114 protein-coding genes, 1 tRNA gene and 1 pseudogene (1 of these 116 cut by a window edge) are annotated in these 112264 nt (G+C 68.3%); 57 read left to right on the forward strand and 59 right to left on the reverse strand.

Annotated features, from left to right (window positions below; all coding sequences use genetic code 11):
* Positions 1–419 precede the first annotated feature (419 nt).
* Complete coding sequence (locus tag H4W30_RS37565; RefSeq protein WP_126736282.1) at positions 420–827, reverse strand: DUF3151 domain-containing protein; 408 nt, start codon at positions 825–827, stop codon at positions 420–422.
* Between the two features lie 232 nt (positions 828–1059).
* Here H4W30_RS37565 and H4W30_RS37570 point away from each other — a divergent pair, with 232 nt between their 5' ends.
* Complete coding sequence (locus H4W30_RS37570) at positions 1060–2277, forward strand: hypothetical protein (RefSeq protein WP_192747119.1); 1218 nt, start codon at positions 1060–1062, stop codon at positions 2275–2277.
* 95 nt (positions 2278–2372) lie between these two features.
* Here the strand turns inward: H4W30_RS37570 and fbaA are convergent, their stop codons facing one another.
* Together fbaA and H4W30_RS37580 are read right to left on the reverse strand one after the other, a co-directional pair.
* Complete coding sequence (gene fbaA, locus H4W30_RS37575; protein WP_034312446.1) at positions 2373–3401, reverse strand: class II fructose-bisphosphate aldolase; 1029 nt, start codon at positions 3399–3401, stop codon at positions 2373–2375.
* A gap of 83 nt (positions 3402–3484) precedes the next feature.
* Positions 3485–4306, reverse strand: a complete 822-nt coding sequence (locus H4W30_RS37580; protein WP_192747120.1) for an LLM class F420-dependent oxidoreductase — start codon at positions 4304–4306, stop codon at positions 3485–3487.
* Positions 4307–4356: 50 nt separating this feature from the next.
* Here H4W30_RS37580 and H4W30_RS37585 point away from each other — a divergent pair, with 50 nt between their 5' ends.
* The 6 genes from H4W30_RS37585 to H4W30_RS37610 all read left to right on the forward strand — a co-directional run bounded on the left by H4W30_RS37585 (position 4357) and on the right by H4W30_RS37610 (position 10203).
* Complete coding sequence (locus tag H4W30_RS37585) at positions 4357–5271, forward strand: aldo/keto reductase (protein WP_192747121.1); 915 nt, start codon at positions 4357–4359, stop codon at positions 5269–5271.
* Between the two features lie 149 nt (positions 5272–5420).
* Entirely contained in the window at positions 5421–6311 is an 891-nt protein-coding gene (locus tag H4W30_RS37590) for an SDR family oxidoreductase (protein ID WP_037334573.1), read from the forward strand.
* 3 nt (positions 6312–6314) lie between these two features.
* A complete protein-coding gene (locus H4W30_RS37595; protein ID WP_192747122.1) occupies positions 6315–6788 on the forward strand; it encodes a pyridoxamine 5'-phosphate oxidase family protein in 474 nt (157 codons plus the stop codon).
* A gap of 81 nt (positions 6789–6869) precedes the next feature.
* Positions 6870–8339, forward strand: a complete 1470-nt coding sequence (locus H4W30_RS37600; RefSeq protein WP_192747123.1) for a flavin-containing monooxygenase — start codon at positions 6870–6872, stop codon at positions 8337–8339.
* Positions 8336–9202, forward strand: coding sequence for a metal-dependent hydrolase (locus H4W30_RS37605; RefSeq protein WP_192747124.1), 867 nt, complete (start codon positions 8336–8338; stop codon positions 9200–9202). The genes H4W30_RS37600 and H4W30_RS37605 overlap by 4 nt, the downstream gene beginning before the upstream one ends.
* Positions 9202–10203 (forward strand): PDR/VanB family oxidoreductase, encoded by a 1002-nt coding sequence (locus H4W30_RS37610; RefSeq protein WP_192747125.1) that lies wholly within the window; start codon positions 9202–9204, stop codon positions 10201–10203. Before H4W30_RS37605 ends, H4W30_RS37610 begins: the two co-directional genes overlap by 1 nt.
* A 4-nt stretch (positions 10204–10207) precedes the next feature.
* Here H4W30_RS37610 and H4W30_RS37615 read toward each other — a convergent pair whose 3' ends face one another.
* Entirely contained in the window at positions 10208–10492 is a 285-nt protein-coding gene (locus tag H4W30_RS37615; protein WP_126736292.1) for a YciI family protein, read from the reverse strand.
* Positions 10493–10632: 140 nt separating this feature from the next.
* Between H4W30_RS37615 and H4W30_RS37620 the strand changes: the two genes are divergently transcribed.
* The 4 genes from H4W30_RS37620 (at position 10633) to H4W30_RS37635 (ending at position 13678) form a co-directional block, all read left to right on the forward strand.
* Positions 10633–11208, forward strand: coding sequence for a SigE family RNA polymerase sigma factor (locus H4W30_RS37620; protein ID WP_007032484.1), 576 nt, complete (start codon positions 10633–10635; stop codon positions 11206–11208).
* Between the two features lie 91 nt (positions 11209–11299).
* Positions 11300–12502, forward strand: a complete 1203-nt coding sequence (gene nagA, locus H4W30_RS37625) for an N-acetylglucosamine-6-phosphate deacetylase (RefSeq protein WP_192747954.1) — start codon at positions 11300–11302, stop codon at positions 12500–12502.
* An 18-nt stretch (positions 12503–12520) separates the two neighbouring features.
* Complete coding sequence (locus H4W30_RS37630; RefSeq protein WP_192747126.1) at positions 12521–12901, forward strand: hypothetical protein; 381 nt, start codon at positions 12521–12523, stop codon at positions 12899–12901.
* 54 nt (positions 12902–12955) lie between these two features.
* Entirely contained in the window at positions 12956–13678 is a 723-nt protein-coding gene (locus tag H4W30_RS37635) for a DedA family protein (RefSeq protein WP_126736294.1), read from the forward strand.
* Between the two features lie 231 nt (positions 13679–13909).
* Here the strand turns inward: H4W30_RS37635 and H4W30_RS37640 are convergent, their stop codons facing one another.
* On the reverse strand, positions 13910–15298 hold the full coding sequence (locus H4W30_RS37640) for an FAD-binding oxidoreductase (protein WP_192747127.1): 1389 nt from the start codon (positions 15296–15298) through the stop codon (positions 13910–13912).
* Between the two features lie 19 nt (positions 15299–15317).
* Positions 15318–16802 carry an MFS transporter gene (locus H4W30_RS37645; protein WP_192747128.1) on the reverse strand — a complete coding sequence of 495 codons (1485 nt, stop codon included), beginning with the start codon at positions 16800–16802 and terminating at the stop codon, positions 15318–15320.
* 89 nt (positions 16803–16891) lie between these two features.
* Here H4W30_RS37645 and H4W30_RS37650 point away from each other — a divergent pair, with 89 nt between their 5' ends.
* Entirely contained in the window at positions 16892–17419 is a 528-nt protein-coding gene (locus H4W30_RS37650) for a TetR/AcrR family transcriptional regulator (RefSeq protein ID WP_192747129.1), read from the forward strand.
* A gap of 77 nt (positions 17420–17496) precedes the next feature.
* Here the strand turns inward: H4W30_RS37650 and H4W30_RS37655 are convergent, their stop codons facing one another.
* Positions 17497–17919 carry a PPOX class F420-dependent oxidoreductase gene (locus tag H4W30_RS37655; protein ID WP_192747130.1) on the reverse strand — a complete coding sequence of 141 codons (423 nt, stop codon included), beginning with the start codon at positions 17917–17919 and terminating at the stop codon, positions 17497–17499.
* Positions 17920–18112: 193 nt separating this feature from the next.
* Between H4W30_RS37655 and H4W30_RS37660 the strand changes: the two genes are divergently transcribed.
* The 3 genes from H4W30_RS37660 to H4W30_RS37670 all read left to right on the forward strand — a co-directional run bounded on the left by H4W30_RS37660 (position 18113) and on the right by H4W30_RS37670 (position 21716).
* Entirely contained in the window at positions 18113–18631 is a 519-nt protein-coding gene (locus tag H4W30_RS37660) for a MarR family winged helix-turn-helix transcriptional regulator (protein ID WP_192747131.1), read from the forward strand.
* Between the two features lie 4 nt (positions 18632–18635).
* Entirely contained in the window at positions 18636–20897 is a 2262-nt protein-coding gene (locus H4W30_RS37665) for an MFS transporter (RefSeq protein WP_192747132.1), read from the forward strand.
* A 150-nt stretch (positions 20898–21047) separates the two neighbouring features.
* Entirely contained in the window at positions 21048–21716 is a 669-nt protein-coding gene (locus tag H4W30_RS37670) for a DedA family protein (protein ID WP_034312411.1), read from the forward strand.
* Here the strand turns inward: H4W30_RS37670 and H4W30_RS37675 are convergent.
* The 7 genes from H4W30_RS37675 to H4W30_RS37705 all read right to left on the reverse strand — a co-directional run bounded on the left by H4W30_RS37675 (position 21713) and on the right by H4W30_RS37705 (position 27373).
* Positions 21713–22126 carry a VOC family protein gene (locus tag H4W30_RS37675; protein WP_192747133.1) on the reverse strand — a complete coding sequence of 138 codons (414 nt, stop codon included), beginning with the start codon at positions 22124–22126 and terminating at the stop codon, positions 21713–21715. The two genes, H4W30_RS37670 and H4W30_RS37675, sit on opposite strands and share 4 nt — an antisense overlap.
* A 184-nt stretch (positions 22127–22310) precedes the next feature.
* Positions 22311–23057 carry an SDR family oxidoreductase gene (locus H4W30_RS37680; RefSeq protein ID WP_192747134.1) on the reverse strand — a complete coding sequence of 249 codons (747 nt, stop codon included), beginning with the start codon at positions 23055–23057 and terminating at the stop codon, positions 22311–22313.
* Entirely contained in the window at positions 23054–23701 is a 648-nt protein-coding gene (locus tag H4W30_RS37685; RefSeq protein ID WP_126736098.1) for a nucleoside/nucleotide kinase family protein, read from the reverse strand. The genes H4W30_RS37680 and H4W30_RS37685 overlap by 4 nt, the downstream gene beginning before the upstream one ends.
* Positions 23698–24561 carry a PfkB family carbohydrate kinase gene (locus H4W30_RS37690; protein WP_192747955.1) on the reverse strand — a complete coding sequence of 288 codons (864 nt, stop codon included), beginning with the start codon at positions 24559–24561 and terminating at the stop codon, positions 23698–23700. The genes H4W30_RS37685 and H4W30_RS37690 overlap by 4 nt, the downstream gene beginning before the upstream one ends.
* Before the next feature lie 6 nt (positions 24562–24567).
* Complete coding sequence (locus tag H4W30_RS37695; protein ID WP_192747135.1) at positions 24568–25374, reverse strand: ATP-binding cassette domain-containing protein; 807 nt, start codon at positions 25372–25374, stop codon at positions 24568–24570.
* Complete coding sequence (locus H4W30_RS37700) at positions 25371–26360, reverse strand: ABC transporter permease (RefSeq protein ID WP_016338121.1); 990 nt, start codon at positions 26358–26360, stop codon at positions 25371–25373. The genes H4W30_RS37695 and H4W30_RS37700 overlap by 4 nt, the downstream gene beginning before the upstream one ends.
* Positions 26357–27373, reverse strand: coding sequence for a substrate-binding domain-containing protein (locus H4W30_RS37705; protein WP_192747136.1), 1017 nt, complete (start codon positions 27371–27373; stop codon positions 26357–26359). The genes H4W30_RS37700 and H4W30_RS37705 overlap by 4 nt, the downstream gene beginning before the upstream one ends.
* Positions 27374–27485: 112 nt before the next feature.
* Between H4W30_RS37705 and H4W30_RS37710 the strand changes: the two genes are divergently transcribed.
* The 3 genes from H4W30_RS37710 to H4W30_RS37720 all read left to right on the forward strand — a co-directional run bounded on the left by H4W30_RS37710 (position 27486) and on the right by H4W30_RS37720 (position 30059).
* A complete protein-coding gene (locus tag H4W30_RS37710) occupies positions 27486–28520 on the forward strand; it encodes a LacI family DNA-binding transcriptional regulator (protein WP_192747137.1) in 1035 nt (344 codons plus the stop codon).
* Between the two features lie 88 nt (positions 28521–28608).
* Positions 28609–29478 (forward strand): LacI family DNA-binding transcriptional regulator, encoded by an 870-nt coding sequence (locus tag H4W30_RS37715; RefSeq protein WP_192747138.1) that lies wholly within the window; start codon positions 28609–28611, stop codon positions 29476–29478.
* A 47-nt stretch (positions 29479–29525) separates the two neighbouring features.
* Positions 29526–30059 carry a GNAT family N-acetyltransferase gene (locus H4W30_RS37720; RefSeq protein ID WP_192747139.1) on the forward strand — a complete coding sequence of 178 codons (534 nt, stop codon included), beginning with the start codon at positions 29526–29528 and terminating at the stop codon, positions 30057–30059.
* Positions 30060–30195: 136 nt separating this feature from the next.
* Here the strand turns inward: H4W30_RS37720 and H4W30_RS37725 are convergent, their stop codons facing one another.
* Entirely contained in the window at positions 30196–31212 is a 1017-nt protein-coding gene (locus H4W30_RS37725; protein ID WP_192747140.1) for a glycoside hydrolase family 76 protein, read from the reverse strand.
* Positions 31213–31300: 88 nt separating this feature from the next.
* On the opposite strand from H4W30_RS37725, the gene H4W30_RS37730 reads away from it, so the two are divergent.
* A complete protein-coding gene (locus H4W30_RS37730; protein ID WP_192747141.1) occupies positions 31301–33421 on the forward strand; it encodes a molybdopterin-dependent oxidoreductase in 2121 nt (706 codons plus the stop codon).
* 10 nt (positions 33422–33431) lie between these two features.
* Here the strand turns inward: H4W30_RS37730 and H4W30_RS37735 are convergent, their stop codons facing one another.
* The 6 genes from H4W30_RS37735 to H4W30_RS37760 form a co-directional block, all read right to left on the reverse strand.
* Positions 33432–34085, reverse strand: a complete 654-nt coding sequence (locus H4W30_RS37735; protein ID WP_192747142.1) for a TrmH family RNA methyltransferase — start codon at positions 34083–34085, stop codon at positions 33432–33434.
* Positions 34086–34099: 14 nt separating this feature from the next.
* On the reverse strand, positions 34100–34492 hold the full coding sequence (locus tag H4W30_RS37740; RefSeq protein WP_016338129.1) for a DUF2784 domain-containing protein: 393 nt from the start codon (positions 34490–34492) through the stop codon (positions 34100–34102).
* 118 nt (positions 34493–34610) lie between these two features.
* Complete coding sequence (gene pyrE, locus H4W30_RS37745) at positions 34611–35174, reverse strand: orotate phosphoribosyltransferase (RefSeq protein WP_016338130.1); 564 nt, start codon at positions 35172–35174, stop codon at positions 34611–34613.
* A 46-nt stretch (positions 35175–35220) separates the two neighbouring features.
* A complete protein-coding gene (locus H4W30_RS37750; protein WP_192747143.1) occupies positions 35221–37755 on the reverse strand; it encodes an FtsX-like permease family protein in 2535 nt (844 codons plus the stop codon).
* Entirely contained in the window at positions 37755–38513 is a 759-nt protein-coding gene (locus tag H4W30_RS37755; RefSeq protein ID WP_126736110.1) for an ABC transporter ATP-binding protein, read from the reverse strand. Before H4W30_RS37755 ends, H4W30_RS37750 begins: the two co-directional genes overlap by 1 nt.
* Positions 38514–38584: 71 nt before the next feature.
* Positions 38585–39067, reverse strand: a complete 483-nt coding sequence (locus H4W30_RS37760; protein WP_192747144.1) for a PepSY domain-containing protein — start codon at positions 39065–39067, stop codon at positions 38585–38587.
* 60 nt (positions 39068–39127) lie between these two features.
* On the opposite strand from H4W30_RS37760, the gene H4W30_RS37765 reads away from it, so the two are divergent.
* A complete protein-coding gene (locus H4W30_RS37765; RefSeq protein WP_126736112.1) occupies positions 39128–39808 on the forward strand; it encodes an MgtC/SapB family protein in 681 nt (226 codons plus the stop codon).
* Positions 39809–39950: 142 nt separating this feature from the next.
* On the opposite strand, the gene H4W30_RS37770 is transcribed toward H4W30_RS37765, so the two are convergent.
* On the reverse strand, positions 39951–40718 hold the full coding sequence (locus tag H4W30_RS37770; RefSeq protein ID WP_192747145.1) for an SDR family NAD(P)-dependent oxidoreductase: 768 nt from the start codon (positions 40716–40718) through the stop codon (positions 39951–39953).
* Positions 40719–40825: 107 nt separating this feature from the next.
* Between H4W30_RS37770 and H4W30_RS37775 the strand changes: the two genes are divergently transcribed.
* On the forward strand, positions 40826–41959 hold the full coding sequence (locus H4W30_RS37775) for a hypothetical protein (RefSeq protein WP_192747146.1): 1134 nt from the start codon (positions 40826–40828) through the stop codon (positions 41957–41959).
* Between the two features lie 55 nt (positions 41960–42014).
* On the opposite strand, the gene H4W30_RS37780 is transcribed toward H4W30_RS37775, so the two are convergent.
* The 4 genes from H4W30_RS37780 to H4W30_RS37795 form a co-directional block, all read right to left on the reverse strand.
* Positions 42015–42725 carry a type III secretion system chaperone family protein gene (locus tag H4W30_RS37780; protein WP_126736115.1) on the reverse strand — a complete coding sequence of 237 codons (711 nt, stop codon included), beginning with the start codon at positions 42723–42725 and terminating at the stop codon, positions 42015–42017.
* Between the two features lie 184 nt (positions 42726–42909).
* Entirely contained in the window at positions 42910–45507 is a 2598-nt protein-coding gene (clpB, locus tag H4W30_RS37785) for an ATP-dependent chaperone ClpB (protein ID WP_192747147.1), read from the reverse strand.
* 88 nt (positions 45508–45595) lie between these two features.
* A complete protein-coding gene (locus H4W30_RS37790; protein ID WP_192747148.1) occupies positions 45596–46780 on the reverse strand; it encodes an MFS transporter in 1185 nt (394 codons plus the stop codon).
* 75 nt (positions 46781–46855) lie between these two features.
* Complete coding sequence (locus H4W30_RS37795; RefSeq protein WP_034312360.1) at positions 46856–47320, reverse strand: MarR family winged helix-turn-helix transcriptional regulator; 465 nt, start codon at positions 47318–47320, stop codon at positions 46856–46858.
* Between the two features lie 372 nt (positions 47321–47692).
* On the opposite strand from H4W30_RS37795, the gene H4W30_RS37800 reads away from it, so the two are divergent.
* The 4 genes from H4W30_RS37800 to H4W30_RS37815 all read left to right on the forward strand — a co-directional run bounded on the left by H4W30_RS37800 (position 47693) and on the right by H4W30_RS37815 (position 51839).
* Positions 47693–48796 (forward strand): globin domain-containing protein, encoded by a 1104-nt coding sequence (locus tag H4W30_RS37800; RefSeq protein ID WP_225950779.1) that lies wholly within the window; start codon positions 47693–47695, stop codon positions 48794–48796.
* A 436-nt stretch (positions 48797–49232) separates the two neighbouring features.
* Positions 49233–50333, forward strand: a complete 1101-nt coding sequence (locus H4W30_RS37805) for a globin domain-containing protein (protein WP_192747956.1) — start codon at positions 49233–49235, stop codon at positions 50331–50333.
* Positions 50334–50493: 160 nt separating this feature from the next.
* Positions 50494–51246, forward strand: a complete 753-nt coding sequence (locus H4W30_RS37810) for a lytic polysaccharide monooxygenase (protein WP_192747149.1) — start codon at positions 50494–50496, stop codon at positions 51244–51246.
* Positions 51243–51839, forward strand: coding sequence for a DUF305 domain-containing protein (locus H4W30_RS37815; RefSeq protein ID WP_192747150.1), 597 nt, complete (start codon positions 51243–51245; stop codon positions 51837–51839). The genes H4W30_RS37810 and H4W30_RS37815 overlap by 4 nt, the downstream gene beginning before the upstream one ends.
* A 171-nt stretch (positions 51840–52010) precedes the next feature.
* On the opposite strand, the gene H4W30_RS37820 is transcribed toward H4W30_RS37815, so the two are convergent.
* The 7 genes from H4W30_RS37820 to H4W30_RS37850 all read right to left on the reverse strand — a co-directional run bounded on the left by H4W30_RS37820 (position 52011) and on the right by H4W30_RS37850 (position 59309).
* A complete protein-coding gene (locus H4W30_RS37820; RefSeq protein WP_192747957.1) occupies positions 52011–52439 on the reverse strand; it encodes a heat shock protein transcriptional repressor HspR in 429 nt (142 codons plus the stop codon).
* Between the two features lie 5 nt (positions 52440–52444).
* Positions 52445–53617: a molecular chaperone DnaJ gene (dnaJ, locus tag H4W30_RS37825; RefSeq protein ID WP_192747151.1), complete on the reverse strand. Its 1173-nt coding sequence runs from the start codon at positions 53615–53617 to the stop codon at positions 52445–52447.
* A 33-nt stretch (positions 53618–53650) separates the two neighbouring features.
* Complete coding sequence (gene grpE / locus H4W30_RS37830; RefSeq protein WP_192747152.1) at positions 53651–54406, reverse strand: nucleotide exchange factor GrpE; 756 nt, start codon at positions 54404–54406, stop codon at positions 53651–53653.
* Positions 54403–56274 (reverse strand): molecular chaperone DnaK, encoded by a 1872-nt coding sequence (gene dnaK / locus H4W30_RS37835; RefSeq protein ID WP_016338148.1) that lies wholly within the window; start codon positions 56272–56274, stop codon positions 54403–54405. Before dnaK ends, grpE begins: the two co-directional genes overlap by 4 nt.
* Positions 56275–56440: 166 nt before the next feature.
* Complete coding sequence (locus tag H4W30_RS37840; RefSeq protein ID WP_192747153.1) at positions 56441–57847, reverse strand: alpha/beta hydrolase; 1407 nt, start codon at positions 57845–57847, stop codon at positions 56441–56443.
* Positions 57844–58515 carry a DUF4097 family beta strand repeat-containing protein gene (locus H4W30_RS37845; protein WP_192747154.1) on the reverse strand — a complete coding sequence of 224 codons (672 nt, stop codon included), beginning with the start codon at positions 58513–58515 and terminating at the stop codon, positions 57844–57846. Before H4W30_RS37845 ends, H4W30_RS37840 begins: the two co-directional genes overlap by 4 nt.
* Positions 58516–58541: 26 nt before the next feature.
* Complete coding sequence (locus tag H4W30_RS37850; RefSeq protein WP_192747155.1) at positions 58542–59309, reverse strand: DUF4097 family beta strand repeat-containing protein; 768 nt, start codon at positions 59307–59309, stop codon at positions 58542–58544.
* 161 nt (positions 59310–59470) lie between these two features.
* Here H4W30_RS37850 and H4W30_RS37855 point away from each other — a divergent pair, with 161 nt between their 5' ends.
* The gene (locus H4W30_RS37855; RefSeq protein WP_192747156.1) at positions 59471–60010 is read left to right on the forward strand and encodes a YbhB/YbcL family Raf kinase inhibitor-like protein; all 540 of its coding nucleotides are present in this window, start codon (positions 59471–59473) and stop codon (positions 60008–60010) included.
* 70 nt (positions 60011–60080) lie between these two features.
* Here H4W30_RS37855 and H4W30_RS37860 read toward each other — a convergent pair whose 3' ends face one another.
* The 3 genes from H4W30_RS37860 to H4W30_RS37870 are packed head-to-tail and all read right to left on the reverse strand — an operon-like array spanning position 60081 to position 61425.
* Complete coding sequence (locus tag H4W30_RS37860; protein ID WP_192747157.1) at positions 60081–60515, reverse strand: GNAT family N-acetyltransferase; 435 nt, start codon at positions 60513–60515, stop codon at positions 60081–60083.
* 22 nt (positions 60516–60537) lie between these two features.
* Positions 60538–61098, reverse strand: coding sequence for a TetR/AcrR family transcriptional regulator (locus H4W30_RS37865; RefSeq protein ID WP_016338154.1), 561 nt, complete (start codon positions 61096–61098; stop codon positions 60538–60540).
* A complete protein-coding gene (locus tag H4W30_RS37870; RefSeq protein WP_192747158.1) occupies positions 61099–61425 on the reverse strand; it encodes a DMT family transporter in 327 nt (108 codons plus the stop codon).
* A gap of 153 nt (positions 61426–61578) precedes the next feature.
* Here H4W30_RS37870 and H4W30_RS37875 point away from each other — a divergent pair, with 153 nt between their 5' ends.
* From H4W30_RS37875 to H4W30_RS37885, 3 genes are all read left to right on the forward strand, one after another.
* Complete coding sequence (locus H4W30_RS37875; protein WP_192747159.1) at positions 61579–63873, forward strand: (Fe-S)-binding protein; 2295 nt, start codon at positions 61579–61581, stop codon at positions 63871–63873.
* A gap of 154 nt (positions 63874–64027) precedes the next feature.
* Positions 64028–64540 (forward strand): DUF742 domain-containing protein, encoded by a 513-nt coding sequence (locus tag H4W30_RS37880; protein WP_192747160.1) that lies wholly within the window; start codon positions 64028–64030, stop codon positions 64538–64540.
* A gap of 30 nt (positions 64541–64570) precedes the next feature.
* Positions 64571–65554: a cation diffusion facilitator family transporter gene (locus H4W30_RS37885; protein WP_192747161.1), complete on the forward strand. Its 984-nt coding sequence runs from the start codon at positions 64571–64573 to the stop codon at positions 65552–65554.
* Here the strand turns inward: H4W30_RS37885 and H4W30_RS37890 are convergent.
* Positions 65548–66240: a CAP domain-containing protein gene (locus H4W30_RS37890; protein ID WP_192747958.1), complete on the reverse strand. Its 693-nt coding sequence runs from the start codon at positions 66238–66240 to the stop codon at positions 65548–65550. The two genes, H4W30_RS37885 and H4W30_RS37890, sit on opposite strands and share 7 nt — an antisense overlap.
* A 121-nt stretch (positions 66241–66361) precedes the next feature.
* Positions 66362–66820 carry a MarR family winged helix-turn-helix transcriptional regulator gene (locus H4W30_RS37895; protein WP_192747162.1) on the reverse strand — a complete coding sequence of 153 codons (459 nt, stop codon included), beginning with the start codon at positions 66818–66820 and terminating at the stop codon, positions 66362–66364.
* Positions 66821–66893: 73 nt separating this feature from the next.
* Between H4W30_RS37895 and H4W30_RS37900 the strand changes: the two genes are divergently transcribed.
* Complete coding sequence (locus H4W30_RS37900) at positions 66894–68078, forward strand: FAD-dependent oxidoreductase (protein WP_192747163.1); 1185 nt, start codon at positions 66894–66896, stop codon at positions 68076–68078.
* A gap of 167 nt (positions 68079–68245) precedes the next feature.
* Here H4W30_RS37900 and dcd read toward each other — a convergent pair whose 3' ends face one another.
* On the reverse strand, positions 68246–68827 hold the full coding sequence (gene dcd / locus H4W30_RS37905) for a dCTP deaminase (RefSeq protein WP_125679521.1): 582 nt from the start codon (positions 68825–68827) through the stop codon (positions 68246–68248).
* A 13-nt stretch (positions 68828–68840) separates the two neighbouring features.
* Entirely contained in the window at positions 68841–70046 is a 1206-nt protein-coding gene (locus H4W30_RS37910; protein WP_192747164.1) for an oxygenase MpaB family protein, read from the reverse strand.
* A gap of 111 nt (positions 70047–70157) precedes the next feature.
* On the opposite strand from H4W30_RS37910, the gene H4W30_RS37915 reads away from it, so the two are divergent.
* The 3 genes from H4W30_RS37915 (at position 70158) to H4W30_RS37925 (ending at position 71790) form a co-directional block, all read left to right on the forward strand.
* Positions 70158–70228 (forward strand) — tRNA-Gly (locus H4W30_RS37915).
* A gap of 71 nt (positions 70229–70299) precedes the next feature.
* On the forward strand, positions 70300–70947 hold the full coding sequence (locus H4W30_RS37920) for a YdcF family protein (protein ID WP_192747165.1): 648 nt from the start codon (positions 70300–70302) through the stop codon (positions 70945–70947).
* A gap of 354 nt (positions 70948–71301) precedes the next feature.
* Entirely contained in the window at positions 71302–71790 is a 489-nt protein-coding gene (locus H4W30_RS37925) for a GNAT family N-acetyltransferase (protein ID WP_192747166.1), read from the forward strand.
* Between the two features lies 1 nt (position 71791).
* Here the strand turns inward: H4W30_RS37925 and H4W30_RS37930 are convergent, their stop codons facing one another.
* Both H4W30_RS37930 and H4W30_RS37935 read right to left on the reverse strand, forming a co-directional pair.
* Complete coding sequence (locus H4W30_RS37930) at positions 71792–72445, reverse strand: hypothetical protein (RefSeq protein WP_126736146.1); 654 nt, start codon at positions 72443–72445, stop codon at positions 71792–71794.
* A 61-nt stretch (positions 72446–72506) separates the two neighbouring features.
* The gene (locus tag H4W30_RS37935; protein ID WP_192747167.1) at positions 72507–72908 is read right to left on the reverse strand and encodes a DUF4279 domain-containing protein; all 402 of its coding nucleotides are present in this window, start codon (positions 72906–72908) and stop codon (positions 72507–72509) included.
* 36 nt (positions 72909–72944) lie between these two features.
* Between H4W30_RS37935 and H4W30_RS37940 the strand changes: the two genes are divergently transcribed.
* Together H4W30_RS37940 and H4W30_RS37945 are read left to right on the forward strand one after the other, a co-directional pair.
* Positions 72945–73337 carry a TIGR03618 family F420-dependent PPOX class oxidoreductase gene (locus H4W30_RS37940; protein WP_192747168.1) on the forward strand — a complete coding sequence of 131 codons (393 nt, stop codon included), beginning with the start codon at positions 72945–72947 and terminating at the stop codon, positions 73335–73337.
* 34 nt (positions 73338–73371) lie between these two features.
* A complete protein-coding gene (locus H4W30_RS37945; protein ID WP_192747169.1) occupies positions 73372–73899 on the forward strand; it encodes a GNAT family N-acetyltransferase in 528 nt (175 codons plus the stop codon).
* Here the strand turns inward: H4W30_RS37945 and H4W30_RS37950 are convergent.
* From H4W30_RS37950 to H4W30_RS37960, 3 genes are all read right to left on the reverse strand, one after another.
* Positions 73896–74234, reverse strand: a complete 339-nt coding sequence (locus H4W30_RS37950; RefSeq protein ID WP_192747170.1) for an MmcQ/YjbR family DNA-binding protein — start codon at positions 74232–74234, stop codon at positions 73896–73898. The genes H4W30_RS37945 and H4W30_RS37950 overlap by 4 nt on opposite strands.
* 109 nt (positions 74235–74343) lie before the next feature.
* Positions 74344–76029: a bifunctional metallophosphatase/5'-nucleotidase gene (locus H4W30_RS37955; RefSeq protein WP_192747171.1), complete on the reverse strand. Its 1686-nt coding sequence runs from the start codon at positions 76027–76029 to the stop codon at positions 74344–74346.
* An 83-nt stretch (positions 76030–76112) separates the two neighbouring features.
* Complete coding sequence (locus H4W30_RS37960) at positions 76113–76589, reverse strand: GNAT family N-acetyltransferase (protein ID WP_192747172.1); 477 nt, start codon at positions 76587–76589, stop codon at positions 76113–76115.
* Between the two features lie 151 nt (positions 76590–76740).
* Here H4W30_RS37960 and H4W30_RS37965 point away from each other — a divergent pair, with 151 nt between their 5' ends.
* Complete coding sequence (locus H4W30_RS37965; protein ID WP_192747173.1) at positions 76741–77388, forward strand: VanZ family protein; 648 nt, start codon at positions 76741–76743, stop codon at positions 77386–77388.
* Here the strand turns inward: H4W30_RS37965 and H4W30_RS37970 are convergent.
* Complete coding sequence (locus H4W30_RS37970) at positions 77329–77505, reverse strand: hypothetical protein (RefSeq protein ID WP_192747174.1); 177 nt, start codon at positions 77503–77505, stop codon at positions 77329–77331. The two genes, H4W30_RS37965 and H4W30_RS37970, sit on opposite strands and share 60 nt — an antisense overlap.
* A 96-nt stretch (positions 77506–77601) precedes the next feature.
* On the reverse strand, positions 77602–78255 hold the full coding sequence (locus H4W30_RS37975) for a class I SAM-dependent methyltransferase (protein WP_192747175.1): 654 nt from the start codon (positions 78253–78255) through the stop codon (positions 77602–77604).
* A 29-nt stretch (positions 78256–78284) separates the two neighbouring features.
* Between H4W30_RS37975 and mug the strand changes: the two genes are divergently transcribed.
* The 6 genes from mug (at position 78285) to H4W30_RS38005 (ending at position 83432) form a co-directional block, all read left to right on the forward strand.
* Complete coding sequence (gene mug / locus H4W30_RS37980; protein WP_192747176.1) at positions 78285–78851, forward strand: G/U mismatch-specific DNA glycosylase; 567 nt, start codon at positions 78285–78287, stop codon at positions 78849–78851.
* Positions 78852–79132: 281 nt separating this feature from the next.
* Positions 79133–79933: a response regulator transcription factor gene (locus H4W30_RS37985; RefSeq protein WP_192747177.1), complete on the forward strand. Its 801-nt coding sequence runs from the start codon at positions 79133–79135 to the stop codon at positions 79931–79933.
* A gap of 149 nt (positions 79934–80082) precedes the next feature.
* Positions 80083–81927 carry an acyl-CoA dehydrogenase gene (locus H4W30_RS37990; protein WP_192747178.1) on the forward strand — a complete coding sequence of 615 codons (1845 nt, stop codon included), beginning with the start codon at positions 80083–80085 and terminating at the stop codon, positions 81925–81927.
* Positions 81928–82051: 124 nt separating this feature from the next.
* The gene (locus H4W30_RS37995; protein ID WP_016338181.1) at positions 82052–82327 is read left to right on the forward strand and encodes a GlsB/YeaQ/YmgE family stress response membrane protein; all 276 of its coding nucleotides are present in this window, start codon (positions 82052–82054) and stop codon (positions 82325–82327) included.
* Between the two features lie 71 nt (positions 82328–82398).
* Positions 82399–82695: a GlsB/YeaQ/YmgE family stress response membrane protein gene (locus H4W30_RS38000; RefSeq protein ID WP_126736158.1), complete on the forward strand. Its 297-nt coding sequence runs from the start codon at positions 82399–82401 to the stop codon at positions 82693–82695.
* A 20-nt stretch (positions 82696–82715) separates the two neighbouring features.
* Positions 82716–83432: a leucine-rich repeat domain-containing protein gene (locus tag H4W30_RS38005; protein WP_192747179.1), complete on the forward strand. Its 717-nt coding sequence runs from the start codon at positions 82716–82718 to the stop codon at positions 83430–83432.
* A 4-nt stretch (positions 83433–83436) separates the two neighbouring features.
* Here H4W30_RS38005 and H4W30_RS38010 read toward each other — a convergent pair whose 3' ends face one another.
* The 3 genes from H4W30_RS38010 to H4W30_RS38020 are packed head-to-tail and all read right to left on the reverse strand — an operon-like array spanning position 83437 to position 87435.
* A complete protein-coding gene (locus H4W30_RS38010) occupies positions 83437–85266 on the reverse strand; it encodes a VanW family protein (RefSeq protein ID WP_192747180.1) in 1830 nt (609 codons plus the stop codon).
* Between the two features lie 26 nt (positions 85267–85292).
* Positions 85293–85586 (reverse strand): GroES family chaperonin, encoded by a 294-nt coding sequence (locus H4W30_RS38015; protein ID WP_007032412.1) that lies wholly within the window; start codon positions 85584–85586, stop codon positions 85293–85295.
* Between the two features lie 40 nt (positions 85587–85626).
* Positions 85627–87435 (reverse strand): NHL domain-containing thioredoxin family protein, encoded by a 1809-nt coding sequence (locus H4W30_RS38020; RefSeq protein ID WP_192747959.1) that lies wholly within the window; start codon positions 87433–87435, stop codon positions 85627–85629.
* 179 nt (positions 87436–87614) lie between these two features.
* Here H4W30_RS38020 and H4W30_RS38025 point away from each other — a divergent pair, with 179 nt between their 5' ends.
* Positions 87615–88184: a hypothetical protein gene (locus H4W30_RS38025; RefSeq protein WP_192747181.1), complete on the forward strand. Its 570-nt coding sequence runs from the start codon at positions 87615–87617 to the stop codon at positions 88182–88184.
* Here H4W30_RS38025 and H4W30_RS38030 read toward each other — a convergent pair.
* Together H4W30_RS38030 and H4W30_RS38035 are read right to left on the reverse strand one after the other, a co-directional pair.
* Positions 88151–88648 (reverse strand): SRPBCC family protein, encoded by a 498-nt coding sequence (locus tag H4W30_RS38030; RefSeq protein WP_192747182.1) that lies wholly within the window; start codon positions 88646–88648, stop codon positions 88151–88153. The genes H4W30_RS38025 and H4W30_RS38030 overlap by 34 nt on opposite strands.
* A 35-nt stretch (positions 88649–88683) precedes the next feature.
* A pseudogene (locus H4W30_RS38035) lies at positions 88684–91039 on the reverse strand (oxidoreductase).
* A 102-nt stretch (positions 91040–91141) separates the two neighbouring features.
* Here H4W30_RS38035 and H4W30_RS38040 point away from each other — a divergent pair.
* The 5 genes from H4W30_RS38040 (at position 91142) to H4W30_RS38060 (ending at position 94658) form a co-directional block, all read left to right on the forward strand.
* Positions 91142–91414: a hypothetical protein gene (locus tag H4W30_RS38040; protein WP_192747183.1), complete on the forward strand. Its 273-nt coding sequence runs from the start codon at positions 91142–91144 to the stop codon at positions 91412–91414.
* Positions 91415–91588: 174 nt separating this feature from the next.
* Positions 91589–92095, forward strand: a complete 507-nt coding sequence (locus H4W30_RS38045; RefSeq protein WP_192747184.1) for a hypothetical protein — start codon at positions 91589–91591, stop codon at positions 92093–92095.
* Entirely contained in the window at positions 92095–92706 is a 612-nt protein-coding gene (locus H4W30_RS38050; protein WP_192747185.1) for a DUF3558 domain-containing protein, read from the forward strand. The genes H4W30_RS38045 and H4W30_RS38050 overlap by 1 nt, the downstream gene beginning before the upstream one ends.
* A 3-nt stretch (positions 92707–92709) precedes the next feature.
* Positions 92710–93912 (forward strand): hypothetical protein, encoded by a 1203-nt coding sequence (locus H4W30_RS38055; protein ID WP_192747186.1) that lies wholly within the window; start codon positions 92710–92712, stop codon positions 93910–93912.
* Positions 93913–93914: 2 nt separating this feature from the next.
* Positions 93915–94658: an ESX secretion-associated protein EspG gene (locus tag H4W30_RS38060; protein ID WP_192747187.1), complete on the forward strand. Its 744-nt coding sequence runs from the start codon at positions 93915–93917 to the stop codon at positions 94656–94658.
* On the opposite strand, the gene H4W30_RS38065 is transcribed toward H4W30_RS38060, so the two are convergent.
* The 3 genes from H4W30_RS38065 to H4W30_RS38075 form a co-directional block, all read right to left on the reverse strand.
* On the reverse strand, positions 94655–95410 hold the full coding sequence (locus tag H4W30_RS38065) for an amino acid ABC transporter ATP-binding protein (RefSeq protein WP_225950781.1): 756 nt from the start codon (positions 95408–95410) through the stop codon (positions 94655–94657). The two genes, H4W30_RS38060 and H4W30_RS38065, sit on opposite strands and share 4 nt — an antisense overlap.
* Positions 95407–96210, reverse strand: a complete 804-nt coding sequence (locus H4W30_RS38070; protein ID WP_192747188.1) for an amino acid ABC transporter permease — start codon at positions 96208–96210, stop codon at positions 95407–95409. Before H4W30_RS38070 ends, H4W30_RS38065 begins: the two co-directional genes overlap by 4 nt.
* A 70-nt stretch (positions 96211–96280) precedes the next feature.
* On the reverse strand, positions 96281–97096 hold the full coding sequence (locus H4W30_RS38075) for a basic amino acid ABC transporter substrate-binding protein (protein ID WP_192747189.1): 816 nt from the start codon (positions 97094–97096) through the stop codon (positions 96281–96283).
* Between the two features lie 148 nt (positions 97097–97244).
* Here H4W30_RS38075 and H4W30_RS38080 point away from each other — a divergent pair, with 148 nt between their 5' ends.
* Genes H4W30_RS38080 through H4W30_RS38090 form a run of 3 tightly spaced genes read left to right on the forward strand, consistent with a single transcriptional unit; the run spans position 97245 to position 100704 of the window.
* A complete protein-coding gene (locus H4W30_RS38080) occupies positions 97245–98906 on the forward strand; it encodes a circularly permuted type 2 ATP-grasp protein (protein WP_192747190.1) in 1662 nt (553 codons plus the stop codon).
* A gap of 11 nt (positions 98907–98917) precedes the next feature.
* Positions 98918–99865 (forward strand): alpha-E domain-containing protein, encoded by a 948-nt coding sequence (locus H4W30_RS38085; protein ID WP_034314142.1) that lies wholly within the window; start codon positions 98918–98920, stop codon positions 99863–99865.
* Positions 99862–100704, forward strand: coding sequence for a transglutaminase family protein (locus H4W30_RS38090; RefSeq protein WP_192747191.1), 843 nt, complete (start codon positions 99862–99864; stop codon positions 100702–100704). Before H4W30_RS38085 ends, H4W30_RS38090 begins: the two co-directional genes overlap by 4 nt.
* On the opposite strand, the gene H4W30_RS38095 is transcribed toward H4W30_RS38090, so the two are convergent.
* Together H4W30_RS38095 and H4W30_RS38100 are read right to left on the reverse strand one after the other, a co-directional pair.
* Positions 100701–101705, reverse strand: coding sequence for a FecCD family ABC transporter permease (locus tag H4W30_RS38095; RefSeq protein ID WP_192747192.1), 1005 nt, complete (start codon positions 101703–101705; stop codon positions 100701–100703). The two genes, H4W30_RS38090 and H4W30_RS38095, sit on opposite strands and share 4 nt — an antisense overlap.
* Positions 101702–102685, reverse strand: a complete 984-nt coding sequence (locus tag H4W30_RS38100) for a FecCD family ABC transporter permease (protein ID WP_192747961.1) — start codon at positions 102683–102685, stop codon at positions 101702–101704. The genes H4W30_RS38095 and H4W30_RS38100 overlap by 4 nt, the downstream gene beginning before the upstream one ends.
* Positions 102686–102799: 114 nt before the next feature.
* On the opposite strand from H4W30_RS38100, the gene H4W30_RS38105 reads away from it, so the two are divergent.
* The gene (locus H4W30_RS38105) at positions 102800–103798 is read left to right on the forward strand and encodes an ABC transporter substrate-binding protein (RefSeq protein WP_192747193.1); all 999 of its coding nucleotides are present in this window, start codon (positions 102800–102802) and stop codon (positions 103796–103798) included.
* A 294-nt stretch (positions 103799–104092) separates the two neighbouring features.
* Here H4W30_RS38105 and H4W30_RS38110 read toward each other — a convergent pair whose 3' ends face one another.
* Complete coding sequence (locus H4W30_RS38110) at positions 104093–104950, reverse strand: alpha/beta fold hydrolase (protein ID WP_192747194.1); 858 nt, start codon at positions 104948–104950, stop codon at positions 104093–104095.
* An 82-nt stretch (positions 104951–105032) separates the two neighbouring features.
* Positions 105033–106445 (reverse strand): M20/M25/M40 family metallo-hydrolase, encoded by a 1413-nt coding sequence (locus H4W30_RS38115; protein WP_192747195.1) that lies wholly within the window; start codon positions 106443–106445, stop codon positions 105033–105035.
* 373 nt (positions 106446–106818) lie between these two features.
* On the opposite strand from H4W30_RS38115, the gene pdhA reads away from it, so the two are divergent.
* The 5 genes from pdhA to H4W30_RS38140 all read left to right on the forward strand — a co-directional run.
* Positions 106819–108024 carry a pyruvate dehydrogenase (acetyl-transferring) E1 component subunit alpha gene (gene pdhA, locus H4W30_RS38120; RefSeq protein WP_192747196.1) on the forward strand — a complete coding sequence of 402 codons (1206 nt, stop codon included), beginning with the start codon at positions 106819–106821 and terminating at the stop codon, positions 108022–108024.
* 1 nt (position 108025) lies between these two features.
* Positions 108026–109018, forward strand: a complete 993-nt coding sequence (locus H4W30_RS38125; protein WP_192747197.1) for an alpha-ketoacid dehydrogenase subunit beta — start codon at positions 108026–108028, stop codon at positions 109016–109018.
* A gap of 16 nt (positions 109019–109034) precedes the next feature.
* Positions 109035–110363 carry a dihydrolipoamide acetyltransferase family protein gene (locus tag H4W30_RS38130; RefSeq protein WP_192747198.1) on the forward strand — a complete coding sequence of 443 codons (1329 nt, stop codon included), beginning with the start codon at positions 109035–109037 and terminating at the stop codon, positions 110361–110363.
* A gap of 148 nt (positions 110364–110511) precedes the next feature.
* Positions 110512–111069, forward strand: coding sequence for a TetR/AcrR family transcriptional regulator (locus tag H4W30_RS38135; protein WP_192747962.1), 558 nt, complete (start codon positions 110512–110514; stop codon positions 111067–111069).
* A 20-nt stretch (positions 111070–111089) separates the two neighbouring features.
* A protein-coding gene (locus H4W30_RS38140; protein WP_192747963.1) for an ABC transporter ATP-binding protein crosses the window boundary here: on the forward strand, positions 111090–112264 show its 5' portion. Its footprint extends 769 nt past the window's final position; only the first 1175 of its 1944 coding nucleotides appear in the window; its start codon is at positions 111090–111092; the stop codon falls past the right edge of the window.

A 112264-nucleotide genomic window follows, 5' to 3' on the forward strand; every position in this document is an offset into this window, starting at 1 on the left:
CATAATAAATGGGGTGGGTATGGTGGAAAAATTAAAAAATTATTGGTATATATTGGGGTTTTGGGGTTTATTATTTTGTTTTGGTTATTTTTTTTATTTTTTTATGGTTGTAGAGGTTTTCTTTTTTTGGTTGTGGTGTTTGGTTTTTTTTTTTTGTTTTTTTTATAGAGAGTTTATAAAAATTAATTGATTATATGGTTAGATTTTAAATGTAAAGTATAGAATGAAAAATTAATATATTAATTGTTTGATAGGATTAAAAGATAAAATATGATGATTAGATAAAAAAATGTAGAAAACTATATAAGAAAGTAAAAAATGGAAGATAAATAAAGAATAGAATAAAGAGAAAACACTAAGTGAATCAAAGTCATCTTGAATTTAGTTAATGACCGAAACGTCCCTTACCACTCACGAGGTCACTTGAGGCCGGTGGCCTCCGCGGCGGCGGGGTCCGAGTCGGCGAGGAAGGTCTTGCAGCGGTCGTACTCCTCGGTCTCGCCGATCTTGCCGGCGGCCTTGCCGAGGACGGCGAGGGAACGCAGGAAACCCTGGTTCGGGCGGTGCGACCACGGCACCGGGCCGTGTCCCTTCCAGCCCGCGCGGCGAAGCTGGTCGAGGCCGCGGTGGTAACCGGTGCGGGCGTACGCGTACGCGGCGACGGTCTCGCCGGCTTCGAGCGCCTTCTCGGCGAGGGCGGCCCACGCCTCGCTGTAGTCGGGGTGCTCGGCGGCGACGGCGGCCGGATCGGTCCCGGCGTCCAGCGCCGCCTGCGCGGCGGTGTGCTCGGGGAGATGCGTCGGCTGGGGGCCGAGGAGGTTCGTCATACGGGCCATTGTGCCGACCGCGTGTGACTAGAAGAACAGGCTCCCGAGAATGCCCCCACCGGCCAGCACCAGAGCGGCGACGAGGACCGCCGCGACGAGTCGTTTCGGCATCATGGCGGCACACCTTGCCCTGCTTCGCACGCCGACCGCAAATCCACCACCCCTACGGGTGAACCCCGATTTTCGACCCCGAATGCCCGTCCCGTGATCTGGAGCAGGGAAGATGGCCCGCATGACAAAGGCGACAGAAGTGACCGGGGACCTTTCGCCGGGTGTCATCCCCCGCAGCCCGATCGCGAAGACCAGGCTGTTCTTCCAGCTCCACTGGCACCGCGGCGCGCCGGGACAGGCGACGCCGGACTGGGTCCTGAACTTCTGCTACTCGATGTGGCTGGCGGCGTTCGCCTTCAAGCTGGTGGGCTCGTCGTGGGACATGTCGTGGCATTTCATGTGGCTGCGCGACGACCTCGCCCCGCCGCACCTGATCAACACCGTCGGCACGGTGATCATCATGGTGCTGGTGGCGATCCACAGCTACACCGGGCTCGGCGCCGACCGGCGGTCACTGCGGCTGATGCAGATCGGGCTCGTGGTGTTCCTCATCGCGGCGCCGCTGGACGTCATCAACCACCGCGTCAACGGTCTCGACCTGACCGCGTGGAGCCCGTCGCACATGATGCTCTACATCGGAACGGGCATCATGCAGGCCGGCGTGATCATGGGCTGGCTGAAGTACGCCAAGCCCGGCCGCCTGCGCACCGGTGTCCTGATCGGACTGTGGGCGTTCTTCCTGGAGAACACGTTCTTCCCGAACGGTCAGCAGGAGTACGGCATCCTCGGCCTGCGCGCCTGGGAGCGTGGCGCGCCCGAGGCCGAGCCCGAGCTGCTGAACTTCGCCGCCAACCAGATCGGGCATCCGGTCGACCGGGTGGCCGTCGAGTACTTCACGATGCCGATCGACGACTGGGTCTACCCGCTGTGGGGTATCGGCGTGATGGCGCTGATCTTCGCGCTGGCGCGGCACACCACCGGCTTCCGCTGGGCCGGGACGACGGTCGCCGCCGCCTACCTCGCGTACCGGCTGGTGATGTGGCCACTGCTGCTCGGGATGGGGTTCCCGATCTCGACCGTGCCGTTCTACCTGCTGGCCGTCGGCCTCGCCGTCGACCTGGCGTTCCGCATCGGCCGGGGTCATCCGCTGCTGACGGCGGGCGCGGGCGCGCTGCTGGTGACGGCGTTCGGCTACGGGATGCTGTGGGTGCAGTCGCAGTTCCGGCCGTGGATCCTCGGTGACGCGCAGACGGAGTCGGCGCCGCCGGTGGCCTACTGGACGGCCGCCGTCTGCCTGGTCGGCGTCGGCGTGCTGTGGGCCGTGGCCGGTCCGGGGACGAGGGCGATGAACTCGCTGCTGGAGAAGCGCCGCGAGAAGACGACGCTTCCGGCCGCCTGAGGCTCCGAGTACGTGAAGGCCCCCTTCACTGCGCTAGACGCAGTGAAGGGGGCCTTCACGTACTTCCGCATTCAGAGGACTAAACGCGTACTGGGTCAGAGCTTCTTGCCCGCCGAGCCCAGCGACTGAGCGGCCTCGACGACGCGCGCGGCCATGCCGGCCTCGGCGGCCTTCAGGTAGCTACGCGGGTCGTAGACCTTCTTGTTGCCGACCTCGCCGTCGATCTTCAGGACGCCGTCGTAGTTCTTGAAGAAGTGGTCCGCGATGGGCCGGGTGAAGGCGTACTGCGTGTCGGTGTCGACGTTCATCTTCACGACGCCGTACGACACCGCCTCGCGGATCTCCTCCGGCAGCGAGCCGGAACCGCCGTGGAACACCAGCTCGAACGGCTTCGAGCCGGCCGCGAGGCCGAGCTTCTTCGCCGCCGCCTCCTGGCCGCCCTTGAGCACGTCCGGACGCAGCTTCACGTTGCCGGGCTTGTAGACGCCGTGCACGTTGCCGAAGGTCGCGGCCAGCAGGTAGCGGCCGTTCTCGCCGGAGCCGAGCGCGTCGATCGTCTTCAGGAAGTCGCCCTCGGCGGTGTACAGCTTCTCGTTGATCTCGGCCTCGACGCCGTCTTCCTCGCCGCCGACGACGCCGATCTCGACCTCGAGGATGATGTTCGCGGCCGCGGCCTTGGCGAGCAGCTCCTGCGCGATCTCGAGGTTCTCGTCGAGGTCGATCGCGGAGCCGTCCCACATGTGGCTCTGGAACAGCGGGTGCTGGCCGTTCTTGACCCGCTCCGCCGAGATCTCGATCAACGGGCGGACGAAGCCGTCGAGCTTGTCCTTCGGGCAGTGGTCGGTGTGCAGCGCGACGTTGACGTCGTACTTGGCGGCGACGACCTGGGCGAACTCGGCGAGCGCGACCGAACCGGTCACCATGTCCTTGACCTTCTGGCCGGACGCGAACTCGGCGCCGCCGGTGGAGAACTGGATGATCCCGTCGCTCTCCGCCTCGGCGAACCCGCGGATGGCGGCGTTCAGGGTCTCCGACGAGGTCACGTTGATGGCCGGGTAGGCGAATTCGTTCGCCTTCGCCCGGTCGAGCATCTCCGCGTAGACCTCGGGGGTGGCGATGGGCATCGTTTACTCCTCCTCGAAGCAGGCTGGTGCACCTCTCGGCCGCATCGTACGAGGTCGGCCGGGAGGTGCCTACAGCCGTCGCGTCAGAGGAGGACGGCGGCGAGCGCCCGGTAGACCGGCAGGGGGTCGGAGTTCAGTACCTGGATGTTGACGTGGTCCGCCCCGGCCTCGATATGCGCGGTGACGCCGCGGGCGACCGTCTCGGCGTCGCCGTGCACGGCCAGCGCGTCGACCAGCTTGTCGCTGCCCTCGCCCGCCAGGTCCTCGTCGGTGAAACCGAGTTTCCGCAGGGAGTTCGTGTAGTTGACGAGGCCGAGGTAGAACTTGACGGTGCCCCGCCCGATCTCACGGGCCTTCGCCGGGTCGGTCTCGAGGACGACCTTCTGTTCAGGCGCGAGCAGCGGCCCCTCCCCGAGGAATTCGCGCGCCTGACGCGTGTGCTCGGGCGTCATCAGGTACGGGTGGGCGCCCGCCGTGCGGTCACCTGCGAGTTTGATCACCTTCGGGCCGAGCGCGGCGAGCGCGCGGCCTTCGACGGGCACTCCGGCGGCGTCGAGCGCGTCGAGGTACTCGACCAGCGCCGCGTACGGCTTCTTGAACTCCGCGGTGTGCTCGCGGTGCCCGGCGCCGATGCCGAGCAGGAAGCGGCCCGGGTGCTTCGCCTCGATGCGCTTGTACGACTCGGCGACCGTGGCCGCGTCGTCCTTCCAGATGTTGACGATGCCGGTGGCCACCTTGATCGTCTTCGTCGCGTCGAGCAGCTCCTCCGCCTTCACGAGGTCGCCGTCCGGTGAGCCACCGAGCCAGATCGCGCCGTAGCCGAGTTCCTCCAGCTCACGGGCGATCTCCGGGGTGAAGACGGATTCGTGCTGCCAGATGCCGATCCTGCCGAGTTCGATTCCCATGGACCGAGGTAACGCCGCGAAGGGGCGATGTCTTCCCTTAAGTTCGGGGTATGGCGAAACTCGGGAACACCGACCTCGACGTCCGTGGGATCAACCTCGGCGGGAACGTCTTCGGCTGGACCGCGGACCAGGAGCAATCGTTCGCCGTCCTCGACGCCTACACGGCGGCGGGCGGCAACTTCATCGACACGGCCGACCTCTATTCGGGGGGCGGTTCCGAGACGATCATCGGCGAGTGGCTGAGCAAACGCGGCCGTCGCGACGACGTCGTCATCGCGACCAAGACCGGTATGTGGGAGCAGCGGAAGGGCCTGTCGGCGGCGAACATCGCGGCGGCGGCCGAAGACTCGCTCCGGCGGCTCGGGACCGACCACATCGACCTCTATTACGCGCACATCGACGACCCGGACACCCCGATCGAGGAGACGCTGCGGGCCTTCGACGCGCTCGTGCGCGCGGGCAAGGTCCGCTACGTCGCGGCGTCGAACTACTCGGCGGAACGGCTGACCGAGGCACTGTCCATTTCGGACCGTGAGGGGCTGGCGAAGTTCGTCGCACTGCAGCCGCACTACAACCTCGTCGAGCGGGACTACGAACAGGACCTGGCGCCGACGGTCGAACGCGCAGGACTGACCGTCCTGCCGTATTTCTCACTGGCCAAGGGTTTTCTCGCCGGGAAGTACCGGTCGAAGGACGAACTCGGCGACAGCCCGCGCGCCGCCCGCGCATCGTCCTATTTGGACGAACGGGGCGAGCGGGTGCTCGCGGCGCTCGACGAGGTCGCGGCCTCCCGCGGCGTCCCGGTCGCCGCCGTTTCACTCGCCTGGCTGTTCGCGCAGCCGACCGTCACCGCGCCCATCGCGAGCGCCCGCTCGGTCGAGCAGCTGAACGACCTCCTGCCCGCCGCCGACCTCTCGCTCACTCCCGAGGAGATCGACACCCTCACCGCCGCCTCCGGAAGCTGACCGCCCCCGCATTTCGTCCTCTCGATGCGGTAGTTGACACCACGAACTACCGCATCGAGAGGACGAAACGCGGACTTACTTGCGGGTAGCTTACTCCGGGTAGGTTGAGGTACCGTCCGAAAGCCTTAGGGCTCGGACGAGGAGGCAACGTGGCCAAGAACAGCGTGAACGGCAAGGTCGTCCTGATCACCGGCGCCGCGAGGGGCATCGGCGCGGGGCTCGCCGAGCGCCTGGCCGCGCAGGGCGCGAAGGTCGCACTGGTCGGCATCGAAGCCAAGGAACAGCAGGCCGTCGCCGACAAGATCGGCCCCAGCGCGCACGCCTGGGAAGCCGACGTCACCAGCTGGGACGACCTCGAACGCGCCACCGCGGGCGTCGTCGAGCACTTCGGCGGCATCGACATCGTCATCGCGAACGCCGGTATCGCGACCTCCGGTTTCGTCCGGTCGGTGGATCCGGCCGCCTTCGAGAAGGTCATCGAGGTCGACCTGCTCGGCGTCTGGCGCACCTTCCGCGTCACCCTTCCGCATGTCATCGACCGCAAGGGCTACCTGCTGGCGATCTCCTCGCTGGCCGCGATCACGCACGCGCCGGGCATGGCGAACTACGCCGCCGCGAAGGCGGGCGTCGAAGCGTTCTGCAACAGCTTCCGGGCCGAAGTCGCCCACCTCGGCGTGAAGGTCGGCGTCGCGCACCCGACCTGGATCCGCACCGACCTCGTCGAGAGCGCCGACCAGCACCCCGTCTTCGGCAAGCTCCGCGCCGGCATGCCCGGCCTGCTCGGCAAGACCTACCCGCTTTCCGTCGCGCTGGACCACCTGCAGGCCGGGGTCAACAAACGCGCCCGCACCGTGCACGTGCCCCGCTGGGTCGGCGGCTTGAAGCTGATCCGCGCGTTCCTGCCGCCGATCATCGAGATCGGCGCGAAGGGCCGGATCAAGAAGGCCGACGCCGCGGCGCTCATGGACATCAAGGAGCGCGGCGCGTACGAATCTTCAGTGACCGGCCAGGCAGGCCGGGCCGCCACACGGAAGGGCTGACGTATGTCCCGTCGCGACCAGATCCGCATGTCACCGGACGAACTCGCCGCCTACCTCGACGAGCAGAAGGTCATCAACGTCGCGACGATCGGCCCGAACGGCCGCCCGCATCTGGCGCCGCTCTGGTACTACCCGCACGAGTCCGGCGTCGCGACCTGGACTTATGGCACATCCCAGAAGGCGAAGAACCTGGAGCGCGACCCGCGCGCGACCGTGCTCATCGAGGACGGCGAGAGCTACGAGAAGTTGCGCGGGGTCTCCCTCGAAGCCGACGTCGAGATCGTCACCGACACGGCCGCGGTCACCCAGATGGGGATCAGCCTCATGCAGCGGTACGCGGGCGCGAAGCCCGGAGACCCGGTGCCCGACGAGCTGTCGGGGTTCATCGGCAAGCAGGCCCCGAAGCGGATCGGGCTGATCTTCCGGCCGACCAAGATCGTGAGCTGGGATCACACGAAGCTCGGCGGCGCATACTGACGGGTAGGTAGTACTAGCAAGTAACTGTTACTTGAGGTAACGTCATCTGGGCACGAACGCCTCGAAGTGGAGGATTGCCAGATGACCGAGCGATTCAAGGTCGTGATCGTGGGCACCGGGTTCTCCGGGCTCGGCCAGGCCATCCAGCTCGAAAAGGCCGGGATCTCCGACTACGTGATCCTGGAGAAGGCGGACGAAGTCGGCGGTACGTGGCGCGACAACTCGTACCCCGGCTGCGCCTGCGACGTGCAGTCCCACATGTACTCGTTCTCGTACGAGCAGAACCCGGACTGGTCGCGGTCGTTCTCGCCCGCCCCGGAGATCTTCCAGTACCTCAAGGACGTCACCGACAAGTACCGGCTGCGGCGCAAGATCCGCTTCGGTGTCGAGCTCACCGGCGCGACCTGGGACGAGACCGCGCGCCGCTGGCACGTGCACACCAAATCGGGTGAGTTCGAGGCCCAGTTCCTGGTCTCGGGCGTCGGCGGCCTGCACATCCCGCAGGTGCCCCAGCTGCCCGGGATCGAGAAGTTCAAGGGCCAGACCTGGCATTCCGCGCAGTGGAACCACGAGTACGACCTTCGCGGCAAGAAGGTCGCCGTGGTCGGCACCGGCGCCAGCGCGATCCAGTTCGTCCCGAAGATCGCCCCCGACGTCGACGAGCTGACGCTGTTCCAGCGCACGCCGCCGTGGATCATGCCGAAACCCGACCACGCCATGCCGGGCTGGGCCAAGACCGCGTTCCGCCGGATTCCCGGCGTGCAACGGCTTTACCGCAACGCGCTGTACTGGTTCCTCGAAGTGCGCGCCGTCGGCTTCAACGGTCACCCCGCGATCATGAAGGCGGGCGAGGTGATCGCGAAGCGCCACATCGGCAAGGCGATCAAGGATCCGAAGCTGCGCAAGAAGGTCACCCCCGACTACACCATGGGCTGCAAGCGGGTGCTGATCTCCAACGACTACTACCCGGCGATCAACCGGTCCAATGTGGACGTCAACACCGAGGGCGTGCGGGAAGTCAAGGCGCACAGCGTCGTCGACGGGAACGGCGTCGAGCACGAGGTCGACGCGATCATCTACGGCACCGGGTTCAAGGTCACGGATGCCTTGGAATACCTGGACATCACCGGGGTCGACGGCCGCGACCTCGCCAAGGAATGGGCGACCGAGGGGATGCACACGCACAAGGGCATCACCGTTTCCGGTTTCCCCAACCTGTTCTTCCTGCTCGGTCCGAACACCGCGCTGGGCCACAACTCCGTGGTCTTCATGATCGAGTCGCAGGCGCGGTACGTCGTCGACGCGATCAAGCTCGCCGACTCGCGTGGCGCCGCCGCGCTCGACGTCCGGGCCGGTGTGCAGGACAAGTTCCAGCGCGAGATCCAGGACAAACTCGTCAAGGGCGTGTGGACCCAGGGCGGCTGCAAGAGCTGGTACCTCGACGCGAAGGGCGTCAACCGGACGATCTGGCCGGGCTTCACCTGGCGCTACTGGCTCGAAACCCGCAAGGTCGACCCGAGCGACTACGAACTCAGCGGGAGGTCGTCGTGACGGACCACGAGCAGATCGTCCTGCACGCCCGGGACGTGGAGTTCGACTGGGCGTCGCTACCGATGCACTGGATCCCCGGTGAACCGCAGGCGACGCACACGATCAACGTGCTGCATCTGGCGCTGCCGGAGGGCGAGCGCTGGTTCGTCGAGGTGTTCAAGCAGGCCGTGCCGCTGATCCGCGACGAGCGGCTCAAGGAGGACGTCCTCGGCTTCATCGGCCAGGAGGCCATGCACGCCGAGGCGCACGACGGCGCCGCGGCACACCTCGAAGCGGCGGGCGTCCACGTGCGGCCGTACATCGCGCAGATGGAGTGGATGTTCCGCCGCCTGCTCGGCGACCGCGAGCTTTCCGCCAAGCGGCGCGAGGAATGGCTGATCGAACGGCTCGCCATCGTCGCCGCGATCGAGCACTACACCGCCTTCCTCGGCCAGTGGATCCTCGACGCCGAAGCGCTCGACAAGGCAGGCGCCGACCCGACGATGCTGGATCTCCTGCGCTGGCACGGCGCCGAAGAGGTCGAGCACCGCTCTGTCGCCTTCGATCTGTTCATGCACCTCGACGGCCGCTACACCCGCCGCGTGCGCAGCATGATCGTGGTGACGCCGGTGCTCGCCTGGGTTTTCCTGCGGGGCACCAGGTTCCTCATGAAGAACGATCCGACGCGGCCGGGGAAGACGAGTTTCCGGACCTATCTGCGCGTCGCGAAGCTCGGGCTTCTGCCTTCGGGCAAGCAGTTGCGGCGCGAGATCCGGCCGTACTTCCGGAAGTCCTATCACCCCACCGAAACCGGCGACACCGATCAGGCCGTCGCGTATCTCGCGAGCTCGCCGGCCGCGCTGGCCGCCGACGAACCCCGTTGATGACACCGCCGAGGCCGCTGCGGCTCGACGGCAGCGGGCGCACCGACCGCGCGATGGCGTCGCTGACCGGTGTCGTCGCGCTGTATCGCAGGCTCAGCGGGATGAGCGGCCGCCGTCGTCCGCCGGTGGCCGCCGTCGACCGCGATCTCCCGCTGATCGTGGACGATGTCCGCACCGAAGCCGACGGCGTCGCCGGCCTGCGGCTGGTGCACGAACGCGGCGAAGCGCTGCCACGATGGCGGCCCGGCGCGCACATCGACCTTTCGCCCCGGCCGGGGCTGGTCCGTCAGTACTCCCTGTGCGGCGATCCGGACGACCGCTCGGCCTACCGCGTCGGCGTCCGTCTGCTCGGCGAGGGATCGACGGCGGTGCACGCGTTGAAGAAGGGCGTCCGGGTCACGGGACGCGGCCCGCGCAACGCGTTCCCGTTCGTCGCGAGCCCGGCGTACCTGTTCATCGCGGGCGGTATCGGGATCACGCCGATCCTGCCGATGGTCCGGCAGGCCGCCGCGGCGGGCGCGGACTGGCGGCTGGTCTACACCGGCCGCGACGAGGCCTCGATGCCGTTCCTGGAGGAATTGTCCGGTTTCGGAGACCGCGTCTGGATTCGTCCGGACACGGACTACGGAATCCCCGCCTCCGGCGCTGAACTCCTCGAAGGCGCCCCGGAAGGCGCGCCGATCTATTGCTGCGGCCCGGTTCCGATGATCGTGAGCGTCCGGACGGACGCCGCATTGCGCGGCTCGGGCCCCGTGTTCTTCGAACGGTTCTCGACGCCGCCGATCGTCGGCGGCAAGCCGTTCCGCGTCGAACTGGCCCGCAGCGGCAGGGTTTTGGACGTGCCCGCCGACCGGACCACTCTCGACGTCCTGCGCGAAACCGTGCCCGGGATCGCGTATTCGTGCCGTCAGGGGTTCTGCGGGACCTGCGAACTGCCGACGGTGACCGGCGACCGCGTCCGGGTCTGCGTCGAACGCGAGCCGGTCACTCTCGATCTCTGAGTTGTCAGGCTTCCTTCGGGATCCAAGAGCCGATCACGGGCTTGAACTCGCGCACGGTCCGCTTCGCAACGACACCTTCGAGGTGGTACGGATCCTTGTCGATGATCTCCAGCAGCGCCGCCTCGTCCGCCGCCTGGTACATCGAGATACCGCCGGAGCCGTCGCCCAGCGGGCCGCCGAGCGCGACGACGCCCTGGTCGGCGAGGGCGGACAGGAATTCCCGGTGCCGGGGGCGCACATCCGCCAGCTTCTCCTGCACGTACGTGATCTCCACCAGGAACCAGGCCATCGACATCTCCAAGGTCGCTCCGAACGGACGCCCCAGCTTCTCAGGATCCGATCAGGCAGGACTCCCGCCCCACCCGATACGCTGATCGAGCGTCATGCACAGGTTGTGCTTCAAAGGGGTAAATGAACAGGTAGGGGTACATGCTCGAGGGCAATGCGGAACGCAGTGTCGAGGCGACCCTCGGCCATCTGCGCACCATGGACGGACCGGTCACGCCACCGCCGCCTGCGGCACCGCTGACCCTTGAGGATCTCTACCGCCAGCACCGGATGCGGCTCGTCCGGCTGGCCATCCTGCTCGTGGACGAACCCGCGACCGCCGAGGACGTCGTCCAAGAGGCCTTCACCGGGCTGCACCGCAACTGGGGACGCCTGCGCGACGCCGCCGCGGCCGTCGGATATCTGCGCACCGCCGTGGTCAACGGATCACGCAGTGTGCTGCGCCGCCGCAAGACCGCGCGCGAGTACGTCGCGCCGCACGCCGTCAACGCGCGTTCGGCCGAAAGCCTCGCCATGCTGTCGAGTGAACATCAGGCCGTGGTGAGCGCTTTGTCCAAACTGCCCCCTCGCCAGCGCGAGGTTCTGGTCCTCCGTTACTACGGTGGGCTGAGTGAGGCCGAAATCTCGGAGGCCGCCGGGATTTCGAAAGGTACCGTTAAGTCAACCGCCAGCCGGGCGCTCGAAGCACTGCAGAAAGCGATGCAGTCACCGAACTGATGCCCGGCCTTCATCTCGACCGCTGGGTTGTGCCGCCATGCTTGGTCCAGACCAATATATGCTGGGGGGCGTGAGAGGCGCCGGAGATTTCGTGATCGTGGGCGGCCGGGTCGTCGCCCCGGACCGTGTACTCGACGACGGCTGGCTGGCTATCGCCGCCGGCAAGATCGTCCAAGTCGGTTCCGGGACACCCCCGGACATCGATCGCGTCGACGTCGACGGATGCCTGGTCGTGCCCGGCTTCGTCGACACCCACTGCCACGGCGGCGGGGGCGGATCGTTTTCCAGCGCGAACCCCGAGGAGCTGCTCCGCGCGGTCCGCGCGCATCGGCGGCACGGGACCACGACCATGCTCGGCAGTCTGGTCTCGGACCCCATCCCGGTGCTCAGGGACCAGATCGCGGCCCTGCGTGAGCTGGTCCAAGAGGGTGAACTTGCCGGAATTCACCTTGAAGGACCCTTCATCTCGAAGGCGCGCTGCGGGGCGCACGATCCGGCGACGCTGATCGAGCCGGACACGGCGACGGTCAACGCGCTGCTCGGCGCGGGCCGCGGCGACATCCGGATGGTCACCCTCGCCCCCGAACTGCACGGCGGGATCAAGGCGGTCCGCCAGCTGGCCGAATCGGGCGTCATCGCCGCCATCGGGCACACCGACGGCGTCGAGGACCAGATCATCCCCGCGATCGACGCGGGCGCCTCCGTCGCGACCCACCTCTTCAACGCCATGCGGCCTCTCCACCACCGCGAACCCGGACCGATCGGTGCGCTCCTCGACGACGAGCGCATCACCGTCGAGCTGATCTGTGACCTCGTCCACGTGCACCCGACCGTGCTGCGGCTGGCCGCGCACCACGCGGGCAAGGGCCGGACCGTGCTCATCACCGACGCCATGTCGGCCACCGACGCCGCCGATGGCAGCTACATCCTCGGCCGCCTCGAGGTCGACGTCCGCGACGGTGTCGCCACCCTGGCGGGCAACGGTTCGCTGGCGGGCAGCACGCTGACCATGGACGCGGCCTTCCGCAACCTGGTCCGCGGCGCGGGTATCGACCTGCTCGACGCCGTGCGCGCGACCTCCGGACGCCCCGCCGAACTGCTCGGCATCGCCGACCGCACAGGCTCGCTGCGAGCCGGGCTCGCGGCGGACCTCGTCGTGCTCGACCGCGACCTCCGGCCGGTCAAGGTGCTTCGTCAGGGCGAATGGGTCAAGGACGACGCTGCGGCTACATTGAGCGCCACGGCTCCGCTGAGCGGGGCGGTCGAAGGCGGTGTGTCGGTCAGCGACGGGTAGCGGCGAAAGGAGTCCCGGATGAGCGAGCCCAAGGACCCGGAGAAGCTCCTAGCCGACGCCCTGCGCGCTCAGGCCGTCTTCGCCCCTTCGGCGGAGCGGGCCGCCGAGACGACCACGGACAAACCGGCCGAAACGGACACCGAGAGTAACGCCGGGGGTCCCGGAGAACACGAGCTGCCGCTGCAGTACGGGCTGCTGTCCGGTGCGGGCGCCGGCTCGCTCGAACGGGAGCGCGTCGCGCTGGAGGACGCGGAGACGGCCAGGCTGGCGGAGCGTCCCACACCGCCTCCAGCGCCTTCGCCGAGCAGCCCGCCTCTGCCCGCGTACTGGGTGTTGTTGCTGGCCGTCCTGCTGGGGCTCGCGGCAGGCTCGGTGATCGGGCTGCTCACGCTGATCTGAGCCGCCCTCTCCCGCCGGGTCAGGGCACTCAGCGTCACCCTGTACCGTTTTGGTGTGATCCTGGCGCAGAACACCGTGACGACGATGGGCCTCCTGCCGGAGTGGCTGGACCCGCAGCACCTGCTCAGCGGACTGACCGTACCGGTCGTCACCATCCTCTGCTTGATCATCTTCATCGAGAGCAGCATCTTCCCGGTGCTGCCCGGTGACTCACTCCTGTTCACCGCGGGCCTGTTCATCGCGAACGGTTCGATCGAGGCGCCGCTGTGGCTGGTGTGCGTCCTGGTCACCGTCGCCGCGCTGATCGGCAACGCGGTCGGTTACGGCCTCGGCTGGAAGATCGGGCCCTGGCTGTTCCGCAAGCCGGACTCGAAGTTCTTCAACCAGAAGTACGTGGACCAGACCCACGCCTTCCTGGAGAAGCACGGGCCGAAGGCGGTCGTGCTGGCGCGGTTCGTGCCGTTCGTGCGGACGTTCATCACCTGGATCGCCGGTATCGGCAAGATGGACCCGAAGAAGTACTTCGTCTACACCGTCATCGGCGGCATCCTCTGGGCCGCCGGGATCACCGCGCTCGGCCACCTGCTCGGCGGCGTCGCGTTCATCCGCGACAACGTGGACGCGATCTTCATCCTGATCGTGCTGGTGTCCGTGGTGCCGATCGTGATCGAGTACCTGAAGTCGCGGCGCGAGAAGAAGCACGCGAACACCGCGACCGGCCTCGTCGCCGACACCGCCGAGGACGTCACGCAGCAGATCCCGCGCGTGCGCGACTGACCCGCACGCGAAGTACATGAAGGCCCCCTTCCTTGCGTTAGGCGCAAGGAAGGGGGCCTTCATGTACTTCGGCCGGAACGGCGGAGGTGGCAACGTCGCGAAAGCCACTTTCGCGACGTTAAAGGTTGCGAAAGTGGCTTTCGCAACGTCAGCGGGATGGGGAGCGCGGGAGGTCGGCCCAGGCGGTGGTGAAGGCCCACCGCGCTCGCGCCGACCCGCCTAGCTCGGCGGTCAGAGGGAGAACATCGAGCCCGGGTTGAAGAGGTTCTCCGGGTCCAGCGCCCGCTTGATCTGCCGGTGCACCTGGATGCCGACCTCCCCGATCTCCTTCGCGAGCCACTCGCGTTTGATCCGGCCGATACCGTGCTCGCCGGTGACCGTCCCGCCCAGCGACAGGGCCACGTCGAGGATCGCGTCGAAGGCGATCCGCGCGCGGGCGAACTCCTCCTCGGAGTCGGGCGCGTAGACGATCGTCGGGTGCATGTTGCCGTCACCGGCGTGGCCGACGACGGCGATCCGCAGGCCGACCTCTTCGCTGATCCGCTCGCAGCCGGCGATCAGTTCGGCGATCCGCGTCCGCGGCACGCAGACGTCGTCGGTCAGCCAGACGCCGTACATCTCCAGCGCGGTGAGCACGACCCGCCGCGCCTGCAGCAGCATCTTGCCCTCTTCGAGATCTTCGGTGGCGTACGCCAGATCCGCGCCGCAGTCGACGCAGATCTGTTCCAGGACCGCGAGTTCCTTCCGCGCGACCTCGCCGCCGGAGTCGGATTGCGCGAGCAGCAACGCCTTGCAGTCCGAACTCGTGCCGAGGTCGGTCTTGAGGTAGGCCTCGGCCGCCTTGATGGACGTCGCGTCCATGATCTCCATGAGCGACGGCACCAGACCTTCACGCACCACCCGCGCGACGGCCTCGCCCGCCGCTTCGGTGCTGTTGAAGGCGGCGACGAGCGTGGCGGGCAGCTGCGGTAACGGTTTCAGCGCGACGGTCGCCTGCGTGATCACGCCGAGCGTGCCCTCACTCCCGACGAAGAGCCGCGCGAGGTCGTAGCCCGCGACGCCCTTCACCGTGCGGCGCCCAGTCTTCAAAACGGAGCCGTCGGCGAGCACGACTTCCAAGCCCAGCACGGAATCCGTGGTGACGCCGTACTTCACGCAGCACAGACCGCCCGCGTTGGTGGACAGGTTCCCGCCGATGGTGCACCAGTCGTAGCTGGACGGGTCCGGCGGATAGAACAGGCCGTGCTTCTCCACCGCGTTGCGGAAATCGAGGTTCACCACGCCGGGCTGCACGACGGCGAGCCGGTTGCCTTCGTCGATCTCGACGATCTGGTCGAGTTTCGTCAGCACCAGCACGACACAGCCGTCGATCGCGTTCGCGGCGCCGGACAGACCACTGCCGGCGCCGCGGGGCACGATCGGCACCTTGAACTCCGCGCAGGCCTTGACCACGGCCTGCACACCCTCCACGTCGGACGGCAGGACCACCGCGAGCGGTTTGCCGCTGTCGGCCAGCGGCATCATGTCGCGCGAATAGGCGTCCGTGACGTCGGTGTCGGTGAGCACCGCGGCGTCGCCGAGATGCTCGCGGAGGCGGGTGACCAGGGCGTGGTTGTTCATGCCCTCATCGTAGGCCGGATCAGCTCCGCACTGCGGAATTTTTTTTCCGATCTAGCAGAACAAAGGCCTGAACACCTGTATAGACGAGCACGGCCACGCCCGCCCATGCGGTGACGTGCACCCCCTGGGTGAAGGCTTCGCGAGCCGATTCCATGAGCGCCGCCCCCGCGACAGGATCGAGCTGCTGCGCCGTCGCCACCGCGCCACCCAGCGTGTCCCTGGCGGACTCGGCCGTCCCCTCGGGCAGACCGGACCGGTAGACCGCGGTCGCGACGCTGCCCAGGATGGCCGTGCCGAGCGCGCCACCCAGCTCGAACCCGGTCTCGGAGATCGCCGAAGCGGCCCCCGCGCGTTCAGCCGGAGCGGCCGAGATGACCAGGTCGTTCGTCAGCGTCTCCGACAGGGCCACACCACCGCCGAGCAGCGTGAACGACACCACGACGTACGCGAGTCCGCCGCCGGACGACACCTGGGTCAGCGCGAGGAAGCCGGCCGCCGCGACCAGGAGACCACCGCTGACCAGCAGCGAAACCCGGATCCGCTTCGCGAGCCAGGCCGCGAGGAGCGCGCCGGCGACACCGGCGACCGTCGCGGGGAGCATCCACAGCGCTGCGACGACCGGAGTCAGCCCGAGCACCAGCTGCAGGTACTGCGGCACCAGGAACAACAGGCCGACCATGGCGAACACGCCAAGCATGTTCGTCACGACGGAGCCGCTGAAGGCCCGGTTCGAGAACAGCTTCAGGTCGAGCATCGGCTCGTCGAGGCTGTTCTGCCTGCGGACGAACACGACACCGAGCCCGAGCCCGATCAGGACGCTGACCGCGGCCTTCCAGGTGAAGCCGTGTTCGGCGACCAGCTTGATGCCGTAGACCACCGGCAGCATCGCGGCGAGCGACAGCAGCGCCGACAGCGGATCGAAGCGGCCCGGCTTCGGGTCACGCGCCTCCGGCAGCACGAACGGTCCGACGATCAGCAGCACCAGCATCACCGGGACGTTGATGAGGAACACCGAGCCCCACCAAAAATGCTCCAGCAGCCAGCCGCCGAGCACCGGCCCGAGCGCCATCCCGCCGGAGAAACCGGCGCTCCACACGGCGATCGCGATCCGGCGCTGTTTGGGGTCGACGAAGATGCTGCGGATCAGCGACAGCGTCGACGGCATCAGCGTCGCGCCACCCACGCCGAGCAGCGCCCTGGCGATGATCAGCATGAACGCGCTGGTCGAGAAGGCCGCGAGCACCGACGCGGCACCGAACGCCGCGGCGCCCATGAGCAGCAGCTTGCGACGGCCGATGCGGTCACCGAGCGTGCCCATCAGGACCAGCAGGCCCGCCAGCATGAACGAGTAGATGTCGACGATCCACAACTGCTCCGCACCGGTGGGCGCCAGATCCTCGGACAGGAACGGCAGCGCGAACCCGAGCACCGTCATGTCCACGCTGATCAGCAGCACCGGAAGCACCAGTACCGCCAACGCCCACCACTGCTTGCGCCTCGCCATGGCGCACTCTCCTTTAGCTAAACCGTCTGGACGGTACAGTTACCGCCCTGATGCGAAGGTAAACCGTCCAGACGGTATAGTCAACTGATATGGCGAAGCCCACCGCGAAGGAACGCATCCTCGACTCGTACGAGGAGATCCTCATCGAGCAAGGCCCCGGCGGGGTCACCCTCGACGCCGTCGCCGCGCACGCCGGGGTCTCGAAGGGTGGCCTGCTCTACCACTTCGGCTCCAAAGAAGCCCTGGTAGAAGGCCTGATGGAGCGGCTCGCCACGTTGTCGGAAGCGGATCTCGAAGAAGCACGGAAGGCGCCCGAAGGCGTCGTTTCCTGGTATCTGCGGACCGCGATCACCGACGTCACCCAGCGCAAGGCGCTGCACCGCACGACCATGGCGACGATCCGGATCATGCTCAACGAGCCGCGGGTCGCCGAGGTCGTGCAGGTCTACAACCAGAAGGTCCACGACCTGATCAGCGAGCACGTCGACGACCCGCTGGCCGCCGACCTGATCATCCTGGTGGGTGACGGCCTCTACCTGCGGGCGGCGCTCGGCCGGGACGACGCGAGCCCCCTGCTCGGCCGGATCGACGAGATCAAGGCTCGCCTCCAGCCCTGACCCCCCATGCGTTTAGTCCTCTGGAGGCGGTCCTTGCGGGTGGAACCACCGCATCCAGAGGACGAAACGCGGGAGATCTACATCTGGATCCCGTAGACGCGCTCGATCGGGATGGTGAGCAGAACGCGCTGGTCGGCGACCATGGCGTCGCGGAACTCGTCCCAGTCCGGGTGCTCGCCCCGCGCCCGCCGGTAGTGGTCCACCAGCGCGTCGACGGTCGCGTCGTCACGCGAAGCGGCGGTCGGCGTGAGCACCGCCGGACCTTCCACGACGACGTAGCCGTCGCCGCTTTCGGTCGACACGTGGAACGTCGCCCGCGGGTCGCGCTGGAGGTTCTTGGTCTTGGCGCGCGGGGCGGTGATCGAGATCAGGATCGCGCCGGCGTCCGCGTCGTAGAGGTAGTTCACGGTCGACAGCTGAGGCCTGCCATCCCGCTTGATGGTGGCGAGGGTGCCGAAGTTGCGGGCGGCGAGGATCGCGTAGAGCGCGGAGTCGGTCATGCCTCCATCAAAGCAAAAGTGCAGCTCAGGGCGAACCGGACAAACATGCACGAATAAATGTGCTTGCATGCGGCAACTAAAGTGTCATCGGACACACAACGTCACTTTCTCCTTGCGAGTCGAGCCCTGGGAGGAACATCCTTGCTCTAGGCAACTAGTTGCAGTGACCAAGCAACCGGCGAGAGAGACCACCATGACACCCACGACACCCGGCACCAGGTCGAAGGCCGACCTCGATCTGGCCGACACCCTCGGGCACGAGCTCGTGCGGCTCGTGCGCCTGGTCAACCGGGCGAAGTCCCAGGTGTCCAAGCAGGGACCGGACGGGATCGAGCGGGCCGCGTACGCGATCCTCTTCTGCCTCATCCACGTCGGGCCCCAGCGGACCAGCAAACTCGCCGAGTTCCTGCACTCCGAGATCTCGACCATCAGCAGGCAGTCGAGCTCGCTCGTCCAGCACGGGCTGGTCGAGCGCCTGGCCGACCCCGAAGACGGCCGTGCCTGCCTGCTCGCTCCGACCGCCGAAGGACTGCGGGTCTTCGAGGAGAACCGCAAGCAGCGGAACCAGTGGCTCGCCGAGGTGCTCGGCGACTGGTCCGACGAGGACCGGAAGACCCTCAACTCGCTGTTCCACCGGCTGAACGACGACATCGAAAAAACATCTCCACAGTTCGCCGACCCCGCGTCGGCGTCGAAGGCCAAGGGGGCCTGAAGCAATGAGTTCCGCAGTAGAAAGTCCACCAGCCGTCGAAGAAGACGGCCCCCGGCTCAGTCACCGTCAGATCGTCACGATCCTGATCGGCCTGATGTCGGGCATGTTCCTCGCCGCGCTCGACCAGACCATCGTCGGCACCTCGATCGTCCGGATCGCCAACGACCTCAACGGGTTCGATCTGCAGGCCTGGATCACCACGGCCTACCTGATCACCTCGACGATCGTCACGCCGATCTACGGCAAGCTGTCCGACATCTACGGGCGCAAGCCGTTCTACATCGCCGCGATCTCGATCTTCCTGATCGGCTCGGTCGCCTCGGCGTTCGCGACGTCGATGTACGAGCTGGCCGCGTTCCGCGCGATCCAGGGTCTCGGCGCCGGCGGCCTGATGTCGCTGGCGATGACGATCATGGGCGACATCGTGCCGCCTCGGGAACGTGCCCGCTACCAGGGTTACTTCCTCGCCGTGTTCGGTATCTCCACCGTCCTCGGCCCGGTGCTCGGCGGGTTCTTCGCCGACTTCGACAAGCTCGGCAGCGTCTTCGGTTACGACATCGCCGGCTGGCGCTGGGTGTTCCTGATCAACGTGCCGATCGCGATCGTCGCGCTGTTCGTCGTCGCCCGCGTGCTCAACGTGCCGCACCAGCGCCACGACCACAAGATCGACTGGTGGGGCGGGCTCGCGCTCATCGTCGCCGTCGTCCCGTTCCTGATCGTCGCCGAGCAGGGCAACAAGTGGGGCTGGGGCTCGCAGAACGCGATCCTCTGCTACATCATCGGCGGTGTCGGCGTGGTCGCCTTCATCTTCATCGAGAAGCTGATGAAGGACGCGGCGCTGATCCCGTTGCGGCTGTTCAAGAACTCGACCTTCACGGTCGCGATCATCGGTGGCGTCATCGTCGGTGTCGCGATGTTCGGCGCGATCATGATGATCCCGCAGTACATGCAGGTGGTCCAGGAGTTCTCGCCGACCGAGTCGGGGCTCCTGATGATCCCGCTGATGGCCGGCATCATGAGCGGTTCGATCATCTCGGGCCAGATCACCAGCAAGACCGGGCGCTACAAGGTGTTCCCGGTGGTCGGCACCCTGCTGATCGCGGCGGGCGCGTTCTTCTTCGCGCAGGTCGAGTACAACAGCGCGCTGTGGCACCCGCTGGTCGCGGCCGCGATCATCGGCCTCGGCCTCGGTGCCTGCATGCAGACGCTGATCATCGCGGTGCAGAACGCGGGCCCGCGCAGCGACATGGGCGTCTCGACCGCTTCGGCGACGTTCTTCCGGCAGATCGGTGGTACCGCGGGTGTCGCGGTGTTCCTGACGATCCTGTTCAACGTCCTGCCGGGCAACATCACCAAGGCGTTCGGCGGCAACGCGCCGACCGGCCCCGGCGCGGCGGCGCTGGGCGACATCCAGTCGAACACGAGCGGTATCGCGAGCCTGCCCGAGGCCATCAAGACCCCGGTGCTGATCGGCTTCACCGAGTCGATCACCACGGTGTTCTACGTGGCGGGCGCGGTCGCGCTGCTGGCGACGCTGGTCCTGATGTTCATGAAGGAGATCCCGCTTCTCGGCGGCTCGGCTCCTTCGGCGGCTTCGGCCCTCGAAGGCGGCGAAGCACTCCTCGAAGAGGACGAGGCGCCTGTCGAGACGGCTTCCGAGAAGACGGTCGTGACCGCGCCCGTCGAGGCCGGGAAGCACGCGATGACCAACGGGAACGGGGCGTACCGGGCCGGATCCGCGCAGATCAGCGGGCACGTCCGCCGGGACGACGCCACGAACGTCGCGGGGGCGGCGCTGACCCTGATCGACCACAACGGCAATCAGGTGGCCAGGACGCACACGAACGAGAACGGCGTCTACTCGTTCGCCGGCATCGTGGGCGGGCGGTACACGCTCGTCGCCAGCGGCCGCTGGTTCCGGCCGGTCGCGGCGACGCTGACCGCCACCGGGGCCGGGGTGCTGCGCCACGACTTCGAGCTGGTCAGCACGATCCTGCTGAGCGGGGTCGCCCGGACCGACGGGGACCGGGTGGTGCCGGACGCGCGGATCACCGTGCTCGACTCCTCGGGCGGCGTCGCCGCCGTGGCGAGGACCGACGCGGAGGGCAACTACACGGTCAGCGACCTGCCCGCCGGGACCTACACGGTGATCGCCAGCGGCTATCCGCCGGCGACCAGCCGGGTGGAGCTCCTGGGTGGTGACCAGGCCGAACACGATGTCCGGCTGAGCTACGACCAGGCGCTCGACGAGCTTGTCGAGCACTAGTCACAAGCGCTGTGAACGGGCCGTTCCTGGCGAATTTCGCGAGGAACGGCCCGTTCATCGCAAGGGCGGGGCGCATGACCGGACCTTTCGGACACCCCGATTCCACGGTTCGGCCGCATGCGGTTCGCGAAGTACACGTAGGCTCGCGTCGTGACTGAGGTGTACACCGAGGCCGCGGGCATCGGCGTGAGCTGGCTCGACACCGCCGGGCCGGTGCTCGTCTGGGTGATCGTGCTGAGCTTCATCTTCGTGGAGTGCGCGCTGATCATCGGCCTTTTCCTGCCCGGCGACTCCCTGCTGTTCGCGGCCGGGGTCGTCCTCGCGCAGCACGGCTCCGACCTGAACGCGTGGCTGCTGTCGGCCGCCGCGCTGCTCGTCGCGATCCTCGGCAACCAGGTGGGGTATTACATCGGCCGGTCGACGGGCACGAAACTGATCGCGCGCCGCGGCGGCAAGGTGCTGAACCGGCACAACCTGGACCGCGCGAGGGCCTTCCTGGATCGCAAGGGTTTCTTCGCCATCGTCGCCGCGCGCTGGATCCCGTGGATCCGCACGCTCGCGCCGCTCATCGCCGGCACCGCGCGGATGGATCCGCGCCGGTTCGCGCTCGCGACCGCGCTCGGCGGGCTGCTCTGGGTGCCGACGCTGGTGCTGCTCGGCTACTACGGCGCCGGTCTGCTGGACCAGCTTCCGTGGGTGAAGACGGTCGCGCTCTGGGTGAGCGTCGCGTTCTTCGTGGTGGGCACGGCCTACGGCGTGATCCGCTACCGCCAGGAGATGCGTCGGCCCGCCGAAGAGACCGAAGAGAGCACGGCCTAGACCTCGGGGTCAGCCCAAATTTCCAGCTGGATCCCGTCGGGGTCACGAAACACGATGACCGACGAGCCCGCCAAGGTCCGGGAGCCCTTCGACGGCGTGTAGACGACGCCGTATTCCGAAAGCCGCGCTTCCCATTCGGCCAGCTCCGAGCGCGAAGAGACCTTGAACGCCACGTGGTCCAGACCTGTTCGCCGTTCGTCGAACCGCGGCCGCTCGGTGTCCTGGTGCTCGACGAGCACCACCGCGAAACCCTCGCTGGGCGACCTGAGCACGACCTTCCGCAGCCCCGTTTCGGGGTCCTCACGACGCGTGAACTCCTCGAGTTCGAGCACTCGGGCGTACCAGGGCACGCTCCGGTCCACGTCGGTCACGGTGAGTGCCAGGTGGTGCACAGACATGAGCTTGGACATCGGGGATGACCGTCCTGATCAAGAGCTTGGGGGCGCCACCAGGGTGACACAGGCGCCTGGAGCCACGAGGCGATCCGCCGACTTCCCACATGAATCGTGATATCCGCCGGGAAACAGTGTTAAAAAGTGGCTGAACCGCACGCGGAGCCGATATCGCCTCGTGACCGCCTCGTGGCCCTGGGTGTCAACGTCCTCCGCCGACGGTCAGCACCGTCCCGGTGGTGTACGACGCGGCCGGGGAAAGCAGCCACAGCACGGCTTCCGCGACTTCGCCGGGTTCGCCCGCCCGTCCCATCGGAATGGTCGGCGCGATCCGCTCCATCCGATCGGGCAAACCCGCCGCGGCGTGCAGCCCGGTGTGGATCATTCCCGGCGCGACCGCGTTGACCCGAATGGATTCTTTCGCGACTTCTTGCGCCACGCCGTAGGTCATCGTTTCGACCGCGGCCTTGGTGCCCGCGTAATGGACCCATTCCCCCGGCGAACCCGTCCGCGCGGCGGTGGAGGACAGCGTCACGATCGAGCCGCCCTCACCGCCGTACCGGGTGGACATCCGGCGGATGCCCTCGCGGACGCACAGGAAGACACCCGTGATGTTGACATCGACGACACGACGGACGACGTCGACGTCGTATTCGTCGAACCGGCCGGGGGTGTTGCCGGTGATGGCCGCGTTCGCGACCAGCCCGGCGAGCGGGCCGAGCTCGACGGCGGCGTCGAATAGGGCCACCACGTCTTCTTCGGAGGCGACGTCACCGCGCTGGGTGATCGCCTGAACGCCGTGCTTCCGGACGCGCGAAGCGACGTCTTCGGCCGCTTCGGCGTCACCCGCGTAGTTGACGACGACGTCGTAACCGCGCGCGGCGGCCAGCTCGCAGACCGCCGCGCCGATGCCCTTACTGCCGCCGGTGACGACGAGAACACCACTCATATGGCGAAGTTAACCAGCGGAAGGTTCTCGAGGACCAGGTCGGCCCGGCCGCTGGTGGACGCGATCAGATCGGCGTTGCGCTGGTCAGAACCGAGCGCGCGGCGACGCGCTTCGACCAGCGAACGGCCGTAGCGGCGGTGCCGCGAGACGAGCCGCTCGATGCGCTCGGGTTCGTCCGGCGCGAGGAACCACGACTCGGCGAGGATCGGCTTCACACCGCTCCACGGGTCGTCCTGCATGAGCAGGTAGTTGCCCTCGGTGATGACCAGCGGGACGTCCGGCGTGACCGCCACGGCGCCGGCGATCGGCTCTTCGATCTCCCGGCGGAACTCGGGCGCGTAGACCGTCTCGCGGCCTTCGGCGAGCCTGCGCAGCAGGTGCACGTACCCGGCGGCGTCGAAGGTGTCCGGCGCGCCCTTGCGCTCCACCCGCCCGAGCCGCTGCAGTTCCACCTGCGCCAGGTGGAAACCGTCCATCCCGACCACCGCGGCCCTCGTGCCCAGCGCCTTCGCCAGGCCCCAGGCCAGCGTCGTCTTGCCGGACGCGGGGGCGCCGACGATCCCGAGCACGCTGCGCTGTCCCGGCTTCGCCAGCGCCTGCGCCCTGTTCAACAGGTCCTCGAACACCGGAGGCATGGCAGTCATCCTTCTCCCATCTTCGCGACCGCGGCCGTCCACGACCTCGGTCCTTCATGCCGCACCCGTTCGGCGGCCACCTCGTTGGCGAACTCGATCCAGCCCGGGACGTCCCCTCGGTCCCGGGCGACCGCGTACGCGAAAGCCCCGTGCCAGACGTCGCCCGCGCCCAGCGTGTCACGCGCCCGGGTGACCGGGACGGGAACGGCACCGGATCCGTCCGCCGTCGACCAGCGGACCGGGCCGGGGCCGGCGGTCGTGATCACCACCGGTACGCCGTGCTCGCGCGGATCGTCCCCGCGGTACAGCGACGAGCACGCGGCGATGTCGACCAGCGGGAGGAGTTCGGGGAAGACCGGCTTCCAGCTCCCGGCGTCGAGCACCACCGGCACCCCGCGCTCCTTCGCCCAGCGCGCGACCTCCAGCGCCACCTCCGGATGGTGCCCGTCCAGGAGCACGCACCCGGGCATTTCGTCCTCTGAATGCGGTAGTTGCGCGTGCAAGGACCGCATCGAGAGGACGAAACGCGAGGAAGCGTGGGCGTTGCGCGAGACGACGGTGCGTTCCCCGTCGGAGTCACGAACGACGATGGCGCTGATCGCGGGCGGATCCGGGCGTTCGGGATCGAGGTCGACCAGGTCGACGCCGTGCGTTTCGAGGTCCGCGCGCGCGAGTGCCGCCAGCGGGTGCGCACCGGCGACCGTCAGGAGCGTCGCCCCGGCACCGAGCGCGGCCACGGTCACCGCCGCGTTCGTCGCCGGCCCCCCGGCGGCGACGTCCATCGACAGCGAACGCACCTTCTCGCCCGGCGCCGGGATCTCGGCGACGCGCTGAACCTGGTCGACGGTGCACAGGCCCGCCAGCAGCACTCTCAACTACAGTCCTGTGTGGACGGCCGACGCGACCTCTTCGACTTCGCCGTTCTCACCGATCTTCAGCGCACCCGTGAGCAGGCCGACGACCTGGTTCATGGTGTGCGTCTTCGGTGAGACCACCGCGACCCGCTTGCCGAGGCGGTGCACGTGGATACGGTCGGCGATGTCGAACACGTGCGGCATGTTGTGGCTGATCAGCACCACCGGCAGGCCGCGTTCGCGGATGCGGTTGATCAGGTCGAGCACCTTGCCCGATTCGGCGACGCCGAGCGCGGCGGTGGGCTCGTCCATGATCACCGCCTTGGTCCCGAACGCCGCCGCCCGCGCGACCGCGACACCTTGGCGCTGCCCGCCGGACAACGTCTCCACCGGCTGCGTGATCGACTTGATGTTGATGCCGAGCTCGTCCAGGATCCGCTGCGCGTCGGCCCGCATCGTCGCGGTGTCCAGCTTCCGGAACAGCTGCCCGAAGAGATCCGTGCGCCGCTTTTCCCGGCCGAGGAACATGTTCGACGCGATGTCGAGCGCGGGCGCGACGGCGAGATCCTGATACACAGTCTCGATCCCGTAGTGGCGAGCGTCCAAAGGGGACTTGAAGTGGACGGTCTGACCGTCTACTTTGATCTCTCCGGCGTCCGGGATCACCGCGCCCGAAAGGGCTTTGATGAGACTCGACTTCCCGGCGCCGTTGTCGCCGACGACGGCGAGCACCTCGCCGGGGAACAGCTCGAAGTCGGCGCCGTCGATGGCGGTGACCCGGCCGTAGCGTTTGACCAGCCCTTGAGCGGACAACGTGGGCGTCGTCATGACTGCTGCCTCCTCGCGAACCGGTCGACGCAGACCGCGCCGATGAGCAGGGCGCCGGTGGCGACGTCCTGGTAGAGCGCGTCCACCCCGAGCTGGGTCAGCCCGGACCGCAGGACCGCGACGACCAGCGCGCCCATCATCGTGCCGAGTACCGAACCCCGGCCGCCGAACAGGCTCGCGCCGCCGAGCACCACCGCGGTGATGGAGTCGAGGTTGCCGAGCTGGAAGGCGTTCGGGTCGGCGTTCGGCACGCGGCCGAGCGCCTGCCAGGCCGCGATCCCGACGATCACGCCGGCGACGATGTACACCGAAAGGATCGTGCGGTTCACCTTGATCCCGGACAGCCGCGCGGATTCCGGCGCGTTGCCGACCGCGTAGACGTGCTTGCCCCACGGCGTCCGCGTGAGCGCGTACCAGAGTCCCAGGTACATCAGCAAGGCGAGCGTCATGCCGTAGGTGATCGGGATGCCGCCGAACAGGTACCGGCGGGTGCCGAGCCATTTGAGCAGTTCGTCGGCGACCGGGACGGCCTGCCCGCTCGCGAACAGTTTCGCGGCCGCGGTGAGCACGGTCAGGAGGCCGAGCGTGACGATGAACGGCGGCAGTTTGATCCGGGTGACCAGCGAACCGGTGACCATGCCGATCACCACCGTCGCCACGATTCCCAGCAGCAGCGCCCAGATCCCGGAGACCCCGCCGACCACGAGTTTCGCCATGATCAGCGTCGCGAGCACCATCGCGGCCGCGTTGGCAAGGTCGATCCCCGCGGTCAGGATGATCAGCGTCTGCCCGAGGGCGAGCGTGCCGATCACCAGGGACTGTTGCACCACAAGGGAAAGGTTGTCGAGGTCGAGGAAGGTGTCCGTCGACAGCGAGAACACCACGATCGCGACGAGCAGGGCCAGCGCGGGCCCGACGGCGGGCGCGCGGAGGAAGAACTCACCGATCGACGGCCGTTCGTTGCCTTTGAGGGTTGCGGTCGTCACTTCGTCCCCCAGCAGTTCTCGAGGCCCCACTTGGTGTCCTGGCTTTCCACGCCGGGGATCGGCTTGTCCGTGATCACCGCGGAACCGGTGTTCACGAACCCGCTCGGCTTCTTCCCGGTCTTGGCGTATTCGACGGCGGCGAGGACGCCCTGCTCGGCCATCTTCTTGGGGAACTGCATGACCGTGGCGGCGTACTGGCCGTCGCGCACGTTCTTGACGCCTTCGCAGCCGCCGTCGATCGAGCCCATCACGATCCGGTCGACCAGGCCGCGGGCCTGGAGCGCGGCGTACGTGCCGCGGCCCATCGGCTCGTTCATCGTGTAGACGGCGTTGATGTCGGTGGTGCGCTGCAGCAGGTTCTCCACGCCCTGCTGCGCGAGGCTCTGGTCGCCGTTCGCGGGCGTCTTGCCCTTGATCTCCGGCGACGCGTCGGTCAGCCCGATGCCCTTGAGGAACCCGGTGTGCCGCTGGGTGTCCACTGTGGACCCGGCGGTGCCGTCCACCATGAACAGCTTCGGCGGCTTGCCCGCCAGCGCGGCCTTGACGTACGCGCCCTGCTGACGTCCGGCCTCGAAGTTGTCCGTGGCGAAGGTGGCGTCGACGGCGGTGTCCGGTTCGGTCGCCGTGTCGAGCGCGATCACCAGCACCCCCGCCTTGCGGGCGCGGTCGATGGCGTCGAGCACGCCGGTCGAGGAACTCGGCGTGATCAGGATGGTGTTCGCACCCTGCTGCATGAGGTTCTCGATGGCCCGGACCTGGCCGTCGTTGTCGCCGTCGAACTGGCCGGCGAGCGCGCTGAACTCCGCGCCGTTCGCCTCGGCGGCGGCTTTGGCGGCCGCTCTCAGCTCCACGAAGTAGGGATTGGTGTCGGTCTTCGTGACCAGGCCGACCTTGGCCTTGCCACCACCGCCCGCGTTCGATCCGCCACCCCAGTGGCGTTCGACGGTGCACCCGGCCGAGGTCACCGCGAGTGCGGCGGCCATGGCGAGCGCGGCGAGACTGCGCTGTCTCATGGGGATGCCCTCCGATTCAAGGCTGTCCGTGATGGACCGGAAGGTAGACAGGGTTATGCTCAGTCGCAAGCGTTTGCGCAAACGCTTGCCAGCTGACTCCCGAGGATTGGTAATGCCGCCGTCTCGCTCGTCCCGCCCCACCCAACGCGACATCGCCGAGCTGGCGGGCGTCTCGATCACCACCGTGTCCCACGTGGTCAACGGGACGAGGGCGGTGGCCGAGGACACCAAGCTGGCGGTGCTGCGCGCGATCGAGCAGACCGGCTACACCGGCGACGCCATCGCCCGCTCGCTGGTGACCGGCGGGACCCGGTCGATCGGCGTCGCGATCTCCCTCGTCGCGAACCCGTACTTCGCCGCCCTGATCCAGGCGATCGAACGCGAAGCCGCGCTTGCCGGGTACACGGTCTTGCTCGCGGACACGCACGACACCGTCGACACGGAGCGTGAGACCGTTCGGACCCTGCGTTCGCGCCGGGTCGACGGGCTGCTGATCACGCCGTCGCCGGGCGACGGATCGGTGATCGGCGAACTCGTCTCGCTCGACGTCCCGACCGTCCTCATCGACCGGCTCTCCACCCGCACCGACGTCGACCAGGTCGGCGCGGAGAACATCCAATCGACGTCCGCGCTGACCGCGCATCTGGCGTCGCTCGGGCATCAGCGGATCGGCATGATCAGCGGCACCGCCGGGCTGAGCACCAGCGAGGAGCGGATCCTCGGCTATCGGCTGGGGCTCGGCCGCTCGGGTTTGACCTGGTCGGAGGAGCTGGTCGCGTGCGGCCAGTCCTCGCAGGCCGGTGGGGCGCTCGCGCTGAGCACGCTGCTCGCGCTGCCGGAGCCGCCGACGGCGCTGGTGGTCGCCAACGACACCATGATGGTCGGCGTGCTGCACGAGCTTCGGCGCCGCGGCCTGCGGGCGGGCGTCGACCTGCCAGTGGTGGTCTACGACGACGTCGAATGGGCCGATCTGGTCGATCCACCGCTGACCACGATGGCGCAGCCGATCGAGGAAATAGGCACACAGGCGGTACGCCTGTTGCTGGCCCGGATCAACGATCCGGCACGCAAGGCCCAGACGATGCGGATTCCGCCTACGCTCCGCCATCGCGCGTCCTGCGGATGCGCTCTCGTTCACTCACATTGATGATTGTTGGGAGACTTTCCGGTCTCGCCGCCGAGTGACGCTCCGTCAGCCGTTACCGTCATTCAAGCTCGAATGAAGGCGTGGAGCGATGACCGCACTGTCCCCGGCGTTACCCCTGTGGGAGGACACCCCTGTCACCCACCGGTTCGGGGTGGCCATGGCGATGCACGCGAACCCGTATTCGGGTGAACTGGTCCGCGCCATCCGCCGCGCCGCACGCCGTCACGGCTGCGAGATCACCCTCGCCGACACCGGGGACAGCGTCGCCGAAGAGGCCGCGGTCATCCGCGCGCTGCGGGCGGACCGCGTCGACGGCGTCCTGCTCGTCCCGGCGGCCGGCGACGAAGCGGTGATCAACGGACTGGTCCGGATGGGCGTGCCGACCGTGCTCGTCGACCGGATGGCCGGCCGCAACGACGTCGACCAGGTCGGCTCCGAGAACATCCAGGCCGTGTGCGCGCTCGTGCGGCACCTCGCCGGGCTGCGGCACCGCAAGATCGGCTTCATCTCCGGCGAAGAGGACGTGACCACCTACGAGGAGCGGGCGCTGGGCTACCGGCTCGGCCTCGGCCGCTCCGGCCTCCGATGGACGTCGCAGCTGGTCGCGTGCGGGCAGTCGACCCCGGGCGGCGCGGCCGCCGCGACGGCGAAACTGCTCGACAGCTGGCCGTCGCCGACCGCGCTCGTGGTGGCGAGCGAGGCGATGATGATCGGCGTCCAGTACGAAGCGCACCGGCTCGGCATCCGGATCGGGCGGGATCTGGCGATCGTCGGCTACGGCGACATGGAGTGGGCGGGGCAGGTGACCCCGGCGGTCACCACCATGGCTCAGCCGATCGAGGAGATCGGACGCAAGGCCGTCGAACTCCTGCTGGCCCGGATCACCGACCCTGAGCGACGACCCGAATCCGTACGGCTCGCACCGCGCTTCATCCACCGGCAGTCGTGCGGCTGCTGAGTCACAAGTCGCTGGTGAGAAGCCCGCCGCCGGGTGATGATGGCGGAATGACCGACCTGTGGACCGTGCACACCGCCGACCTCGAAGCAGGCGTGCTGAGGGCGGCACGCACTCTGCTGGACGACGCCTTCGACGGCGATTTCAGCGACCACGACTGGGAGAACGCGCTCGGCGGCATGCACACGCTCGTCTGGGAGAGCGGCGAGCTGATCGGGCACGCGTCACTGGTCCAGCGGCGGCTCGTGCACGACGGACGGGTCCTCCGCACGGGTTATATCGAGGCGGTCGCCGTCCGGTCGGACCACCGGCGGCGCGGGCACGGCGCCGCGATGATGGACGCGCTGGAGCGGGTCCTGCGGAAGGCGTACGACCTCGGGGCGCTTTCGGCGTCCGATGAGGCGCTGGAGTTCTACGCGTCGCGAGGCTGGCTGCTGTGGCGCGGTACTTCGTCGGCCATGACGCCTTCGGGTATCGAGGCGACGAAGGAGGACGACGGGTCCATCCATGTGCTGCCGGTGGGGGTCACGCTGGATCTGGACGGGGAGATCACCTGCGATTGGCGGTCGGGCGACGTCTGGTGACCTGCGTTTAGTCCTCTGAATGCGGGGCGCGCGGTCGTCTGGCGACCGTGTCGCGAAAGCCACTTTCGGGACGCCTGATGTCCCGAAAGTGGCTTTCGCGACGCACCACCTGGGGCTTCCCCCCGCATTTAGCCGACTAAATGCGGGGGTCGAGGGTGGCCGCGGCTTCCAGCAGCATCCACGCGCTCACCTGGACGGACAGGTCGCGTTCAGGAGCATCGGCGGCGAGGGGCAGCGAAGGCGCCGGAGTCGCCCAGTCCGCGCTGAAGAGCGGACCGTGCGGCGTCTCGGTGGCACCGGACCAGCAGGCGTCAGCCGACCGGATGACCAGTTCGCGCGCGATCCCGCTCGGCGCCTGCGACGCCGCGAGCGCCAGGTACCGGGCGAGGATCCCGGCGAACAGACCGCCATCGCCGCCTTCTTGCCCCCGGATCACGCCGTTCGGGGCGACATGTTCAGCGACCGCGTGGATCGTCCGCTCCACTCTGTCCATTTCGGACAGTTCGAGGCAGGCGCCAAGGTAAACCCCTTGGCAGTACGTGAAAATATGCTTGACGAGTTCACCGCTGCCGACTCGCAGGCCATCCCACACCAGTCCGGAATCCGGGTCGACGAGCCGCTCGGTCATCCAGCCGGTCAGGCCACGCGCGTGTTCGGCGGCGCCTTCGCGGGCGTGGAAGATCGCGGCCGGGCCGTTCGCGGGCGCGTTCTTGAAGTCGTCGCCGACGCGCCACCAGATCCCGCCGCCCGCGTCGTCGGTCCAGCCTTCGCGCAGCCGCGAGCTGATCGCCTCCAGCCCGCCGCGGACGTCCAGCCCGAGATGCCCGACGCGTTGCAGCGCGAGGCCGAGCCAGGCGATGTCGTCGTAGTAGTCGTTGATCCACTTACCGAAGTTGCGCAGCCGCACGGACACCACGAACCGGTCGATCAGCTTCAGCCGATCCGGTGAAGGGTCCCGCAGCTGGGCGTCGACGAGGGTGTCCAGCAGATGCGCCTGCCACCAGTAGTTCCAGTGCCAGTGGACGCGTTGTCCCGCCGACGGCGGCCAGCCGCTCCGGCCGAGCACGGTCCCGGGCAGCCCCCACACGCGGCGCAGATGCCGGTCGCGGATCGCGCGCTCGGCGATCGCGGCCCGGTCGGCGAGAGCAGTCATCGCGCCATCATCCCTTGCCCGGTGACATACCGCTCAGTATGTTGGGAGGACTCCCGAACCCGCGAGGTGCTGCAAGACCACGGCGCACGTGACCTGCCCGCTCTGCGAAGCCACCTGTGGGCTGGAGGTGACGATCGACGAGAAGAGCCTGGTCACCCGGGTGCAGGGTGACCGCGAGGACGTCTTCTCACAGGGCTACATCTGCCCGAAGGGCGCTTCGCTCGGCGCGCTGCACCATGACCCGGACAGGCTCACCGCCCCGCTGGTGAAACGCGACGGCGAGTTCGTGGAGGTCACCTGGGACGAGGCGTTCGCCGAGATCGACCGGCGGCTCCGGCCCATCATCGACGAGCACGGCAAGAACGCCGTCGCCGTCTACTCCGGCAACCCGACGGTGCACAACGCGGCGCTGGTGCTCTACGGCCGCGTGTTCTTCAAAGCCTTGGGCACCAGGAACTTCTACACCGCGACCACGGTCGACCAGATGCCGAAGCACTTCTCCTCCGGTTACCTCTTCGGTGACCCGCAGGCCATTCCCGTCGCCGACCTCGACCGCACCGAGCACCTGCTCATCCTCGGCGCGAACCCGTTGGTGTCCAACGGAAGCCTGATGACCGCCCCGGACACCCGCGGGAGGCTGCGCGGGATCCAGAAGCGCGGCGGCAAGATCGTCGTCCTCGATCCGCGCCGCACCCGGACCGCGCAGCTCGCGGACGAGCACCACGCGATCCGGCCCGGCACCGACGCGTTGTTCCTGTTCGCACTGGTCAACGTCCTGTTCGCGGAGAGCCGCGTCACGCCGGGAGAGCACGTCACCGGTGTCGACGAGGTACGCGTGCTCTCGGAGCCCTTCACGCCGGAGGCGGTCGCGCCCGCGACCGGGATCGACGCCGCCGAGATCCGCCGCATCGCGCTCGAACTCGCGAACGCCGGACGCGCCGCGGTGTACGGCCGGATGGGGACGACGACGCAGTCGTTCGGCACCGTCGCGAGCTGGCTGGTCGACGTCGTCAACACGCTGACCGGCAACCTCGATCGCGAAGGCGGCGTGATGTTCCCGCTGCCCGCGCTCTGGCGGCCGCGCCGGTCCTCGCCGTTCACCAGCGGCCGCTGGACGAGCCGGGTGCGCGGGTATCCCGAGGTGCTCGGCGAACTGCCGGTCGCCACGCTCGCGGACGAGATCGAGACGCCCGGCGAAGGCCAGGTGCGGGCGCTGGTGACCATCAGCGGCAACCCGGCGCTGAGCACGCCCAACTCCGCGCGACTCACGGAAGCGTTGCGGCAGCTGGACTTCATGGTCTCGCTCGACGTGTACCTCAACGAGACCACGCGGCACGCCGACGTCATCCTGCCCGGGCCTTCACCGCTGGAGCGGCCGCATTACGACGTCGCGCTGTACGCGCTCGCCGTCCGCAACGTCGCGAACTGGACGCCGCAGGCGCTGGGGACCGAGATGCCGCAGGAGTGGGTGACCCTGCTGCGACTGGCAGGGATCGCCGCCGGCCAGGGCCCGGACGTCGACGTGGCCGCGTTCGACACGATGGTCGCCGGCGAGACGGCGCGGCGCACCGGCGTCGACCTGGCGCTCGCCGAAGGCCGCATGGGACCGGAGCGGATGATCGACCTGATGCTGCGCGGCGGACCGTACGGGCTGAGCCTGGCCGATCTCGAAGCCGCCCCGCACGGCATCGACCTCGGCGCGCTGAAGCCACGGCTGCCGGAGGCGCTCGCCACCGCGAGCGGGAAGGTCGAGCTGGCGCCGGACGCGATCACCAAGGACGTCCCCCGCCTGCGCGCGGAGCTGGGCAAGACGCCGGACGGCGGGCTGTTGCTGATCGGACGACGGCACCTGAGCTCGAACAACTCGTGGATGCACAACCTGACGCCGCTGGTACGCGGCGGGAACCGGTGCACCGTCCAGGTTCACCCGGACGACGCCTCCCGCCTCGGGCTGACCGACGGCGGGCTCGCGGCGGTGACTTCGCGGGCGGGGAAGCTGGAAGCGCCGGTGGAGGTCACGGCCGACGTCCGGCCCGGCGTGGTGAGCATGCCGCACGGCTGGGGGCACGACCTCGACGGAACGCGGACGAAGGTCGCCGCCGCGCACGCCGGGGTCAACTCGAACCTGGTCGCCGACGAGACCCTGCTCGACGTCCCGTCGGGGAACGCGGTGCTGAACGGGATCCCGGTGGAGGTGGCCCCCGCCTAGATGTGGGAGGTCACCAGGCCTGGGAGAGGTCGGCGTGCTGCCGGACCCAGGCGTGCATGACGATCCCGGCGGCGACGCCGGCGTTGATCGAGCGGGTCGTGCCGAACTGCGCGATCGAGACGACCAGTGACGCCGTCTTCTGCGCCTCGGCCGACAGGCCCGGCCCTTCCTGGCCGAACAGCAGGACACACTCGCGCGGCAGCTCGGCGGTCTCGACGGGCTGCGAGCCGGGGGTGTTGTCGACGGCGACCACGGCGAGCCCTTCCGTCGCGGCGAAGGTCAGCAGCCCATCGACGTCCTCGTGGTGGAGAAGGTGCTGGTAGCGGTCGGTCACCATGGCGCCGCGCCGGTTCCAGCGCCGCCGTCCGACGATGTGCACCGCGGCGGCGGCGAAGGCGTTCGCCGTCCGGACCACGGTGCCGATGTTGTGGTCGTGCTGGAAGTTCTCGATCGCCACGTGGAACGGGTGCCGACGGCTGTCCACATCGGACACGATGGCCTCGCGCCGCCAGTAGCGGTACGGGTCGACGACGTTGCGGCGGTCGCCGTTGGCCAGGAGTTCGGGGTCGTAGCGCTCGTCCGAGGGCCACTCGCCCTCCCACGGACCGACGCCGACCTCTTCCTTCGCCACCCATTCGGTGGGACCGGCTTCTTCGAGACTCACCGGGTGATTGTCACTCAGCCCATGCTGACGCGGTGCGCCGGTGCGTCCCCGTCGTGGTGGCGGTGACGCCAGCGCTGGTACGCGCCGATGTAGGAGATGATCACCGTCGCCATCGCGATCACGACGACGACCGGCAGCGACGAGCGCGGGAACACCGTGTCGTAGAGGTAGTACGCGTTGAAGCCGCCGGGCAGGTCGCCGAGACCCTGCTGGTGCCGGAAGTAGTTCTCCGCCGCCGTCAGCGGGCAGGGCCACGGGAAGACGTTGACAAGGACCCCCCATGCGGCGAAGAACACATGCACGAAGATCACCTTCGGCCACCGCCACGCGAGGAAACCACCGAATCCGATGAACAACAGCGCGAAAATGTGCACCGCGACTGTCACGTTCGCCAGGAAACCCGCCACCTCAAGCCCCCTTTCACACCCCTACCTGCGACGTTACCCCTCTCGTATTGAGAAACGCTCACGAAAAAACGGGGCATCCTCCGTTCGCACGGAGGATGCCCCGTTCGGGACGCTTTACTCAGGACAGACCGAGATCGTCCTTGTTCAGAATGTAACGGTATTCGAGGCCTTCCTTCTCGATGGCCTCGCGCGCTCCGGTGTCCCTGTCGACGACGGTCGCGACGCCGACCACGTTCGCTCCGGCCTCGCGCAGCGCCTCGACGGCGGTGAGCACGCTGCCGCCGGTGGTCGAGGTGTCCTCGACGGCCAGCACGCGCTGCCCCAGCACCTCGACGCCTTCGATCCGGCGCTGCATGCCGTGTTCCTTGACAGCCTTCCGGACGACGAACGCGTCGAGCACGACGCCGTCGGTCGCCGCGGAGTGCAGCATCGCCAGTGCCACCGGGTCCGCGCCGAGGGTCAGGCCGCCGGCGGCGACGTAGTCCCAGTCGTGCGTGAGCTGGCGGAGCAGCTTCCCGATGAGCGGGGCGGCCGCGTGATGCAGCGTCGCCCGCCGGAGGTCGATGTAGTAGTCGGCTTCCTTGCCAGAGGACAAGGTCACCTTGCCGTGCACGACGGCCAGTTCACCGACCAGTCTCGCCAGTTCGAGTTTCGCCGCTTGATCAACACCGGGGTACGCCACGGCCGAGAGTCTTACACACGGCCCGCCGGGTCCTTCGAAGGTAGCTCTAGTCATTGCCGGCCGTCGCCGCGTCGACGGCCTGGCCGCGGGTCGCCGCCCAGGCCGGGACCAGGGTCGCCGCCAGCGCGAGCGCCGCGGCGAGCCCGATGATGGTCAGGTAGATCAGCGGCGAGCCCATCGGCAGCAGGGAATCGGCCGCCACCAGGCAGAACGGGACTATCGAACCCGCCGCGGCGACGGTGCCGAGCACGATCCCGACCAGCGCGACGAGCCCGCCTTCGAACCCGGCCATCCGCAGCACCTGCGCCCTGGTCGAGCCGGTGAGCCGCTGGAGACCGAACTCGCGGCGCCGCCGGACGGTCGCCATCACGAGCGTGTTCGCGACCGAAATCACCGTGTACGCGATGATCATCCCGACCAGCAGGTAGTTCACCCACGCGCCGACGGCCTGGTCCTTGTCGTGCGCCGCGACGAGCGCCGCGCGATCGCCGACGGACACCGGCAGCCCGGCCGTCGCCTCGCGAAGCCGGTCGGTGAGCGCCGCCGGATCGACGTCTCCAGTGGCGCGGACCAGCATCTGCGGGGCGAGCCCGGCGGTGGTGTGCGGGGCGAGGAGACCGGCCGGGAGCAGCAGGCTCTCGAAACCGGGCCGCTGGCTGGTCACCGCGACGACCTCGACGTCGACCGGGGTGCCGTCCCCGAGCCGGAGGCCCACGGTGTCGCCGACGCCGCGGCCGAAGTCCTTCGCGAAGACCTCGGGGAGCGCGACGGTCATACCGGTCAGCGCCTTCAGGTCGCCCTGGACCACCTTGGTGTCGGTCGTCGCACCCGCCCCGGAAGCGGTGAGGCCGACCGCCGGGCGCCCCTCGTCGGAGGAGTCGTACGGATTCTCGAGGAACACGCTGCTGGTGACGTACTCGGACGCTCCGGCGACACCGGGCACGCCCTGGATCCGCTGGACGAGATCCGGGGACAGCCCACCTGCCGCGGAGGCGATCACGGCGTCGGCGCGGACGTCTTCGGTGAAGGCCTGGTTCGCCAGCTCCTGCTGGGTGGTCTGCAGGTAGATGTTCGCGGTCGCGATCCCGACGGCGAGCATGATCGGGGTGACCGCGCCCGCCGCCCGGACGATGCCCGCCCGGGTGTTGAGCACCGCGAGCCGGGCGTCGATCCCACCGAGCAGCCGCATCGGCCACTGCAGGATCGCTGTCATCACCTTCGCGACGCCGGGGGTGATCATCGCGACGCCGAGCGCCCAGAGGATCACCGCGGGTCCGGCGGTGCTGGCCGCGATCGGGCCGGTCATCACCGCGACGGTCACGATGGCCAGCGCGGTGCCGCCGCCGAAGCAGAGCACGGCGACGATGACGCGGGTCGGAGTCAGCCAGCGGCGGGTCACCGCGGCTTCGGCGAGCGCCTCGGTCGGCCGGATCTTCCCGGCACGGCGGCCCGCGAAGAAGGCGGCGATGAACACCGCGAGCATCGCGGCCCCCGCGCCGACGACGGCGGGCAACCAGCCCTGGTAGAACCGCAGGACCGCGGGCACCACACCGTTTTCGACCAGCTGCCCGAACAGCCACTCGCCGAGGAACGGGCCGAGTACCGCGGCGAGCGCGGTGGCGAGCAGGCCGACGGCCAGCGCTTCGCCGAGCACCATGCGCCGCAGCTGGCGCGGGGTCGTGCCGATCGCCCGCATCAACGCGAGTTCGCGTGAACGCTGCTGGGTGGACAGGCTCAGCGTGCTGGCGACGACGAACATCGCGACCATCACCGAGAGCCCGCCGGACACCGCGGCGATGACGATCAGGTTGGAGCCGCTCGAATCGGCTTCGGGGAATTCCGCGACACCCCGGTCGATACCGGTCAGGACGTTCGCCCCGGTAGCGACCTCGGCGACCTTCGCCTGCACCGCTTCGACGTCCGCGCCCGGCGTGGTGAAGACACCGATGACGTCGGCCTTGCCGGGGTGCCCGGAGAGCCGGGCGGCGTCGGCGGCGGAGAAGAACACGGCGGCCTGCGTGATCGAACGCGGCGCACCGGCCACACCCGCGACGCGGAACGATTCGATCTTGCCGCGCGCGGCGACCTCGACGACGTCGCCGGGCTTGGCCTCCGACGTGGATTCGACGACCACCTCGCCCGCGGCGGGCGCGGCACCCGCGGCCAGCGAGTACGGCGTCAGGACGGCGGAGTCCCAAGCGTGGCCGAGCGCGGGCTTCCCGCCCGCCGCGAGCGGGAAGCTCACTTCGCCGACGACGTTCGAGACGCCGGGAACGGACCTCAGCCGGGAGACCAGCCCGTTGTCGAGCCGGACGCGTTCGGGGAGCCGCGCGTCCTCGAACTTGCGCTTGTCGTCGGCTTCGAGGGAGGCCGGATCCTCCTTGGGCAGCGCGAAGGTCTGGCCGCCGGTGACGAGGATCGGCGCGGCCGCGAGACGCTGCGGCTCCGCGTTGCTGCGGATCCCGGTCTCCATGAGGCCACCGCAGGAGGCAACGATCAGCGCGCCGAAGAAGACGGCGATGAAGGTGCCGATGAAACCGCCCTTGCGCAGGCGCAAGGTCCGGAAGGCGAGTCGCAGCATCACGCACCCGCCCTGACCGAGCCGCCCCAGGCACCAAGGTGGGTCATGCGTTCGGCGACGACGTCCGCGGTCGGCGCGTGCAGCTCGTCCGCGATCCGGCCGTCGGCGAGGAAGATGACGCGGTCCGCGTAGGAGGCGGCCATCGGGTCGTGGGTCACCATGATCACCGTCTGACCGGTGCTGCGGACCGAGTCGCGCAGCAGCGCGAGGACCTCGGCGGCGGTGCGGGTGTCGAGCGCGCCGGTCGGCTCGTCGGCGAAGACCACCGCCGGCCGGGTGACCAGCGCCCGCGCGATCGCGACGCGCTGTGCCTGCCCACCGGAAAGTTCGCCGGGCAGATGCTTGCGACGGCCGGAAAGCCCGACGCGCGCCAGCATCTCCTCGACCACGCGGCGATCCGGCTTGGCGCCGGCGAGCTGCTGCGGAAGCGTGACGTTCTGCTCGACGGTCAGCGCCGGGAGCAGGTTGAAGGCCTGGAAGATGAAGCCGACCCGGTCGCGGCGCAGCTTCGTCAGCTTCGTCTCGCTCATCCCGGCCAGCTCCTGCCCGTCGAGCACGACGGACCCCGACGTCGGCCGGTCCAGCCCGGCCGCGCAGTGCAGGAAGGTGCTCTTGCCCGACCCCGACGGACCCATCACCGCGGTGAAGCCGCCGCGCGGGAACGCCAGCGTCACCCCGTCCAGAGCGACGACGCCCTTGCCGTATTCCTTGCGGACGCCGTCGAGCCGGACCGCGTCACCGTTCCACCCAGTGTTCATGGGGAAAACACTAGGAATCCCAGGTCGGAAGCACCCTGGGGCGAGCGTGCGTCTCCTTGGTAGGGCGGGCCCTACCTGACCGCGCCGGTCCGGGCGTCGACGTCGAGGTCGTGCTCGATCCCCTTGCCGTCGCGGAGCCCGACCTCCCAGACGAGGGTGCCGTCGGCGGCGTAGTCGACCTCCATCTCGTCGAGCTCGCCCGGCTGGCGTTGCTGCGCGGCTTGGAGCGCCTTGACCGCGTCGACACCCGCCTGCTCGACCTTCGCCAAATCGTCGCTCGGCTTCGAGGCCTGCTGCTGGCCGAGGACCTGGCCGCCATCCCGGCTCACGCGCACCTTGTGTTCCTGCCCGTGTGACGCGACCTTGATCTCCCACCCGTCGTTCGCGGGCTCCACGTCGAACACCCGCCCGTCGGGCAATGCGCCTGCCGCCGTTTGGATCGCCTTCACCGGCTGGGCCGCGACCGGCCCCGGTGTCGCCGGGGCGGGCGCCGGTTCGGTGGAACACGCGGCCAGCGCCAGCACTCCCGCGATGACAAGAAGTGATGACCTCATGATCCACGCGTACCCGCCCGGCACGGGCTCGAACCGTCGTCAGGCCGATGGCACTGTGGAGTGATGGTCTCGAACGGACAGGGCTGGCTCCAGATCGGCGAGCTGACGACGGCGTTCGCGCTTTCGGCGGCGATCGGGCTGGAACGGCAGCTCAGGGGCAAGAGCGCCGGGCTGCGGACCCAGACCATCGTGGGCACCGCGTCCGCGTTGATCCTTTTGGTCAGTAAGTACGGTTTCGGCGACATTCTCACGAGCGGGCAGATCGTCCTGGACCCGTCCCGGATCGCGGCGCAGATCGTCTCCGGTGTCGGTTTCCTCGGCGCCGGGCTGATCATCACCCGGCAGGGCGCGATCCACGGGCTCACGACGGCCGCCGCCGTCTGGGAGACCGCGGCCATCGGCATGGCGGCGGGCGCCGGCCTGCTTCTGCTGGCGGTCGTGGTGACGGCCCTGCATTTCGTGGTGGTGCTCGGTTTCACCTGGCTGACCGGGCACCTGCCCGGCGGCACGGGGACGACCAGGCTCCGCGTGAGTTACGTGGACGGGCAGGGTGTCCTGCGCGACCTGCTGGCGCTGTGCACGAGCCGCCGATGGTCGATCACGTCCCTGCGGATCACGGACGACCGCGACGGTGAGGTGACGGTGTCGCTCGACCTCACCGGGCCCGATCACGCCGCCGCGCCCACCGTGCTCGCCGCGACCGACGGCGTCCGGTCGATCGAAACCGCCGACGACGATTAGGCGGTGTCCTGCGTCGTGAGTGGCAAGGAGGGTCCTAACCGTCTTTTTCACTCACGACTCAAGCAGCAGGTTGCGAAAGCCACTTTGGCAACCTTCAACGTTGCGAAAGTGGCTTTCGCAACGTCGGGGCCAGGGCGCGGCCTCAGGTGCGGCCCTTGCCGCCGAAACCGCCGCCGAGCTTGCGCAGCACCGCCCTCGGCAGCAGCCCGCCGACCGCGACGAGCACCTTGTACTGCAGGCTCGGCACCGAGATCACCTTGCCGCGGCGCAGATCCGCGAGCGCCTCGTCCACGACCTGTTCGACGCCGAGCCAGAACGCCTTCGGGCCGGGCTTGTCCAGTCCGGCCCGCTCGTGGAACTCGGTGGTGGTGAACCCGGGGCAGAGCGCCATCATCCGGATGCCGTCCGGCAGCGACGTGGCGATGCCCTCGGTGAACGAGGTGACCCAGTTCTTACTGGCCGTGTACGTCGAACCGCGGCCGCTGAAGAAGCCGGCGACCGAGCTGACGTTGATGATCGCGCCCTGGCCGCGGTCGATCATCGCCGGCAGCGCCGCGCGGGTCAGCCGCAGGACGGCGGTGACGTTGACGTCCAGCTGACGCTGCAGCGCGTCCGGCGGGATGGTCCAGAAATCGCCGTTGAGCCCGAAGCCCGCGTTGTTCACCAGCAGGTCCACCGGCACCTCGGCCAGGCGGTCCTCGACAAGGGCCCGTCCGTCCACTTCGGACAGATCGGCGGGCAGGACCACGACGTCGACGCCGTGCGCCTCGACCAGTTCCGCGGCGAAACCCTCCAGCCGGTCGACGTCGCGGGCGACGAGCACGAGGTCGTATCCCTCGTCGGCGAGCCTGCGCGCGAACTGCGCGCCGATGCCGGCGGTGGCGCCGGTGATCAGGGCGGTCTGTGTCATATCGGGAACCTACTCCTCGGTCGGGTCCGGCTGAGGCAGGCGTGAGGGTCACCCACCGTGGGGATTTGACGTGCAACCGCCGGAGTCGGGAAGTATCGTCCGCCCCCATGGGGAAGCACAGCAGGCGAAAGCCGAGCTACCTGCCCAAAGTCGCGGTCGGCGCGGCGCCACTGGCGCTGTTGCTCGCCGGCCCGGCCACCGCGCTCGCCACCCAGACCGATCCGTCGATCCCGCTTCCTCTCGATCACCAGCGCGAAGGCAGCCTCGATCGCGGAGTCGGCTTCACCAGCGAAGACGACACGACCGTCTTTCGCAGCTTCTTGACCAACACCGAACGGAACGTCTTCAGCAAGGACGTCGGCGACGCGAAGGTCATCGCGGACGTCCGCCGCTCGGTGAGCGAGACCATCGAGACCCGCGACCGGGTAACGGCCGGTCCGGACAAGGTCGGCGCGCTCGCCGCGACGAAGACGTCCGAGGCCGTCAAGCAAGGCCAGCGGGAAGCGGTGAAGGTCGACCGCTACGGCAGCGTCGTCGCCGGGAACGAGACCGAGCTCGAACGCACCGGCGCACGCCTGACCGAGGTCGCGCTCGACCCGCGCACCGGCGTCCCCACCCTCGTGTCGGAGGACAGCCGCGCCCTTCGCGTGGCCGAGGGGACCTATCACGCCGTTCGCCCGCTGCCCAGGGTCGGCGTCATCAACGAGACGGAACAGCACACCGGCGGCACGCTCGACCGGGCGCTGGCGCTCGACGGAGGTTTCTCCGGTGACCTCGGCGGCGTGCTGGAGGCCGGGCGGTCGTCCGGGCACGCGGTCGACGTCGGCGATTTCGCCGCTGTCGGGTCGACCTCGGCGCAGCACGGCAACGGCCGGTTCAGCGGTGTCCTGCCGCTCGGCGTCGGCTCGGGCGCGGGTTACGGCCAGGAGCACGCCCTCGGCGGCACCATCGGCCCGGCGACCGGGCTGGTCACCACCGACCAGGACCTGAATCTGGCGCAGCACGGCGCCGGGTTCACCGGATCGGGTTCGCACACGATCAGCGGCGACCTCGGTATCGGTGATGTCGCGTCCGTCCGCGGCACCTCGACGTCGTCCGTGCGCGGGGTCCTGCCGACCGCCGATCCCGCACAGGCAGGGCAGCTGACGCAGTCCGGGACGCTCGACCTGACCCTGCTCGGCCGGCCGGCGCACACCGGTTTCATCGCCGGGGCGCTCCCGCTGGAGCTCAAGCGGTCCTGATCAGCCCGAACCCCGCCCCACCGCCACCCTCAAAGGCCTGACTGCGCCAGGCTGACTAATTCCCGGGCTCGATGTCGTCGGCGGCCTCGGCCTGCCAGTGACGGCCCGGGGTCGAGGCGTTGTCGTACTCCTCGTCGAACGGGTCCACGATGTCGGCGATCTCGCCGAGGTCGCGCAGCAGCCGCTCGAGCCGCGACGGCCCGGCGTTCGGGGCGACGCTCGCGAGCACCCACTCGTTCTCCAGCCACGCCACGCCGACGTCGCCGCCGAGCGAGTCCGCCGCGTCGACGAGATCCTGCGTGATCACCTTGCGGGCACCCTCGGAATCGTCCGCGAAGGCGTAGCGCTGACCGATCGGGCCGAGCATCTCGGGCATGTCCTGGCGCTGGAACGGCACGCTGGACAGCCACATCTCCAGCGGCACCTCGTGCACGCGGTTGCACCGCACGGCGACCACGACCGCCGGGATCTGGCCCTCGGTCTCGATGTCGAAGATGAAGACCGGACGCCGCCCGTCGGAGGTGAAGGTCGACCCGGCGACGACGTTGACCGCCAGCTGGGCACCGAAGTACCCGATCGCGCCGTTGGACCACTGCCGCGGCAACCGTTCGTCCTCTTCGACGAACTGCCAGCCGCGCAGCTCGGCCCAGCGCATGCGCTCGCGATTGCGCGAGCCCTCCTTCGCCCGGTCGGCCGCGAGCAGCGCCAGCCCCGCCACCAAGGCGACGGCGGCGATGACGAACCAGATCCACGCCGGAATACCCACGCCGGTCAGGGTATCCCCCTGCCCTCACCGGATGTGACCGCCGGGCGCCGTGTCGCGCCACCCCTTTCGGTGCCGCGCCCGGGAAAGACCACGAAAGACGCAAGGAAAGGTCGACAAATCGCTGTGTCGCCAAGGCTCGTGAGTGGCAAGGACGGTTCTAACCGTCCTTGCCACTCACGAGGACTCAGTCGACCCGCGTGACCGTCAGTGCCTCCGACGCCTCCTGGGCCGGGATGTCCACCCGCACCGTGTCGCCGTCCCGGATCTCACCGGCCAGCAGCTGTTTCGCCAGCTTGTCGCCGATCGCCGACTGCACGAGCCGCCGCAGCGGCCGCGCACCGTAGATCGGGTCGAAGCCGTTCAGCGCGAGCCACTCGCGGGCCCCGTCGGTGACCTCCAGCGTCAGGCGGCGCCGCGACAGCCGCGCGGCGAGCCGCTCGATCTGGATGTCCACAATGGACGTCAGCTCGTCGGTGCCCAGCGCGTGGAAGACCACGATGTCGTCCAGCCGGTTCAGGAACTCCGGTTTGAACTGCCGCTGCACCACCGACATCACCGCGTCGTTGCGCTGACGCTCTTCGAGCGACGGATCGGCGATGGCCTGCGAGCCGAGGTTCGACGTCAGCACCAGGATCGTGTTGCGGAAATCGACCGTGCGGCCCTGGCCGTCGGTGAGGCGTCCGTCGTCGAGCACCTGCAGCAGCACGTCGAACACGTCCGGGTGCGCCTTCTCGACCTCGTCCAGCAGCACCACCGAATATGGCCGCCTGCGCACCGACTCGGTCAGCTGGCCGCCCTGGTCGTAGCCGACGTAGCCCGGAGGCGCCCCGACCAGGCGCGCCACCGAATGCTTCTCGGCGTACTCGCTCATGTCGATCCGCAGCATCGCGCGCTCGTCGTCGAACAGGAACTCGGCCAGCGCCTTCGCCAGCTCGGTCTTGCCGACACCGGTCGGGCCGAGGAACAGGAACGAACCGGTCGGGCGGTCGGGGTCGGCGACGCCGGCCCTGGTGCGGCGCACCGCGTCCGAGACGACCTGCACGGCCTCCTTCTGCCCGACGACCCGCTTGCCGAGCTCCTCCTCCATCCGGAGCAGCTTGCCCGTCTCGCCTTCCAGCAGCCGCCCGGCCGGGATGCCGGTCCACGCGCTGACCACGTCGGCGACGTCGTCCGCGCCGACCTCTTCCTTGAGCATGACGTTCTGCTGGCTGACCTCGCTGGCCGCGGTCGCGGCCTCGAACTCCTTCTCCAGCGCGGGAATCCGGCCGTAGCGGAGTTCGGCGGCCTTGCCGAGATCGCCGTCGCGTTCGGCGCGTTCGGACTCGCCGCGCAGCTGCTCCAGCTGCTCCTGAAGTTCGCGGACGCGTTCGATCGAGCCCTTTTCGTTCTGCCAGCGCGCGGTCAGCGCCGTCAGCGTCTCCCGCTTCTCGGCCAGTTCCGAACGCAGCGCGGCGAGGCGTTCCTTGGAGGCGGCGTCGTCCTCTTTGGACAGCGCCATCTCCTCGATCTCCATCCGCCGCACGGCGCGCTCGACCTCGTCGATCTCGACGGGCCGCGAGTCGATCTCCATGCGGAGCTTCGACGCGGCCTCGTCGACCAGGTCGATCGCCTTGTCCGGCAGGAACCGGGCGGTGATGTAGCGGTCGGACAGGGTCGCGGCGGCGACCAGCGCGGCGTCGGTGATGCGCACACCGTGGTGCACCTCGTACCGTTCCTTGAGCCCGCGCAGGATGCCGATGGTGTCCTCAGTGGACGGTTCGCCGACCAGCACCTGCTGGAAGCGCCGCTCCAGCGCGGCGTCCTTCTCGATGTGCTGGCGGTACTCGTCGAGCGTGGTCGCGCCGACCATCCGCAGCTCACCGCGGGCGAGCATCGGTTTGATCATGTTGCCCGCGTCCATCGCGCCCTCACCGGTCGCGCCGGCGCCGACGATGGTGTGCAGCTCGTCGATGAACGTGACGACCTCGCCCGCGGAGTCGGTGATCTCCTTGAGCACGGCCTTCAGCCGCTCTTCGAACTCACCGCGGAACTTGGCGCCAGCGACCATCGAGCCGAGGTCCAGCGCCACCACGCGCTTCCCGCGCAGCGACTCCGGCACGTCACCGGCGACGATGCGCTGGGCGAGCCCTTCGACGATGGCCGTCTTGCCGACGCCGGGTTCGCCGATCAGCACCGGGTTGTTCTTGGTGCGGCGCGAGAGCACCTGCACCACGCGGCGGATCTCGGTGTCGCGGCCGATCACCGGGTCCAGCTCGCCGGCGCGGGCGCGCTCGGTCAGGTCGACGCCGTACTTCTCCAGCGCCTTGAACGTGCTTTCGGGATCCGCGCTGGTGATCCGCGCGGAGCCGCGCACCTTGGCGAACGCCTCGCGCAGCGCGTCGGGGGTGGCTCCGTGCCGCTTGAGCAGCTCGGCCACCGGCCCGCCTTCGGTGGCGAGGCCGACGAGGAGATGCTCCGTCGAGACGTACTCGTCGCCGAGCTCGGTCGCGAGCTTCTGGGCGTGCGTCAGCGCCTTGACCGCGTTCGTGTCGAACTGCGGGCTCGACACGGTGGCGCCCGTCGCCGACGGCAGCGCCGCGATCAGCGGCTCCAGCTCCTTGTGCACCTGCGCCGGATCGGCCCCGACCGCGGTCAGCAGCGGTGCGGTGAGCCCCTCACCCTGCGCCAGCAGGGCGCCGAGCAGGTGCGCGGCCGCCACGTGCGGGTTGCCCGCCATCGTGGCCGCCTGCGCCGCCGACGAGATCGCCTGCTGGGTCTTCGTGGTCGGGTTGAAAGCGTCCATCCCTCACCTCGTACTAGGTCGTGCAAAAGCTTGTCGACAGGTACAACGTCAGCAAAGTTGAGTCTGTTCCGCTCAACCTTGAAAAGTTTCAGCCCCCGGTCGGGGAGACCGCCTCCGCGGGCAGACGCGGGCCCACCCGGCCGAGGCCGACCACGGCCGCACAGGCGCACGCGGCCACGAGCACCCACGGGATCCAGACTGCCACGGAGAACAGCGCCACGACGGCCGGAGCGATCACCGCCGCGAGCGTGAACGCGTACTGGAACGCCGCCAGATACCGGCCTCGCGCCTCCGGCGGCGCCGCGGCTTCGGCCAGCGCCCCGGACCGCGGGCCGAACGCGAGATCGCCCGCGGCCAGCACGAGGGTCGCGCCGAGCAGGTAAACCGGCTGGAAGACCTTGGGCACGAACACCACCACGAGGCACGCCAGGCACCACACCGCGAACAACGCCGAGCCCGCGCGCATGGCGGCGATCCGGGTCAGCTTCCGGGTGAGCCGCAGCCCGACGACTCCACCCAGACTGGTGACGACGGTGAGCAGCGCGATGATCGCGCCGGGAAGCCATCGAGGCCCCTGCAACGCGTTGAAGACGTACACCGGCATCCCGATGAGGAAGAAGTCCATCGTGAGCGCGAACAGCCCGCTGAACACGATGAGCGCCAGGTACGGACGGTTCCGCCAGACCCGCGCGGGCCTTGAGCAGCGCCGCGGGTGCCGCGGGGCGGGTGCGACCAGCGTCGAAAGGATGGCCGCGGCGACGACGAAGGTCGCGACGTCGACCATCACGGCGACGTACAGACCTTCGCGCCCGATCCACACCAGGAGCCCGGCCGCCGCGAGCCCGCCCAGCCCGAAGCCGGCGGAGCGCACCATCGCGGCTTCGGCGAACGGCCGGTCCTTCGGCCCTTCGCCCGCGACGTCGGCGATGAGCGAGAACTGCGAGCTGTAGAACAGCTGCTGCCCGGCCGCGAGCATGACGGACGCGCCGACGACCCCGGCGAACCCGTCGGCCAGCAGGAAGGCGCTCGCTCCGGCGGCCTGCAGCACGTGGGAGCAGATCATCACCGTCCGCGGGCCGATCAGGTCGACGAGGCGCCCCGCGATGGCCGGGACGAGCAGACCGGCGAACGCACCGAGAGTGACCGCGGTCCCCGCCTGGGCGAGGGGCAGACCCACCACACGGATGACGAAGACCAGCCCGAGCGGAAGGAAAAGTCCCGAGCCGAAGTTGTCGATTCCCAAGGCGACCAGCAACGCGACCCGGTTACGCACCGATACGACGCTACCGGCGTCACGGCGCTACGAAAGGTCCGTTCAGTCAAGACCGGCGGGTAGGAACGGCCGCCGTCAAACGTCGCAGGTCCGGACGGACAGGGCCGCGCGGACGTCGGCGTTCATCTCCGCCAGCCGCGTGGTCAGCTCGAGGACCTTTTCGTCGTCCCAGTCACCGAGCGCACGCTCCATGAACTCCAGATATCCGGCCCTCCTGCGGCCCAGTTCCGCGCGCCCGCGCTCGGAGATGCTGATGATCGACGCTCGACCGTCCTCGGGCGCCGGACGGCGGTCCACCATGCCCGCCGCGGACAGCTGGGAGATTTGACGACTGATGACCGAAAGGTCCACAAAGCGTCGTTTGGCCAATTCGGAAGGCCGTGCCTCGCCGTGCTTCGCCAGATCCGACAGCAGCATCGCGGCCGCCGGGTGCAGACCGGGGTCGTCCTGCCAGGCCTGCATTATCCAGGCGTGCTGCAACTGGGAGGCGGCCTTCAACTCACGCATCAGTTCGACTCTGGCGTCGTCTGCGGAGCTCATCGGTCCCTCCTGGCTACTTGTACAATACAACTTTATTCGGCGACACTTGCGTAAGACAACTATTTACCTCGTGAGATCGCCCACTGCCGACCGGTTTCGAGTACACCCGTCCGGAGCAACGATGCGGGCAAAAGGGCTCTCGGCGGCTAGTCTCGCGAACGAGCCGGAATGAGCCGACCGGCCCGACAGCCACTGACCGGAGAGGTGAATGATCCGTGAATTCTTCTCCAGTGGTCCCTCGTTCGTGAATCTGGGGAACCTTCTTCCGGCATGCGCTACCCGATCAGCGACTCCCAGCCCGTGACGGCCGACGCGGTCAGCCCGGTCCCGCGGTCCTCGGCGCCGCGCGAAGCCCCGCCCGCGGTGACCGCGATGGTGCGGCTCATCCGGGACACCTGGGCGAAGTCGGAGCCCTTCATCCCGGAGATCTCCCAGTTCTTCTACGGGATGCTGTTCACCCTCGCACCGGCGACCCGCGACTTCTTCCCGATCAACATGGAGGTCCAGCGCGGCAGGCTGGTCCGCGCGCTCGTCCACATCGTGCAGATGGTCGACCGGCCCGACGACCTGGTGCCGTTCCTGACCCAGCTCGGCCGCGACCACCGCAAGTTCGGCGTCATCCCGCGGCATTACGAGGCCGTCGGCACCGCGCTGCTCGCCTCGCTCAAGAACCACCTCGGTCCGGACTGGACACCCGAGGTCGAACGGGCCTGGGCGGAGGCGTTCACCATCGTCGCCCGCGCGATGCAGGAGGCCGCCGCGGCCGACGTCAACCCGGCGTCCTGGTCGGCCACCGTGCTCGAACACCGGCGGCTCACCTGGGATCTCGCCCTGGTCCGCGTCCAGCCCGAATTCCCGGTGCCGTACCAGCCCGGTCAGTACATGAGCGTCGAAGTACCGCAGCGGCCACGGCTCTGGCGTTACCTGTCGCCGGCGAACGCGCCGCGCGAGGACGGCGGCATCGAGTTCCACGTGCGCGCCGTCGACGGCGGCTGGGTGTCGCGCGCCATCGTCAGCCACACGCAGCCCGGCGACGTCTGGCGGCTGGGCCCGCCGCTCGGCAGGCTTTCGGTCGACCGGACCGACGGCCGCGACGTCCTGATGATCGCCGGCGGCACCGGCGTCGCGCCGCTGCGCGCCATCCTGGACGACCTCGCGCAGTGGGGCGAGAACCCGAAGGTCCAGTTGTTCTACGGCGGACCGTCGCGTGAGGACCTTTACGACCTCGACGAGTTGCGCGCCCTCGCGGCCACCAACCCGTGGCTCACCGTGACCCCGGTGGTCGAACGCGGTGAAGAGGCTCCCGGCTGCGTGCAGGGCACGCTCGCGGAAGCCGTTACCCAGCAAGGATCCTGGCCGGGTCACCGGATCCTCGTCGCCGGTTCGCCCGCGATGATCCGCGCGACGGTGTCCCGGATGCTGGTCGCCGGCAGCGCGCTGGACCAGATCGCGTACGACCCGTTCACCATCGACTAGCAATTCGATTCCGCAATGGTGTTCAGCCGCGTTACGTGACCCCGTAATCACGGAGAAAAACCCACCCGATCGGCGGATCACGGTTTCGTCCAGGCCTGGCGAAAACCACTGGTGAACAAGGGAAATCCGGCCTGCTTGATCACCTTTACTTAGTGCCAGACGGGGTTGACGGCGCGTATATCGTTTGCTCCGTTCGAGCGGGAAACAACCATTCTTGGATCCTTTCGCGACGTTCGGGCATACAGTCGGGAACCCGCGGGGGAACACGAGCACGATGACATCGGGTCTGGAGAATATGCCCGATCCAACTGGAGAAAATCGTTCACCCATGACTGCCGAAACCGTGAAATACGAGCATCCACCGAGTCCGTCGAGATCTTCACCGCTTCCCGTCCCGCCCTTGATCGAAACGCCGTCGGCGGACAAGACCGTCGAGATGGCCAAGCTCGTCAGGGAGAGTTTCGCCGCCGTCGAAACGAAGGCCGAGGAGTTGTCCCAGTACTTCTACGGCGTGCTCTTCTCCGTTTCTCCGGACGCCAGGGCATTGTTCCCGATCAACATGGCCACGCAGCGAAATCGTTTGCTGCGCGCACTCGTCTACGTCGTCCAGATGGTGGACCGGCCCGACGAACTGGCCACGTTCCTCGGGCAACTCGGCCGGGACCACCGCAAGTTCGATGTCCTCGGCCGTCATTACGACGCCGTCGGCGTCGCGCTGATCGCCGCGCTCAAAAGGTTCCTGAAGGACGACTGGACGCCGGAGCTGGAAGACGCCTGGGTCACCGCGTACGGCGTCATCTCGAAGAACATGCGCGAGGCCGCGGGCAAGGAGATCGGGCCCGCGTGGTGGAAGGCGACCGTCGTCGAGCACCGTCTCGTCACCCGCGACGTCGCCGTGATCAAGGTGCGCACCGAGCAGCCGCTCCTGTACCGCGCCGGTGGTTACGTCAGCGTCGAAGTCCCGCAACGGCCGCGGATGTGGCGGTACTTCTCGCCCGCCACCGCGCCGCACGACGACGGGACGATCGAGTTCCACGTGCACGCCGTGCGCGGCGGCTGGGTCTCCCGCGCGATCGTCCACCACACCCGGCCCGGTGACGTCTGGCGGCTCGGCCCGTCGCTCGGCGCGCTTTCGGTGCACCACACGGAAAGCCGTCCGCTGCTGATGATCGGCGGCGGCACCGGTGTCGCGCCGCTGCTCGCCCTGCTCGACGACATGTCGCGCTGGAAGAACAACCCTCCGGTGCACCTGTTCTTCGGCGGCCGCCGACCGGAAGACCTCTACGCCCTCGACGAGCTCCGCGGACTGACCGTCACCTGTCCTTGGCTGACGGTGACCCCGGTGACCGAGGAAGGCACCATCGCCGGCGGCGACCGCGGCACGCTGGCCACGGCGGTCACCCAGCGCGGCGCCTGGAAGGACCGCGACGTGTACGTCGCCGGGTCGCCGTCGATGATCCGGGCGACGATCGCGAAACTGCTCGCCGCGGGTACGGATCTGGCGCGGATCAAGTACGACCCCTTCACCCTGGACTGAGCCGGTACGCCGTTCGTATTAGGCCGATCGGCTGTTCCACCTGGGCTCGACGCAGCAGTAGGTCAGTGAATCATTGACCGCGGTCACCGGCGGATTTATGGTCTAGACCACATTGCTCCCCCTCACGGGAACACCGTCGTTCCATCCCCCAGGAGCCGGCATGACCGTCAAACGCAAGCTCGTGGCAGCCGCCGCCGGTGCGATCCTCGCCCCGATCGCCATCGTCGCCATTCCCCAGGTGGCCAGCGCCCACGGCTACGTGCTGTCCCCGCCCAGCCGCCAGGCGAACTGCGCCCAGGGCAAGGTCTCCGGCTGCGGCGCGATCGTCTACGAACCGCAGAGCGTCGAGGGTCCGAAGGGGCTCCGCAGCTGCAACGGCGGCCTTCCCGGATTCGCCGAGCTCAACGACGAATCGAAGCCGTGGCCCGCCGCGCCGGTCGGCAACAGCGTGACCTTCAACTGGAAGTTCACCGCCTACCACCGGACCACGAACTACGAGTACTACATCGGTGGCACCAAGATCGCCGACATCAGTGGGAACAACTCCGCGCCGAAGGACCCGACGTCGCACACGGTGAGCCTGGCCGGCTTCAGCGGCCGCCAGAAGGTGCTGGCCATCTGGAACATCGCGGACACGCCGATGGCCTTCTACAGCTGCATCGACCTGCAGATCGGTGGCGGCAACCCGCCGACCACCAGCAACCCGCCGACCACGTCGAACCCGCCCACGACGTCCAATCCGCCCACCAGCACCACCAACCCGCCCGCCGGTGGCACCTGGGCGGCCGGGACGTCCTACACGGTCGGCAGCACGGTGACCTACGGCGGCGCCACCTACCGGTGCCAGATGGCGCATACGGCGATCCAAGGCTGGGAACCGCCGAACACCCCCGCGCTGTGGACTCGGCAGTGAAGCTGGCCCTCGTTCTCGTCGCCGGTCTCGTGGCCCTCGCGGGCTGCGGGGCCGGCGACGGCTCACCGACCAACGCCGGCGCCCCGATTTCCCCGGTTCCCCAGTCGGCGGCGGCATCCGCGCAGTACAACGACGCCGACGTGATGTTCCTGCAGATGATGATCGCCCACAACGACCAGGGCGTGGAGATCGTCAAGCTGGTGAAGACCAAGCAGGGGCAGAAGCAGGAGCTGACGAATCTCGCGGCCGCCATCGAGGCGACGCAGCAGACCGAGACCACCGACATGCGGAACTGGCTGAAGGCCTGGGGCAAACCCGAGACGGGTTCGGCGGATCCGCACGCGCACCACCATCACGGTGGCGACGGGCTCACCGACAAGGGGCTGCTCGAAGCACTGTCCAAAAAGGATGGTGCGGAGTTCAGCCTCGACTTCGCCGACATCTTCGTCGCGCATCAGCACAACGGGGTCGCGCTGGCGAGGACCGAGCTGAAGGACGGCAAGAACCCGGAGGCGAAGGCGCTGGCCCAGCGGATCATGGACTCGCGCACCGGCGAGGTCCAGCAGATCCGGACCCTGGTGCCCGGCCAGTGACGCGTTCAGTCCTCTGAATGCGGGGCTGGACGTCGTGTCGCGTGATCGAACGCGTAACTCGCGTGATCGAAGCCGTCATTCGCGTGATTGAAGCCGTAACTCGTGAGTTACGGCTTCAATCACGCTTGTGACGTGCTCAGTCACGCGAGTTACGCGTTCGATCACGCGAGACTAATTGCGTTTCTTGGGCTTCCAGACCACGAGCGCCGTCTGCTGCCGCAGCGGGACGAGATCCTTGCGGTAGGAGGCGTGCACGGCCGCGGCCCTCTGTTCGGCGGCGACGTACGCCGCCGTGAGCTCATCGGTCAGTTCGGCGATCCGTGCGCGCAGCGCGTCGACCTGGTTCTCCAGCTCGATGATCCGCTTGATGCCCGCGAGGTTGACACCGTCCTCTTGGGACAGTCGCTGCACTTCGCGCAGCAGCGCGATGTCCCGCATCGAGTAACGGCGTCCACCACCGGAGGTCCGGCCCGGCGACACGAGACCCTGGCGGTCGTAGGACCGCAGGGTCTGCGCGTGCAGGCCGGAAAGCTGCGCCGCCACCGAAATAACGAACACGGGGGTGTCCTCGTCCGCACCGTGCGGCAGCCCGCCGAACATCGTGCTCACCTGCCTTCGAGAAGTTCGGTGATCTCCGGTCGCGGATCGTGATCGGCCATGGCCTCCGCGTAGGCCTCCAGCGCTTCACGGGCCTTGTCGTCCAGTTTGGCCGGGATGGCCGCCTGCAGGGTGACCAGCAGATCGCCCTGCGAGCCGTCGCGTTTCGCGATTCCCTTGCCGCGCACCCGGAGCACGCGACCGCTCGCCGTGCCTTGCGGCACCTTCAGCGAGACCTTGCCCTCCAGCGTCGGCACGGTGATCGTGCCGCCGAGGGCCAGTTCCGAGAAGGACACCGGCACGGTGATCGTCAGGTCGAGGTCCTTGCGCCCGAACACCGCGTGCGGGGCGACGTGCACGCGGACGTACAGATCACCCGGCTGCGCGCCGCCACGGCCCGGCTCGCCCTGGCCGGCCAGCCGGATCCGCTGGTCGTCGGCGACGCCCGGCGGGATCCGCACGGTCAGCGTGCGGGTGCGGGTGCTGATGCCCTCGCCCGCGCATTCCGGGCAGGGGTCGTCGATGATCGTGCCGCGGCCTCGGCAGTCACGGCACGGCTCCGAGAACGCGAACGCGCCCTGGCTCCGGCTGACCAGCCCGCTGCCCTGACAGGTCGCGCACGTCCTCGGGGAGGTCCCCGGCTTCGCGCCGTTTCCGCCGCAGGTGGAACAGGTCGCCGGGCTCGACAGCCGCAGCGGCAGGGTCGCGCCCTTGACCGCCTCGGCGAAGTCGATCCGGACGTCGGTCTCCACGTCCGAGCCGCGCTGCGGCCGGTTCGCGGTGGCACCGGCGGCGCCGCGGCGGCCGAAGAGCCCGCCGAGGATGTCGCCGAGACCGCCGAACCCGCCCTGCTGCTGGCCCGCCTGGCCGAAGATGTCGCCGACGTCGAAACCACCGCCACCGCCGCCGGCCCCCGGGAAGCCGAAGCCGCCGGGACCACCGGAGCCGAAGAGGCGGCGGGCCTCGTCGTACTCCTTGCGCTTGGACGTGTCGGAAAGAACGCCGTACGCCTCGGAGACCGCCTTGAACTTCTTCTCGGCCTCCACGTTGCCCGCGTTGGCGTCGGGGTGGTTCTCCTTGGCCAGCTTGCGGTAGGCCTTCTTGATCTCGTCCGCGGTGGCGTCGGAGGAGACGCCCAGCTCACGGTAGAAGTCCTTACCGATCCATTCCCGTGCACTCACCGAACGTCTCCTCCTTTCACGCCGTATCGCCGATCAGCGGTTGTTCTCATCGAAAAGTTCGCCCTCGAGCGGCAGTTCGCCACCCACGGGCGGGTCCACCGGAGCGTCCTGCGCCGCCGGGGCGGCACCGGGCTCGTGGTCGGTGACCCCGACCATCGCCGGGCGCAGCACGCGCTCGCCGAAGCGGTAACCGCGGCGCATGACCACGGTGACCGTCGGCCCGGAGACGTCCGGCGACGTGCTGTGCTGGACCGCCTCGTGGACGCTCGGGTCGAAGGGCTCGCCCTCGGTGCCGAACGCTTCGAGGCCCGACCGCTGCAGGCTTCCGACGAGCTTCTCGCCGACCGACTTGAAGGCGCCCGTCAGATCGCCGTGCTGCTCCGCGCGCTCGAGGTCGTCGAGCAGCGGGAGCAGATCGTTGACGACCGACGCCTTCGCGCCGGCGACGACCTGCTCGCGGTCGCGGTCCACGCGCTTGCGGTAGTTGGCGTACTCGGCCTGGAGACGCTGGAGGTCGGCGGTGCGTTCCGCCAGCTCCTTCTCCAGCCCGGTGGCCACCGACACCGAGTCGTCCACAATGGACTCCCCGAGACCGGGGCCCGCGTGGGCCGCGGGCTCCGGTTCGATGGTGTCTTCGGCCGGAGCGGCGTGCTTCGGGCCATCCTGGGTTTCGGCGGCCGGGGCGGCCGGGCGGACCTCACCGGTCAGCGGATCGATCCGCCTACGGTCCCGCACGACCACCGGCTCCTCCGGGCCCCGGCCCTCGGTTTCGTCGTAGCGTCCCGTCACTTCTTGTCCTTCTCGTCCTCTTCGACGATCTCGGCGTCGACGACGTCGTCCGCCTTGGCCTGCGAACCGGTGCCCGCGCCCGCCGCACCGGCGGCGCCCTCACCGGCGGCACCTTCGGCGCCCGGGGTGGCGTTGGCGTAGAGCGCGGTGCCCAGCTCCTGCGAAGCGGTGTTCAGCTTCTCGATGGACTCGCGGATCTTCGCCGAGTCGGTGCCCTTGAGCGCCTCGTTGGCCTCGTCGATCGCGGACTTGACCTTGCCCTTGAGCTCGTCGGGCAGCTTGTCCTCGTTGTCCTTGACGAACTTCTCGGTCTGGTAGACCAGCGTCTCCGCCTGGTTGCGGGTCTCCGCCTCCTCGCGGCGCTGCTTGTCCTCCTCGGCGTGCGCCTCGGCGTCCTTGACCATGCGCTCGATGTCGTCCTTCGGCAGCGCGGAGCCACCGGTGATCGTCATCGACTGCTCCTTGTTCGTGCCGAGGTCCTTCGCGAGGACGTGCACGATGCCGTTGGCGTCGATGTCGAAGGTGACCTCGATCTGCGGCACGCCACGCGGGGCGGGCGGGAGACCGGTCAGCTCGAACATGCCGAGCTTCTTGTTGTGCGCCGCGATCTCGCGCTCACCCTGGAACACCTGGATCTGCACCGAGGGCTGGTTGTCGTCCGCGGTGGAGAAGATCTCCGAACGCTTGGTCGGGATCGTGGTGTTGCGCTCGATGAGCTTGGTGAACACGCCGCCCTTGGTCTCGATGCCCAGCGAAAGCGGGGTCACGTCGAGCAGGAGGACGTCCTTGACCTCACCCTTGAGCACACCGGCCTGCAGCGCCGCGCCGACGGCGACGACCTCGTCCGGGTTCACGCCCTTGTTCGGCTCGCGGCCGCCGGTCAGCTCCTTGACCAGCTCGGACACGGCCGGCATGCGGGTGGAACCACCCACGAGCACGACGTGGTCGATGTCGCCGACGGCGACACCGGCGTCACGGATGACGTTGTTGAACGGCTTGCGGGTGCGCTCGAGCAGGTCCGAGGTGATCTTCTGGAACTCGGCGCGGGAGAGCTGCTCGTCGAGGAAGAGCGGGTTCTTGTCCGCGTCCACCGTGATGTACGGCAGGTTGATGCTGGCCGAGTTCGAGCTGGACAGCTCGATCTTCGCCTTCTCGGCGGCCTCACGGATGCGCTGGAGCGCCATCTTGTCCTTGGTGAGGTCGATGCCGTTGGACGACTTGAACTTGTCGACCAGCCAGGTGACGATGCGCTCGTCCCAGTCGTCACCGCCGAGGTGGTTGTCACCGGAGGTCGCGCGGACCTCGACGACTCCCTCGCCGATCTCCAGCAGCGAGACGTCGAACGTACCGCCACCGAGGTCGAAGACCAGGATGGTCTGTTCCTTCTCGCCCTTGTCGAGGCCGTACGCCAGCGCCGCCGCGGTGGGCTCGTTGACGATGCGGAGCACGTTCAGGCCGGCGATCTGCCCGGCCTCCTTGGTGGCCTGCCGCTGCGCGTCCTCGAAGTAGGCGGGGACGGTGATGACCGCGTCGGTGATGGTCTCGCCGAGGTACGCCTCGGCGTCGCGCTTGAGCTTCATCAGCACGCGGGCGCTGATCTCCTGCGAGGTGTAGGCCTTGCCGTCGATCTCGGTCTTCCAGTCGGTACCGATGTGCCGCTTGACCGACCGGATGGTCCGGTCGACGTTCGTCACGGCCTGGTTCTTCGCCGGCTGGCCGGTCAGCACTTCGCCGTTCTTGGCGAAGGCGACGATGGACGGGGTGGTGCGGGAACCTTCCGAGTTGGCGATGACCGTCGGCTCGCCGCCCTCAAGGACAGCGACGACCGAGTTGGTCGTGCCGAGGTCGATGCCGACCGCTCGCGCCATGGTGTGATCCTCCTGCTAGTTCGTGACCTGCACGTTTCGGCCCACCTTGAGTGGGCTCAACGCAAGTTGTATCGGGATGGTGGGGCTTCCGTCAAGCCGGACTTGAGTCACCCTCACTCAACCTTGTATCCGGCTCAACGTGCGGCACGGTCGTCTTGTTCCCGGGCTACCGGCAGACCGTGCCAGGAACCGGTGTGACGCCGCTCACCAGGTACTTCACCTCTTCGGCGCGCACGCAGGCCGAGTTCAGCAGCCCCGTGTGCCCGTACCCGGCGTCGACGAGCAACGTCGAGTTCTCGATGTTCCTCGCGAGCCCCTTCGCCCAAACGAGCGGCGTCGCCGGATCGTGTTCACCGCCGACCACGAGGATCGGCGCCGCGCCGGTCACCCGTTGCGGTCGCGGCAGGTAAGCGGACGGCACGGGCCAGCCCGCGCACCCGCTCGCCATGTCCCAGAACTCCGAATACCGCCAGCCGTGCGGTGAGAGGGTCTTCACCAGGCCCTGCATCGCCCGCATGTCGGCGTAGGAGGTGAACGGCGAGCCGAAGTCGTGGCAAGCGATCGCGCGGTACGCGCCGTAGGACGGGTCGAGCTGGGAGTACGGCAGCAGTCCGTCCGCTTTCCCCGCCGTCGCGGCGTCGATGGCCTTCGCGAGATCCGGCCAGAACGCCGGGAGGATGAGGCTGCCGTAGACGCCGGCCGCCATCTCCTCGGCGGTCACGTTCCGTCCGAGCTGTTTCGACGGCACGCCGCCGGGCGTCCGCATCAACGCGTCGTAGGTCGCGAGGACGTCCTTGCCGCGAAGCGCGCAGTCGGCCGACGCCGTGCACCACCGCGCGAAGTCCTTCAGCGCGTTCTCGGTCGCGATGGCCTCTTCGAGGACCGCCTGCCTGGTGGGCCGCGAGTGGTCGACGGCGCCGTCGAGCACCATCGTCCGGACTCGCTTCGGGTACTTCTCCGCGTACACGGCACCCAGTTCGGAACCGTAGGAGACACCGAGCCAGTTCACCTTCGGCTCGCCGAGGGCGACCCGGATCGCTTCGACGTCGTCCGCGGCCCGCCAAGTGTCCACAGAGGACAGATCGGGTCCGGTCCTCTTCAGACATTCCGCACCCGAAGCATGGTTGTGTGCGAGGAGCTTGTCGTAACCGGCGCGACTCTGAGGAAATCGGCTGACCGACGGATCATGCAGATCCGGCCCGCAGCTGATCGCGGGCGTGCTTTCGCCGACGCCGCGCGGATCGAACCCGATGACGTCGAACCGTTGCCGCACTTCGGCCATTTCCGGCTTGTCCAGCGCGAAACCGCGGCCGCCGTACTTGAGCACCGTGACGCCGGAGCCACCCGGCCCGCCCGGATTCGTCAGCAGCGAACCGACGCGGCGGGCGGGATCGGTCGCGGGCAGTTTCGCCAGCGCGATCGAAAAACCGTCGCTCACCGGGAGGCTCGCGCATTCCAGCGTCGGCGCGTACTCGGTCGCGCACGGCTTCCAGCCGATCCCGGACGCGGCGGACGCCGGCAGCGCGGAAAGCGGCAGCAGGGTCAGCGCGGTGACCGCGGCCAGCGTCTTCATGCGGGCTTCACCGTGATCGAGCCGGTGCCGGCCTGGAGGTCCAGGACGTTCGCCGAAGCCTGGTCCTGCCGGACGCCGCCGGTCTCGACCTTGCCGACCTCCGCCTTCGCGCGGACCTGGTACGCGCCGTCGGGGACGGACACGACGACCTTGCCGACCTCGGCGTTCGCGGTGACGGCGCCGGGTTTCGCGAGACCGACCTCGATGTCACCGGTGCCGGTGCGCAGGTTGACGGGCCCGGACGTGCTCAGCACCTTGAGGTCGCCGACGTCACCCTTCAGATCGACCGAAGCCGCGCGGGCGAGCGTGATCTTGCCGGTGCCGATGGTCCCGGAGATCGCCAGCTCGCGCGGCACCACGACGTCGTAGTCCACGCCGCACTGCTGGCAGCCGCCGAGGACCAGCGTGCCGTTCTCGACGCTGTGCGTCTTTCCGGGATTCTTGCCGGTGTACGTCACTTCGCGGCGCAGTGAGACGGGCGCGCCGTCCTCGACCCGCAGCGTGACCCCGCCGACCGGGACGTCCACCCGGATCGCGGTGATCTGCTCGGTGACGGGCGAGCCGTCACTCAGTTTCTGCTGGAATTCCCCTGTGCAGCCGACGATCCCGAAGGCCGTCAGCGCGCCGAGAGCGAGCGCGCCGAGGACGCGCTTCTCCTTGTTCCCCATGAGAAAGTGTTCCCCCGATATATCCGTCAGGCCGCTTTGACCTTGACGCTTCCGCTGTCGGTGTTGAGATCGAGCTTGTGCTGGGCCGAACCGGACTGGTTCACGTCGATGTCACGGTTCCCACTGCCGGTGGTGCCGGTGACGTTGTAGTCACCAGCCGGGACGGTGACCTCGACCGAACCGCTGTCGGTCTGCGCGGTGACGTCGGCGCCCTTGAGCAGTTCGAGTTCGATGCGGCCGCTGTCGGTGCGGGCCTCGACGTTGCCGCCGAGCCGTTCCCCCTTGATGGCACCGGAGGCCGCCTGCACGGTGACGGCCTGGCCGATGTTCGCCAATTCGACGCGACCGGCGTCGGACCGCACCTTCACGGTGCCAGGCACATCCGCGACGGAAACCTCGCCGGAGTCCACCGTGACGTCCACAGTGGACACCCCGGCGACGTCGAGTGCCCCCGAGTCCAGCTTGCCGGAGACCGGGACGCCCGCCGGGACCACTACGTCGTAGCGAACCTCGCAGGTGGTGCCGCAGTCGGCGAGGACCAGGGTGTCGCCTTCCACGCGGAAGGCGTCGCCCGGCTTGTTCCAGCGGTACTCGAACTCCTGGTGGATCCGGACCGGCCCCTCGCCGGTGCGGATCTTGACCCGGCCCTCGTCGTTGTCGATCCGCACGCTGCGGATCGGCTGGGTCACCTCCGAGGTGGCCTCCGCGTCGGACGGCCACCACCAGCCGAGGCCGGTGAGGACACCGACGCCGATCAACGCGATGCCTCCGATCGCGAGGAGTGGGCGCGCCATGGTCTTGAGTCCCTCCAGAGCAGGTTTTCGTGTAGCTCGACGCTAAGGGCAGCGCGTCGGGTTGGACATAGGGGTAACCCCCGGATTCGTCCCTGATCCCGCGCCAGGGCTCTCGGGGTCATAACCTGACTGCGTCATCTGTTCGACGATCAGGAGGACGCATGCCGCAGGCACCCGATCCGTACGAATTCCTGCCCGATCTGCCTGCCTTCACCTTGAGCAGCACCGACATCGAGGAAGGCGGCTTCCTGCCGACGCCCCAGCTTTCCGGGATCTTCGGCGCGGGCGGCGAGGACCGTTCCCCGCAGCTGTCCTGGGACGGCTTCCCCGAGGGGACCAAGAGTTTCGCCGTGACCTGCTACGACCCCGACGCCCCGACGGCGAGCGGGTTCTGGCACTGGGCGGTCTTCAACATCCCTGCGTCGGTGACGGCGCTGGCCGCGAACGCGGGCGACGAGACGGGCTCCGGGCTGCCGGAGGGCGCTGTGACCCTGAAGGGGGACGGCGGCGTGAAGCAGTTCCTCGGCGCCGCCCCGCCGCCCGGGCACGGACCGCACCGGTACATCTTCACGGTGCACGCGGTCGACGTCGAAAAGCTGGAAGTCGGCGAAGACGCTACGCCGGCCTTCCTCGGCTTCAACCTCTTCAGCCACGCCATCGCCCGGGCGTCGCTGACGGCCCTGCACGAGAACAAGGGCTGAACCGGCTTTCCGTGAAGGCCTCCTTACCTACCCTGAAAGTAGGGAAGGAGGCCTTCACGGACTTTGCCCTCTAGACCTGACCGTTCGCCCGGCTCCGCTCCATGTACTGCCCGTCGGGCGGGTCGCCGAAGCCGAACCGCCGGTACAGCCCGTGCGCGTCGGCGGTGTGCAGCATCCACCGGAACTCCGCCCCCGGCCCGTTGTCGATCATCTCCCGGACCAGTTCCTTGCCCAGCCCCGCGCCGCGCGCCTCGTCGACGACGAAGACGTCCGCGAGATAAGCACTGCCGATGGTGTCCGAGAACGCCCGCGCGAACCCGACCAGCCTGCCGCTCGAAGTCTCGTACGCGCCGACGACCCGCCACGCGTTCCGGAAGACCTTCTCGACCTGTTCGCGGTCGCGCCACTTGCCCCAGTAGACCTCGGTGGACAGGTGCTTCCACACCACGTCGAGGTCCAGCCGTACCGGGTCGTCGTCCAGTTCGTAAGCGCCGACAGTCCTCATGATCCGAACGCTACCCAGCAGGTCAACGAGGTTTCAGCAGGTAGTCCACCACCGGCCGCAGCTCTTCCGCGGACGGCGGCTCGTCGTCGATGAGGCCCTGGATAAGCAGACCGTCGATCCCGGCGAGGAACACCCGGAACGCGACCTCGTCGTCGTGCCGGACCATCGAGGTCAGCACGTCCAGCCAGCGCCGGGCGGCGGGCCGTAGCTCCGGTTTGCGTGCGGCCAGCAGGTACAGCTCGTACTCCGCCATCGTCCGCCCGCGGCGCGGGCCCAGCGCCTCCGCGAGCAGCCCGGCGACCTCTTCCGCGCCGCGGCTGCCGCGCGAGCGGGCGCGATCGATCATCCAGTAGACCTCGGTCGCCATATCCCGCGCGCACGAGATGAGGGTGGCGATCAGCAGATCGTCGAGGCTGGAGAAGTGATAGGTGGTCGACGCCGTCGGCACCCCCGCCTCGGCGGCGACCGTCCGGTGGGTGACGCCGGCGACGCCGTCCCGTTCGATCACCCGCAACGCGGCCGCGATGATCTCTTCGCGCCGCTTCTCGCCCCTGGCCTTCCGGCCGTCGACCTGGATCTTCACTTAGTGCGCGCCTCCCGCCTCGATCAGCACGACGCCGCCGATCACCAGCACCAGCCCGGCGATCACGGACAGGTTGACCGGTTCCTTGAAGAACACCATGCCGATCGCGGCCACCAGCGCGACGCCGGCCGCGGCCCAGATCGCGTAGGCGACGCTCACCGGCACGCCCGCTTTCAGAACGTACGCGAGAGCGATGAACGCGACGGCGTATCCGACGACCACGACGATCGACGGCCCGACCTTGCTGAAGCCCTCGGAAAGTTTCAACGACACCGTCGCGGATACCTCTGCGGCGATGGCCAAAGCGAGGAGGAGGTACGCACCCATGTCACAAAAACTACCTGGACGATCGTCTTAAAACAAAGAGAGGCGTACACCACATCGGTGGGACTTGGGCGCGGTCAGTGGGTTACCCATCAGTAAGAAGCATTAGTCTGCCCGAACCACCACACGCTTCACTCGGACGAAAGGCACCCGACGATGGGCGCTGTACAGCTGACGCTCGGCGGGATCGCGGTCCTGCTCGGCGTCGTCGCCTGGGGAATGTTCTTCGCGACCATCGCCCGCTTCGTGCGGGTGATCCGCCTCGGTCAGCCGGACGCGACCCGCAACGGCCCGTTCATCCCGCGGATGAAGACCTTGATCAAGGAATTCGCCGCGCACACCCGGATGAACAAGGTCAAGAGCGTCGGCCCGGCGCACTGGCTGGTCATGTGGGGCTTCCTGCTCGGATCCCTCACGGTGTTCGAGGCGTACGGCGAGGTCTTCGTCCCGACCTGGGGCTGGCCCATCCTCGACGACTGGTCGCTGTTCCACCTGCTCATGGAACTGCTCGGGGTCGGCACGATCGTCGGCATCCTGGTGCTGATCGGGATCCGCCAGAAGAACCACCCGCGCCGCGCGGACCGGCAGTCCCGCTTCCAGGGCTCGAACTTCAAGTGGGCGTACTTCGTCGAGGCCGTCGTGCTCATCGAGGGCATCGGCATCCTCGGCGTCCGCGCCGCGAAGTCCGCGCTGGGCATCCACGAGATCCCGATCTGGGCCTCGTTCGTCTCACATCCGGTCGGCCTCCTGCTGCCGTCGAGCCTGAACCTCGTCACGGTGTTCGCGTTCGTCAAGCTGATGAGCGCCACCATCTGGCTGATCGTCGTCGCGCGCACGATGACGATGGGCGTCGCCTGGCACCGGTTCAGCGCCTTCTTCAACATCTACTTCAAGCGCGAGGCCGACGGCGGCGTCGCGCTGGGCGCGCTCAAGCCGATGATGAGCAACGGCAAGGTGCTCGACCTCGAAGAGGCGGACCCGGACGAGGACACCTTCGGCGTCGGCAAGATCGAGGACTTCAGCTGGAAGGGCTGGCTGGACTTCTCCACCTGCACCGAATGCGGCCGCTGCCAGTCGCAGTGCCCCGCGTGGAACACCGGCAAGCCGCTCTCGCCGAAGCTGCTCATCACGCAGCTTCGCGACCACGCCTACGCCAAGGCGCCGTACCTGCTCGCGGGCGGCAAGCGCGACATGGCGGGCGACGAGGTCGGCTTGTCCGGGGACAACATGTACGCGGGCATCGACGTCCTCGCGATCGCCGAGTCCCAGAAGGCCCTCATCGGTGACGACGGTGGCGTCATCGACCCCGAGGTCCTGTGGTCCTGCACCTCCTGCGGCGCGTGCGTCGAGCAGTGCCCGGTGGACATCGAGCACGTCGACCACATCGTCGACATGCGCCGCTACCAGGTGATGATCGAATCCGCGTTCCCCAGCGAGCTCAACGGGATGTTCAAGAACCTGGAGAACAAGGGCAACCCGTGGGGCCAGAACGCCAAGGACCGGCTCGCCTGGACCGAGGACCTGGACTTCGAGGTGCCGGTGTTCGACGGCGACCTCGGCGACACCGAGTACCTCTTCTGGGTCGGCTGCGCCGGCGCCTTCGAGGACCGCGCGAAGAAGACCACGCGCGCCGTCGCGGAGCTGCTGCACATCGCGGGCGTCAAGTACACCGTGCTCGGCTCGGAGGAGTCCTGCACCGGTGACCCGGCCCGCCGCGCGGGCAACGAGTTCCTCTTCCAGATGCTGGCGCAGCAGAACGTCGAGATCCTCAACTCGGTGTTCGAGGGCCGCGAACGCAAGGCGCGCAAGGTGGTCGTCACCTGTGCCCACTGCTTCAACACCCTCGCGAACGAGTACCCGGAGCTGGGCGGCCAGTTCGACGTCGTCCACCACACGCAGCTGCTCAACCGCCTGGTGCGGGAGAAGCACCTGACCCCGGTGGCCCCGGTCGCCGAGGACGTCACCTACCACGACCCGTGCTACCTGGGCCGCCACAACAAGGTCTACGACGCTCCGCGTGAGCTCGTCGGCGCTTCGGGCGCGCAGCTGCGCGAAATGCCGCGGCACGGCGACCGCTCGATGTGCTGTGGCGCCGGTGGCGCGCGGATGTGGATGGAAGAGAAGATCGGCAAGCGGATCAACGTCGAGCGCGTCGACGAAGCGCTCGGCACCGCCCCGTCGAAGATCGCGACCGGCTGCCCGTTCTGCCGGGTGATGCTCACCGACGGCGTCACCGCGCGCCAGAGCGACGGGCAGGCGAGCGAGAAGGTCGAGGTCGTCGACGTCGCGCAGCTGCTGCTGACCGCCGTCAAGCGGAAGCCGGAGCCGCAACTGGTCCCGGCGGGAGCGCCCTCTTTGGACGCCGTCTCGGACGCCGAACTCGACGGAAAGGCCGACGTGCCCACCGACGAAACGGCCACCGGAACCCCGCTGCCGGAGGAAGACAAGTAGAACGTCACAACCGGAGGGGACATTCTCTCGCACATAATGCGAGAGAATGTTCCCTCTTGTTTTATGCCGTCCGGGTCATTCGGTCCCGTTACCCGTTCGGCGGTACACCGTGGCGATAGGCTGCAGCGGATCCGAAAAAAGGGGCGAGGAATCGATGGGCAACCGGCACGAACTCCGTTCGGTCAAGGAACACCGGCTCGCGATGCCGGGGTCGCCGACCGTTCGCCCGCCCGCCCGCGTCCCTTCTTCCGAGGCATTCGCCAGGATGGCCCAGGAAGCGACCATCCCCAGCATCCCGGCCGCCCGGCGGCCGCCGCGGCAGGAACGCCGTCGCACGCGCGTCCGCCCGTACGTCCGCACGGGCGGACGCACACAGTCCAAACGGAACTTCGCGATCGAAGCGATGATTTCCGTCCGGAACGACGCGCCATGGAACGCGCCGGGGTTCAGCGTCGAATTCCATTCCGTGAGATCGTTGTGCCGTCGTCCGACTTCCGTCGCCGAAGTAGCCGCGTCGCTATGCGTTCCACTCGGCGTTGCAAAGGTCCTTTTGGGTGATATGGCGGAACTCGGTTTGGTCACCGTTCATGAAACGCAGGCTGAATTCGACGGCCACCCGGCACTCGCCTTGATGGAACGCGTCCTGCAGGGTTTGCGTCGCCTGTGAGATCGGCGCACTCGCACTACGCTACGCGAGGTGAGTGAAGAATCCGGTGACGAAAGCACCCTGACGGTGGTGCTGGCGGGTGGGGTCAACCTCGCCATCGCCGTGCTGAAACTGATCGCCGGGATCATCACCGGCTCCGGCGCGATGCTGTCGGAGGCCGCGCACTCGGTGGCCGACACGATCACCGAGGTCCTCCTGCTGACCGCGCTGAAACGGTCGGGCCGGCCCGCCGACCGCGTCCACCCGTTCGGCTACGGCAAGGAGCGGTACTTCTGGTCGCTGCTCGCGGCGGTGTCGATCTTCGCCTCCGGCGCGATGTTCGCGCTCTACGAAGGCTTTTCGACGGTCTTCGGCGAGGAGACCGAGCAGACCGATCCGATCGTCGGCTACGTCGTCCTCGCGATCGCGTTCGCCCTCGAATCCGTCTCGTGGGTCCAGGCCGTGCGGCAGGTGCGCCACGACGCCGCCGAATCGGGCCAGAAGGTCTCGGTCTATCTGCGGACGATCGACGATCCGGCGCCGAAGACCGTGCTGTTCGAGGACTCGGCCGCGCTGATCGGACTGCTGCTCGCGTTCGCCGGGATCGGGCTGCACCAGCTCACCGGATCGCACGTCTGGGACGGCGCGGCGTCGATCGCGATCGGTGTCCTGCTCGCGCTGGTCGCCTACGTGCTCGGCCGCACCAACCGCGGCCTGCTGATCGGCAGGCAGGCGGATCCGAGGCTCGTTCGCGGGGTGCGGGACCACCTGAGGAACGCGCCCGAGATCGAGGCCGTCGTCGACCTGCAGACCATGCTGATGGGTACCGATCAGGTGCTCGTGTGCGCCCGCGTCGACTTCGACGACGCGCTCGGCGCCGCGGAGGTCGAACGCGCCTGCGTCCGGATGGCGACCGAACTGGTGGAGACCTTCGGCGACGTCACCGAGGTGTTCATCGAACCCGTCCCGCGCACGGACGCCGAACTGCGCGCGGCCGTGCTCGCCCGCTACGGCGACTGGGACAAGGGTCAGTAGCCGAAGTTCTGCGTCCAGTACATGCCCTTGGTATTGACGCCGACGCCGATCTTCTTCAGCTTGCAGTTGAGGATGTTCGCGCGGTGGCCCTCGGAGTTCATCCAGGCGTCCATCACCTTGGCGGCGTTCGACTGGCCCTTGGCGATGTTCTCGGCGCCGGGCTTGTCGTAGCCGGCGGCGCGGATGCGCTGGTCGAACGTGACGCCTTCCGGTGTCGTGTGCGAGAAGTAGTTGCGGGCCGACATGTCGTCGCTGTGGCCCTGCGCGGCGGCGGCGAGACGCGAGTCGTTGCCCACCGGGGAACAGCCGGCGTCGGCGCGCTCGGCGTTGACCAGGTCGATGACCTGCCCGGCGAGCGAGCTGTCCTGCGAACGGGGCGGTTCCGGAGCCTTGCTCGGAGTGGGCTTGGGCGCCTCGGAGGACTGGGCGGGCGGCTCGACCGCCGCGGAGGACGAGCTGGGCGGAGCGGAGGAAGACGTCGGCGCGGCCGAAGACGACGTCGGGGCGGACGGCTCGGGCGCGGGACCGCCGGGCGCCGGGGCGGACGTCTGGCCGAAGTAGGCGGGAGGCTTGGCGAGCGCGTCCCCGGGCCTGCCCTTGGTGTCGGGCACGCTCAACGAGAGGTTGCTCAGCGCGGTGCCCTGGAACCGATCGGTCACCATCAGGTAGCTCGCGCTGGCGATCACCCCGCCCAGCAGCACACTGAGCGTGACCAGCAGTAACCGGCTTCGTGTTCTATTGGGGGACACGGGGCCGAAATTTATCACGAACCGGTTACGGCAATACCCCCGAAAGTAGTAATAACGGTCAGCGGCCGAGACGACCCGTGGAGTCGTGCGTGATCGCCGTCGCGTCGGCGAGGAACCGGATCACGGTCTCCAGTTCCCCGTCCGTGTAGTTCTCGCAGGCCTCGCGGACCGACTTCACCAGGTGATCCCACAGGGGCGCGGCCGAAGCCATCATCGCCCCGTCGATCTCGATGAGCACCTTTCGCCGATCCTCGGGATGCGGCTTCCGGGCGACGATCCGCTTGCTCTCGAGCCTGTCGATGAGCGCGGTGATCGACGCGGGGGCGAGCCCCGAAAGGTGCGACAGCGCCTTGGGCGTCTGCGGCCCGAAGCGGGCGAGGTAGTCGGTCACCTTGCTTTCGACGGCCGAAAGGCCGCGCTGCTCCGCGATCGCCGTGTGGAACATGACCGTCTCCGTCGACAGTGCCCGCGCCCCGCCGAGGACCCGCTCGATCAGTTCCGCTCGCTCGCTTGACACGTCGGCCAGCCTAGCGGAGTCTTTAGTTCGACAGAACGAATTAGTTTCTAAGATATTCGATGGGGTGAACGATATGGCGAAGGTACTGATCGCCGGCGGGGGTATCGCGGGCACGATCACGGCGATCGCACTGCACGAGACGGGCCACGAGCCGGTTATCCACGAGGCGTACGACCGGACCGCGGAAGGAGTCGGCGCGTTCCTGACTCTCGCGGTGAACGGCCTTGACGCGTTGGGACCATTAGGACTGAAAAGCCTGGTCAAGAGCCTGGGATTCGATACGCCACGGATCAAGATGCGGCTGGGCGACGGCCGAGAGCTGGCCGACCTCGCGCTCGGCGGAGCGCTCGAAGACGGCACCGTGAGCCAGACCGTGCTGCGTTCCGATCTGTACATCGGGCTACGCGACGAAGCGGTCAGGCGGGGGATCGAGATCCGCTACGGCAAGCGTTTGGCTGACGCGCGCGAGACAGCTTCGGGCGTCCTCGCGACCTTTGAAGACGGCTCGTCGGCCGAAGGCGACCTGCTGATCGGCGCGGACGGGCTCCGCTCGCGGGCGCGGACGATCATCGACCCTCGGGCGCCGGCGCCGCGCTACGTGCCGCTGCTGAATACGGGCGGGCTGGCCGAAGGCCTGCGCCTGGACGACGAACCCGGCGTCATGCACATGACGTTCGGCAAGCGGCTGTTCTTCGCCCACGTCGTCCACCCGGACGGCGGCGTCTGGTGGTTCGCGAACGTGCCCCGGAAGCGTGAGCCGTCTTCGGCCGAGCTCGCCGTGACGACCACCTGGCGCGAGGACCTGATCCGGCAGCTGGCCGTGGACCGCACCCCGGCCGTCGAGATCGTGCGGGCGACGCGGGAGATCTACCGGCCGTGGGCGACGTACGACTTCCCGAGCGTGCCGACCTGGCGCACGGACCGGATGGTCGTCATCGGCGACGCCGCCCACGCGACCTCACCGGCGGCGGGGCAAGGCGCCGCGATGGCCATCGAAGACGCCGTCACGCTGGCGCGATGCCTGCGTGACGTGCCCGAGATCCCGAAGGCGCTCGCCGTCTACGAAGGACTGCGACGCGAGCGCGTCGAAGCCGTCGTCGAGCGCGGCAAGCGCAACGGCGACGACAAGGCGGTCGGGCCCGTCGGGCGGGTGATCCGGGACTTCTTCCTCACGCGGGCGTTCAAGAACCTGCCGGAGGAGGATCCGAACGCCTTCATGTGGCGGCACCGGATCGACTGGGATGCCACCGTGAGCTGATACCTGTCTCCCCAAGGGCGCTCTGCGCCCGACGGAGACTTCACCGTCGAGCGCCCGCTCTTGGGCCGAAGGCCCACGGAAACACGATGAAGGGGCGCTTCGCACTCGACGGAGCTGGCTATGCGGCGTCGCCCCTTCGGCGGGTTTCCGTCAGCGCTCGACCAACGTCACCGCCAGGTGTCGACGCGGTGGAAGTTCTTGTACGCACGGCTCGGGGTCGGGCCCCGCTGACCCTGGTAGCGCGAGCCGGCCTCGTTCGAGCCGTACGGGAACTCCGCCGCGCTGGACAGGCGGAAGATGCAGAGCTGGCCGATCTTCATGCCCGGCCAGAGCGTGATCGGCAGGTTCGCCACGTTCGACAGCTCCAGCGTGATGTGACCGGAGAAGCCGGGGTCGATGAAGCCCGCGGTCGAGTGCGTGAGCAGCCCGAGGCGGCCAAGGGAGGACTTGCCCTCCAGGCGGCCGGCGAGGTCGTCGGCGAGCGTGACGGTCTCGTAGGTGGAGCCGAGGACGAACTCGCCCGGGTGCAGGACGAAGGGGTCTTCGCCCTCCTTCTCGACCAGCGAGGTCAGCTCGTCCTGCTGGAGCTGCGGGTCGATATGCGTGTACTTGCTGTTGTCGAACACGCGGAAGTAGCGGTCGAGGCGCACGTCGATGCTCGACGGCTGGACCATGGTCGGGTCGAACGGGTCGACGCCGAGACGGCCTGCGTCGAGCTCTTTACGGAGGTCACGGTCGCTGAGGAGCACGCGATCAGCGTAGTCAAGCGGCCTTCATGTGCCTGCCGTAGGTCGGGTCGAGCCCGAACACCTTGGTGACCTGCCGCAGGTAGTGGCGCCGCCCGGCGGCCCCGAGCAGCTCCTGGAGCGCCGTCGCGCCGGGCACCACCCGCCGCACGGTCTCGGCGGCGAAGTTGACGCCCGCCGCCGCGACCACGGCCGCCTGCGCGATCGGATCGTCGGGTAGTTCGAGGAAGTCGGCGTTGGTCTTGCCCAGCAGGAGCCTGCTGATCGCCCCGTGCCCGGCGACCGACACATGCGCGAGGACCTTGCCGAGCGCGCCCCGGCCCTCGCCGATCCCGGCGTGGGATTTCATCAGCGCCGCGGCGAGCCGTTTGGAATCGTCGTCCGGGATGAACTCGGTGGTGGCGAGCAGCCACAGCAGACGCCAGGCGTCGTCCTCGCCGGCAGGCAGGAGTTCCTCGTCGACGCCCATCAGCCAGCCGACGTAACGCCAAAGGTGGAGGATGTCGGCGCGCTCGCGGGCGCTGTACCGGAGCCCGAGCAGTTGCGTGCCGAAGACGTAGACGAGCGAGAAGAGCAGGAGCGTGCCCGCGGTCTGGACCTGATTGACGGGCTTGTCCCAAGCGGCGTAATCCCAGTCCTTGCGGCGGTTCATGGCCGCGCGGACGTGCGCGTGCACGATCCGCACCCGCAACGCGGACTCGTACCCGCGTCCGCCGGGCACCAGCGCGCCCGGCGTCGTGACGTGGATCCACCACGTCGCCGTCTCGACGAGACGTCGTGCGGCCTTGTACTCGATCTCGCCGGTGCCGACGAGCGCCTTCGTGGCGCGCGACGCGAGGTAGCCGCCCATCAGCGACACGTCGCCGAGCGGGAAGAGGCCGAGCAAACCGGCGCGCGTGATCGCCCGCGCTCCACGCTCCAGCCGATCCCGATCGACCCAGTACGGCGTCGCCTCGACGTCGCGGAAGAAGGCTTCGAGCTCCTCCGGCGGACTGTCGACGCTGTCGATGCCTTGCCGCAGTGCCTGTTCGAACTTGGGTTGCGCGCCCTTCCGCAACAACGGCACCAGCACGTCGGCGGCCGGGTCCTCGCGCTGCGCGAACCGCCGCAACCGGGCCACCTGGCGCTCGTCGCCCCTGATGTCGCCCTCGATGAACAACCTCGACGCCACGCGGAAGCCGCCTTGACGGAACAGTTCGGGATCAGGCAGCCGCTCGCCCATCCGGATCACCTCCGAGGTCGACAACAAGTGTTGTCACTTTCGAGGGCGACGTCAAGGATGGGGTGGGGCTTGGCAAGGGGAGATCCGGACCATGTATGCTGGCGGCGCACTGCGGATGTAGTTCAATGGTAGAACATCAGCTTCCCAAGCTGAATACGCGGGTTCGATTCCCGTCATCCGCTCTCACGCGAAAGCCCCAGGTCAGTGGATGTCCACTTAGGACCTGGGGCTTTTGCTTTGCTTCGGAGTCCTGATGCCCGAAACCTTGCCGGACGATCTCCGCGCCGACGTCCAGGCGCTCTGGGACTACCACGACATGCGCCACGAACTCCGGCCCGCCGACGTCGGGATCGGACTCGGCAGCCACGACCTCGGCGTCGCGACCTGCGCGGCGGAACTGTTCCACGCTGGAATGTTCCCGCGCATCGTCTTCACCGGGGCCAACGCGCCGACCACGGTTGACCGGTTCCCACGCGGCGAAGCCGTCCACTATCGCGAACACGCGCTGGAGCTGGGCGTCCCGGATGACGCGATCCTGGTCGAGCCCGAGGCGCGGAACACCGGGGAGAACATCAAGCTCACGCGGCGGCTGCTGGAGTCTCGCGAGGTCGGGTCGGTCGTTCTCATCTCCCGGCCGTACCAGCAACGGCGCGCCTACGCGACATGCAAGAAGTTGTGGCCTGAGGTCGACGTCATCTGTGCTTCCCGGTCGTTACCGCTGGACGACTACGTCGAGAGTATCGGTGACGTGGACCGCGTCATCAACATGCTTGTCGGTGACACACAACGGATCACCGTCTACGCCGCGCGCGGTTTCGCTGTCCAGCAGGACATCCCGGGCCGCGTCGCCGAGGCTTACGACCGCCTGGTCCAGGCCGGCTTCAGAGAGCGTCTTCTTTGACGGGATCGATCAACAGCCCGGCTCGGCCGGGGTCACGCTGATTTGGTCGATCCGCCCCCGAGTTCGTGGCGGGCCAATTCCTTGGCACGCCGACCGAGATCATGCTCGCCGTCGAACACACCTGCTGTCCGAAAGCGGCGCGGCGACTCAGCGTCCGGCTGCGCCTTGGCCAACCGCCGGAGCGGCGACAACACAGCAGACACGCGAACCGCAACCGAGTCCGAGCTTCCGCTGGTCGTCATAGCCCCACCCTAGCCGCCGCCACGCAACCCGCCGAGGTTCGGCGCTGGCCGGATCCAGGCCGAGAACCGCGGCGCCGGTTATTGACTTCCCAGCATCGTTACCGTGCCAGGTATGGAGATCCGGGAGTTCACCGAAGAGGACTGGGCGCAGGTCTGGCCGATCGTGCGCGAAGTCGTGCGGGCCGCGGACACGTACACCTACGACCCGAACCTCACCGAGGAAGCCGCGCGCGCGAGCTGGATCCAGACACCGCCGGGCCGGACCGTGGTCGCGGTCGAGGACGGCCGCGTGCTCGGAACGGCCAAGATGGGGCCGAACCACGGCGGACCCGGGTCGCATGTGGCGACGGCCAGTTTCATGGTGGCCAAAGACTCGCGCGGCAAGGGTATCGGCGGCGCGCTGTGCGCACATGCCCTGGAGTGGGCCAGGAAACAGGGATTCGCGGGGATGCAGTTCAACGCGGTCGCCGAGTCGAACGTCGCCGGGATCCGGATCTACGAACGGCTCGGGTTCGAGATCGTCGGGACGGTGCCGGGCGCGTTCGAGCACCCGACGCTGGGGCGCATCGGGTTGCACGTCATGTACTGCGACCTGGGCTGAGTCAGCCTTCGACGAGTTCCCAAGGCGCGTCGGCGCTCGGCCGGTCGTACACCTGGCCGGGCGCGGCGCTCAGCACCAGGGCGACGTCCGGGTACAGCGTGACGGCGTGCTCCATTTCGAGGGCTTCGACCTCGAAGTCCTCGTTCTCCGGCACCTGGAAGCCGACGAGCAGCCAGCTGCCGTCGGCCTCGCGGACGACCTGGCGCACGGCGCGGGCCGGGGCGGCCGGGTCGGTGGAGATCTCGGCGAGTTCGGTGCTCACCTGGACTTCTTCCAGCGGCGAGCCCGGATGCGTCCACGCGGCGAGGCGGGCGGCCCGCACGAGCAGGTCTTCCTCGTCGTCGTCCGAGTCGGCGACCGAACTCAGCAGCCACGAGCGCCGCTCCGGGTCCCAGTCGGCGGCCATGCCGGTGGGGAGGCCGGCGAGCGCGGCGAGTTCGGGGATGAGCTCCACCGCTTCCCGCAGCGGCAGCGCGCCGAACGCGTCCTTGTTCATCTCCATGTCCTCGGAGAACTCGTTGCCGTCGCTGATGAACCAGTCACCGTCGTCGTCCAGTACGACGAAGGCGAGGTTCGACGGATCCTCCACCAGCGACCGGGAGATGATCACCGGCGACTCGGGATCCTGACTCAGCGGCCAGTTCTCGCTCGACATGCTGGGCTCCCAACGGGGTTGTCCGGCTGCAGGGCACCATCCCACCACGACCGGCCGAAGCTCATTCGCTGAGGTCGTACTCGTCGACGTCGAGCGCGGCGGCGGCTTCGGTGAGGAACGCGAGCACGGCGGGCGAGAGGTGCCAGCCGAACTCCTCGCCGCCGTCACGATGATGGAAATAGCGCACCACTTGCAGCACGGCACTGGCGCCTTCGTCCACCAGCTTCCGGATTTCCGGGCGGACCGGGGCGAGCCTGCCGATCACGCTCTCGATCTGGTCGTCGACCGGTTCCGAACCGCGGTGCGTCACCTTCCAGGCGTGCATCCGCGGCAACCGGTGTTCGGCGGACCGCGAACCCAGTACCAGCACCTCGTCGGGCTCCATGCCGAGCCGCGCGGTGATCTCCCCGGCGGACACGGTTTCGCTCTTCAAGGCGAAGTAGCAGTACTGGTGGACCTTCATACGCCCGGCACCCTAGCTTTCAGGCAGGCTGACCAGGTGAAACGTGATCAATCGCTTATCGAACGTCTCGCGCGGGAGCGCAACGCCTGGTTGTGCACGCTCCGGGCGGACGGATCGCCGCACGTCACGCCAGTGTGGTTCGTGTACCTCGACGACGTCTTCTGGGTCGGCAGCGGAGAGCGGAACGTGAAGGTGCGCAACATCGGCAACGATCCGCGTGTGAGCATCGCGCTGGAAGACGGCGACGCGCCTGTTGTCGCCGAAGGCACGGCACGCGTCCATCGCGGAACTCTGCGCGAAGACGTTCTCGCGGCCCTGTCGGCGAAGTACGACGGCTGGGCGGCGGGTGTGGAGGTCGAGCCGTCCGGCGCCAGGGTGCTGCTGGAAGTCCCCGTTAAGCGGTGGCTGCTCGCGGGGGTCGCCCAATAGTCTGGAAAGTCCGATACCGATCTTGGGATGGACGATGCTGACCGGTGAACTGATCCGCTTGCGCCCGCTGGAACCCGAGGACGCGGACACGCTGTGGCGCTGGCACAACGACCCGGAGGTCACCCGCTGGCTGGTGGCCGACCACCCGGAATCCCTCGCCCAGATCCGCGAACGCTTCGCCCACCGGAAGCCGAACAGCTTCGGCCAGGTGAACTTCGCGATCGAGAGCCTCGCCGTCGGCACGTTGATCGGCACCTGCACCCTGCGTGACGCCACGCCGGAGAGCGGCCGCGCGGAACTCGACATCTACCTCGGCGAGAAGGACCACTGGGGCGGCGGCTACGGCACCGACGCCATGCGCACGCTCTGCCGCTACGGCTTCGACGTCATGCGGCTGCACATGATCGCGCTGTGGGTCGTGGTCGACAACGAGGCCGCGATCCACGTCTACAAGAAGCTCGGGTTCCAGGTGGACGGCAGGCACCGGCAGTCGTTCCGCGGCCGGGACGGCCAGTGGCACGACGAGTACCTGATGAGCTTGCTCGAAGGGGAACTCCGCTAGTCGTTCAGTCCTTTCGTGAGCCTGGCGGGTGCCTTCATCCGCCAGGCCTCCTCGATGAGTTCACGCAGCTGGGCCTTCTCGACCTTCTCCAGGTCGACGAGGATCGCGCCGTAGCCGTCGTAATGCGGCGTGGTGAAGTACGCGGGGTCGCCGGAGGCCAGCAGCGCCTCCTTCTCCGCGTGCTCGCACAGCAGCATCAGCCCGCCCTCGGCCTCGGTGCGCAGCCGGGCGAAGCTCTTGCCCGCGACCTTGAGCGACGGCGTGCGGTACGAAGTGGACTCCTCGACCTCGGGCAGCCTGCCCGCCAGTTCCACGACTTCTTCCCAGGTCGTCATGGCGGCCATTGTGCCCTGGGTCACTGACAAAACCACCCCGCGGACGCGATGAAAGGTCCCTTCCTCGCGAATTTCGCGAGGAAGGGACCTTTCATGGCACTCGCGAGGGCTACGGCAGGACGGTGATCCGGTCCGCGGGCGGCGGCGCGATACCCGGGTGCGCCCCGAAGTACGCGATCAGCGCGTCCAGGTCCACCGGACCGCCCGACAGGTCGGTCCCCTTCGTGAACTCGGTGAAGCCGTCCCCGCCGGCGGCGAGGAAGTTGTTCACCGAAACGCGGTACGACGCCGCCGGGTCGATCGGCGTGCCGTCGAGCGTCAGGTTCGAGACGCGTGCTCCCTGGGCCGCGGACGCCGAGTACGAGTACTTCAGCGACTTCGAGATCTGCAGGATCCGCACGACCCCGTTGGCCTGCCACTGCTGTTCGAGCACGTTCTTCAGGTCCGCCCCGGTGAGCGTGATCGTCTGCATGATGTTCGCGAACGGCTGCACGGCGAACGCCTCGCCATAGGTCACGACGCCTTCGCCTTCGCCGGCGGGCGACGACTTGTGGGTGAAGTCCGTGCGGATCCCGCCCGGGTTCGTCATCGCGATCTGCGCGCCGTTCGACTTCGTGGCTTCGAGCTGGGCGTCCGCGATGACGTCGCCGAGCGGCGATTCACCGGAGGGGGCGCCCTTGGCGGTCAGGTCCGCGGTGATGGTGCCGACGGCCTTGTTCGCGATCGGCGCGGCCTTGGTCTTGGCCTCGTCGATCAGGTCCTGCACGTCGCGATCCGGATCGACGTCGCGGGTGACGATCTGGTTGTGCGCCTTGGTTTCACCACGCACGACATCCAGGGTGCGACGGTCGATCTTCAGGTCGACGACCGACAACAGGCGCCCGAACGACGCGCCCTGGATCACCGGGCGCGGTTCGCCCGCGGGGTCGTTGATCACGCAGTTGTACTGCTGGTGGCTGTGCCCGGTGAAGATGGCGTCCACTGTGGACGTCACGCGCTGCGCGATGGCGGTGGCCGCGCCCGGCTTGACCTTGCATTCGTCCGGGCCGGCGGTCTCCGAGTTGTCGCCCTGGTGCAGCAGCACGACCTGCGCCTTGACCCCGAACAGGTCGAGCAGCTTGGCGGTGCGATCGATGGCCTGGACCTCTTCGCCGAACTTCAGGCCCTTGATCGCCTCCGGGGTGACGACCTGCGGCAGATCCTTCAGCGTCGCGCCGATGACGCCGATCGGGACGCCGCCGGAGAACTCGATGCTGAACGGCAGCAGCGCCGGGAAGCCGTTTTCGTAGTACACATTGGACCCGAGGAAGGGGAAGTTCGCGCCCTGGAAGGATTCGCGGAACTGGCAGCCGTCCGTCGGGTGACAGCCGCCGTGCTGCATCCGCCGGAGTTCCTTGAGGCCTTCGTCGAATTCGTGGTTGCCCACCACGGAAGCCTCGACCCCGAGCCGGTTCAGCAGTTCGACGGTCGGCTCGTCGTGGAACAGCGCCGAGATCACCGGCGACGCGCCGATGCTGTCACCTGCCGACAGGACGACCGAGTTACGCACTTCGCCGCGAAGCTTCTTCAGGTGCGTCGCGAGGTAGACGGCACCGCCCGCGTCGACGGTCTTGCCGTTGGGGAGCGTGACACGGCCGCTCGAACCGGACGGCGGTTCGAGATTGCCGTGCAGGTCGTTGAAGGTGATCAGCCGGACGTCGGTGGTCGCCGACGTGGCGGACGCGGGCGCGGCGACGGCGGCCAGCGCGGTCAGCGCGGCACCGGCGACCACGGCCAGCCGGGTAGAGAGTTTCATGCTTCCTCCGATTCGCACGGCGGAGGAGTCTGCCTTGCGGATTTGACCTTCACCAGAGCGGAAAGCATGACGATAGGCAAACGTCACATGGCGACGGGCAGATAGAGACGCTCACGCCGCCGGGTGACGTCGTTCGGCATCGGCTCCAGTTCCCCCGTCGCGATGAATCCGAGCCGCAGGTACAGGCGCCGCGCGTGGTCGTTGTCCTCCGCGACGTGCAGCCACACCTCGCGTGCGCCGTCTTCCTCGGCGGCCGAGCGCACTTCACCCATCAGCTTGGTTCCCAATCCCCGGCGGCGGGCTTCGGGCGCGACCCACATCGAGTAGAGGATCCAGCCGTCGTCGCGCGCCCGCCCGGCGACGAGACCCACCGGGCGCCCGTCGTCGAAGGCGGCGAACCAGGTGTCCCCGGCCAGCTTCGCGAGCCACTCCTCGTCGGACTGCGCGCGTTCGGCCGCGGCGATCGAGCCGTAGTTCTCGGGCGTGTCCGTCAGGGCACGAAGGCGGATCTCACGGAAGACGTCGAGGTCCGCGGGGATGAGCCGTCGAACGAGCACCATCCGGGCAGAATCCCACGTCCGGCGGCGGATCAGGGAACGAATATCGCCGATCGGCCAAGATCTGGATCGGCCACTCGGCCGATCCGGCCCCGGCCGTCGGCGGCCCTTCGACCGAAGTGGCCGTACCCGCCTGATCCATAACGTCGTGGTCATGACGAACGCACAGGTCACCGCCCTGCAGTACGGCTTGATCGCCTTCTTCGCGCTCTGGGCGACGGTGCTGATCCCGCAGCTGATCGTCCTGCACGCGCGGCACGGCCGGGTGCGGCTTCGTCCCGTCCTGACCACGGCCGCCGTGCTGCTCTACGCCACCATGACCCTGGCGGTGACGTTCCTGCCGCTGCCCGGCCCCGGCGCCGGACGGCTGAGCCAGACCGTGCAGCCGAACCCGTTCCAGTGGGTCACCGACATCCACACCGAACTGCTCAAGCACGGGCAGCCGATGGCCGACTGGTTCACCACCCAGACCTTCCAGCAGGCCACCATGAACGTGCTGCTGTTCGTCCCGCTCGGCTTCTTCGCCAGGACACTGTGGAAGCGCGGCCTCATCGGCACGACGCTGATCGGGCTCGCCGCGTCGCTGCTGATCGAGATCACGCAGCTGACCGCGAACTTCGGCACCGCGCCCTACGTCTACCGGATCTTCGACGTCGACGACCTGCTCAACAACACCGGCGGCGCGATGCTCGGCTGGATCGCCGGGGCGCTGCTGCTCAGCCTCGTGCGGAAGCCCGTTCCCTCAACGGTCGAGATGCAGCCGCTGTGTGGCGAGCGGGTCGACCTCGCCGAGATCCGCTAGCCTCGCCTGCCGTCGCTGGGCCGCGCGCCGCGCGGCCCGCCGGTCTTCCGCGATCACCAGCACGGTGGCCACCACGAAGATCAACGCGACCAGGCCGAGGATGAGCGAGAGCTGCAAAACGCCTCCTCGATACGACCTTGTGTGCGAGATCACAAACAGTACGCACATCGTGGTGAGTTGACCACCCCTTGAGACGAAAGTGGGTGTCCCAGGTCACGCGGGGGTCGCCGAGAACCAGGTGCGATCGTCGGCACGCCAGCGCTCGAAGACCAGACCGGCCCTGGTCAGCGCGACGTTCAGTGCCTCGGCGTCCAGCCGGCGGCAGGTGAAGGGCTGGCTCCAGGACCGGCCGGACGCCGAGTACCGCACGACGGCCGACAGCAGGTCGCCGTCACGGACGACCTGGTCGAGCCGGACGCCGACCCGGCCGAGCGTGCCGCCCTGACCATCGCGCACCGACTCGAACCACTCCGGCGGATGCCATTCGACGAGCACCCGGCCGCCGGGCGCGACATGGGCGCGAGCGGTGGACAGGAAAGCCTCGCGATCGACCGCGGAGGCGGCGTTGACCAGGTGACTGCCGAGCAGTACGGCGTCGAAGTCCCGTTGGAGCCGCAGTTCCTCGATCTTCGAACACACCTTGTCCGCGCGGACGTGGGCCAGCATCTCCGGCGAGTCGTCCACCGCGACCACCGGATGCCCCAGCTCCAGCAGCGCGTGCGTGATCCGCCCGACGCCGCTGCCGAGCTCCAGGATCGAAGCGCCTTCCGGGATCGCCGCGTGCACGATCCCGGGCTCGTCGCCGGGCGGCAGCAGCCGGTACACCTCGACCGGGCAGCCGTCGGCCGTGAACGCCCCCTCATCCATACCCGCCAGCGTGCCGGAAACTGGCGGGGGTGAGGACCAAACCGACCAAGGACGAACTGGCCGCCGCCTACGGCAAGACCATCGACGACGTCATCGCGCCCGATCTGGACGTGCTGTTCTGCGGGATCAACCCCGGTCTCTACTCGGGCGCGCTCGGCCTGCACTTCGCCAGGCCGGGGAACCGGTTCTGGCCCGCGCTGCACCGCGGCGGCTTCACCCCGCGCCTGCTCGATCCCAGCGAGCAGCACGAACTGCTCGCCCTGGGCCTCGGCATCACGAACGTCGTCGCGCGGACGACGGCGCGGGCCGACGAGCTCACCCCGGACGAATTCCGCGAAGGCGGGCGCCTCCTCACGGCGAGGGTCACCGAATACCGGCCACGCTGGCTCGCCGTGGTCGGGATCACGGCCTTCCGGACGGCGTTCGGCCTGCCGAAGGCGAAGGTCGGCCCGCAGGACGGCGAGATCGGCGGCGCACGGGTCTGGGTCCTGCCCAATCCCAGCGGGCTGAACGCGCATTGGACCCCCGCGGCGCTCGGAGACGAATTCGGCCGGCTCTTTGATCAAACACGGTGTGCCGAAGTCCACTCTGAGTAGTGAACATGTCAAGTTCTGCCCTCGGCGCGCTCATTCGAGCCAGAGATCCACAACCAGCCGATACGCAGAGTTTGCCGCGACGGGCCGATACATCTATGAGGGGGATATCGCGTCACGTGCTCCGGCCTACTGACTCGTAATAGTTACGAGGTGTCATCTCTGTCCGGTCCCGCAGGGGGACCGGTTGACGAGGGTGACCACGCCGGGGGGCGGTGGTCACCGAATGGACTCGCGAGTCCTCTCGTCCGGAGATGGCGGGCAGGAAAACGGAGGGGTCCGTGATGCGAAGCATCGAGCCGAACCGAACGCAGGCCGGCAGGCCTGGTGGACTGTCGCCAGGTGGCCGCGGCCTCGGCGTGGCCGCCGTCGATCCGATCCCGATCTTCTGCGAGGGCCTGAGCTCACTGGTCCACCGCACCCCGGGCCTGCAGTGGCTCGGGCACGCGGCGAGCCATCACGCGGCGCTCCAGCTGTGCGAACAGCTCAAACCGGACGTCATCGTGCTGGATTCGGCGCTCGACCCGAACTGCCATCTGTCCCGCCTGCTCAGCGGCGGCGACCCGGCGCTGGTCATCATCACGATGATCCGGGACACCAACCGCACCCAGCAGTACCTCGCCGCGGCGATCGCGGCGGGCGTGCACGCGATCGTGCCGCGGGCGACCGACGGGCGGCATCTGGCCGAGGCGATCCGGCGCGCGCACAGCGACCGCCGCTACATCGACCCGACGCTGGCGGCGCTGACCGCGCGGCCGAAACGCCAGCCCGTGCTCCCCAAGCCGGGCGACGCCCCCAAACCGGCGACCGCGCGCGGCCTGATGCCGCTGTCCCGCCGCGAGTACCAGGTCCTGCAGCTGGTGGCGGAGGGACTGGAGAACTCCGGGATCGCGAAGATCCTGTTCCTGTCCGTGGAAACGGTGCGGACGCACGTCAAGAGCATCTTGCGCAAGCTCTCCGCCCGCGACCGGACACACGCGGTGACGATCGCCTTCCGTTCCGGCATCCTGGTCACGAACCCCGACGACGGGCACACCCCCGCCGAGACGCCGGCGGCCGCTTCGATCGCGCCGTCATCCCGCTGAACCGGCACCGAGACCCCCGTATTGCTGATTTACACATCACAACAGTGGCCATTCACTTGCCGCCGGTTACCCACAGGTAATATCCTGAAGTTACCGGCGAGTAGGGGACGTGTGCCCGGCCGGGGAGCCGAACACATTGGAGTGACGAAATGGGCCACTACAAGAGCAACGTCCGAGACCTGGAGTTCAACCTCTTCGAGGTACTCGGCGTGCAGGACCGCCTCGGCAAGGGCGTCCTCGCGGAATCCGACGAGGAGACCGCCCGCGGCGTGCTGACCGAGCTGAACAAGCTCGCTTCCGGTCCCCTCGCCGACTCGTACGCCGACGCGGACCGCAACCCGCCGGTGTACGACCCGAAGACCTTCTCGGTGAAGATCCCCGAGTCGTTCAAGAAGAGCTACCAGGCGCTGATGGACGGCGAATGGTGGCGGCTGGGCCTGCCGAACGAGCTGGGCGGCTTCGGCCTGCCCCCGACCGTGCAGTGGGCCGCGGCCGAGCTGATCCTCGGTGCCAACGCGCCGCTGTTCATGTACATGGCGGGCCCGAACTTCGCCGGCATCGTCGACAAGAACGGCACCGACGAGCAGAAGCGCTGGGCGCAGATCATGATCGACCGCGGCTGGGGCGCCACCATGGTGCTCACCGAGCCCGACGCCGGTTCCGACGTCGGCGCCGGCCGCGCCAAGGCCGTCAAGCAGGAGGACGGCTCCTGGCACATCGACGGCGTGAAGCGGTTCATCACCTCGGCCGAGAACGACATGGTCGAGAACATCATGCACCTGGTGCTGGCCCGTCCCGAGGGCCCCGGCATCGAGACCAAGCCCGGCACCAAGGGCCTGTCGCTCTTCCTCGTGCCGAAGTTCCACTTCGACGGCGAGACCGGTGAGCTGGGCGAGCGCAACGGCGCCTTCGTCACCAACGTCGAGCACAAGATGGGCATCAAGGCCTCCACCACCTGCGAGCTGACCTTCGGCCAGCACGGCACGCCCGCCAAGGGCTGGCTGCTCGGCGAGGTGCACGACGGCATCGCGCAGATGTTCCAGGTCATCGAGTACGCCCGCATGATGGTCGGCACGAAGGCCATCGCGACGCTGTCGACCGGTTACCTCAACGCGCTCGAGTACGCCAAGGAGCGCGTCCAGGGCGCCGACCTGCCGAACATGCTGAACAAGGCGGCGCCGCGCGTCACCATCACCCACCACCCGGACGTCCGCCGCTCGCTGATGCTGCAGAAGGCGTACGCCGAGGGCCTGCGCGCGGTGTACCTCTACACGGCGACCTTCCAGGACCAGGTGTGGACCGGCGAGGGCGACGAGGCTTCGCAGAAGGTCGCGCACGGCGTCAACGACCTGCTGCTCCCGATCGTCAAGGGCGTCGGCTCCGAGCGCGCGACCGAGCAGCTCGTGCAGTCGCTGCAGACCCTCGGCGGGTCGGGCTTCCTGCAGGACTACCCGATCGAGCAGTACATCCGTGACGCGAAGATCGACTCGCTGTACGAAGGCACCACGGCCATCCAGTCGCTGGACTTCTTCTTCCGCAAGATCGTCCGCGACAAGGGCGCTTCGCTGGCCTACGTCGCCGGGGAGATCACGAAGACCATCGAGTCGGAGATCGGCAACGGGCGGCTCAAGAACGAGCGCGCCCTGCTCAAGCAGGCGCTGGAAGACACCCAGGGCATGCTCGGCTCGCTGATCGGCTACCTGACCTCGTCGCAGGAAGACCCGCAGAACATCAACAAGGTCGGCCAGCACACGGTCCGCCTGCTGATGTCGGTCGGCGACCTGCTCATCGGCTGGCAGCTCATCAAGCACGCCGAGGTCGCCATCGGCAAGCTCGACTCGGGCGCGTCCGCGAAGGACGTCCCGTTCTACGAGGGCAAGCTCGCCGTGGCGTCGTTCTTCGCGAAGAACGTGCTGCCGGAGCTGACGTCGCGCCGCGCGATCGTCGAGGCCGCGGACAACAGCCTGATGGACATCCCCGAGGCCGCGTTCTAAACGATTTAGTGACGAAGAGCCCCCTCCGGCCCGGAGGGGGCTCTTCGTGGTTTCGAGGGGGTATCGGGCGGGCATTTCCGTGCTGAGTCCGCCCATTGGCGGAGACCTCGGCAAAGGAGTCTCAATGACAGTCACCGGCATCATCACGGCGATCGTGGTCGGTTTGATCCTCGGGGTGCTCGGCAGGTTCTTCGCGCCCGGCAAGCAGTCCATCCCGATCTGGCTGACCATCGTCGTCGGTATCGTCGCCGCCTTCATCGGTACGGCGATCGCCCGTGGGCTCGGCTACGCGGACACGAAGGGCTTCGACTGGCTCGAACTCATCACCCAGATCGTCATCGCCGGTATCGGGGTGACCCTGGCCGCGAACCTCTACGGACGGCGAAGTGTCACCCGGTAAGGGGGCTTGAGGCGCGATGAGCCCGAATCGGTGACACCGTGGGCTCATCGATCTCCAGCGAAGGAGGAACCATGTTGGGTGGCCTTTGGGGCATCATCACCACGATCGTGGTCGGGTTGATCCTCGGCGTCATCGGCCGGATGATCGCGCCCGGTGATCAGAAGATCCCGATGTGGCTGACGATCGTCGTCGGCATCATCGCCGCCTTCATCGGCAACTGGCTTGCCGGTGTGTTCGGCGTCCGTGACACCGCGGGCATCGACTGGATCCGCCACGCCTTCCAGGTCGGCGCGGCGATCGTCGGCGTGATCGGCGCGGCCGCGATCTACGCGAAGGTCAAGGGCGGCGGGCACCGGACAGTCACCTGATCCCGTTACGGTCGGCCCCTGTGACCACTCGACTCGATCTCAGTGGCCAGGGGCTGACCTCCCTGCCCGGCACCTCCCTCCCGTCCTCGCTCGAGCACCTGGACCTGTACGACAACCGGCTGACGTCCGTTCCCGACGAGCTGTGGTCGCTGTCCGGGCTCCGCGTGCTGAATCTGGCCGCCAACCGGCTCACCGCCATTTCGCCCGCCATCGGCGGCCTGCGGAATCTGCACACCCTGGATCTGGGGCACAACGAGCTTCCAGCTCTGCCGGACGAACTCGGCGAGCTCGCCGGACTGACGGAATACCTCTACGTGAGCGACAACCGGCTCACCGCGTTCCCCGCCGCGCTCTGTTCGCTCGGGCGGCTGAAATACCTTGGCTGCACGGACAATCGCATCCCGACGCTCCCGGAAGACCTCTCCAGGTTGGCCTCGTTGCGTGAATTCCGTTTGTACGGCAACGGCCTGACCGGGCTGCCGGAGTCGATCGGGACGCTCTCCGCGTTGCGCGAACTGCATCTGCGGAAGAACCTGCTGACGTCCTTGCCGTCCTCCATCGGGGAGCTGAGCGAATTGCGTCAGCTCGATCTGCGCGAGAACAAGCTGACCTCGCTGCCGTCGTCGATCGCCCGGCTGTCCAAATTGGACAAATTGGATCTGCGCTGGAACAAGGAGTTGCGGGAGCCGTCGTGGCTCGCGGACTTCGAGGCGCGTGGCTGCATGGTGTTGCGATGAGCGCTCAAGCGCAGATCATCGTCGCCCGCGGCGAGTAGGTCGCGTTGCGGGTCTCGCGGCGGACCTCCGTCCCGGTGACGACGTCGATCAGCACGCGGGTGTCCGACGTGCTGAACCCGGCCGCACCGGGGTCCGGCACGCAGCCTGGTCCCGACCCCATCTGCACCGGCTGGGGGACGTAGGAGTGCCGCTCGCCACCGACGCTCTGCACCGAAAACCGTTTCGTACCCCAGATCCGCACGGTCACCGAACCGTTGGCGGGGAGCACCTGGATCGCGATCCCGGTCGGGGCGTCGTTGACGATCTGCAGCTCGACCGGCGAACCGTCCGCGTTGATCGCCTTCGCGTCACGCGCGACCGGATAGCGGTCGAGGTAGTGGTCGTGCTCCAGATGCCCGCCGTCGGCCAGGCCCGCCAGGTACGCGGCGTTGTAGAGCGTCGTCGCGAGCTGGGAGACGCCGCCGCCGACCACGACCGGCCCGGTGCCGTCTTCGTTCACCGGGGCGGGGACGTAGCCCGCGTCCGCCGTCCTCGCCCCGGACCGCGCCCCGAGGCTGAACGTCTCGTTCGGCTTCACGATGGCGCCGGAGACCCTGCCCGCCAACGCCTGCACGTTCGTCATCGCCGGCCCGCTCAGGCCCGAGGTGGTGAATTCGCCGATGATCTCGTTGATGCCGAGGACGTTCGCCGCGTCGGTGCTGACGGCCGGGCTGCTGGCGTCGTAGACCGCCCTCAGCTCCCGCTCCTCGCTCTTCGCGAGCACCGAGGTCAGCGACGAGAACGTGAGGTCCCAGTTGACCTTCCGGGCGTCCTTCGACGGCTGCACGGCCGGCCGGTCGCCGACGAAGACGATCTGCGCGTCCGCCCCGTCGGTCTCGGTCTCCTTGAGCTGCGGCTGCGCGGCGGCGCGCAGTTTGCCCTGGTCGATGCGGACTTCGAGGTTGCCGTCGTCGCGTGCGGCGAACTGGAAGGCCCCTGCGATCGTGTTCGGCTTCAGCGTCGCGTCCTTGCCCTCACCGCGGATGACGAGCGGTTTCGCGACCGCGGGGACGACGATCTTGACGAGCGCGGCGTGCACGCCGGGCGAAGTCGCCTTCACGGGCGCGACGTTCACCTTCAGCTCGACACCCTCGTCGCTCAGCCAGCGATCGGTGACCGCGGCGACCGCCTCCTTGACGTCGGCGAGCGTTTGCCCGTGCCGCGGTTCGACCGCGGCCGGGACGACACCGCCGTCGGTGCCCGCGATGGGCTGGAACGTGATGTTCCCTTCGACCGGCGGGCGGTTCAGCTGCGCGACGGCGAGGTCCGAGACGGCCTTTTCGAGCTTCGGCGCGTCGGTCCAGGTGACGACGCCGACCTCACGGCTGCTGAAGAACGACATCAGCCGCGTGTACGGGCTCAGCGGCTGGTGACCGGCGCGCCCCAGCGTCTGCGGCCAGTCCAGGCCGAGACCGGACGACGTCGGGTACAGCACCGTCCGGACGTCGCCCGCCCGCACCCGCACCGGCTCGATCAGCCTGGGCTCCAGCTCACGGCGGAGCTTCGACTCGGCCTCCTTGTGCGTGAGGCCGCCGACGTCGATCCCCGCGACCGTGACGCCGCGCGGGACGTCGCCGGCGCTGACGATCAGATCGACCGCGTACGCGACCACGAAGAGGCCCATGAGCACCCCGGTGACCATGAGGGCCTTGCCGAGCCCCTTGCGGAGCTTCGACGCGGGCGTGGGTGGCGGCTGGACCACCCGGTCGCCCTCGAAGAGCTCGTCCACCAGGCCCTGGTCGGAGTCCGGGAGGAGATCGTCGGTGAACAGGTCGTCTTGCCCATCGCGTGCCAACTCTCCCCACCCCTCCCGCAGCCGAGCTACAAGTACAACCCCGTGCCGTGTTCGGTCCGTTCGGTCGCCACGGCGTGGATGTCGCGCTCCCGCATCACCAGGTGCCCCTCGCCCTGGATCTCGACCTCGTGCTGGTCGTCCGGGTTGAACAGCACACGGTCACCGGTCTTGACGTTCCGCACACTGTTGCCCACGCCCAGTACATCACCCCACGCGAGGCGCCGCGCGACCTGCGCGGTGGCGGGGATGACGATCCCGCCCGAACTCCGGCGCTCGCCGTCCTCGGGGGACAGCTTCACGAGCACCCTGTCCTGCAGCATCTGAATCTCGAGTTTCGGCCGATCTGACACGCCTACGACTCTACTTACCCGGATCCCCGGCCATGACCAGGCTCAGCGTGCTTTCTCCGCCCTTTTCGAACCGCACCGGCACGCCCCAGTCCTGCCGGGTGATGCGGCAGGCGGGGTGCTCGCCGCCGTCGTCACAGCTGGCGGCCTGCGCGACGACCTGCAGGACACCGCCCGAGACGCCCTCGGCGAAGCGGAGCTTGCGGAACAGGTCCGTGCCCACCCCGGCGCCGTCGGCGAGCAGTTCCGGTGGCGACGCGCTGATCTCCAGCCGCGTCGACGGGCCGAACCGGTCGTCGAGCTTCTCTCCCGGCGGCGGGGTGAAGACGACGGAGAACTCCAGCTCGCCCGGCGCCAGCACGGTCGGCGGACGGCGGACCGCGTGCGCGTCCCCGGCCACCGCCTGCTCACCGAGCGGCACCGGCCCGATGCGGTTGGCCGCGGACTCGACGACCAGCAGTTCGCCGTCGTGCACGAGCAGCCCGGACGGCTCCGCGAGACCGGTCGCGAGCGTGGTCACCTGGCGGGTGAGCGGGTCGTAACGGCGGACCGCGCCGTTGTAGGTGTCGGCGATCGCGATGGTGTCGCCGGGCAGCACGGCGAGGCCGAGCGGATGTTGCAGGAGCGCCTTGTCGGCGGGGCCGTCGACGTGCCCGAAGGAGAACAGGTCGACGCCGACCGCGGTGTGCACGGTGAACGTCTCGCCCTCGGGCTGGATCCAGCGCAGCGCCGACGTCTCCGCGTCCGCGAGCCACAGCTTCCGCCCGTCGGGCGTGAGGCCGGACGTCTGCGCGAAGAACGCTTCGTGGACGTCGCCGTCTCGCAGGCCTTCGACGGTCGTGCCGGCGAAGCGGCGGATGGTGCCCGAGACCGGCTCGAACACGCTCAGAGTGTGGTTGCCCGCCATGGCGACCACGACGCCGCCCGCGGGGCCCCACCAGGCGACGTCCCAGGGGCTGGTGAGGTCGATGTCGAGCGCCTTGCCGGTGTCGACGCCGTCGCGCCACTGACGGCCGGTGCCGGCGACCGTGGAGACCTCGCCGGTGATCAGGTCGATACCGCGCAGGCGGTGACCGGCCGTGTCGGCGACGACGGCGTGGTAACCCGCGCGCTCGGCGACCTCGTACGGCAACAGGGTGATCCCGGACGGCTCGGTGAAGCTCGCCAGGTCGAACGGCCCGTCCTGCGCGCCGCGTTCGCCGCTGCCGAAGCGGCGGATGATCGTCTCGCCGTCGGACGCGAACTCGACGATGGAGTGGTTGCCGGTGTCGGCGACCAGGATGCGGCCCTCGGCGGTGGTGACGGCCTTGCCCGGGAAGCGCAGCTCGGTGCGCTGCTCCTCGACCGGGACGTACGGGCTGCCGCCGCGGCGCAGCGTGCCCTTGGCCTCGTGGGTCGCGACGAGGTCGGCGATCACCCGGCGCAGCGCCTCGGCGTGTCCCTCGCCGGCGGCGACGTGCACGACGTAACCCTCGGGGTCGACGACGACCAGCGTCGGCCACGCCTTGACCGCGTACTGCGACCAGGTGGCCATCTTCGGGTCGTTGAGCACCGGGTGGTGCACCTCGTAGCGCCGCACGGCGGCCTCGATCGCGGCCGCCTCACCCTCGTGCAGGAACTTGGGCGAATGCACGCCGATGGTCACCAGGACGTCGGCGAACTCGGCCTCCAGCGGGCGCAGCTCGTCCAGCACGTGCAGGCAGTTGATGCAGCCACTGGTCCAGAAGTCCAGCAGGACGACGCGGCCGCGCAGCCCGGCGAGCGTGATCCGCTCACCGCCGGTGTTGAGCCACACGTCGCCGTCGAGCTCGGGCGCCCGCACGCGGGACTGCGTTCGTGGGGAAGTCACGACATGAGTGAACTACACGCCCGGCCGTGCTGTTCCGACGTCCAGGCGTTGAGAGGGCGAGCTCACCCCAGGGGAGGAGCCTCATGTGGGTGATGAGGGAGTGGTGTTAAAAGAGAAGGCGCCTTCGCGGTGGGCGATTTAGGCTCGAACACATGTCCACTGTTGAGCACGCCTTCACCATCGAGGAGGCACACGACCTCCAGGCGAGCTTGGCCGAACCCGTGCGTCCCGGGTTGAGCGAGGCCGAGCTCGACGACGTCGAAGCCCGCTTCGGCTTCCGGTTCGCCGCCGACCACCGCACCTTCCTGTCCGCCGGGGTGCCGATCGGCGACCGCTGGCCGGACTGGCGCTGCGGCAACCCCGACCAGCTGCGAAAACGCCTGGACTGGCCGGTCGACGGGGTGCTTTACGACGTCGAACACAACGGCTTCTGGCTGCCGGACTGGGGCATGCGCCCGATCGACCTCGCTGACGCGCTTTCGCGGGCCCGATCGCAGCTGGCGCTCGTCCCGCAGCTCGTGCCGGTCTGCGGGCACCGGTATCTGCCGGGGATCGCCGGGAGCCAGGGGTATCCGGTGCTGTCGGTGTATCAGACCGACATCGTCTATTACGGCTACGACCTGCGCGGATACCTGCGGCACGACTTCTGCGGCCAGCCGCTGGGCACCCCGCCGCCCGGCGGACCGCGTCAGATCGAGTTCTGGTCGCGGTTCGTGGAGTGAGCGGACTCGGCGGCGGCCTTCAGCCGGGCCAGCGTCGCGGCGATGTTCGCCCGGTTGGCGTCGTCGCGCTTCCAGACCCCGGTGAACAGCGACGTCGGCCCGCGCAGCCAGGCAGGCCGCCGGTCCCACGTGCTTTCGACGGCCACGCAACCGTCGTCCGTCGCCTCGATGTCGTACTGCCAGCGCGAGACGGGAAGACCGGCGAACGTGGTCACCTCGAACGCGAACCGCTTGCCCTCGTCGGCGTCGGTGATCGTCGAAAGGGTGCTCCAGCGACGGAAGCCCCGGCGGTTGCGACCGCGGAACTTGGCGCCGACGGCGGGCTCCTTCGCCCCACCGACCCATCGGTGCCCTTCGTACTCCTCGGCCATGTCCGCAAGGGCTCCCGGGTCGCTGACCAGGGCATATACCCTCTCGGGCGGGGCGGCGATCGCGATCTTGCCGGTGGCGCTGCGCTGCGTCATCACATACCTCCGTACTGAGGGTATGTGAAATACCCTCAGTTGTCGCGGCGGAGCATCCGGCTGATACCGGCCGCGACCGTCGTCGCCAGCACCCAGCCCGAGGCGGTGAACCCGGCCGCGACCCAGTTGTCCATGCCGTGCATGTACCAGCGCGACTTGTTGCCGAAGTCGACGATCGGGACCAGGAGGTCGATCGTGTATAGCACCGGATTCCATTGGAGCCCGGTGTCGTCCTGGTTGACCAGGCACCGCGGCCCGCTCACCGTCAGCTTGGGATTGGTGACGCAGTCGTCGACTCCGAGCCCGAACCACAGGCTCCCCAGCACGAGCAGCGTCAGCAGCCAGCCGAGCGCCCGCACCGGGCGGAAGCCGTAGCCGACCATCGACCGCTGCAACCAGCTCCATACGTGCACACCGGGTCCGAAGAACTTGAAGCCCTTCGCGAGCGCCTCGTACCGGAACTGCTGTTTCTTCAGCAGCACCGTGGAGGCGTGCTCTTCATTACCGGACGCGCGTAGCGTCGCCGCCAGCTGGTCGTACGGTCCCGGGCGGTAACCGTCCATCGCCTTGCGCAGCAACGCGATCCGATGGTCGATCGCCCGGTCGTCGTCGAGCGCGATGTCCTCTTGCAGTGCGTCGTAACGGAAATCCTCCAGCTCGATCCCGCTCGCCGACGCCCAGAACGCCTCGTTGTCGCCCAGTGTCCCGCAATGCGCGCGCCGCAGCACGATCCGGCCGTCCGGCGGGATACCGGGCGTGAGCAGGAATTCGTCGGCCGAGACGTCGCTTCCGTCGAGGGCGATCCCGTGCTGTGGCAGGGAACCGAGCCGCGCGCCGCGGAAGTCGACGCGCCGCGCGACCTGTGCGCCGTCGAGGTTGACCCCGCCCTGCGCGACGAACGGCCGTTCCTTGTTCTCGGTGAGGATCAGGTCCCGGCCGATCCGCGCGGTGCGGACGTCCAGCGAGTAACTGGTGCGCGTGCGGGCGCCGGGCTCGGTCAGGCTCGTGCCGAAGAGGTTCACGCTGCCGCCGATCTCGGCGCCCTGCAACCGCAACGTGCCCTGGACGGTCGCGTCGGTGAGCTGGAAGTTGCCCGCGATCTTCGCGCGCCGCGCGGAAAAGACGTCGCGGCGCGGGTGGAGGAACATCGAGTTCCACGCCAGCACGTTGCCGCCGACGGTGATGTCGGCCATGCGCAACTGCCCGGACGGCACGCGCAGGCTCGTCGCCTCCAGATCGCCGCCGATGGTGGTCCCGTCGAGGTGGATCGCGCGGTCGTAGTAGGGAAGGGTCTGCCCGCGGACGACCTGGACCTCGGCACCCGCGAGCCGCAGCGAACCGCCGATCCGGGCGTTGACCATCCGCAGCGTCCCGGTCGCCTGCATACCGTCGCTCAGCTCGAGGTTCCCCTTGACCGTCGAGCGATCCGCGACCAGCGCCGGCCGCGGATCGATGTACGGATCGTTCGACTTCCACGCGTCGACGACGATCGGCCCGGCCTGGTTCACCGAAAGCTTGGCCTCGCGCAAAATGATGTCACTGTCCACAGTGGCGCTCGGCAGGAACATGATCCCACTGGCGGAGAAGCGTTTCCGCTGCGCCGCGGGTCCGTAGTTGTCCACCTCGCACAGCAGGCTGCCGCCGATGTGGATGCCGTTCCCGTTGAGCGCGAAGCCGTCGCGGTTGTTCAGCGTCGCGCCGGAGAAGTTGACGTTACCGCCGGCGCGCATCCCCGGGATGCGGACTTCCCCGTTGGCCACCAGCCGATACGCCAGCAGCGCACCCACGATGTTGACCCGGTCGGCCTGGATCGCCTTGCCGCGCGGATGGGTGATCACCGTGCGGGTCAGCACCACCGAGCCCTCGATGACCGCGTCGGTGAGGTTGACCGCCGCGTTCGGCATCCCGCGCTCGCGATCGTCGCCGCGCTGGACCGTGGTCTCCTCGATCTCGTGCTCGGCGTCGACGTGCACGACACTGCGGATGAGGCGGACGTCGTTGCGGGTGCGGAGATTGCGCGCCTTGAGCCCGGGCAGCCAGCATTTGCGGAACACGAGCCCAAGCAGATGCGCCTCACGGACGTCCGGCGGATGCTCGAACCGGCACCGCTCGAACCGGAACAGATACTTGATGTCGGCCGCGCGCAGATCGAGCGTCCCGGTGATGTACGCGTCCTCGACCTGCACGATCGGCGCGTTGGTCGCCTGGCGACGCCAACGGAGCAGCCCCGTCGTTCCCGGCTTCATCAACCTTCATCAACTCGGACGCCGGAACCTCGTACCGCTTGTCGGGGTTCGGATCGAACGGGTCGAGCGGCGGCAGCGACGTGTCGCCGTTCTGGTCGCCTTCCCCCGGATCGCGCGGCCCGTTGTTGCGCCGAAAACCCGGCATCGTCTCGCTTCCCTCCCCCGTCGTTCCCCGGCCACCAGCGAAGCCGATCACGCACGGGATTCGCAAGTGGCCCAGGACAGTAGACCGGAACCTGCCACGGGAGTGCGACGGCAGAACGGCCGCCGCGGGTTCCGGACCAGGCCGTTTCTCGCGGCGTTGGTGATCTTGGCCGGATTCGCCGCCGGTTCCTTGGTTCGCGGACGCGGTCACTCACCGCAGTCGGTGATGGGCTACGGGTTGGTCGCGGCCACAGCAACATCAACGCTGGCCGGGCGCCGCACACTCGCGAGCGGCCTCCGCGATGACCCCGATGGTCCATACGGCATGGCGACCGAGGTGGCCGCGGCGGCGATCAAGAACCTCAAGAAGTCCTGACGGCGCGAAACCGTCGATCAGGACAAAAGCACGTCAGCCGTCCCATCTTTCGATGGTGATCTTCCATGAAGGGGCTGATCAACGCTTTACCTGCTGCTATCGTCACCGGTTGGAGTCAGTAGGGAACTACGGGTAGGTCGCGCCCCATCGCGACCCGTGCGGGGAGGCACGTCGATGACAGGACCGGGACGCGGCCCTCAGGGGGTCTACGACCAGATCAACGGGCCGGGGCCGCAGGCACCGCCGCAGGGTTCGGGGTTGATTCAGGGTGCTGCCGCAGCGCCACCACCCTCTGGTCCGCCGCCGAATTACGGCGAGCTGGGCAGCGGGCAGGCGAAGGCCGATTTCGCGGCCGCCTCGGCGAACGGCGGCTGGGAGTTCGACCCTGCCGCTATGGACGCCGTGATCAAGTCTCTTGAGGACTGCCTCGAGAGCGACTTCCGCAAGGCACGTCGAGAGGCCGACGTACTGAATCAGATCCAGCCACCGGGCCACGAAGTCGGCAGCGAGGGATACACGGTTGCTGCGAACAACTCGGGAAGTGCTTACCAGGCCTTCATGCAGGGGGCGTGGGACTACACGAACTCGTACCTGGACACTCTGAGGCAAATCCGGACTGCGTATCAGAACCAGGATCAAGCAGCCATTGACGCGCTCCGCCAGATCGGAAAGGCCGACTGATGCTCCACACCAGGAAGTTCGTGTCCGTAGTCGCGGTGAGCGGTTTGCTGCTGGCGAGCGGATGCAGCGACCCCAAAACGGGCAACGCGACCTCAGCCGCCCCGACCGCACCTACCTCTGCCCGACTGCCGTCGAACGGCGCTCCCGCTGTGACCAACCCGATCCTGAATACCGCTCAAGCCGAATCGGACCCGTGTAGCACGGTAGCCACCGCTCAGATCGAGGAACTCGGCGGAAAGGTCGAGAAGACAGAGGTCGACGACGGGACTTTCGGAAAGAGCTGTGGCTGGATCTTCGAAGCAGGGCCTAGCAGCGTGACCGCAGGCCTCCTACCTGGCAACAAGGATGGGCTGAGCAGCCTTTACGCAAAACACGCGCAGGGCGGCCTCTCCACTTTCAAGCCGATCGACTCGATCGAGGGATATCCAGGCGTCATTTACGACAATGGCGGAGAAGGTAAGGGGCGATGCGTCCTCGCAGTAGGCGTGCGTGACGACCTCACTTATACGGTCACACCGCTTCTGGCCACTGGAAACCCCATGCTGTCAGATCCCTGTGGTTTGGCCACCAAGGTCGCTGCTGCGGCGATCAAGAAGCTCAAGGGAGCTTAGGCCATGACCTATAGCGGCTGGGAGATCTTCACCAAGCTCAACGCCAATCCCTCCACGACGGAAACTCTCGACAAGGCACAGGTTGCCTCGCACAAGTTGATGGTTTTTCACGAAAACTTCAGCAAGGCGATGGAGAACAGCCAGACCGCGCTCAGCACCTTCTGGAAAGGCAAAGCAGCCGACTCCGGAACAGCGGGCCTCGCCCCGCTCATCGCGACCTCCAAGATCGCGGGCGAGAACATGGATCGCGCCCGGCAGTCGATGTTCGACCAGAACGCCTCGTTCCATTACACGCGCGGCAATGTGCGTCCGGTCGAGAAGGAGCGCGCGGGGGACAGCGGGCCTGAGGACGTCTTGTCCATCGGCGCGAGCGACGACGAGATCGCGGCGGCGAAGTTCGACGCGGACACGAAGCACAACGTCGAGATCTACGAGCCGTATTACCAGAGCACTCAGCCGCGGCAGCAGTCGCTCGCGCCGGCTTATCCGGCCGCGCACGATCCGAACGTTTCGTCGGGGCCGATCACCCCGGATCCGATCGATCCCGGGCAGACCAAGGTCAGCGGGTTCAGTGGCGGGCCCGGCGACTCGGGGCGGCACAGTGGTCCCACCGGGTACACCGGCGGGCCGAGTTCCTACAGCGCGCCTCCGGGGGCCGAGGGGTATCAGGCGCCGAGGCCGCCGCAGGTCCCCCCGGCGCCGAGGGTTCCGCAGATGCCGCGGCCGCTGCCTTCGCCGCAGCCGAATGACCGGACCAAGTTGTCCTGGGCGGATGACCGCGTCCAGGGCCGTCCTGGCAACTTCCCGCCGCCAAACTTCGGGACAGGCCCAGGCGGTCCTGGAGGTGGCGGCAGCGGATTCGGGCCGGGATCGGGCGGGTTCGGCGGCGGTTTCGGACCCGGCGGCGGGTTCGGGCCGGGTGGGTCGACCGGCGGGCCGGGGAGCATGGGGCCCGGTCGTGGCGTCGGCGCCGCCATGCCCGGTGAAGGCGCCATGCGCGGCACACCGGCGGGAGGCCCAGCGGCAGCGGGAAGGCCCGGCGCGCCCGGAATGGGTGGCGGCGGCATGGGCGCCGGCGCCGGTAAGGGCAAGGGCGCCGAGGACGAAGAGCACCAGCGCAAGATCACGCTGCAGGAAGAGGACGGCGACTCCCTCTTCGGCGGTTACGACGGGGACAAGCCGGTTCCGCCGGTGATCGGCGGGTAATCGTGCTGCGGAAACCCGTCGAGCTGACGCTCCAGACCTACGAAACCCTGCTGGACCAACATAATCTCGGCGACATCCATCCGACGCTCGTTCGCGGCGCGCAGTGGTACCTGCCCGAGGAACGCCGTGAGCTCGCGGCCACCGCACAGTCCGAATTGGACGGACAAGGGCTGCTCACCCGTGGTCGGATCGACGACGAATTCCTCGACACACTGCGCTTCCTGCAGCGGCCGGCGGTGGAGTACTACTCGTGGGTGAAGTCCGAGGGGCGTGAACGGACCGTTCGCGCCGCGGGTAGTGGCCGGGAAGCGGTCAACGTCGTTCTGGTCGACCAGGTCGTCTACCTGACACCGACGAGGCCGGACACGCTGGCGCAGGATTTCACCGCCCTCCTCCCCGAGGCCGCTCCGGCGCGCACACCGTCCTTGAACTGTTCGGAAGCCGATCTGCAGGTCCTGATGAAGGGCGAAATGCTGACCGGCACCAGCCCGAGCATCCGCGACGCCAAGAAGATCCTCCAGTGGATCCGGTCGCCGCACACCTTCTTCGGCAGGCTTTACGTCGCCATCCGTGACGGTGCCGGCAACCGGAAACGCGTCGAGAGACCACCTGGCTGGATGGACACCGAACACGGCCGCGTCGTGTTCGGCCCGGACGCCAAGGGCTGGGTGAGCCTCATGGGCGCCGGGCCGCACGAAATCGTCTCGAAGGTCGTCCAGCTGGAGTCGCAGCTTCGCGGGCGTTAGCCCTGGTGGTTCGGGTTCAGGACCCGCGAGAGGAACGTCTTCGTGCGCTCCTCCTGCGGGTCCCCGATCACCTGGTCGGGCGAGCCCTGCTCGACGACGACGCCGCCGTCCATGAACAGCACGATGTCGGCCACCTCGCGGGCGAACTGCATTTCGTGCGTGACGACGAGCATCGTCATGCCCTCTTGCGCGAGCTGCCGCATGACCGCGAGGACATCGCCGACCAGTTCGGGGTCCAGCGCCGATGTCGGTTCGTCGAACAGCATGACGTCCGGGTTCATCGACAGCGCCCTCGCGATCGCGACGCGCTGCTGCTGCCCGCCGGAAAGCTGAGTCGGCAGCGAGGACTCCTTCTCCGCCAGCCCGACCTTCGCGAGGTTCTCCCGCGCCACGCGCTCTGCCTCTTCCTTGCCGCGCTTCAACACCTTGCGCTGCGCGACGGTGAGGTTTTCGAGCACGCTCAGGTGCGAGAAGAGGTTGAACGACTGGAAGACCATGCCGATCTTCGTGCGGGCGCCGTCGATGTCGACGTCCGGATCGGTGATCTCGCTGCCGTTGACCACGATCTTGCCCTGCTGCGGTTCCTCGAGGAGGTTGACGCAGCGCAGCAACGTCGACTTGCCGGACCCCGACGGGCCGATGATGCAGACGACCTGGCCGCGCTCGACATGCAGGTCGATGCCCTTGAGCACCTCGAGCTCGCCGAACGCCTTGTGCAGTCCCGAAACCTCGACGATCGTCTGGCCGCTCATACCGTTCCTCCGCCGGGCACTCCGGCTCCGTATTTCTTCTCTAGCCGCTGCTGCAGGATCGACAGCGGGATGGTGATGACCAGGTAGCACAGACCGGCGACGACGATCGGGGTCAGGCCCTTGGCCTCCAGCAGCGCCTGACGGCTGAACTGCGCGAGTTCCTGCTGCGCCGGGGTGGTGCCGAGCAGGAACGCCAGCGACGAGTCCTTCGTCAGCATGATCAGCTCGTTGGCCAGCGGCGGCAGGATGATCCGGAACGCCTGCGGGATCACGACGGTGATCATCGTGCGGGCGGGCGACATGCCGAGCGAACGCGCCGCCTCGACCTGCCCGCGCGGCACCGCCTGGATACCGGCTCGGATGGTCTCCGCCATGTACGCGGACGACACGATGCCCAGCGCCAGCATGATCGCGACATTGCGCGGCAGGGTCGTGTCGAACGCGGTCGGCACGCCGATGCCGACGGCGAGGAAGATCAGCAACGCGGGCAGGCCGCGGAAGAACTCGATGTACCCGCGCGCGAACCAGCGGTACGGGCCGACCGAGGAAAGTCTCATCAGGGCGAGCACGAGGCCCAGCCCGAGGCCGAGCGCGAAACCCAGCGCGGTGAAGACGATGGTGTTCTTCAGTGCGACGGTGATGACGTCCGGGAACTGCTTGGCGGCGACTTCGAGATCGAAGAACGCCTTGCCGATCCTGCTCCAGTCGGCCAGCAGCGCGAGCACGATGACGATCACCAGCAGCAGGACGTATTGCCCGGTCCGGAACGCCGAACGTCGCTGGCGGCGGCTCAAAGCCATTTCTCTCCTCAAACAAGTGGTGACAAGCCTGTGGCCGGTGCACTGGGCACCGGCCACGAGGGACGGACTATCAACCGGCGGCCGGGCTGCCCGGCTGCCAGGTCGGCGCCTTGCCGAACCACTTCTGGTAGATCTGCGCGTACGAGCCGTCCGCCGCGGACGCCTTGAGCACCTCGTTGATCTTGCCGAGGAGAGCGCTGTTGCCCTTCTTCACGCCGATGCCGTAGAACTCGTTCGTCTTGAACTCGGTGACGACCGTCGTGTCCGGGTTCGACTTCGCGAAGTCGTAGAGCACGCCGTTGTCGTTGACGCCCGCGTCGACCGTGCCGTTCTTGACGGCCTGCTCCAGCAGCGCGAGGTCGTCGAAGGTGACGATCTCGGCGCCCTTCGCCTCCTTCTGGGCGTAGTCGGCGCCGGTGGTGGCCGACTGGACACCGATCTTCTTGCCCGCCACGTTCGAGAGGTCCTTGATCGGCGAACCGGTCTTGACCAGCAGCGCCTGGGTCGCCTCGAAGTACGGGTCGGAGAAGTCGAACTTCTCCTTGCGCTTGTCGGTGATCGTCATGCCGGCGGCGGCGAGGTCGCACTGTCCGCTGTTCATCGCTTCACCGGACTCGATGTTCTCGAAGGCGATGTCGACGATGCTCTGCTCGACACCCAGCTTCTTGCCGACCAGATCGACCAGGTCGACGTCGAAACCGACGATCTTGTCGCCCTGCTTGACCTGGAAGGGCTGGTAGGGCAGGTGCGTGCAGGTGGTGACCTTGCCGGACGCGACGAGCTGGACGCCGCCGGCCGCGGTTCCGCCTTCCTCGCCGCACGCGGACAGCGCACCCGCGGTCAGGGCGAGCGCCGGGATCAGGGCGAGCGCTTTGAATCGAGCCACGTCGTCACTCCTCGTAGTTCCCATGTGTCGAGAGCACGCATATTGCCACTCATCCGGCGGCAATCACAGCACTGCGACGTTACAGCGCCGTTTCGGCCGTCACGGGCGTTGCATGAGGTATCGCGCCGGCATGGCAGGGTGAGCGAGTATGGCGACCATGAACAACAACCCGGCGCCGCGGCTCCCACCTGCGGGCCGCCGCCCACGGACGGCGACGTCGGCGCGGCGCGCGGCGAAACCCGGGGCGCAGTTCGACGGCTATCTCTCGCCGTCCCGGCCGCACGCGGGCGCGTACGACGAGATGTTCACCGCCGACGGCACGGTCCGCCAGCCGTACCGGGCGCTGTACGAATCGATCTCCGCGCTGACGTCGGCCGATCTCTCGTCCCGGTCGGCGGCGATCGACCGGGCCATGGTCGACCAGGGCATCACGTTCTCGCTGTCCGGCCAGGAACGCCCGTTCCCGCTCGACCTGGTGCCGCGCGTGATCACCACCGCCGAATGGAGCAAACTCGAACGCGGTGTGGCGCAACGGGTCCGCGCGCTCGAAGCCTTCCTCGCCGACGTGTACGGCGACCGGCAGATCCTGCGCGACGGCGTTCTCCCGCGACGGCTGATCACCTCGTGTGAGCATTTCCAGCGCGAAGCGTTCGGGATCAACCCGCCCAACGGCGTCCGCATCCACGTGTCCGGTGTGGACCTGGTGCGCGACGAGGAGGGCACCTTCCGGGTGCTGGAGGACAATCTCCGCAACCCGTCCGGTGTGTCGTACGTGATGGAGAACCGCCGCACGATGGCGCGTGTGTTCCCGGACCTGTTCGCCCAGCACCGGGTCCGCCCGGTCGGTGATTACGCCTCGCATCTGCTGCGCGCGCTGCGGGCGGCGGCCGCGGCGAACGTGGCGGACCCGATGGTCGTCGTGCTCACGCCCGGCGTGCACAACTCCGCGTATTTCGAGCATTCGCTGCTGGCCCGGTTGATGGGGGTTGAGCTGGTCGAAGGCCGCGACATGTTCTGCCGTGACAACGTCGTCTACCTGCGCACCACCGAGGGTGAGCGGCAGGTCGACGTCATCTACCGGCGGATCGACGACGAGTTCCTCGATCCGGTGCACTACCGGCCGGATTCCGTGCTCGGCGTGGCCGGGATCCTCAACGCGGCACGCGCGGGCAACGTGGTGATCGCGAACGCGGTGGGCAACGGCGTCGGCGACGACAAGCTCGTCTACACCTACGTACCCGAGATGGTGAAGTACTACCTCAACGAGAAGCCGTTGCTGCCCAACGTCGACACCTTCCGGTGCTGGCTGCCGGACGAGTTCGACCAGGTCATGCAACAGATGGACGAGCTGGTGATCAAACCGGTCGAAGGCTCCGGCGGCTACGGCATCGTGTTCGGCCCGGACGCGACGCAGGCGGAGCTGACCGCGCTCAAGCGCAAGGTCCGGGCGAACAAACGCGGCTGGATCGCGCAGCCGGTGGTCCAGCTGTCCACCGTTCCGTCCAAAGTGGACGACAGGCTGGCGCCACGGCACGTCGACCTCCGCCCGTTCGCGGTCAACGACGGCAAGGACATCTTCGTGCTGCCGGGCGGGCTGACGCGCGTCGCGCTTCCGGAGGGCAGCCTGGTCGTCAACTCCTCGCAGGGCGGCGGTTCCAAGGACACCTGGGTGCTGGCGCCGCGGTCTTCGACGGCGGAGCGGGAGCTGGAACGGCCCGCACTCGGCGCACTGTCCGAAGTGGACAGTCTGGTCGCCGAACAGGGCCCTGAGCTGACCACCACCCAGCAACAGCAGCAGCAACAGGCATAAGGGAGGTTGATGTGCTCGCCCGCAACGCGGAATCGCTGTACTGGATCGGCCGGTACGTCGAACGCGCCGATGACACCTCCCGGATCCTGAACGTCTCCGTGCACCAGCTGCTCGAAGACGCGAGCGTCGACCCGGACCACGCGAGCCGGCAGCTGCTCGCCGTCCTCGGCATCTCGCCGGAGGGCATGGACTCGCTCGACGTGTGGAAGCTGACCGAACTGGTCGCCTACGCCAAGGACAATCCCGCGTCGATCGTCGGTTCGATCAACTCCGCCCGCGAGAACACGCGCGGCGCCCGCGAGGTCGTCTCGACCGAGCTGTGGGAATGCCTGAACGCGACCTGGAACGCGGTGCCGGACCGGCAGCGGTACGCGCGCCGCGCTGGGCCGCACGCGTTCCTTTCCTTCGTGGAGGAGCGTGCGGCGATGTTCGCCGGGCTCGCCGATTCGACGATGAGCCGCGACGACGGCTGGCTGTTCATGGTGCTCGGCCGGTCGGTCGAACGCGCGGACATGGTGGTGCGGCTGCTGCTTTCGCGGGTCCAGGACAGCGCCTCGTCACCCGGCTGGATCACCGTGCTCCGCTCGGCGGGCGCGCAGGACACCTACCTGCGGACCTATCGCGGCGCGCTCGACGCCGGCCGCGTCGTGCAGTTCCTGTTGCGGGACACGCTCTTCCCGCGTTCGGTGTTCCACGCGCTGCGGCAGGCCGAGGAATGTCTGGAGCGGCTGGACCCCGGCGTCAACTCGCGTGCCAACGAAAAGTCCGAGGCGCTGCGGCAGCTCGGCCGCGCCCGCAGCGAGCTGGAGTTCCTGCGGCCGTCGGATCTGCTGGAGGATCTGCCGAAACGGCTCGGCGCCCTGCAGACCTCGATCAAGGACATCGGCGACGCGGTTTCGGTGCAGTACTTCCATTCGTCGCCTTGGGTGGCCTGGAGCGGTGCGGAGGTTTCGCTGTGACCTGGCAGCTTCGGGTGGCCCACCGGACCGGATACCGGTACGCGACACCGGCCACGCAGTCGTACAACGAGGCGCGGCTGACCCCGCGCTCCGACCGGCGGCAGACCACGGTCGTCAACCGTGTCGAGACGACGCCCGCGACCCGTGCCTATCGGTACACGGACTACTGGGGCACCGTCGTGACGTCGTTCGACCTTCACGCGCCGCACACGGAGTTCACCGTGCTCGCGACGTCGGTGGTCGAAACGGCCGACGAGGGCGAGCCGGTCCGCTCGGCGTCGTGGAAGGACCTGCGCAGCGACACCGTCGTCGACCACCGCACCGAGTACCTGACGCCGACGCCGTACACGCCCCGCGACCCGGAGCTGACGAAGGTCGCGCGCGAACTGCGGAAGGGGCTCGAGCCGGCGGAAGCCGTGCTCGCGGTCTGCGAATGGGTCAACAAGCAGCTCAAGTACCAGCCGGGGACGACCGGCGTGCACAGCACGGCGACCGACGCGTGGCGTGCGCGCGAAGGGGTCTGCCAGGACTTCGCGCATGTCACGCTGGTGATGCTGCGTGCGATCGGCGTCCCGGCGCGCTACGTCTCCGGGTACCTGCACACGAAACCGGAGGCGAAGCTCGGCGAGACGGTCGAAGGCGAGAGCCACGCCTGGGTCGACGTCTGGACCGGCGGCTGGTGGGCCTACGACCCGACGAACGCGATCCCGGTCGGGCCGCGGCACGTCTGGGTCGCGTACGGCCGTGACTACGCCGACGTGCCGCCGCTCAAGGGCATCTTCACCGGCGGCGGTCAGTCCACTTTGGACGTCTCGGTGCAGCTGACCCGGCTGACCTAGGCCCGTCGCCTGAGCAACAGCCAGAGCAGGTACGCGCCGCCGAGGGCCGCCGCGACGACTCCCGCGGGCAGCAGCGAGGACTCCAGCAGCCGCTGGCCGAGGTAGTCCGCGGCGACGACCAGCGTCGCCCCGACGAAGGCCGACGCGAGCAGGTTGGGCCCCGGCAGGCGCGTCATCCGGCGCGCCAGCTGGGGCGCGGCGAGCGCGATGAACGGCAGCGGTCCGGTCGCCGCGGTGGCGGCGGCGACCAACGCGACCGCGACCAGCACCAAGGTCCGCCGCACCCGGCGGACGTCGACGCCGATACCGGTGGCGGTGTCGTCGCCCATCTCCAGCATGCGCAGCGCGCGTCCGTTCGCGAAGACGATCGGGCCGAACACCGCCATCCCGATCGCCAGCGGCACGAAGTAGCTCCAGTCACGGCCGGAAAGGTCACCGACCAGCCAGCCGACGGCCTGCGAAGCGGCTTCGAGGTTCGCCTTCACCAGCAGGTACGAGTTCACGCCGACCAGCACCGCGCTGACGGCGATCCCGAGCAGCACCAGCCGCGAACTCAGCAGGCCGTGCGGCGCACACAACGCCATCACGACCAGCGCGGTCAGCAACCCGCCTGCCAGCGCCCCGAGCGAGACGAGGCCAGGACCGGAGCCGATGAGCAGCAGGGTCGCGATACCGCCGGTCGCCGAACCGGTGGTGAAGCCGATGATGTCCGGGCTGCCGAGCGGATTGCGGGTGATCGTCTGGAACACCGCCCCGGCCAGCGCCAGCGCGGCACCGACGAGGATCGCGACCAGCACCCGCGGAAGCCGTCCCATAACCACCAGGTACTGCGCCTTCGTGCCCTGGCCTGCCAGGGTCGCGAGCACTTCGCCGGGGCTCATCTCGTAGTCGCCCGTGCCGACCGAGAGCACGACGAGCGCCAAGACCACCAAGGCGAGCGCGGTCACGACGACCAGGGATCGTCTGTCCAAACCGGACTCACGACGAACGAGCACGGTCATCGGCGCACCGCCTTCAGCCTGCGGGCGACGATCACGAACGCGATCCCGCCGACGACGTCGGTCATCACGCCGACCTGGATTTCCCCCGGAGAACCGAGGAGACGGCCCAGGACGTCGCAGCCGAGCAGCAGTACCGGCCCGAGCAGCGCCGAAATCAGCATCACCCAGCGCTCGTCCTGGCCGATCAGCGTCCGGACGACGTGCGGGATCATCAGGCCGACGAAGGCGATCGGGCCGCAGGCCGCGGTCGCCGACGCCGAAAGCAGCCCGACGGCGACCATCCCGGCGACGCGGGCGAGCGCCGGATTCGCGCCGAGCCCGCGAGCCGTGTCCTCGCCCAGCGCCAGGGCGTTCAGCGCGCGGGCCAGGACGATCGCGATCACCACGCCCGCGACGAAGAACGGCAGCAGGACCGACAACTGGTCGGCGTTCCGGTTGACCAGCGAGCCAACCAGCCAGAACCGCATGGCCTGCAGGTTGTGCGTGTTGACCATCTGCATGCCCTGGTTGATGCCGACGAATACCGCCTGGACGGCGACCCCGGCCAGCACCAGCCGCAGCGGGCTCGTGGCGCCGCGCGTCCCGCCGATCACCGAGACCAGCGCGGTTCCCGCGAGCGCCCCGGCGAAGGCGAACCAGACGTACTCGCCGGGCGACGTCACCGAGAACACCGCCGAGCCGAGCACGATCGCGACCGCGGCGCCGTGGTTGATGCCGAGCAGCCCGGGTTCCGCGACCGGGTTGCGGGTGATCGCCTGCATGAGCGAGCCCGCCAGCGCGAGCGCCATCCCGACCAGGACACCGAGCACCGTGCGGGGCAGGCGATCGTCGCGGACGACGACGTCGGTGTAGCTCCCGTCGTAGGCGAAGAGCGCGTGCAGGACTTCGCCGAGGGAGAGGCGGTTCGAGCCGAAGCCGATCGACAGCAGGACGACCGCGGCGAGCGCTGCCAAGGACCCCACGAGGACCAGCGTTCTCACGGAAACGCCGGTCCTGGGTGATCTGACGCGCTCCGTGACCTGGACCATGGCCCTCACGATAAGGGCAGGCTACCCTAACGACGAAATTCGGTCCCTCGGTGAAAGAAGATCTCGATGCACCTCTCCCGACGCGGCCTTCTCGCCGGCACCGCGGCGCTCGGCGCCACCGGTCTCCTGACCGCCTGCGGCTACCAGGAGGAGACGCCCGCGCAGGGAGCGGGCGCGACCTGGTCGTTCACCGACGACCGCGGCCGGAAGCTGGACGGCGAACGGCCGACCCGGATCGTCGCGCAGGTGACCGCGGCGGCGGCGTTGTGGGACCTCGGCGTGAAGTCGGTCGGGATCTTCGGCCCGTCGAAGTTCGCCGACGGCAAGCCGGATCCGCAGGCGGGCGGTGTCGACCTGAACACGGTGACCTCGCTCGGGAACGTGTGGAACGAGTTCAACTTCGACAAGTTCGTCGCGCTGAACCCGCAGCTGCTGGTCAGCGTGATGTACCTGAAGGACCAGATGTGGTACGTCCCGGACACGCAGACGGAGAAGATCGACAAGGCCGCGCCGAGCGTCGGGGTCCGGCTGCAGGACATCTCGATGCCCGAAGGGATCGCGAAGTTCATCGCGCTCGCGAAGGCGCTCGGCGCCGACACCGAGACTCCGGCGATCCGAGCCGCGAAGGAAGAGTACGAGAAGGCCGACGCCGCACTCGGTGAAGCGGCGAAGAAGGCCGCGGGGCTGAAGATCCTTCTCGTGTCCGCGCAGAAGGACGCGGTCTACGTCTCGAACGCGCCGAAGTTCGCGACCTCGAAGCACTACCAGAGCAAGGGCCTGGACTTCGTCACGCCGGAGGCTCCCGACGCGAGCCAAGGCGGCTACTACCAGCAGATCAGCTGGGAGAACATCGGCAAGTACCCCGCCGACGTGATCATGTACGACAACCGCGGCGGATCGCTCTCGCTCGGCCCGGACGGGCTCGGCGGCGTGCCGACCTGGGGCCGGCTGCCCGCGGTGAAGGCCGGGAAGCTGATCCCGTGGAACAACGAGACACCGTTCTCGTACCAGCGCTTCACGCCGCAGCTGACCGAACTGACCGCGGCGCTGAACAAGTTCGCCTAGGCCAGGGCGGCGGTGCGGCCCGGGAAAGATGTCGCGAAAGCCACTTTCGGGACATCAGACGTCTCGAAAGTGGCTTTCGCGACATGCTCGCCACGGCGGTGCCGGGGCCGGCCACGGCCGACGTTGCGAAAGCCACTTTCGCAACCTTCAACGTTGCGAAAGTGGCTTTCGCAACCTCCCGCCAAGCCCCAGCACCCCAACAGCAGAGGCGAGCTTCGAAAACGCCACCCGTGCCCGCAGTAGGTACACAAGGACACCCTTGGGCCCGAACCCGAATCGCCACTCACGACCCGCTCAGCCCAGGAACTCCCGCAGCGCCGCCGCGAGATCGGCCGGGTTTTCCTCGGCCACGTGGTGCCCGGACTCGATCGCGAAGCCGCGGACGTCGTCGGCCCATTCGCGCCACACCGCGATCGGGTCGCCGTACAGCTCGGCCATGTCGTCGCGGCTGGACCACAGCATGAGCAGCGGGCAGGCGAGTTTCCGCCCGGCCGCCTTGTCCGCGTCGTCGGCTTCGCGGTCGGGCCCGAGGCCGGCCCGGTAGTCCTCCAGCATCGCGTGGACCGTCTCGGGATCGTGGATCGCGCGCAGGAAGTCGGCGTGGTTCTCCGCGCCCATCGCCTCGGGATCGCCGCCGTACCAGGCGTCCGGGTCGGCATTGATCACGCGCTCGGCGGGTTTCGCGAGCTGGCCGAAGAAGAACCAATGCCACCATTTCCGCGCGAAGTCCGCGTCGGCGCGGGCGAGCGCTTCGCCGATCGGGACACCGTCGAGGATGACCAGCTTGGTGACCGCTTCGGGATGGTCCATGGCCAGCCGGTGCGCCACGTAGCTGCCGCGGTCGTGTCCGGCGACGGCGAAGTGTTCATGGCCGAGATGCCGCATGAGCGCGACGATGTGCCTGGCCATGGCGCGTTTCGAGTGCGCCGAGTGGTCTTCGGTGGTCTCGGGTTTCGAGGACTGGCCGTAGCCGGGGAGGTCCGGGCAGACGACGGTGAACGCGTCCGCGAGCCTCGGCGCGACGTCGTACCAGGTGGTGTGCGTGCGGGGGTGTCCATGTAGAAGGACGAGGGGCGGCCCCGATCCGCCGTGACGGACCCTGAAGGTCACTTCGCCGGTGTCGACGTTTTCGAGCTCGAAGCCTTCGAACATGATCCTCCCGAGCGCGATGAACGGGCCGTTCCTCGCGAATTGTGCAAGGAACGGCCCGTTCATCGCAGCGTGAGCCGGGGAATCAGCTCCGCGCGTGCGCGTCCAGGATGTGCGCGACCGCCTCGGTGACCCGCTGCGCGAAATCGATGTTCAGCCACTCGTCCGGCACGTGGATGTTCGAGTCCGGCCCGCAGGCACCGGTGACCACGAACTGCGCGTCCGGGTACTTCTCGCCGAGCAGCCCCATGAACGGGATCGACCCGCCCATGCCGAAGCTCTTGTGCGGCGCGCCGAAGACTTCGCCGCTCACGTGGTGCAGGACGTCGTCGAGCCACGGCGCGGTGTCCGGCGCGTTCCAGCCGTTCTCCGCCTGGAAGTCGCCGAGCTCGACCGAAGCGTCGTACGGCACGTCGGTGGTGAGGACACGGCGGACCGCCTCCATCGCGGCCTTCGCGTCGGCCGTCGGCGGGAGGCGGAAGCTCAGGGTGAGCGTGGTGCTGGAGCGCAGCACGTTGCCCGCGTCGGCCGGGAGCGGGAAACCCTCCGCGCCGATCACCGAAAGCGTCGGCCGCCACGAGTTGTTGAGCAGCAGCTCCAGATCGTCGTCCGACACGGTCCGGCCGACCACCGGGAAGAGCGTCTTCGCCGCGCCGGGCGCGATCTCGACGACACCGCGAGCGTCCTCGACGCGGTTCTCCGGGATGTCGACGCTCAGCTCGGCGAGCTTGATCTCGCCGGTCTCGGCGTTCTCGATCCGGTCGAGCAGGACACGCAGGACGCGGAACGAGCTCGCCACGATGCCGCTGGCCATGCCGGAGTGCTGCGCGGACTCGAGCACCTTCACGGTGACGTTGACGTGCAGCATTCCGCGCAGGCTGGTGGTCAGCCACAGCCGCTTGTAGTCGGTGCCGCCGGCGTCGAGACAGACGACCAGCGAGACCTCGCCGAGCTTCTCCTTCAGGTGCTCGACGTAGGCGGGCAGGTCCGGGCTGCCGGATTCCTCACCGGTCTCCAGCAGCACGACCGCGCGGGAGTGCTCACCGCCGGCGGCGCGCACGGCCTCGATCGCCGTCGTCGCCGCGTAGCCGGAGTAGCCGTCGTCGACCGCGCCGCGGCCGTACAGCCTGCCGTCGCGGATCACCGGCGTCCACGGGTCGAGCCCCTCGGACCAGCCACCGACCGGGGGCTGCTTGTCGAGGTGCCCGTACATGAGCACGGTGCCCTTTTCGGCGGTCTCGGACGTCGCCGGGATGTCGACGACCAGAAGCGGGCTGCGGCCTTCGAGCTCCACGACCTGGAGCGTCGCGCCGGGGATCTCCCGGGCGGCGATCCAGGAGCGGACGTGCTCGACGGCGGCGGCCAGATGCCCGGTCTTCGCCCACTCGGGGTCGAACGCCGGCGACAAGGCGGGGATCGCCACCAGGCCGGACAGGCTGGGAAGGACGTCGTTCGTCCAGTTCGAAACCACGGTTTCGCGTACGGATTTCTGCTCCACGTCCGCCATCCTGCCACGGGTGCCGGAGAGTGGGATGGATCACAGCGGCGGGCACGGATCGTCATCGATACAGCCGGACAGGACACCCGTCCGGGTCCGTCGTCCGCTGGTCGGCCCGCGGGTGAATTCCCTACTTTCGGCGGCCCCACACTCGGGCTTCCTAGCATTTTCCCTGATCAGACACCCTTTCTCAGCAACAAATCAGCATCCGCCACTGACCAAAACGGCGTCCGGCATGCCAGGATGTGCGCACGAACCGTCAACGCCGACGGTGACCCAGCGCTTCAGATCCGACGCGCTGGTCCCCGCCGGCGCAGTCACTGTGGCCGCCACAAGTGGCCGCCAGAGGCGCCGACATCAAGGAGAGCAGCGCATGCCGTCCGAACACTGGACGCACCCGGAGCCTGGAGATGGTCCCGCCGCCGTAGCGGCGCAGCCTACCCCCGAACAGGTGATCGCCGGTTTGCGAGCAACGAGCGAAGGTGGCGCTGAGCTGACTCAGCTGCTCACCCCCGAAGGCGAACGGGTCGCCTCGCCGCAATTCGACCGCTACGTCGACGACATCGACGCCGAGGCCCTCAAGGGCCTGTACCGCGACATGGTCCTGGTCCGCCGCGCGGACCGCGAGGCCAACGCGATGCAGCGCCAGGGCCAGCTCGGCATCTGGGTGCCGCTGCTCGGGCAGGAGGCCGCGCAGATCGGCTCCGGCCGCGCGCTGCGGAAGGGGGACATGGCGTTCCCCAGCTACCGCGAGCACGGTGTCGCGTACACCCGCGGCGTCGACCTCAAAGAGGTGCTCGGCATCTTCCGCTGCACCGACCACAGCGGCTGGGACTACCAGGCCCACGGCTTCCACCCGTACACCATCGTGATCGGCAACCAGGTGCTCAACGCCGCCGGTTACGCGATGGGCCAGAAGTTCGAAGGCAAGGTCGGCGACGACGACAGCGAAGCGACCATCTGTTACTTCGGTGACGGAGCGACTTCGCAGGGCGACGTGCACGAAGGCTTCGTCTGGGCCGCCGTCTACGACGCGCCGCTCGTGTTCTTCTGCCAGAACAACCAGTGGGCGATCTCGGAGCCCACCGAACGCCAGTCGCGCCTGCCGCTGTACCAGCGCGCCCGCGGCTACGGCTTCCCCGGCATCCGCGTCGACGGCAACGACGTCCTCGCCTGCCTCGCGGTCTCCCGCTGGGCGCTGGAGGAGTGCCGTCACGGCAACGGCCCGGTGCTGATCGAGGCGTTCACCTACCGGATGGACGCGCACACCACCACCGACGACCCCACCCGCTACCGGCTCTCCGACGAGCTGGAGGAGTGGAAGCTGAAGGACCCGATCGAGCGCGTCCGGGCGTATCTCGCCCGCGGTGGCGGCGCCGACCAGGCGTTCTTCGACCAGGTGCAGGCCGATTCGGACGCGTTCGCGGCCGAGCTGCGCGAATACTGCTTCAACATGCCTGAACCGCCACCGGAGCGGATCTTCTCCAACGTGTACGCGGAGTCCACGCCGCTGCTCGACAAGCAGCGCGAAGAGTTCCTGTCCTACATGGACGGTTTCGTCGGGGCGGAGGGGCACTGAAATGAGCGACCTCCAGAAACTCACCATCGGCAAGGCGATCAACCTCGGCCTCCGGCGCGCCATGGAAGAGGACCCCAAGGTCCTGATCATGGGTGAGGACGTCGGCAAGCTCGGCGGCGTCTTCCGCATCACCGACGGCCTGCAGAAGGACTTCGGCGAGCAGCGCGTCCTGGACACGCCGCTCGCGGAGTCCGGCATTATCGGCACCGCGGTCGGCCTCGCCGTCCGCGGTTTCCGCCCGGTGTGCGAGATCCAGTTCGAAGGCTTCATCTTCCCGGGCTTCGACCAGATCTCCAGCCAGGTCGCGAAGCTGCACTACCGGACACAGGGCAAGATCAAGATGCCCATCGTGATCCGGGTGCCGTTCGGTGGCGGCATCGGCGCGGTCGAGCACCACTCGGAGTCGCCGGAGTCGCTGTTCGCCCATATCCCCGGCCTGAAGGTCGTGTCGGTTTCGAACGCGGTCGACGCCTACTGGGGCATCCAGCAGGCGATCAAATCCGACGACCCGATCCTGTTCTTCGAGCCGAAGAAGCTCTACCACTCTGGCGCGATGAAGTCCGAGGTCGACACCGAGGCCACGCCGGACGAGCTGTTCAAGTCCCGCGTCGTCCGCGAGGGCACCACGGCCACGGTCGTCGCGTACGGCCCGTCGGTGAAGGTCGCGCTCGACGCGGCGGCCGCCGCCGAGGACGAGGGCAAGTCGCTGGAGGTCATCGACCTGCGGACACTGTCCCCGCTCGACCTGGAGCCGGTGTTCGAGTCGGTGCGCAAGACCGGGCGGCTCATCGCGCTGAGCGAGGCGCCGTCGGAATCGTCGCTGACCTCGGAGATCGCCGCGCGCGTGCAGGAGGAATGCTTCTACTCGCTGGAAGCCCCCGTGCTGCGGGTGACCGGATTCGACACGCCGTACCCGCCCGCCAAGCTCGAGGAGCACTACCTCCCCGACCTGGACCGGGTGCTGCACACCGTCGACCGTTCACTCGCCTGGTAAGGGGGAAGTTCCTGAAATGCCCGAGTACAAACAATTCCCCCTGGCCGACACGGCGGAGGGGCTGACCGAGGCCGACATCATCGCCTGGCAGGTCAAGCCGGGTGACAAGGTCACGGTGAACCAGATCGTCGTCGAGGTCGAGACCGCGAAGGCCGCCGTCGAACTGCCCATCCCGTGGGCGGGCGTGGTCACCGAACTGCTCGTCGAACCGGGCCAGACGGTGGAGGTCGGCGCGCCGATCCTCACCATCGACGTCGACCCGGACGGCAAGGCGGCCCCGGCACCCACCGCCGCGCCCGTGGCGGAGGAGTCGGCGGAAGAGGAGATGAAGCCGCTGGTCGGCTACGGCTCCAAGGCCGTCGTCACGCAGAGGCGTGCGCGTAAGGGCGCGGCTCCCGCCCCTGCTCCGGCGGCACCTGCGGCGCCTGCTGTGGCTGCTGCGCCTTCCAAGCCGAAGGGCGGGTACGTGCCGCTGGCGAAGCCGCCGGTGCGCAAGCTCGCCAAGGACCTCGGCGTCGACCTGCACGCGCTCACCGGCTCCGCCGACGGCGGCGTCATCACGCGTGACGACGTGCAGGCGGCCGCCAACGGTTCCTCCGCACCGGCCGCCGCTGTGTCCACAGTAGACAGTGGCTACGACCCCGCGACACGGGAACGGCGGGTGCCGATCAAGGGCGTCCGCAAGGCCACCGCCGCCGCGATGGTGCAGAGCGCGTACACCGCCCCGCACGTCACGGAGTTCCTGACCATCGACGTCACGCCGATGATGGAATTCCGGGAGAAGCTGAAGAAGTCGCGCGAGTTCGCCGGGGTCAAGGTCACCCCGCTGACCTTCGCGGCGAAGGCCGTCTGCCTGGCGGCCAAGCGCACTCCGGACGTCAACGCGGTGTGGGACGAGGCGGCGCAGGAGATCGTCTACAAGGACTACGTGCACCTCGGGATCGCCGCGGCCACCCCGCGCGGGCTCGTCGTGCCCAAGGTCCGCGACGCGGATTCGATGTCGCTGAAGGAACTCGCGATCGCGCTCACCGAGCTGACCGACGTCGCCCGCGAGGGCAAGACCACGCCGGCGGCCATGCTCGGCGGCACGATCACCATCACCAACGTCGGCGTCTTCGGCGTCGACACCGGGACGCCGATCATCAACCCCGGCGAGTCCGCGATCCTGTGCCTCGGCGCGATCAAGGACACCCCGTGGGTGGTCGACGGCGAGATCAAGGTGCGCAAGGTGCTCCAGCTTTCGCTGAGCTTCGACCACCGCGTGGTCGACGGGCAACAGGGTTCGGAGTTCCTGGCCGACGTCGGCGCGCTGCTGGCCGACCCCGCCGTCGCGATCACCTACTGACGTTTCGCGCGTGAAGGCCCCCTTCCCTCGGCTGAGCCGAGGGAAGGGGGCCTTCACGCGCTTCGGCCTTATTCAGTTGACGGAGTGAGCGCTCACTCCGCACACTGGACGCATGACAGAAACCGCCTCCCGGCGGAGAGCGCCGGGAATGAGTGCCGACGAGCGGCGCCGGATGATCGTCCAGTCCGTGCTGCCCCTGCTGGTGGAACACGGCGCCGGTGTCACGTCGAGCCAGATCGCGCGTGCCGCGGGGATCGGCGAAGGCACGGTCTTCCGCGTGTTCAAGGACAAGGACGAACTGTTCGCCACCTGCTTCGCCGAAGCACTGAAACCTGACCAGGTGCTCGACGCGCTCGCGGTCATCGACCTCGACCAGTCCCTCGACGACAGGCTCATCGAAGCCGCCGACGCGCTCAGCGCACACCTCCAGCGCATGGGGGCGCTGATAGCGATCATGCACGGCTCCGGCAAGCGGCCGGAGCATCGCAGGGACAGGCGCAAGGAGTCGATGAGCGCCATGCGTGACGCCATGGCCGAGCTGTTCGAACCGGAGAAGGACCGGCTCCGCCTGCCGCCGGCGCAGTCCGCGGCGCTCTTCCTGTCCTTGCTGTTCAGCGGCCGGATCCGGTTCAGCGAGACCGGTGACGAGCCCACCACGATGGAACTCGTCGACGTGTTCCTCAACGGCGCCTTGGCGGCCGCGTGATCGGCCCGCCCGGTGGCGGCCTGGAACTGTTCATGGCGCGCGGCGGCAGGCGGCGCCGTCCGCCGTCGACGGTGCCCGACAGCGGGCTGACCGGCCCGGTCGACATCCCGGAGCCTGAACCCGAAGCCGTCCCGAAAGACCTGAAGTCCCGCCTCGACCGTATGTGGGTCAACATCACCGGCACGGTCCGCGGCCTGCCGAAGGTCGCGAAGCTGACGTGGCAGGCAAGCCCGGTCCTGACCATCGTGATCACGTTGGTGACCCTCCTTTCCGGCCTCCTGCCGACGGCGACCGCGTACATCGCGAAGCTGCTGATCGACTCCGTGGTCGCGGCGATCCAGGGGCACGGGACGAAGAGCGCGATCGTCGGTGTCGCCCTCTTCCAGTTCGGCATCCTCGTGCTCACCGCGGTTTCGCAGGCACTTACCACCTACGGTCAATCGCTGCTGCAGGAACGGATGACGCTGACCATCCGCCACCAGGTGATGGACCACGCGAGCAAGCTGCACCTTTCGTACTTCGAGGGTTCCGCGTCCTACGACATGCTGCGCCAAGCCTCGCAGGAGGCACCGACGCGACCGCTGTCGATGATGAACTCGGCGCTCGGCCTGATCCGGACGGTGATCACCTTCGGCAGCATGATCGCGCTGCTCGTCTCGATCAGCCCGCTGCTGGCGCTCGTCGCGCTCGTGGCGCCGATCCCCGCGTTCATCTCGCAGTCGAAGTACGGCGCCCGCGCGTTCTGGCTGACGCTGATGATGTCGCCGCTGAAACGGCGGATGGACTACCTGAACTCCTTGGTCACCACGGACACGTATGCCAAGGAGACCAAGCTGTTCGGGCTCGGCCCGTATTTCGTCGACCGGTTCCAGCGGCTCGGCCAGGTCTTCTACGACCGGCAGCGCACACTGACCCGCAAGCGGAGCGTCAGTTCGACGTCGTGGGGCCTGCTCAGCACCGCCGCCGGCTCCGCGATCGCGCTGTACATCGCGCTGGAGGCCGTCGGCGGCAGACTCACCCTCGGCGACCTCGCGCTGTACACGGCCGCCGCGGCGTCGGTGCAGACGTCGGTCCAAGGGCTGTTCACCGCGTTTTCCGGGATGTACGAGAACAATCTCTACCTCGACACGCTGTACCGCTTCCTCGGGACGAAGCCGGATATCGTCGCGCCGCCGGAACCCCGCCCTCTTCCGTC

Origin of the sequence: Amycolatopsis roodepoortensis (assembly GCF_014873915.1) — a bacterium.
GTDB lineage: Bacteria > Actinomycetota > Actinomycetes > Mycobacteriales > Pseudonocardiaceae > Amycolatopsis > Amycolatopsis roodepoortensis.

Coding starts and splice junctions, on each gene's coding strand:
- H4W30_RS37855 (WP_192747156.1), top strand. CDS start 59,471: ATGCCGCAGGCACCCGATCCGTACGAATTCCTGCCCGATCTGCCTGCC.
- H4W30_RS37800 (WP_225950779.1), top strand. CDS start 47,693: ATGGTGCGGCTCATCCGGGACACCTGGGCGAAGTCGGAGCCCTTCATC.
- H4W30_RS38000 (WP_126736158.1), top strand. CDS start 82,399: ATGTTGGGTGGCCTTTGGGGCATCATCACCACGATCGTGGTCGGGTTG.
- H4W30_RS37820 (WP_192747957.1), bottom strand. CDS start 52,439: ATGTTCGGCGGGCTGCCGCACGGTGCGGACGAGGACACCCCCGTGTTC.
- H4W30_RS38135 (WP_192747962.1), top strand. CDS start 110,512: ATGAGTGCCGACGAGCGGCGCCGGATGATCGTCCAGTCCGTGCTGCCC.
- H4W30_RS38130 (WP_192747198.1), top strand. CDS start 109,035: ATGCCCGAGTACAAACAATTCCCCCTGGCCGACACGGCGGAGGGGCTG.
- H4W30_RS37925 (WP_192747166.1), top strand. CDS start 71,302: ATGGAGATCCGGGAGTTCACCGAAGAGGACTGGGCGCAGGTCTGGCCG.
- H4W30_RS37770 (WP_192747145.1), bottom strand. CDS start 40,718: ATGACACAGACCGCCCTGATCACCGGCGCCACCGCCGGCATCGGCGCG.
- H4W30_RS37955 (WP_192747171.1), bottom strand. CDS start 76,029: ATGAAACTCTCTACCCGGCTGGCCGTGGTCGCCGGTGCCGCGCTGACC.
- H4W30_RS37645 (WP_192747128.1), bottom strand. CDS start 16,802: ATGGCGAGGCGCAAGCAGTGGTGGGCGTTGGCGGTACTGGTGCTTCCG.
- H4W30_RS37620 (WP_007032484.1), top strand. CDS start 10,633: ATGCTCGAGGGCAATGCGGAACGCAGTGTCGAGGCGACCCTCGGCCAT.
- H4W30_RS37850 (WP_192747155.1), bottom strand. CDS start 59,309: ATGGCGCGCCCACTCCTCGCGATCGGAGGCATCGCGTTGATCGGCGTC.
- H4W30_RS37580 (WP_192747120.1), bottom strand. CDS start 4,306: ATGGGAATCGAACTCGGCAGGATCGGCATCTGGCAGCACGAATCCGTC.
- H4W30_RS37630 (WP_192747126.1), top strand. CDS start 12,521: ATGAGCGAGCCCAAGGACCCGGAGAAGCTCCTAGCCGACGCCCTGCGC.
- H4W30_RS37900 (WP_192747163.1), top strand. CDS start 66,894: ATGGCGAAGGTACTGATCGCCGGCGGGGGTATCGCGGGCACGATCACG.
- fbaA (WP_034312446.1), bottom strand. CDS start 3,401: ATGCCCATCGCCACCCCCGAGGTCTACGCGGAGATGCTCGACCGGGCG.
- H4W30_RS37665 (WP_192747132.1), top strand. CDS start 18,636: ATGAGTTCCGCAGTAGAAAGTCCACCAGCCGTCGAAGAAGACGGCCCC.
- H4W30_RS37715 (WP_192747138.1), top strand. CDS start 28,609: ATGACCGCACTGTCCCCGGCGTTACCCCTGTGGGAGGACACCCCTGTC.
- H4W30_RS37720 (WP_192747139.1), top strand. CDS start 29,526: ATGACCGACCTGTGGACCGTGCACACCGCCGACCTCGAAGCAGGCGTG.
- H4W30_RS37640 (WP_192747127.1), bottom strand. CDS start 15,298: ATGAACAACCACGCCCTGGTCACCCGCCTCCGCGAGCATCTCGGCGAC.
- H4W30_RS37965 (WP_192747173.1), top strand. CDS start 76,741: ATGACGAACGCACAGGTCACCGCCCTGCAGTACGGCTTGATCGCCTTC.
- dnaK (WP_016338148.1), bottom strand. CDS start 56,274: ATGGCGCGAGCGGTCGGCATCGACCTCGGCACGACCAACTCGGTCGTC.
- H4W30_RS37945 (WP_192747169.1), top strand. CDS start 73,372: ATGCTGACCGGTGAACTGATCCGCTTGCGCCCGCTGGAACCCGAGGAC.
- H4W30_RS37650 (WP_192747129.1), top strand. CDS start 16,892: ATGGCGAAGCCCACCGCGAAGGAACGCATCCTCGACTCGTACGAGGAG.
- H4W30_RS37990 (WP_192747178.1), top strand. CDS start 80,083: ATGGGCCACTACAAGAGCAACGTCCGAGACCTGGAGTTCAACCTCTTC.
- H4W30_RS37795 (WP_034312360.1), bottom strand. CDS start 47,320: ATGAGCTCCGCAGACGACGCCAGAGTCGAACTGATGCGTGAGTTGAAG.
- H4W30_RS37595 (WP_192747122.1), top strand. CDS start 6,315: ATGTCCCGTCGCGACCAGATCCGCATGTCACCGGACGAACTCGCCGCC.
- H4W30_RS37775 (WP_192747146.1), top strand. CDS start 40,826: ATGGGGAAGCACAGCAGGCGAAAGCCGAGCTACCTGCCCAAAGTCGCG.
- H4W30_RS38045 (WP_192747184.1), top strand. CDS start 91,589: ATGACAGGACCGGGACGCGGCCCTCAGGGGGTCTACGACCAGATCAAC.
- H4W30_RS38105 (WP_192747193.1), top strand. CDS start 102,800: ATGCACCTCTCCCGACGCGGCCTTCTCGCCGGCACCGCGGCGCTCGGC.
- H4W30_RS37705 (WP_192747136.1), bottom strand. CDS start 27,373: ATGAGACAGCGCAGTCTCGCCGCGCTCGCCATGGCCGCCGCACTCGCG.
- H4W30_RS37750 (WP_192747143.1), bottom strand. CDS start 37,755: ATGCTGCGACTCGCCTTCCGGACCTTGCGCCTGCGCAAGGGCGGTTTC.
- H4W30_RS37805 (WP_192747956.1), top strand. CDS start 49,233: ATGGCCAAGCTCGTCAGGGAGAGTTTCGCCGCCGTCGAAACGAAGGCC.
- H4W30_RS37695 (WP_192747135.1), bottom strand. CDS start 25,374: ATGACGACGCCCACGTTGTCCGCTCAAGGGCTGGTCAAACGCTACGGC.
- H4W30_RS37600 (WP_192747123.1), top strand. CDS start 6,870: ATGACCGAGCGATTCAAGGTCGTGATCGTGGGCACCGGGTTCTCCGGG.
- H4W30_RS38080 (WP_192747190.1), top strand. CDS start 97,245: ATGGCGACCATGAACAACAACCCGGCGCCGCGGCTCCCACCTGCGGGC.
- H4W30_RS37585 (WP_192747121.1), top strand. CDS start 4,357: ATGGCGAAACTCGGGAACACCGACCTCGACGTCCGTGGGATCAACCTC.
- H4W30_RS37840 (WP_192747153.1), bottom strand. CDS start 57,847: ATGAAGACGCTGGCCGCGGTCACCGCGCTGACCCTGCTGCCGCTTTCC.
- clpB (WP_192747147.1), bottom strand. CDS start 45,507: ATGGACGCTTTCAACCCGACCACGAAGACCCAGCAGGCGATCTCGTCG.
- H4W30_RS37660 (WP_192747131.1), top strand. CDS start 18,113: ATGACACCCACGACACCCGGCACCAGGTCGAAGGCCGACCTCGATCTG.
- H4W30_RS37875 (WP_192747159.1), top strand. CDS start 61,579: ATGGGCGCTGTACAGCTGACGCTCGGCGGGATCGCGGTCCTGCTCGGC.
- H4W30_RS37810 (WP_192747149.1), top strand. CDS start 50,494: ATGACCGTCAAACGCAAGCTCGTGGCAGCCGCCGCCGGTGCGATCCTC.
- H4W30_RS38125 (WP_192747197.1), top strand. CDS start 108,026: ATGAGCGACCTCCAGAAACTCACCATCGGCAAGGCGATCAACCTCGGC.
- H4W30_RS37870 (WP_192747158.1), bottom strand. CDS start 61,425: ATGGGTGCGTACCTCCTCCTCGCTTTGGCCATCGCCGCAGAGGTATCC.
- H4W30_RS37675 (WP_192747133.1), bottom strand. CDS start 22,126: ATGTCCAAGCTCATGTCTGTGCACCACCTGGCACTCACCGTGACCGAC.
- H4W30_RS37920 (WP_192747165.1), top strand. CDS start 70,300: ATGCCCGAAACCTTGCCGGACGATCTCCGCGCCGACGTCCAGGCGCTC.
- H4W30_RS37995 (WP_016338181.1), top strand. CDS start 82,052: ATGACAGTCACCGGCATCATCACGGCGATCGTGGTCGGTTTGATCCTC.
- H4W30_RS38050 (WP_192747185.1), top strand. CDS start 92,095: ATGCTCCACACCAGGAAGTTCGTGTCCGTAGTCGCGGTGAGCGGTTTG.
- H4W30_RS37685 (WP_126736098.1), bottom strand. CDS start 23,701: ATGACTGCCATGCCTCCGGTGTTCGAGGACCTGTTGAACAGGGCGCAG.
- H4W30_RS37930 (WP_126736146.1), bottom strand. CDS start 72,445: ATGTCGAGCGAGAACTGGCCGCTGAGTCAGGATCCCGAGTCGCCGGTG.
- H4W30_RS37710 (WP_192747137.1), top strand. CDS start 27,486: ATGCCGCCGTCTCGCTCGTCCCGCCCCACCCAACGCGACATCGCCGAG.
- H4W30_RS37935 (WP_192747167.1), bottom strand. CDS start 72,908: ATGAAGGTCCACCAGTACTGCTACTTCGCCTTGAAGAGCGAAACCGTG.
- pdhA (WP_192747196.1), top strand. CDS start 106,819: ATGCCGTCCGAACACTGGACGCACCCGGAGCCTGGAGATGGTCCCGCC.
- H4W30_RS38110 (WP_192747194.1), bottom strand. CDS start 104,950: ATGTTCGAAGGCTTCGAGCTCGAAAACGTCGACACCGGCGAAGTGACC.
- H4W30_RS37655 (WP_192747130.1), bottom strand. CDS start 17,919: ATGACCGACTCCGCGCTCTACGCGATCCTCGCCGCCCGCAACTTCGGC.
- H4W30_RS38070 (WP_192747188.1), bottom strand. CDS start 96,210: ATGGCTTTGAGCCGCCGCCAGCGACGTTCGGCGTTCCGGACCGGGCAA.
- H4W30_RS37960 (WP_192747172.1), bottom strand. CDS start 76,589: ATGGTGCTCGTTCGACGGCTCATCCCCGCGGACCTCGACGTCTTCCGT.
- H4W30_RS37615 (WP_126736292.1), bottom strand. CDS start 10,492: ATGGCCTGGTTCCTGGTGGAGATCACGTACGTGCAGGAGAAGCTGGCG.
- H4W30_RS37680 (WP_192747134.1), bottom strand. CDS start 23,057: ATGAGTGGTGTTCTCGTCGTCACCGGCGGCAGTAAGGGCATCGGCGCG.
- H4W30_RS37570 (WP_192747119.1), top strand. CDS start 1,060: ATGACAAAGGCGACAGAAGTGACCGGGGACCTTTCGCCGGGTGTCATC.
- H4W30_RS37880 (WP_192747160.1), top strand. CDS start 64,028: ATGGGCAACCGGCACGAACTCCGTTCGGTCAAGGAACACCGGCTCGCG.
- H4W30_RS38030 (WP_192747182.1), bottom strand. CDS start 88,648: ATGACGCAGCGCAGCGCCACCGGCAAGATCGCGATCGCCGCCCCGCCC.
- H4W30_RS37565 (WP_126736282.1), bottom strand. CDS start 827: ATGACGAACCTCCTCGGCCCCCAGCCGACGCATCTCCCCGAGCACACC.
- H4W30_RS37760 (WP_192747144.1), bottom strand. CDS start 39,067: ATGAGGTCATCACTTCTTGTCATCGCGGGAGTGCTGGCGCTGGCCGCG.
- H4W30_RS38055 (WP_192747186.1), top strand. CDS start 92,710: ATGACCTATAGCGGCTGGGAGATCTTCACCAAGCTCAACGCCAATCCC.
- H4W30_RS37725 (WP_192747140.1), bottom strand. CDS start 31,212: ATGACTGCTCTCGCCGACCGGGCCGCGATCGCCGAGCGCGCGATCCGC.
- H4W30_RS38015 (WP_007032412.1), bottom strand. CDS start 85,586: ATGCTGCAGGACAGGGTGCTCGTGAAGCTGTCCCCCGAGGACGGCGAG.
- H4W30_RS37845 (WP_192747154.1), bottom strand. CDS start 58,515: ATGGGGAACAAGGAGAAGCGCGTCCTCGGCGCGCTCGCTCTCGGCGCG.
- H4W30_RS38065 (WP_225950781.1), bottom strand. CDS start 95,410: ATGAGCGGCCAGACGATCGTCGAGGTTTCGGGACTGCACAAGGCGTTC.
- H4W30_RS37755 (WP_126736110.1), bottom strand. CDS start 38,513: ATGAACACTGGGTGGAACGGTGACGCGGTCCGGCTCGACGGCGTCCGC.
- H4W30_RS38025 (WP_192747181.1), top strand. CDS start 87,615: ATGTCCACTGTTGAGCACGCCTTCACCATCGAGGAGGCACACGACCTC.
- H4W30_RS37985 (WP_192747177.1), top strand. CDS start 79,133: ATGCGAAGCATCGAGCCGAACCGAACGCAGGCCGGCAGGCCTGGTGGA.
- H4W30_RS37975 (WP_192747175.1), bottom strand. CDS start 78,255: ATGGATGAGGGGGCGTTCACGGCCGACGGCTGCCCGGTCGAGGTGTAC.
- H4W30_RS37950 (WP_192747170.1), bottom strand. CDS start 74,234: ATGACGACCTGGGAAGAAGTCGTGGAACTGGCGGGCAGGCTGCCCGAG.
- H4W30_RS38095 (WP_192747192.1), bottom strand. CDS start 101,705: ATGACCGTGCTCGTTCGTCGTGAGTCCGGTTTGGACAGACGATCCCTG.
- H4W30_RS37910 (WP_192747164.1), bottom strand. CDS start 70,046: ATGGGCGAGCGGCTGCCTGATCCCGAACTGTTCCGTCAAGGCGGCTTC.
- H4W30_RS37610 (WP_192747125.1), top strand. CDS start 9,202: ATGACACCGCCGAGGCCGCTGCGGCTCGACGGCAGCGGGCGCACCGAC.
- H4W30_RS37860 (WP_192747157.1), bottom strand. CDS start 60,515: ATGAGGACTGTCGGCGCTTACGAACTGGACGACGACCCGGTACGGCTG.